Below are 112,235 nucleotides of genomic sequence, written 5' to 3' on the forward strand. Positions count from 1 at the left end.
GAACCTCATCCACCGAAGTGGACGGGGTATCAACTTCTGGCGTTGATTTTTGGCACGCTGTTGAGTTCTCAAGGAACGGACGCTTCCTTCGTACTCACCCTCGCGGGTTTTCCTCCGGGCGCTTCCTGTGTTCTTCGTTTTGTTCTTGCGTTTCCGACTCTATCAGACTCTTTCGTGTCCGATTCCCGGTCGAAGCGGGATTCGCTTTCCGGTTCTCCGCTTTCGCGTTTCCCTTTCCGGCGAGACCGACTCTATCAGTGCTTTTCCGGCTGTCCGACCACCCGCCGTTCTGCCCGCAGGGCACACGAAGAAGGGTCGAGCTCAAGATCAGTACTTCAGAGGGGGGTTCCCGTCCATCGGTGGTTCGCGAGATGTTCACGCGGCACGTCCTGGCGGGACTCACGACAGTACAGGCGACGGCGGTGCCCAGGCAAATCGATCCAGGCTATGGTCTAGTCCACTACGTTGATGTCGCGGCAGCACGTCCGAGCCTCCCTGCGGGTGGTCTCATTTCGTGCGGAACCGGGACATCTCATGACTTACCCTTCTCAAAGTAGGCCGTCCTGACAGATTGTGACGGCGACTCGAAGAAGCCCCACCCCCTGGGAGGCCCTCCATGACCAGCGTGACGTCCCCACTTGCCGGGCGTGCCATCGGACTCGCGGCAGTGCCCGATCCGGTGTTCTCCGGCGCGATGGTGGGACCGGGCACCGCTATCGATCCTGTGCGCGAGGCTTCGGAGGCGGTGGCGCCCGTGGACGGTGTGGTCGTCTCCCTGCACCCGCACGCGTACGTGGTCGTCGACGCCGAGGGGCACGGCGTGCTCACTCACCTCGGGATCGACACCGTGCAGCTCAACGGCGAGGGCTTCGAGCTGCTCGTCAACAAGGGCGACACCGTGACTCGCGGCCAGGCCGTCATCCGCTGGAACCCGGCGGCGGTCGAGGCCGCCGGGAAGTCGCCCGTCTGTCCCGTCGTCGCGCTGGAGGCCTCCGCGGAGTCCCTCGTCGGTGTCGTCGAGTCCGGGGACGTGAAGGCCGACGACGTCCTCTTCAGCTGGCAGTGACGCGCCGCCCGCGAGGGCGTCGGACATCCACCGCGGCCGGCCTGGCCCGCCGCTCAATCGGAGACGGGTGAAATGGAGACAACGCTGCGAGGCGTCGGCGTGAGCCACGGTGTGGCGATCGGCGAGGTGCGGCACATGGGTACGGCGGTCCTCGAACCGCCGGCCAAGCAGATCACCGCGGACGAGGCGGAGCGCGAACAGGGGCGCGCCCGCAAGGCCGTGGAGGCCGTCTCGGCCGACCTCATGGCGCGCGGCCATCTGGCGGGTGGCGAGGCCCAGCACGTGCTGGAGGCCCAGGCGATGATCGCCACGGACCCCGAGCTGATGGCGGACGTGGACCGGCGGATCGCCGTCGGGAGCACCGCGGAGCGCGGGATCTACGACGCGTTCGCCTCGTACCGCGACCTGCTCGCGGGCGCCGGGGAGTACATGGCGGGTCGGGTGGCCGACCTGGACGACGTGCGCAACCGCATCGTGGCACGCCTGCTGGGCGTGCCGATGCCGGGTGTGCCGGACAGTGACGAGCCGTACGTACTGATCGCGCGTGACCTGGCGCCCGCCGACACCGCGCTGCTCGACCCCGCGCTCGTCCTGGGTTTCGTCACCGAGGAGGGCGGCCCGACCAGCCACAGTGCGATCCTGGCGCGGGCTCTGGGCGTGCCGGCGATCGTCGCGCTGCCGGGGGCCTGTGAGATCGCCGAGGGCACCCTCATCGCGGTCGACGGCAGCACGGGCGACCTGTTCGTGAACCCCTCGGCGGAGAAGCGCGGCGAGATGGAGGCCGCGGCCGCCGAGCGGAAGGCGGCGCTCGCGGCGTCTTCCGGGCCGGGCGCCACTTCCGACGGACACAAGGTGCCGCTGCTGGCGAACGTGGGCGGTCCCGCGGACGTGCCGGCGGCCGTCGAGGCGGGGGCGGAGGGTGTGGGCCTGTTCCGCACCGAGTTCCTCTTCCTGGACGACAGCAAGAAGGCACCGTCCGAGGAGAAGCAGGTCGAGTCGTACCGCAAGGTGCTGGAGGCCTTCCCGGAGGGGCGGGTCGTCGTACGGGTACTGGACGCGGGCGCCGACAAGCCGCTGGACTTCCTGACGCCGGGCGACGAGCCGAACCCGGCTCTGGGAGTGCGCGGTCTGCGGACCCTGCTCGACCACCCGGAGGTGCTGCGTACGCAGCTCTCGGCGCTGGCCAAGGCGGCCGAGGGCCTGCCCGTCTACCTTGAGGTCATGGCCCCGATGGTGGCGGACCGGATCGACGCCAGGGCTTTCGCCGACGCCTGCCGCGAGGCGGGGTTGCGGGCGAAGTTCGGGGCGATGGTGGAGATCCCCTCGGCCGCGCTGCGGGCGCGCTCGATCCTGCAGGAGGTCGAGTTCCTGTCGCTGGGAACGAACGACCTCGCGCAGTACGCCTTCGCCGCGGACCGTCAGGTGGGCGCGGTGTCGCGGCTCCAGGATCCGTGGCAGCCGGCGCTGCTGGACCTGATCGCCATGTCGGCCGATGCCGCGAAGGCGGAGGGCAAGAGCTGCGGTGTCTGTGGTGAGGCCGCCGCCGATCCGCTGCTGGCGTGCGTGTTGACGGGTCTGGGTGTCACCTCCCTTTCGATGGGCGCCGCCTCCATTCCCTACGTGCGGGCGACGCTGGCCAAACACACGCTGGCGCAGTGCGAGCGTGCGGCGGCCGCGGCACGCGCGGCCGACACGGCCGAGGAGGCGCGGGTCGCCGCGCAGGCGGTCCTCTCCGGCGAGTAGGAGCGGTTCGCGGCAGGTCGGGTCGAGGGGTCTTCGCCGGTGGCGAGGGCCCCTCGGCCGTTCCCCGCCCGGATGGGCGCCGGGTGTTCGGCAGGTGGTGGCCGGCTTCAGTGGTGGGGGTCCGGATCGTCCACCTCGTAGCCGGGGCAGTACTCCACCCCTGGTTCGGGGGCGACGGGTTCACCGGTGTCGGCGTCGGTGCAGTAGGCGTTGAAGACCGCCGCCGCGGAGAGGGCGACCAGCCGGCCACGGTCGAGACGCCAGCCGTGGACGCGGTCCGGGCAGCCCTCCGAGGTGCTGCGGAGCACGAGTCCCCCGGCGCCCCCGAGGGCGATGCCCGCGGCCAGGACGGTCACGAAGTCCATTCCCTCCCGGCCCTCGATCCGCGGCCGGGAATCGGCTCCTGGCGCCTCCGCGTGCAGGACTGCCACGAGCTGTTCGGTCTCGGTGGGCACGCTGCAGACGAGGTGGTGGTGGCCGGGGCCGGCTCCCTCGACCAGGCGTTTGAGCGCGCCGGCGGCGCGTTCGAAGGAGGCCTGGCCGATGTCCTCGCCGCAATCCGCGCAGCTGCCGACGCCTGCGAGGAGGGTGGTGGCGTACTCCCAGGTGGCCTGCCGTACTGCCTCGTCGAGCAGGAGCGGGACGAGGTCCGCGATGGGCTGGCCCCGGTAGGGGAGGCCGGCTCCGGCGAGTTCGGCGGTGAAGCCGGCCCGGGCCTCGGCCGTGTCGGCGTCCAGGCCGTGGTCCGCGCAGTAGTCGGCGTACTCCTCGGGATCGAAGAGGGCGACGGTGGCGTGGACGCCCTGCGCCGCGAGGGAGCGGAGCAGGGCCTCGACGTGTCGGAGGTAGTCGGCGTACCCGCAGTGGGCGTCGAAGGGGAAGCTGCGGTAGCGGCGCATGGCCGCGAAGTCCCCCGGGTCGGCCAGGAGACCGAGGGTGCTGGGGACCTCGCGGCGCAGTCGGCGGCGCAGCGTCCGGTGGTCGGCGCGGGCGGGTGTGGTGTCGGCGGTACGGGCGGTACCGGTGGTGGCGTCGGTGGTGTTGTCGCCGTTCGCGTTCGTGTGTGGCATGGCTCCCCCTGGGTGTCGCAACGCGTTGCTCACTCAGAGTAGTCACGACCACTGACAGTCACCGCCGGTCGCGGCCCAGCTCCTCGTAGAAGGCCAGCAGTTCGGGGCGGTCCACCGAGCCGATGTTGACCGCCTTGTCCATCGGCGTGCCTTGGAGGAGGCGCTTGACGGGGACCTCGATGCGCTTGCCGGTGAGGGTGTGCGGCACGGCCGGGATCTCGATGATCTCGTCGGGTACGTGGCGCGGCGAGAGTTCCTCTCGGATCGTCGCCTTGATCCGCGCGCGGAGGTCGTCGTCGAGGGCGGCCCCGGGGGCGAGATGGACGAACAGCGGCATCCAGTAGCCGCCGTTCGGCTCCTCCAGGCCGATGACCAGGGATTCCTTGATCTCGGGGAGTCGCTCGACCGCTTCGTAGATATCGGCGGAGCCCATCCGGACGCCCTGCCGGTTGAGCGTGGAGTCGGAGCGGCCGTGGATGATCACCGAGCCCCGGTCGGTGATCGTGATCCAGTCGCCGTGCCGCCAGGCTCCGGGGAACATCTCGAAGTAGCTCTCGCGGTAGCGGCTGCCGTCGGGGTCGTTCCAGAAGTGGATCGGCATGGACGGCATGGGGTTGGTGACGACGAGTTCCCCGACCTCCCCGATGAGCGGCTTGCCGGCCGGGTCCCAGGACTGGAGGTCCGTGCCCAGCGAAGGGGCCTGGAGTTCGCCGATGTGGACGGGGAGGGTGGCCACGGCGCCCGCGAAGCAGCTGCAGACGTCGGTGCCGCCACTGACCGAGGCGATCCAGAGGTCTTCGGCGACCTCGTCGTGCAGCCAGCGGAAGCCGTCGGGCGGCAGCGGCGAGCCGGTCGTGGCGACGCACTTCACGGCGGACAGGTCGTAGTCGCGCGACGGGTGCACCTCCGCCTTGCGGCAGGCCATGACGTAGGCCGCCGACGTCCCGTACAAGGTGGCCCCGGTCAGCTCGGCGATGCGCCACTGGGCCCCCGTGTCGGGGTGCCCGGGGCTGCCGTCGTAGAGGACGACCGTCGTGCCGGTGAGCAGGCCGGAGACGAGGAGGTTCCACATCATCCAGCCGGTGGAGGTGAACCAGAAGAACCGGTCCTGCGGTCCGAGGTCGCTGTGCAGGCCGAGCTGCTTGAGGTGTTCGAGGAGGATGCCGCCCTGGGACTGGACGATCGCCTTGGGCAGGCCGGTGGTGCCGGAGGAGTAGAGGACCCAGAGCGGGTGGTCGAAGGGGACCTGCTCGAAGACCGGCTCCACGTCGGCCGCGACCAGCTCCGACCAGGCGAGGGCGCCCTCGGGGGTCGGGGTGCCGAGCAGCGGGATGTGGACGACGGCGCGCAGCGAGGGCAGCTCGGCGCGCAGCTCGGCGACGGTCTCGCGGCGGTCGTGCTCCTTGCCGCCGTAGCGGTAGCCGTCGACGGTGAACAGCACGACGGGCTCGACCTGCTGGAAGCGGTCGAGGACGCTGCGGGCGCCGAAATCGGGGGCGCAGGAGGTCCACACGCCGCCGACGGCGGCGGTCGCGAGGAGGGCCACCGCGGCTTCGGCGATATTGGGCAGGTACCCGCTGACCCGGTCGCCGGGGCGTACGCCGAGGGCGCGCAGCGCGGCGGCCAGCGATCCGACCTGTCGGCGCAGCTCGGCCCAGGTCACGGGGACCGGCTGGTGGGTCTCGTCCACGCACAGCAGGGCCGGGTCCTGGGCCCGGGCCGGGTCCTCGGCCGTGCGCAGGGCGTGCTCGGCGTAGTTGAGGGTGGCGCCGGTGAACCAGCGCGCGCCCGGCATGGAGCGGTCGGCGAGGACCGACTGGTAGGGGGTGGAGAAGCGGACGTCGAACCACTCGGCGACGGCCTGCCAGAAGGTGTCGAGTTCGTCGACGGACCAGCTGTGGAGGGCGGGGTAGCCGCCTTCGGCGGGTGCGCCGTGGTGCTCGGCGGCCCACGCCTGGAATGCGGTGATCCGGGCCGCGGCGATCCGTTCGGGGCCCGGGGTCCAGAGGGGTTCCGGCGGGGTGGCTGAGGTCATGGGTCGGCTCCCGGTCGACTGTGTGGTTCGCGCTTCGTGTGCGTACGTTGCCATCGCGCGTTCGGTGCGCGCGCGGCGGCTCACAGGGACGATGCCACGTGATCGACATCCGCACCAGAGCCGTCCCCGGCGGTGGTGTGATCGTCCGCCCGGTCCGTCTGCGGGTGAACGGAAGCTGAACGCGGCCCGCTCGGCCGGGGCGCGGTGGCAGGGTGAGCGCCATGGACGGTCGTGATCTGGTGCGTGGGGTGTGGGAGATCGGTACGGCGCGCGGACGGCGTACGTGGCGCGCGGCGTGGCGGCGACGGCGCGCGGACGCCGAGGGGCTGGCACGCCGGGGCGCGGAGCGGGCGCGGGTGCCGGGACCGCTGACGGATACCGAGCCGAGGCCGGGCGGGGGTGTGTTGCGCTTCGCGCGCTCGGAGCTGCTGGTGCGGGTGACGGTCGGCGGGGCGGTGTTCTGGGGGTGGGACGGGGCGCGGCCCTCCCCCTCCTACGCGGTGGTGGGCGAGGGCCCCCGACCGGATGTGCGTGCCGTCCTGGAACCGGACACCGGGGGCGGCTGGCGGGTGGTGTCGGAGCGGGTGACGGTGGCGGTGTCCCGGCAGGGGGCGGTGGAGGTGCGTACACCTGGCGGGACCGTGCTGCGCCGGGAGTCACCGCCGTGCTGGTGGGAGCCCGTGGAGGCGGGCCGTGGCGGGGCCCGGTGGCGGGTGCGCGGGGAGGTGCCGGCGGACGCGCGGTTCTTCGGGTTGGGCGGTCGGGCCGCCGGGCCTCGGCTGCGGGACGGCTCGTACCGGTTGTGGAACACCGACCCGAAGGGTGGTTTCGGACCGGGCGACGACCCGCTGTACCTGACGATGCCGGTGCAGTGGGTGGTCTCGGACGCGGGGACGCACCTGATGTTCCACGACAACACCTGGGACGGGCAGGTGGTGCTGCGCGAGGGCGAGGAGGGGGCGGGATCGGGGGCGGACCGGCCCGGGACGACGGAACTGCGCGCGGAGGGCGGGCCGTTGCGCTGCTGGGTGCTGGTGGGGACGCCGGCCCGGGTGGCGCAGGGCTGGTCGGGGCTGACGGGGGCGGCGGCCGTGCCCCCGCAGTGGGCGCTGGGCTACCAACACGCGCGCTGGGGGTTCGGCAGCGAGGCGGAGGTGCGGCGGGTGGTGGCGGGGTACGCGTCGCGGGGGCTCCCCCTGGCCGCGTTGCACCTGGACATCGACCACTACGACGGGCACCGGGTGTTCACGGTCGACAAGGAGCGGTTCCCCGACCTGCCCGGTCTGGCGGCGGAGTTGGCGGCGGACGGGGTGCGGCTGGTGTCGATCGTCGATCCGGCGGTGAAGGCGGGCGACCCCCTGCACACCGCCGGGCTGGCGGTCGGGGAGCGGGGGGCGTTCGTACGCGACGCGCGGGGGCGGGAGGTGCGGGGTGAGGTGTGGCCGGGCGAGTGCGCGTATCCGGACTTCACCGATCCGGCGGTGCGGGAGTGGTGGGGCGGTCTGTACGAGGAGCGCCTCGCGCAGGGCTTCGCCGGTTTCTGGCACGACATGAACGAGCCGGTCGCGTTCGCGGCGTTCGGTGACGCGACGCTCCCCCGTTCGGCACGGCACGCGCTGGACGGGGCGGGCGGGGACCACCGGGCCGCGCACAACGTGTACGCGCTGGGGATGGCGCGGGCCGGCTGGGAGGGGTTGTCACGGCTCCGGCCGGCGGAACGTCCGTTCCTGTTCTCCCGCTCGGGCTGGGCGGGCATGCAGCGGTACGGGGGCTCGTGGTCCGGCGATGTGGAGAGCAGTTGGGAGGGGATGCGGGCCTCCCTCGCGCTGGTGCTGGGGCTGGGCCTGTGCGGGGTGCCGTATTCGGGCCCGGACGTCGGCGGTTTCGGGGGGTCGCCGTCGCCCGAGCTGTTCCTGCGGTGGTTCGAGCTGGGGGCGTTCCTGCCGCTGTTCCGTACGCACGCGGCGATATGGGCGGGCCGGCGGGAACCTTGGGAGTTCGGGCCGAAGGTGGAGGAGGCGGCGCGGGCGGTGCTGGCGGAGCGGGAGCGTTTGCGGCCCTACTTCGTGACGTTGGCCCATCTGGCGCGGCGGACGGGTGCTCCGTACGTGCGGCCGCTGTGGTGGGGGGCGCCGGAGGACCGGCGGCTGCGGGACTGCGAGGACGCGTTCTTGTTGGGGGACGCGCTGCTGGTGGCGCCGGTGCTGGAGTGTGGGGCGGACCGGCGGGCGGTGCGGCTGCCGAGGGGGCGGTGGTACGACACGGCCACGGGGGCGGCGCACGAGGGGCCGGGCCAGGTGTTGCTGGACGCCCCGCTCGGGCGGACGCCGGTGCTGGCCCGGGCGGGGTCGGTGCTGCCGGTGCGCGGGGAGGACGGCGCGGTGGCGCTGGAGGTGTGGGCTCCGGCGCGAGGGCGGACCGGTGGCGGGGTGGTGGTGCGCGATCCGGGTCCGGGCTTCGAGCCGGGCGAGGTGGAGCGGTACACCGTCCGGTGGGTCGGGGAGACGGTGGGGGTGGAGGACGAGGCGGGCGGACCGGTCGAGGGGGTGGTGGTCCGGGGGCTCTAGATCCCGTCGCCGAAGTCCTGCCGGGAGCCGGGGCGAGGGGCCAGGGGTCGGGGGATTCAGGCGTACTGGCCGGCGAACCAGGCGCCGACCGCCCGGGTGTGGAGGGGGAAGGCCAGTTCCGCGGGGGCCCGCAGGATGTGCCAGCCGTCCGTCTCGTCGGTCGGCGCGGAGGGCGGGAGGGAGTCCGCCGGGCGGGTCGGGAGGAGGCCGAAGAGCAGCAGGTGTCCGGCCGAGGAGCTGAGGGCGTCGGCCAGGACCACTCCCGAGGCGGGCTCCTCGATGCCCGTCTCCTCCCGGAGTTCCCGTACGACCGCGTCCTGCCACGCCTCGGCGAAGTCGATGAAGCCGCCGGGCAGGGCGACCTCGCCTAGGGCCGGTTCGATGGTGCGCGTGACGACCACGAGGCCGGTGCCCCGCTCGTCCTCGACGGGGAGGAGGGCGACGGCCACGGGGAGCGGGTTGCGGTAGGCGGTGGTTCCGCACACGGTGCACGTACGGGGCCAGTCGGTCGTGTCGAACGGGGCTCCGCAGGTGGAGCAGTGCGAGTCCCTCAGGTGTCCCGGCATCCGGCGATGGTATGCCAGGGGGAATGAGGATGTCGGCCGTCGTGGCCTTGCTGTGGGTGTTGCTCGGCGGGTCGGCGCCGGCCGGCTTCGTGGCGTTGGCGGAGGTGGATCCGACCATCGGGCAGGACGTGCGGTACGCGTCGGCGCGGAACTTCACCGGTCGGCCGGTCGTCGGTTACGACGAGCCGGTCTGTCTGCTCGCCCTACCGGCGGCCGAGGCGCTGCGGCGGGCGCAGCGGGATCTGGCGCGGCGCGGGTACGGGCTGCTGGTGTACGACTGCTACCGGCCGCAGCGGGCGGTGGACGCGTTCGTGCGGTGGGCGGGAGACGCCGGGGACCAGGCGACGAAGGCGGAGTTCTATCCGCGCGTGGACAAGGGCAGGTTGCTCCCCGAGGGGTACATCGCGCCGAAGTCGGGGCACAGCCGGGGCAGCACGCTGGACGTGACGCTGGTCGCGCTGCGGGACGGTCGGGCGCTGGACATGGGGACGACCTTCGACTTCTTCGACCCGCTCTCCCATACGGCCGATCCGCGGGTGGTCGGGCCGGCGCGGGCCCACCGGGAGTTGTTGGGTCGGGCGCTCGCCGCGCGGGGCTTCGTCAACCTGCCCGAGGAGTGGTGGCACTTCACGTACGCGCCGGAGGCGTTCCCCGACACGTACTTCGACTTTCCGGTCTCCGCAGCGCGGGGCGCCGCGTCCGTACGTCACTGAACGGCCTACGTCACCGAGCGGGCCGCGTCACCGAACGGCCCGCGCGGTCGAACCGGTGACCCGGGCGGGGTACTCGTGCCACACTCGCATTCTGACGAGCCGTCAGTTCGCCAGTGAGGGAGGGGCCTTGGAGCGCAACCGCACGCCCGTCGTCAGCGGGTGGTTCACCGGTACCGAGGAAGGCGAAGACTTCCGGCTGCTCGGCACCCGGTGTTCCGCCTGCGCGGCCGTGTTCTTCCCGCGCGAGGACGCGTACTGCCGCAACCCGCACTGCGCGGGAGGCGGCGAACTCACCGAGGTGCCGCTGTCCCCGCGGGGGCGGATCTGGTCGTACACCGACGGGCGCTACCGGCCGCCCGCGCCGTACGTGTCCGACCCGGACGCGCCCTGGGAGCCGTACACCCTCATCGCGGTCGAGCTGGAGGCCGAGGGGATGGTCGTACTGGGTCAGGGGGAGCCCGGGGTGACGGTGGCCGATCTGGCGGTCGGGATGGAGGTCGAGGTGGTCGGCGGGGTGCTGAACGAGGACGCGGGGACGGCGTGGACGACCTGGCGGTTCCGACCGGCGGCCCCGGCGGGGGTGGGCGCGTGAACTCCGACATCGCCGTGCTGGGGGCCGGGATGCACCCGTGGGGCAAGTGGGGCCGCGGCTTCGTCGAGTACGGGCGGGTCGCCGCGAAGGCGGCGCTGGCCGACGCGGGGCTGGAGTGGACGGACGTGGGGTCCATCGTCGGCGCCGACACCGTCCGGTCTGGGTACCCCGGATACGTGGCCGGGGCCACCTTCGCACAGGCGCTCGGCTGGCAGGGCGCGCGGGTGACCAGCGTCTACGCGGCCTGCGCGTCCGGTGCGCAGGCCATCGGCGCGGCGCGGGCGCAGATCCTGGCGGGATTGGCCGACGTGGTGCTGGTGGTGGGGGCCGACGCCGCGCCCAAGGGGTTCTTCGCCCCGGCGGGCGGGGAGCGGCCGGATGATCCGGACTGGCTGCGGTTCCGGGTGCTGGGGGCCACCAACCCGGCGTACTTCGCGCTGTACGCGCGCCGCCGGATGGCGCTCTACGGGGACACGCCGGAGGATTTCGCCGAGGTGAAGGTCAAGAACGCGGCGGCGGGGGCGCTCAACCCGTACGCCCGCTACCGCAAGCCGGTCACCGCCCGGGAGGTGGCGGCCTCGGCGGTCGTCGCCGACCCACTGCGGCTGCTGGACATCTGCGCGACCTCGGACGGGGGCGCCGCCCTCGTGCTGGCCGGCATGGACTTCGCGCGCTCGCGCGGGATCGCGGACCCGGTGCGGATCAGGGCGGTGTCGACGGTGACGCCCACGTACCCCCGGACCCTGCTGGACCTGCCGGACATCGCCACCGACGCGGTGACCGCCTCGGCGCCGGCCGCCGGATCGTTCCGGTCCTCGATCGCACGGGCCGCGTACGAGGAGGCCGGGCTGGGACCGGAGGACCTGTCGCTCGCGGAGGTGTACGACCTGTCCACCGCGCTGGAGCTCCAGTGGTACGAGGACATCGGGCTGTGCGGCGAGGGCGAGGGGGCCAAGCTGCTGCGGGAGGGTGCGACGGCGCTCGGCGGCCGGATCCCGGTGAACACCAGTGGCGGGCTGTCCTCGTTCGGGGAGGCGGTCCCGGCGCAGGCGATAGCCCAGGTGTGCGAGCTGACCTGGCAGTTGCGGGGGGTCGCCGGTGACCGGCAGGTCCCGGGGGCCCGGGCCGGGATCACCGCCAACCAGGGACTGTTCGGCCACGGTTCGGCGGTCGTCGCGGTCCGGTAGGCCCCTTGACCGGCGGGTGCTGTCCGAACGCTTGACGGCCCACGACGGCGGGTTGACACTCTCCCCACGGTCCGAGCGCGACCGGGATTCCCGAACCCCCCATGAGAGCCGCGGCCCGTACCCCAGTCGGCGGGGGTACGGGCCGCCTCCGCGTGTGCGCCCGGCGTCAGGCTCCGGCCGTGAGGCTGTGGCGGCGGGCCCGGGCCAGCGACATGGCGTGTTCCACGACCCCGACCAGTACGTCCTTGACCGACTCGCGGTCGCGCGCGTCGGTGAGCAGTACCGGTACCTCGGGGTCGAGGTCGAGGGCGTCGCGCACGGTCACCACGGGGTGCCGGTCGGCGCCGTCGAAGCAGTTGACCGCGATGACGAACGGGATGCCGCGCCGCTCGAAGTAGTCGATGGCGGCGAAGCAGTCCGCGAGGCGGCGGGTGTCGGCGAGGACCACGGCGCCGAGCGCCCCTTGGGCCAGCTCGTCCCACAGGAACCAGAAGCGGTCCTGTCCGGGTGTGCCGAAGAGGTAGAGCACCAGGTCCTCGCGGAGGGTGATGCGGCCGAAGTCCATGGCCACGGTCGTGGTGTTCTTGCCCTCCACTCCCCCGGTGTCGTCGATGCCGATGCCCGGCTCGGAGAGGCGTTCCTCCGTCCGCAGCGGTCTGATCTCACTCACCGCACTGACCAGGGTGGTCTTGCCCACCCCGAAGCCGCCCGCGACCAGGATCTTGAGGGTCAGCGGCTCGACCGGCGACACGGCATGCATGGCGCCGGTGCGGCTAGAGCGCCCGAAGGCCATCGATCACCTCACGCAGAATGGATTCGTCGGGCAGTTCGGCCGGTGGTACCGGCCGCGTCACGTGGACCAGTTCGTCGTCGACGAGGTCGCCGATCAGGACGCGGACGACACCCACCGCGAGGTCGAGGTCGGCCGCCAGTTCCGCGACGGACTGGGGGCGTTCCCGGCACAGGCCCAGGATGTGGGCGTGTTCCGGGGACAGGGTCAGGTCCCAGACCGGATCGTCGGCCGCCGGTTCGGCGACGACGAGCGCGATCAGGTCGAGACGGTGCTGGCCCGCGTGGCTGGTGCGGCCGCGGGTCATGGCGTACGGGCGCACCACGGGGCCCGCCTCGTCGTCGAACCAGTGCGGGTGCGCGGGATCGTCCGCGCCGCCCGGGGGTCGCTCGGGGTGGTACCGGCCTGAATCGCTCATGCCGTCCGTCTCACCCTCCGGCTGGCAGCCCGGAGCGCGGGGCGGTCGCCAGGTGGTCGCCGACGCGCTTGACCATGAGGGTCATCTCGTACGCGACCTGGCCGACGTCGGACTCGGCGTCGGCGAGCACGGCCAGGCAGCTGCCGTCGCCGGCGGCCATGACGAACAGGAAGGCCTCGTCGAGTTCGACGACGGTCTGGCGGACGCCGCCGGAGTCGAAGTGCCGGCCGACGCCCTTGGCCAGGCTGTGGAAGCCGGAGGCGACGGCCGCGAGGTGCTCGCTGTCCTCGCGGGTGAGGTCCTTGGAGCTGCCGGTGGGCAGCCCGTCGCCGGAGAGGACGACCGCCTTGCGGATGCTGCCGACCTTGTCGACGAGCTCGTCGAGGAGCCAGTTGAGCGGGCCGGAGCCGCGGCTCCTGGTGTCGTTGCCGGTCTGCGGTGCGGTCATCGACCGTCCCCTTCGTTCTCGGATCCGGGGCCCGGGGCGGCGGGGGTGCCGGCCTCGGCCTCGGACTGCTGCGGTGCGTGCTGGTTGCGGCCGGCCGTCCAGCCGCGCTGGAGGGCGGACATGCGCGTACGTACGTCCTCCGCGTCGCGGTCGGCGACGGGGTTCGCGGTGGTGTCGGCCGGTGCCGTGGCCGGGGCGGTCTTGAGTTGCGGGGCCAGGTTGGCCTGGCGGACCCGACGGGGGAGACCGCCGGGGCCGCCGGCCGGCGCGCCGCCGCCGGACGTCTCGGCGCGGGCCGTCTCCTGCCCCTGGCCGGCCCGTCCGACCATCGACACGGGGCGCGGTTCGACGCGGCGACCGTGGTCGGCGACCAGGGTGGGGGTCGGGCGGCGGCGGGGCAGGGGGATGGCGCCGGCGGGGCGCGGGCTCTCCGAGTCGGGGCGCGGGCGCTCCACGCGGACGGGGCCGGTGGGTGCGGCGCCCTCGCGGTCGCCGGTCGGGTCCGGGCCCCGGTCGCGGTGGCGTTCGCCGAGCCGGTCGGCCTTGCGGGCGCCTGGGCGCTCCGGGTACCGGTCGGTGCCCGGCCGGGCCGCGGGGCGAAGTCCGAGGACGGCGCCGGGGATGCCGCCGGGCGGCGTCTCGTCGTCGAGGGTGGCCATCGGGGGGCGGCCGCCGACTCCGGTGAGGCCGGTGATGCCGGTGGCGACCTCGTCGAGGGCCTCGGGGTCCTCGTCCAGCCCGTCGGCGCCGTCCAGGTCCAGGGCCCCGAGCGGGCCCTCCAGCTCTACGGGACCGTTCAGCACCCCGGTGCGCAGGGGTCGACCGGCCGGGGCGCCGCCGAGGGCCGCGGAACCGCCCTTGCCGGAGGTCACCGGCCGAGCGGCCTTGCCGGGCTTGGCGTTCCTGCCGGCCTTGGCGTTCTTGAGCCCGTCGAGGCGGATGCCGGTGCCGTTGGTGTCGGGGGCCTCCGTGAGCAGTTCCACCGGGAGGAAGACCACGGCGGTGGTGCCCCCGTACGGGCTCGGCTGGAGGACCACCTTGACGCTGTGGCGCCGGGCGAGGCGGCTGACGACGAACAGGCCGAGCCGGTCGGTGTCGGAGAGCTCGAAGTCGGGTGTCTCGGCCAGGCGGAGGTTCGCGTCGAGCAGCGCCTCGGGGGTCATGCCCAGGCCCCGGTCGTGGATCTCCAGGGTGAAACCGTTGGCCACGCGTTCGCCGTGGACCTGGACCGCGGTGTGCGGCGGGGAGAACACCGTCGCGTTCTCCAGGAGTTCGGCGACGAGGTGGGTGACGTCGGCCACGGCCGGACCCTCGATGCCGATGCGCGGGAGCCTGCGCACCTCGATGCGCTCGTAGTCCTCCACCTCCGCGACGGCGGCCCTTACGACGTCCATCAGTTGCACGGGCTTGCGCCACTGGCGGGAGGGCGCGGCGCCGGAGAGGATCACCAGGCCCTCGGCGTGCCGGCGCATACGGGTGGTCATGTGGTCGAGGCGGAAGAGGTCGGCCAGTTCCTCGGTGTCCTCGGTGCGGCGCTCCATGGTGTCGAGCAGCGTCAGTTGGCGGTGCAGCAGTACCTGGTTGCGGCGCGCCAGGTTGACGAAGACCTCGGAGACGCCCCGGCGCAGTTCGGCCTGCTTGACGGCGGCTTCGACGGCGGCGCGCTGGAGGCTGTTGAGGGCGAGGGCGACCTGGCCGACCTCGTCCTTCTCGAATTCGAGCCTCGGTGCCTCGGTCTCCACGTCGATGTGCTCGCCGGCCGCGAGGCGGCGCATCACGCTGGGCAGCCGGACGCCGGAGGCCTCGTGGGCGTCCTTGCGGAGCCGGGACAGGTCGCGGATGAGGTCGCGGCCGATGCGGACGGACATGACGAGGGAGACGATCAGGGCGATGAAGCCGAGGACGCCCGCGACGGCGGCCTGGATCAGCACCTTCATGGCGACGGGCTTGACGCGCTCCTGGTAGCGGTCGCCGGCGGCGGTGTTCATGTCGGCGAGGTCGCCGAGCACCTTCGCGGCGGCTTCGTCCCACTGGGCCGCGGTGAGGGTGCGCGGGGGCTTGGCGGCGCCGCCGGAGATGAATCGTTCCTCGGCGTCGCGCAGCGCCTTGGTCTCGGGGCCGGACCAGTACTGCTCGAAGACGTCGCGGTCGTCGGCGGGGAGGATCGCCAGGTTGAAGTCGTAGAGCAGCGCGCGGTTGGCGGTGTAGTCGGAGACACTGCGGACGTCGGCGGCGCCGATGTTGCGGGCGGCGAGGGCGGAGGCGATGACGGCGTCCTCGCGGGAGAGCGTCTCGCGGGCGCGGGTGATGCCGACGAGGGCCCGCCCCTGCTTGTCCATCTCCACGTCCTCAAGGGCGTGGAGGTTCATCAGGAACTCGTAGCAGGGATCGACGAGCCGGCTGTAGAGGTCCAGGGCCTGGCCGGGGGCGAGGCTGTTCTGGTCGACGGAATGCCGCAGCGCCGCGATGCCGTGGAAGGCGTCGAGGATGGAGCGCAGCCGCTGGGCGTTGGCGGGGCTGAGCTGGTCGGCGACCTTGGGGTTGGAGGCGTTCGCGGTCATGCCCTGGACGGCCGTGTCCGTGGCGGTGCGGCTCCTGGTGAGTTCGGCGGTGGCGGCCGAGGCCCGGGGGTCCCCGATGACGACCAGGGTCTGGCGGCGTTCCTTCTGCAGGACGCGGACGACGTCCTCGATGGGGTAGCCGACCTTGGCGATGACGGGGGCGACGCCGAGGAGTTGCACGGCCTGGCGGCCGGTGATGAAGGTGGCGAAGCCCCAGAGGGCGGTGAGGGAGACGAGCGGCACAAGGAGCAACGCCACGATCTTCCGGCGGATGGACTTCCCGCGAAAGCGCATGGCCTCCCCAGCCTCCCCCAGGTCAACCCCGTTACCGGGGGTCGGTGTTCCGTCAATTAAACGGCGTGAGCCTACTACTGCCGGGGAGCGGCTTCGAAGGCGTGTCCGGACGTTTTCGGACTGCCCCCCTTGTGAAGATCATGAGTTGTCCTTTGCTTCCGGGCAAGTCAGGCCCGTCATGTGGCACATGAATCCTGGTGGGGCGCCGGTTCCCGCTCTCGGATGGATGGCCGGAATTCCGCCTCCCGGCGTCGGTTCCGGCCGCCGCGAACCGGTTTTCCGTTCCGGGAATCTCCCGGCCCCGCCGATCGTCTGACAGGGAAGACGGTCGAAACACCACATGGGGGTATGAGGTGTGGGTAGGCAACGCGGACCGTGCGGTGGGGAGTGAGTGGACCATGAGCACGACGGACGACGCAGTGACGGACGACGTGAAGACGGGCGACGCGGTGATGGGCGACGCGATGACGGAGAACGCGGACACGGCGTACGCGGACACGGCGTACGCGGAGTACGGCGGGGCCGGGACGACGGCCACGAGGCGGTCCTTGTGGGTGGAGGAGCCCGCACGCCGGTACCGGATGCCCGATCCGGTGCGGGCTTCGGCGGTGCGGGCGGCGCTGATAGTGGCCCTGACCCTGATGCAGGCGACGGTGAGTTTCTTCCTCACGCTCACCGGCTCGTGGCTCGCGCTGCCGATGGTGCTCGGCGCGATAGCCGGGACGGTGGTGGCCACCTGGGCCGTGCTGGACGTGGTGATCACCCGACAGACGTGGAACCAGCGCCACGGGGTGCTGTCGCAGCCGAGCAGCACGGCCCGCGCTCGCCGTGAGGAGCGCCGGGCCGGCCAGGCCCGTGCGGGGGCGTCCGGCCGGGTGCCCCGTATACGTGCGGCCGAGGGCGGCCGGCTGGCTGCCCACGGCCGCTGACGATACGGGACCGGCGACGGAACGGAACCGGCGACGGAACGGGCCGCCCGGCGCGGGGCGGTCGTCGCGACGGCCGCCCCGCGCCGGGCGTCAGGCGCCCGTGGTCGAGCGGCGGAACATGCGGGTCGCCGTGATCTCGCCGTGGATGGTCTCGCCGTCGGTGGACTGTTGCGGCAGGCCCGGGCGCAGGTGCTCCTCGACGCTGATGTACTTCAGGCCCGCGCGCAGGTCCGCGTCGTTGCGCAACCGGATGACCAGCGGGAACTCCGCGAGGGCCGTCGTGTCGAACAGACCTGTGGTGTAGAGGAGTTGGACACCGAGGGCGTCGGAGACGGCCCGCTGGAGTTCCAGCAGGTACGTGGCGTTCGCACGGCCGATGGGGTTGTCCAGGAACAGCGTGCCCGCGTGGCGGTGCTTGTCGCGCCCGCGGTCGTTGCTGCGCAGTGCCGCCATGGTGCAGTAGAGGGCGATCGCGGCGGTGAGCAGCTGGCCGCCGGAGAAGACGTCGCCCATCTGTCCGACCGGGACCCGCTCGGCGCGCAGTACCGCGTCGGGCTTGAGGATCTCCACGGCGATGCCCTTGGGTTCCAGGGCGGCCTGGACTCCGCGCAGCAGCAGGGACATGCCGTCGCGACGGCCTTCGCCGAAGGAGGCGGCGCTGTTCTTCTTGACGGCGGCGCGGGTGGCCTCGTCGATGACCTCGCCGAGCCGCTCGGTGAGGGTGGCCTGGTCGGGTTCCTCGAAGCGGATCCGGAGGAACTCCTGGCCCGACCACTCCCCCAGGCCCTCGGGGAGCTGGGAGAGCCGCTGGGCGGAGCGCAGGGTGGCCAGCGCGGATTCGACAAGGCCGCGCAGCCGGTCGACGATGCTGTCGCGGTTGCGCTCCAACTGCGCGAGTTCGTCGGTGAGCACCCGCAGTCGGGGGGCGAAGGCTGCGGCCCAGGCCGCCGCGTGCTCCGGCAGGGCGGAGGCGGGCAGTTCGCGGATCTGCTGGCGCGCGGGGGTGCGTACCTGCTCGTAGCGGTTGGCGTTGGCGTGGCGGACCAGGATGTCGCTCGCCTCGCGGACGGCGGACTCGGCGGCGGACAGGTCGGCGGCGCAGGCGCGCAGCGAGCGGCGGGCCTCGGCGGCGGACTGGCGGGCCTCCTCCAGGCTGCCCCGGTGGGGCGCCGGCTCCTGCTCGTCCTCCTGCTGCGTGTGGTCGCGCAGCAGGTCCCGCAGGATGGCGGCGGTCTCGTCGAAGCCGCCCGCCCCGTCCTCGGCGGTGCGGTGGGCGCGCAGCAGGTCCGCGTGCGCGGCGCGGGCGCCCTCGACGGCGGCGGTGTGGGCGGCGAGCTGCGCGGTGGCGGTGCGCAGCAGGTTCTGGGCGTGCTCGACGTCCTCGGGTACCAGCTCGTCCGGCAGGTCGGTGTGCGCCTCGCCGTCGGCGGGGGCGTGCCGTTCGGCCTCGCCGCGCAGCCGGCCGAGCTGTTCGCTCGCCGCCGACGCCCGGGACTCCAGCATCTGTACGAGGGCCTCGGCGCGGGCGGCGGCGGCCTGCCGGGAGGGGCCGTCGGCGCCGTCGGTGCCTTCGAGGAGCTGGGCGGCGCGGGTGCGGACCTTGTTGGTGAGCCGGTCGAGTTCGGCGAGGGCGGCGCTCTCGTCGCTTTCGGCGCGGGCCTGCTCGGCGCGCAGGTCGGCGCCGACGCCGACCTTCTCGTAGAGCCGGGAGGCCGCGCGGTAGGCCTCGCGGAGGTCCGGCAGGGGGGCCTTGGGCGTGCCGTCGTCCGCGGGGAGCGGATCGGGGGCGCCGGCGATGTCGGCGCGCTCGGCGCGCAGCGCGCGGGCGGTGCGCCGGGCGTCGTCGGCCGCCCGCTGGGCGGCGCGCCGGTCCTCGTCGGCGGCGCGGGCACGGTCCAGGCACGCTTCGGCGCGGGCCTCGGATTCGGCCGCCTCGTCGGCGAGTTCCCGCAGTCGGGCCTGCCAGCCGGAGCGCTCGCGCAGGCGGTGGGCGAGGCCGGAGAGGACGTCGGCGGCCCGGCGGGCACGCTGGGCGGCGTCCTGGCGCTCGTCGCGGACCCGGGCCGCGTCGGCGGCGGCTTCGTCGGCCTCGGCGCGTACGGTCCGGGCCTCCGCGAGCTCGGCGTCGCATTCCTCGGCGAACGACCGTGCGGACGTCGCGTGTTCGGCGAGTTCGGTGAGGCGGCCGGGCGGGCAGCCGGTGCGCCAGGAGGCGAGTCGGGCGGCGAGTTCGCGGTCGCCGGAGAGGCGGCCGGCGAGGTCGCGGATCTCGGTGTCCCGGGCGGTGGCGCGGGTGCGCAACGCCTGGCGTTCCTCGTCGGCGGCGTGTTCGTCGTGCATGGCCGGGTTCGGCGGCACGATGAAGATGCCGGACGCGCCGGCGCCGTCGGCGGCGTCGACCGGGGGGACGGGGGCCAGCAGCGCGGCGGCGGTGCCGACGGCCACGGTGGAGCGGGGCAGCAGGGCGGCGCCGGAGAGGACCTCCCGGGCGCGGGAGTGGGTCTCGGGGTCGGTGATGACGACGCCGTCGACGAGTTCGGGCCGGGCGGCCAGGACGGCGGCGTGGTCGGCGGGGTCGACGGCCTGGGCGAGGTAGCGCCAGCCGGGGAGGGCGGGGATGCCGTGTTCGCCGAGGTACTCGACGGTGGCGAGCACGTCGGGGCCGGGCGGGAGCAGCCCGCCGTCGCCGAGGGCGCCGAGGATGCGGGCGTCGTCGGCGGCGGCGGTGCGCAGCTCGAACAGTTGACGTTCGGCGGCGGCGACCTGGTCGGTCAGCAGGGTGTGCAGGTCCTCGGCGCCCCGGTCGAGGTCGGCGGCGGTGAGCCTGCCGGCGGTCGCCGTCAGGACCGGACCGCCGGGGCGGTGGCCTTCGGCCGGGCGGTGGCCGGCGGCGGCGTGGCTTCCGTCGGCCGGGTGGTTCCCGTCGGCGGTGCCCTCGCCGGAGCGGGGGCTCGGGACGTGGGCGTCGGGGGCCGCGGGAAGACCGAGGAGCTCCGCGAGGCGCGGGGCGGCGGCGAGGGAGTCGGCGGCGCGCTGCTCCGCGGCGTGGGCGGCCTCGGCGGCTTCGGCGGCGTCCGCCGCGCGCGCGGCGGTGAGTTCGGCGCGGGCTTCGCCGGCCGCTGCCTCGCGGGCGGCCTCGGCGGCGGCGCGGGCCACCTCGCGGGACTCGTCCCAGGCGGCGACGGCGCTCTTCTCGGCGTCGCTCGCGGCGAGGGCGGCCCGGGCCGGGTCGGCGTCGGGCGCCGAGTCGTCGAGCCAGCCGGCCCGTACGGCTTCGGCGGTCTCCTGTTCGACCTCCGACAGGCGGGCGCGGAGGTGTTCGGCCTCGCTGCGGGCACGCTGGGCGGCCGTGGCGGCGGCGGTGGCGTCGCGGTGGGCGGCTTCCCCCGCGGCTTGCAGGACGGCGGAACGCTCCTCCTCCTCGTTGGCCCGCGCCTCGCCCTGCTCGGCGGCGGTGTGCAAGGCCCGTACGAGTTCGGTGGCTGCCGTGGCGCGGGCGGCCAGGGCCGGGGCGGCGTCGCGCTCGGCCTCCAGGATGGCGGCGGCGACCCGGGCGGAGCGGTCGGCGGCGGCGCGGTGGCGCAGTACGGTCTCGGCGGCCTGCCAGGCGGAGTGCAGGGTGCGGGCTTCGAGGAGTTCGCGGCGCTGGGCGGCCGCGGCCCTGTCGGCGACGGTCAGGGCGAGCGAGGCGTGCCGGTAGGCGAGTTCGGCGGCGATGGCGGCGCTGCGTTCGCGGGCGGACTCGGCGGCGGTCACGGCGTGGGCCGCGCCGGTGACCCGCTCGGCGAGCTCGGCGGCGCGGCCGCGCTCTTCCGCGGCCCGGGCCGACAGGCGCCGGGCGAGGGTGCGCGTGCGGCGTTCGGCGCCCGCGTGGACGTCGCGCAGTCGGGAGCGTGACTCGGCGGCTTCGACGATCTTGGTGAGCAGTTCCACCGACCCGGCCGTGAAGTCGCGTTCCGCCATCAGCTCGGAGCGGCGGCCGAGTTTGTTGCCGAAGCCGTGGACGAGGTCGGCGAGGCCGTCGGTGTCCCGGGTGTCGGTGACGGCGCGCAGCAGGAGGTCGGTGAAGTCGGAGTCCTTCTTGACCGCGAAGAGGCCGGCGGCCTCGCCCTCGTCGGCGTTCATCTCACGCTGGTAGCGGAAGAGTTCGGGGTCCAGGCCGAGGTCGGTGAGGTGCTCGTTCCAGCGATCGTGGATCTCCTCCCAGTACACCTCCAGGTGCGGGTACGCCTTGCCGGCCTCGGTGAGCGAGTCGCGGAAGCCCTTCATGGTGCGGCGGCGGCCCTGGGCGCCGGAGGCGCCTTCGACGGGCGGGCGCACGGCGGTGGCCTCGGCGACGGGCAGGTTGTCGAGGCTCAGGCCCGGTCCGGGGCGGAAGGAGTACCAGGCCTCCGCGAACTTGCGCGGGTCGTTGGAGACCTGCCGGCCCCGCCATTCGCTGACCTTGCCCACGACGACGCACTCGCCGGTCTGGGTGTGCTGCCACTCCAGGGCGACGTGGCCGCAGTCGTCGGCGAGCAGGAACTTGCGCAGCACGCCGGAGCTGGCACCGCCGAGGGTGTTGCGGTGGCCGGGCAGCATCACCGAGAAGATCAGCTTCAGCAGGACGGACTTGCCGCCGCCGTTCTCCAGGAAGAGGACGCCCGCGGGCGCGGGCCGGCGAGGCGGGCCCGTCGGCTCGTCCTCGAAGAACTCCGCCTGGGCGGGCGCCGGGTGGGGCACCGGTTCGCCGACTCCGCGCAGGTCGAGCACGGTGTCGGCGTAGCGTGCGCCGGCGGGCCCGATGGAGTAGAGGCGGATCCGGGACAGCTCGTACATGGCGGCGGGTTCTCGCGGTCTCTCGTGGTGCGTACGGGGATCAGGGCTCGGGCGTGCGTACGGGGATCGGGGCTCAGGCGTGGAAGGGCAGGCCGGCGTCGGCGGCGAGTTCCAGGTCGTCGCCCTCGGGCGGCGGCAGGAGGGTGGCGGAGCCGTCGCTGACGGGGACCACGCCGAGCTCCAGGAGTTCGGCCATGGCCGCGCTGCCCGCCATGTCGCGGACCTGGAGCTGGTAGCGGGGGGTGGTGCGGTAGGTGCCGCCGGAGTCGTCGCCGGTTCGCTGGAGGAAGCCCGACTCGGTGAGGAAGGCGGCGGCCTTGCCGACGATGCCGGTGGTGGAGCCGGCCAGGCGGCGGGCGTCCTTGGTGGCGCCGGTGGCGCTGCGGCGGGCGTAGACCCGCCAGGCGGCTTCCAGGCCGGGGGTGTCGGAGGCGGGGTCGGTGTTCTCGCCGAGTTCCTCGGCGCGCTCCTCCAGGCGGCGGCAGGTCTGCCGCACGAAGGAGTCGACGCCGTTGACGGTGATCCGGCCGATGTAGCCGTCGTCGGCGAGGTCCTCGGGCCGGGGGAAGGCGAGGGCGGCGACGGCGAGGTGGGCGAGGCCGTGCAGGAAGCGGTCGCCGCCGTCGGCGGCGGTACGGCGGGCGTAGTCGCCCATCCGGACGGCGAAGACGGAGTCCTCGTCGGCGGCCACCGCCATGCCTGCGCGGGGCGAGACCTCCAGCACGACGAGTCCGAGGCCGGTGGCGACGGCGTCGGCGAGGCGACCGAAGGCGGGGTCCTCGCGGTAGCGGCGCAGCAGTTCGGCGTATTCGGCGTCGCGGGCGGGGAGCAGCTTGGGCTGGAGCCCGAAGGCGACGAGCCGGGCCGCGTCCGCGGCGTCGGCCGGGGTCACGGCCGCGGCGCCGGGCGCCGGCGCCGGGCCCGAGGGCGCGTCGGGCTCGCCCCACGCGGGGGCTTCGGCGTGGTGGTCGCTCACGGGTGGTGCCTTTCGTGGTGTGCGGTGGTCTCGGCGGCGGCGGCCGGAACGGCCGGCGGCCGGCCCCGGTCCGGGCGTCGCGGCTCCCGGTGGAACCCGGCCCGGCAGCCTGGCCCGGCGGGAGGACGGCGTTGCGGGTCGGTGGGGCCGGCGGCCACCGGGCGGGGGCTCGCGGCCGGGCGGTCGACCGGCCTGAAAGCGGCGCGCCCGCCGACCGGGCAAGCGGCGACGGAGCGCTCGTGGGGCGGCGCGGCGGTGGGCTCGGGGGTCGCGCACGCGACCCACCCGACCATCGCCGTGGTGCGCGGCCCGGGGCCCGTGACCGCCGGCGACCCCGCGCCCGACGGGGTGGGAAGCCCGCCCCCGCGCGCTCGGCGGTGCGAGCTGCGCCGCCCGCGCGGGGGCGCGGGCCGGCCCCGCGCGGCGGACGCGGCGGTCTCGGCCGTACCGGGAACGGCCGCAGCGACGACCATCGACGCGGTGAGCGGAGCGCACCGCGCAGACAAGGGCGCGGGCCGGGATTGCGCGGCGGACACGGCGCTCTCGGCCGCGGCGACGACCGTGGACACGGTGAGCGCAGCGCACCGCACACACACGGGCGCGGGCCGGCCCCGCGCGGCGGACGCGGCGGTCATGCCGCCTCCGTCCGGTCGGCGGTCATCGCGGCGGCGTCGAGGAGGGCCGTGCCGACGATCAGGTCGGCGCCGCCGAACTCCGGGTCGTCCAGCTCGGTCCCGTCGTCGACGGCGAACAGCAGCCGCTCCTCACCCTGGCGGTAAGCCGTGCCCACCGCGGGGCTCGCCGCGTGTACGGCCAGCAGGGCCACGAGGTAGGGCAGTTCGGGGTCGGCGCGCCGGGCCTCGGCCAGCAGGCCGGACAGCCGGCGCGGGGCGTCGTGCGGGAGGTCCAGGAGCTCCATGGCCGCGGCGAGCTGCTCCTCGCTGAACCGGCTGTCGTCCGGGGTGGCGATCAGGTCGGGCTCGGGCATCTCCACGCCCAGGTGCTCGCGCTCCACGGGCGGCGTCAGCAGGATCTCCACCAGGTCGGCGACCCGTACCGAGACGGGGGTGCGCAGTCCGGTGCCCCGGGCGAAGAAGGCGTCGGTGACCTTGACGGCCTGTTCCAGCGGCAACGGCAGCACCGGGGCGATCAGCTGCCCGTACAGGTCGATGCCCGAGCGCGGCGCCGGGGCCGCGAAGGCCTGCCGGTCCTGTTCCGCGCGGAAGAGCGGGCCCGCGTCCAGCAGTCGTGACTGGAGCTGGGTGTGGCGGCGAATGCAGTCCTTGACGATGTCGACCAACTCGGCCGCGCGCCGCTTGTTGTCGGGATCCTCGGCCTCGTCGCGGGCCTTGCGGATGTTGGTGAGGATGGCGTTCTCGTGCCGGTAGCGGTCGGCGACGTGCTCCAGGGCCTCGGCGATCATGTCCGGGACGGCTTCGAGCCAGTCCACCGCCCGTACGTTGCGCCGCGTCGCGTCCAGCGTCCGGCGCAGGGTCTCCGCGTACTGGACCGTGCGGTAGCGGGCCTGCTCGGCCGCGAGTTGGGCGTCGGCGAGCCGGCCTCGGCTGATCAGCACCTCCAGTTTGACCTCGGCGGCGATCTGCGCGCTGGTGACGTCGGTGTCCAGGGCGCCGACGAGTACGTTCACGGCTTCGTCGGTGGTGCGCAGGTACACCGCGCCGCCGTAGCCGGGGACTTCCTCGATGAGCTTGAAGTCGTAGTCCCTGCGGACATAGACACCGTCGGGCCCGAAGGTGCCGTAGATCGCGCGGAAGCCGCGGTCCACGCTGCCGACGTTGATCAGGTTCTCCAGGACCCAGCGGGCCACCCGCTCGTGCTCGGCGGCGGGCCGGTCCGGGGCCTGGGCGGCGACGCGCGGCAGCAGTCGGGCCACTATCTGCTCGTGGTCGGCGCCGGTGTCGAAGTCCATGTTCAGGGTGACCAGGTCGATCGCGGCCAGCGCGACCTCCGCCATCGCGTAGACCCCGTACTCGCCGGCCAGGTTGGCCTTGCGGACGTCGAGGTCGTGCAGCGGGGCGGTGCAGGCGAGGGCGCGCAGCCGCCGGGCCAGGCCCTCGTCGGCGGCCGGGCCCGGCGCCGGGGACGTAAGGGGCTTCGCCGGGGCAGGGAGAGTCACGACGGAAAGACTAGGCGCTGACACGGACAACATCCCAAACGGCACGGATCGGCCGATCCTCCCCGGGCGCGGTGCGCGGTCCGCGCGGGGCGGGTCCCGTGCGGGACGTGTTCCGCGCGGGCCTGTTCTACGCTCACCGCATGGCTTCCGTGATCACACCCGTCATCGACCTCAACGCCGACCTCGGCGAGGGCTTCGGACGGTGGACGCTGACGGACGACGAGGCCCTGCTGTCGGTCGTCACCAGCGCCAACGTGGCCTGCGGCTTCCACGCCGGAGACCCGTCCATCATGCGCCGGGTGTGCGAGCTGGCCGCCGAGCGGGGCGTCCGGATCGGGGCGCAGGTCTCCTACCGGGACCTGGCGGGCTTCGGGCGGCGGGCGATGGACGTGCCGCCGCGCGAGCTGGCCGACGAGGTGGCCTACCAGATCGGGGCGCTGGAAGTGTTCGCGCGGGCGGCCGGCTCCGCCGTCTCCTACGTGAAACCGCACGGCGCTCTCTACAACCGCACCGTGCGGGACGGGGCCCAGGCGGGCGCCGTCGTCGCCGGGGTGCTGCTCGCGGCCGGCCCCGGGGGCCTGCCGGTGCTGGGTCTGCCGGGTTCGCTGCTGTTGGCGGCCGCCGAGGCGGCCGGGCTGCCCGCGGTACGGGAGGCCTTCGCCGACCGGGCCTACACGGCGGCCGGGACGCTGGTGCCGCGCGGCGAACCGGGAGCGGTCCTGCACGACGCGGACGCGGTGGTGGCCCGGGCGGTCGGGATGGCGGCCGAGGGGTTCGTGACGGCCGCGGACGGGACGGCGGTGCCGGTGGGCGCGCGTTCGCTGTGCCTGCACGGGGACACCCCGGGCGCCGCGGACCTCGCGCTGCGGGTGCGCGGGGCGCTGGGCGCGGCCGGGGTGCGGGTGGAGGCGTTCGCGTGAGGACGCTCGTCGTGGGCACCGGGGCGCTGCTGCTGGAGACGGAGTCCGCCGCGGAGGTGGCAGCGCTGCACGCGGAGTTGCTGCGGCGGCGCGCGGAGCTGGGCGGCGTGCGGGACATCGTGCCCGCGGCGCGGACGGTGTTGCTGGACGGTGTGCGGGACCCGGCCGCCCTGGGGGCGCGGATCGCCCGCTGGGAGGTGCCCGCCCTGACGCCGTCCCAGGGGCCGCTGGTGCGGGTGCCGGTCCGGTACGACGGGCCGGACCTGGCGGAGGTGGCGGCGCTGTGGGGCGTGCGGGCGGACGAGGTCCCGGAGGTCGTCGGGGGCACCGTCTTCCGGGTCGCGTTCTGCGGCTTCGCACCCGGTTTCGGCTACCTCACGGGGCTTCCGGCCCGTTTCCACCTGCCCCGCCGGGCCACGCCCCGGACGTCCGTCCCGGCGGGCTCGCTGGCACTGGCCGGCGAGTACGCCGGGGTCTACCCGCGCTCCTCCCCCGGCGGCTGGCAGCTGATCGGATCGACGGACGCGGTGGTGTGGGACCCGGAGCGGGAGCCGGCCGCGCTGTTCGCCCCGGGGGTACGGGTGCGGTTCGAGGAGGCGGGGGCGTGAGCGGGCTGCTGGTGGTGCGGGCGGGGGCGCTGACCACCGTCCAGGACCGGGGGCGCCCCGGGTTCGCGCACCTGGGCGTGCCCCGGTCGGGCGCGCTGGACGCGGGGGCGCACGCGCTGGCCAACCGCCTGGTGGGCAACCCGCCGGACGCCGCCGCCCTGGAGACCACGCTGGACGGCGTGGCGCTGCGCGCGCGGGCCCCGGTCACCGTGGCCGTCACGGGGGCGCCCTGCGCGGTACGGGTCTCGGGGCGCCCGGCGCCCTGGGGAGCGCCGGTCCGGCTGCGGGCGGGGGCGGAGCTCGACGTGGGCCGGGCGGTCTCGGGGCTGCGGAGCTACGTCGCGGTGCGGGGCGGGTTCGCCGTCCCGCCGGTGCTGGGCAGTCGCTCGACGGACCTGCTGTCGGGGCTGGGGCCGGCCGTCCTGTCGGCCGGGACGGTGCTGCCGGTGGGCCCGGCCGGGGCGGATCCGGTCCGCGGGGCGGACGCCCTGGGGGTGCCGGGGCCGCCGGCGGAGCTGGTGCTGCCGCTGCGGCCGGGCCCTCGGGCCGACTGGTTCGAGGCGGCCTCGGTCGAGCGGCTGCTGCGGTCGCCCTACCGGGTGTCGGCCCGGTCGAACCGGATCGGTCTGCGTACGGAGGGCGGTCCTGCGCTGATCCGCCGCCGGAGCGGGGAACTGCCGAGCGAGGGCATGGTCCTGGGCGCGGTGCAGATCCCGCCGGACGGCCTCCCGGTGCTGTTCCTGGCCGACCACCCCGTCACGGGCGGCTACCCGGTGCTCGGCGTGGTCCTCCCCGGCCGCCCGCTGGACGCGGCGGCCCAGGCCGGACCGGGGACGGTGGTGCGGTTCGTGCGGGCCTAGGGCCCCGGGCCGCCCTCGGGTCCGGGTCGGCGGGGCCCCGTCCGTGAAGGGCGCGGTCTGTGGGGCGGTTCCCGAGCCCGGGGCTTCCGGCAGCCCGGCGGGCCTCGGGCCCGGGAAAGGGCGCGCGGGGCGGAGCCGGGCCCCCTACACCGCCGACTCCGGGGCGATGCGGCTGCGGACCGCCGACTGGACGTCCTCTTCCTCCGCCGGGTCGGCCGCGAGGCGGCGCAGACGCGGGGCGACCCGTGCGTCGGCGGTCTCGGCGTGGCGGGCGGCGACCTCGCGGGTGGTCTCCTCGCAGTCCCACAGGCACTCGACGGCGAAGCCCGCCGCGAAGGACGCGTCCGTGCCGGCCAGGGCCCGGGCGGCGCGACCGCGCAGGTGCGAGGAGGACGTCTCGCGGTAGATGTGGCGCAGTACCGGCGCCGCGCAGCCGATCGCCAGTCGGCCGGCGCCGTCGACGAGGGCGAACAGACGCCGGGTGTCGGGGCCGTGTCCGCGGACGGTGGAGCGCAGGGCCCCCAGCACGAACCGGGCGTCCTCGGGGCCGCCGCGGGCCGCGAGGAGGGCGCCGGCGGCGGCTCCCAGGGCGTCGGGGCGGTGGACCCACAGGCGGGCCCGCTCGACGGCCGCCGGGCCGCACATGCGCTCGTAGGCGGCCACGGCGGGCTCGTCCCCGGCGGCTTCGATGAGGTCCAGCACGGCCGGGTTGTCCGGTTCGGCCAGGACGAGGTGGTGCAGGGCCGTGGCCCGGGCGGCCTCGCCGTGTGCCCCGGCGGCGGCCGCGAAGACGGTCGGGCGGTCCTCGGGCGCGGCCACCGCGGCGAGGCAGCGGGCGGCCGGGACGTGCAGCGGCGTGCCGCGGCGCAGCCCGTCGGCGGCCCATTCGAAGACGGCCTGGACGCCCCAGCCGGGCTGGGGGCCCTTGGGGGTCAGTTGGCGCTGCCAGCGGTCGAAGGAGCCCTGTTCACGGGCGGCGCGCAGCCGCTCCCCGTGGGCGGCGGTCTCCTCCCACAGCCGCCAGGGCCGGGGCTCGTAGGCGTCGCGGACGGCGGTGGCGAGCCGCGCCCCGCCGTCCTTCGTGGCGGGGAAGCGGGCGAGCACGGGCGCGGCCAGGGACCGCAGGCCCTCGTCGTCGTCGCGCAGGGCGAGCTCGTCGAGTGCCCAGGACCAGTTCACGCCGTGGGCGGCGTACCGGCGCAGCAGCATCAGCGCGTCGTCGCGCCCGTAGGCGGCGAGGTGGCCGAGCACGGACAGGGCCAGGCCGGTCCGGTGCTCGTCCTCGTCGAGGATGTCCTCGGCGCCGAAGAGGTGGGCCTCGATCTCGCCGAGGGGGCCGTCGAGGTCCAGGTAGAGGCGGGCGTAGTACAGCGAGCGGTTCTCGACCTGCCAGTCCCGGCGCGGATCGCTGACGACGCACTGGTCGAGGGCCGCGAGGGCCTCCACCCTGGGCGCCGCGAGCGCGTGCAGCGTGCCGTCGCCGCGGCCGCGCTGGAGGAGCCCGAGCAGGGTGCCGCTCGGCGCTATGACTGGTTCGAACATGGGAATGGCCTCAAATCAAGCTGGGGACGCAACCGGGAATCGGGATTCACAGGGCCGCGTAACAGCATGTGAGGACGTTCGCCGACTTGTTCCGCTCGATGTTGACCATTGCCTTCTCACTCTCGTCGATGCTTCGCGATCAGTACGGCCGGTTCGGCGGGGGTGGGCGGGAACGGCGTTCGTGTCCAGCCCGCTCCTGCCCGTCCGTCATGTCCGCGAATCGAATCCGACGCCATGATGACCCAGGCGGTTTGTGCGCCGCGACCACATTTACGTCCGCCGTGACCAACCCGTGAGGTCGGGGACCGGTCGCAAGCGCGCCGGTCCCGGCCGGAAACGGACTACTCGGCTCCGAAAAGTGCGAGCAGGTCGGTCTTGGCGAACATGCGCGCCGTGTCCACGGCCGAGGGCGTTCCGGCGTACGGGTCGGCCCCGCCGGCGAGCAGCGCGCGGATGACGGCCTCCTCGCCCTTGAAGACGGCGCCGGCCAGCGGGGTCTGGCCGCGGTCGTTGGCCCGGTCGGCTTCGGCGCCGCGCTCCAGCAGGGCGGTGACGGCCTCGGCGTGACCGTGGTAGGCGGCGAGCATGACGAGGGTGTCACCGCGGTCGTTGGTGAGGTTCGCCGGGACGCCTGCGTCGAGGTACGCGGCCAGCGTCGCGCTCTCGCCCTGTCGGGCGAGGTCGAAGATCTTGGTGGCCAGCTCGATGACGTCCTCGTCGGGGACGTCCTGCGCCCCGGTGCCGTCCTCGGTGTGCTCGCTCATCGTTCGTACCGCCTTTCACTCACTGTCGTCGGCAGGGGTTTCCCCAGGCCGCGGGGGCAGGGGGGCGTACGGGACCGCGTCCGTACGGGTGAATCGCCAGGGTAGCGCCCGGGTCAGCACACGACGGGGACGGTCCGAGGCGAAGATCTCCCTTGCCCCGGTCCACCCCCGCCCGCCGCACCCCACCCACCGTCCCCCGACCGCGCCCCTTGACCGCTTCGGGGCCGACGCGCCAGCCGGGCGCGGCCGGTCAAGTGAAAGTCGCCGGGATTCACTCGTATGCACCTTTTGTCGCATTGATACTTTCTGTGAGCCTGGAAGAACTGATGGTGACCGTCCCACTCCCACCCACCAGGAGAAGTCGTCATGGTCCTGTCCATCTCAGGCGTCGTTCTGCTCGGCATCATCGCCTTCCTCTTCTTCAAGAAGGACGGGATGAAGCTGACCCACGCGTTCGTGTGCTCGCTGTTCGGCTTCTTCCTCGCCGGCTCCGCCATCGCCCCGAGCATCACGGCGAGCACGGCGAGCCTCGCGAGCCTCCTCGGTGGGATCAAGCTCTGAGCCCGCCCCACGCCGTTCAGGCCGGCCGGCCCGGGCCGGCCTGACGGCCGTCCGGGGCCGCCCCGCTCCCGGCCGCACCACACCACTCCGCGCCCGACCGTCCCGCGCAACCGCACCGTCCCGCCACACCACAACTCCAGGAGACGCCCGTGGCCCGGCGCCCACTCCCCCGCATCCTCATCGGTGGCACCCTCTCGCCGGCCCGGGGCCGCGACCTCGCCCGCGCGGCCGCCGAGAACGCCACGGACGTCCTCCATCCGCTGCTCGTCATCGGGCGCGGTCTGCGCGTCCTGGCCTCCATCGGGCGACGCAAGTGGGCCGACACCCCCAAGGACAAGCGCGGCCCCGCGCTGTTCCTGGGGGCCGCGGTCGTCCTCGTCCTGGCGCTCATGCCCTACGGCCCGCTCATCGGACTGCTCGCCCTGATGGGGACGGCGGCCTGGCACGGACGGCCGCGCACCCCCGTGAAGACCGGTCCCAGCGACGCCGAGGCCGAGCGCCTCGGCTCGCTCTACGAGGCCCTCGTGCCCTACTTCTCCGTCCCGGAGGACCCCAGCCCCCTGTTCGCCCACGGCGGGAGCTGGGACCAGGCGTTCAGCGACCACGCGTTCGACGCGTCGGGCCGCGTCACCCGGCTCCGCATCCGCTACCCGGCCTACTTCGCGGACGGCGAGCCCGCCGCCCGGGCGCGGATCGAGGCCCTGCTGCACACCAAGTCCGGGCGCGGGCGGGAGTACCTCTTCGACTGGGACGAGGAGGGCAACCAGCTCGAACTGCGGGTGTTGGACGCCCTGTCGACGGGCATCGCCGCCCAGCCGTTCGTGACCGCCCCCGGGGAGACGGTCCTCGGGTTCACCGACGCCGGTGGTGTGCAGCGCACGCTGCCCGTGCTGGAGGGCGACGAGCCGTGTGACGCGCCCCCGGTGATCTGGCGGACCGGACCCCGCTCGACGGAGCCGCACCTGCTGGCGGTCGGCCAACCGGGCAGCGGCACCTCGACCCTGCTGCGCTCGATCGCCTTGCAGGCACTGCGGCACGGTGGCGAGGTGCTGATCGTCGAGGGCGGTGGCAGCGGCGAGTACGCCTGCCTCGCCGGCCGGGCGGGGGTGCTCGCGGTCGAGTGCGGTCCGAGCGGGGCGGCGGCCACGCTGGAGTGGGCGGCCCAGGAGACGGAGCGGCGGCTGATCGCCGCCCAACGGGCCCGGGAAGCCGGCAGCGCCATGCCCGAGGACGCCCGCCGCCCGCTGTGGGTCCTGCTCGACCGGCCCGGCGTCCTCGCGCACCCGGCGGCGGCCGAGGGTGGGCCGGAGCCGTTGGGGCGGCTCCAGGTGCCGCTGCGGCACGGGCGCGCGGCGCACGTCACGGTCGTGGTGGCCGAGCAGTTCGAGCAAGTGGAGCTGCTGGGCGACTGCGTCTGGCAGTACACCCGGGCCCGGGTGGTGCTCGGCCCGGCAGGCAGCGGGCAGATCGCCGAGGTACTGGGGCTGCCCCCGCACACCACCCCGACGCCGCAGGTGCCTCCGGGGCGCGGGTACGCCCGCCTGGGCGCGGGTCCCGTCCACCGGCTCCAGGTACCGGCCACGCCGGACCCGTACGACGACGCCTCGCACCCGGCGCACCGACAGGCGGTGCGGGAGCTGCTGCCGGAGCGGACGGAGCGGCGCGCGCCCAGGCCGGCGGGGCCGGAGGACCTCGCCCCCGCCAAGCCGCTGCGCATCGTCCAGCCGCCGGCGCGGGCGCAGGCACCGTCGATCGACGTCGAGGAGGGCGGGAGCGACGAGGCGCAGGAGCGGGAGGAGAAGGGCGCGCGGGAGGCGCTGGAGGCGTCGGCGGAGACACCGAAGGCCCGCGGCCCCTGGCCCGTGGGTCCCTGAGCCCGCCCCGGACCGGCTCTGAGCCCGCCCCGGACCGGCCCGAGCGGCCCAGCGCGCGCCGCCGCGACCCGCGTACGGGCTACGCGACGAACGTGCGCGGCGGCTCCGCCCCGCTGCCGCCCGCGCCGGTTCCGACCAGCCGGGCCGCCGCCGCCAGCCGGGCGGCGGCTTCCTCGGCGACCGGGCCGCCCACGGTGAACGGCAGCCGGACGTACCCCTCGAACGCCCCGTCCACGCCGAACCGGGGGCCCGAGGGGACGCGCACGCCGACCCGCTCCCCCACCTCGGCCAGGCGCGAGCCGGACAGTCCGCCCGCCCGGGCCCACAGCGTGAGACCTCCCCGGGGCACGTCGAACTCCCAGTCCGGCAGTTCCCGGCGCACCGCCGCGACCAGCGCGTCACGGTTGTCCCTGGCCTGGACCCGGCGGATGCCCACCGCCTCCTCCCAGCCGCCGGTGCGCATCAGCCAGTTCACCGCGAGCTGTTCCAGCACCGGGGTGCCGAGGTCGGCGTAGGCGCGCGCGGCGACCAGGCTGCGGATGACGTCGGGGGCGGCGCGTACCCAGCCGATCCGCATGCCCGCCCAGAACGCCTTGCTGGCCGAGCCGACCGTGACGACGGTGGAGCCGGCCGGGTCGAAGGAGCAGACCGGTCGGGGCATCGCGAGGTCGGGGTCGAGCCGCAGTTCGGCCATGGTCTCGTCGGCGACCAGGACGGTACCGGCGGAGCGGGCCGCCTCGACCATGGCGCGGCGCTGGTCGTCGGAGGCCAGGGCGCCGGTCGGGTTGTGGAAGTCGGCGACGACGTAGGCGAGGCGCGGCGCGGAGTCCCGCAGCACCTGACGCCAGACGTCCATGTCCCAGCCGCCGAGCCCGGCGGACATCGCCACGGGTACGAGGCGCACCCCGGCCGCGCGCATGAGCTGGAGGATGTTGGCGTAGGAGGGCGACTCGACGGCGATGCGCTCGCCCCGGCCGGCGAAGAGGCTGCAAATGGCGTCGATGGCACCCATCGCGCCGGTGGTGACCATGATCTGCTCGGGCATGGTGGGGATGCCGCGCTCGGTGTAGCGGTCGGCGAGCATCCGGCGCAGCGCGGGCAGTCCGGCGGGGTAGTCGCCGTGGGTGTGGGCGTAGGGCGGCAGCTCCTCCAGGGCTCCTTGGACGGCTTTGGTGAGCCAGGGTTCGGGGGCCGGGAGGGCGGCGCAGCCCAGGTCGATCATCGAGCCGAGGGATTCGGGAGGCAGCGGTTCCAGGCCCCGGGCGGGCAGCGGGTTCCCGGCGGGTACGGCGGTCCAACTGCCGGCGCCCCGACGGGATTCGAGGAATCCCTCGCCGCGCAGGGCCTCGTAGGCGGCGGCGACGGTGGTGCGGCTGAGGGTGAGCGCGACGGCCAGTTCCCGCTCGGCGGGCAGCCGCGCGGCCACGGGGACGCGGCCTTCGAGGACGAGCAGCCTGATCCCGTCGGCCAGGACGCGGTAGGCGGGGGGCTTGCGGGAACCGGGGACGGGAGGCCGGTCCTGTTGCGAGGTGACCAGACGGGCGAGCTGGGCGGCACCGACCGCTGAGGTCCACTGAGCCATGCTGTCCGGTCCACCTTCGTCGAATTGGCCTCGACCCACCGGTTCGGGGGTCGGCATTGGATCGCTCCTGCGGGGTCAGGGTGTCATGGGGAGGTCCATTCGGGCCAGGGGGACCGGATCGTTCACCACGTGTCCGTCCGGCCGCTCACGCCCCACCGGTCGCAGCGGGCATACTGCCGCCGTGACGCACGTACGCCTTCGCCATCCGTACCTGGACCACCCGGCCCCGATCCCCTTCGCCCACCGGGGCGGGGCGGCGGACGGCCTGGAGAACACCGCCGCCGCCTTCCGACGGGCCGCCGCGGCGGGCTACCGGTACTTCGAGACGGATGTGCACGCCACCGCCGACGGCAAGCTGGTCGCCTTCCACGACGCCACCCTGGACCGGGTGACGGACGCGAAAGGCCGGATCGCAGAGCTGTCCTGGAGGCAGGTGAGTGCCGCGCGGGTGGCCGGGACGGAGCGGCTGTCGCTCTTCGAGGACCTGCTGGAGGAGTTCCCCGACGCCCGCTGGAACGTGGACATCAAGGCCGAGTCGGCGCTGTACCCGCTGGTCAACCTGATCGCCCGGGCGGGCGTGTGGGACCGGGTGTGCGTGGGTTCCTTCTCGGAGGGCCGGGTGGCCCGGGCGCACCGGATCGCGGGGCCCCGGCTGGCGACCTCCTACGGGGTCCTGGGGGTGTTGGGGCTGCGACTGCGCTCGTACGCGATCCCTGCGGCCCTGCGGGTGGGCGCGGTGGCGGCGCAGGTCCCGGAGACCCAGGCGGGCGTACGGGTGGTCGACCGGCGCTTCGTCCGCACCGCGCACGCGCGCGGGCTCCAGGTGCACGTGTGGACCGTGAACGAACCGGAACGCATGGAGGCGCTGCTCGACCTGGGCGTGGATGGCATCATGACCGACCGGATCGACATCTTGCGCACGGTGCTGGACCGCCGCGGAGCCTGGGCCTGACCGCTCGCCGGGCCCGCGCGCGGGCCCGGTCGGCCGGTGCGGCACGGGGACGGCGAGGGGACACCGCATGACGGCGCAGACGACGGACAAAGCGGAACCGGGGGCGGAGGACGGCAGATCCGCCGCCGCCCGCAAGCGCGAACAGCACGGCTGGTACTTCTACGATTTCGCCTGCTCGGTCTACTCGACGAGCGTGCTCACGGTGTTCCTCGGGCCGTACCTGACCGCCGTGGCCAAGGCGGCGGCGGACGCCGAGGGCTACGTGCACCCGCTGGGCATCCCGGTCCGGGCCGGGTCCTTCTTCGCGTACTCGGTGTCGGTCTCGGTGATCGTCGCCGTGTTGATCATGCCGCTGGCCGGCGCGGTGGCCGACCGCGGCGGGCGCAAGAAGCCCTTGTTGGCTGCGGCGGCCTACACGGGCGCGGCGGCGACCACCGGGATGTTCTTCCTGAGCGGCGAGCGGTACCTGCTGGGCGGGCTGCTGCTGATCGTCGCGAACGCCGCGCTCGCCGTCTCGATGGTGCTCTACAACGCCTACCTGCCGCAGATCGCCACCCCCGACGAACGGGACACCGTCTCCTCGCGGGGCTGGGCGTTCGGGTACACCTCGGGCGCGTTCGTCCTGGTCCTGAACCTGGTCCTGTTCCAGGGCCACGACTCCTTCGGCGTGTCCGAGGGCACGGCGGTACGGATCTGTCTGGCCTCGGCGGGCCTGTGGTGGGGCGCCTTCGCGATCGTCCCGCTGCGCAGGCTGCGCGACCGGGCGGTGGTGCGCGAGGCGGGAGCCGCCGCGCCGGTCAGCGGCTGGCGGCAGTTGGTCGCGACGCTGCGGGACATGCGGCGCTTCCCGCTGACGCTGTCGTTCCTGCTGGCGTACCTGATCTACAACGACGGCGTACAGACCGTGATCTCGCAGGCCTCGGTCTACGGGTCGGAGGAGTTGGGGCTGGAGCAGTCGACGCTGATCGTGGCGGTGCTCCTCGTACAGGTCCTCGCGGTGGCGGGCGCGCTCGGGATGGGGCGACTGGCGCGTTCGTACGGCGCCAAGCGGACGATCCTCGGTTCGCTGGCCGCGTGGGCGCTGACGCTGGCGGCCGGCTACTTCCTTCCGGCGCGCACTCCGGTGTGGTTCTTCGTACTCGCCTCGATGATCGGCCTGGTGCTGGGCGGCAGCCAGGCGCTGTCGCGGTCGCTGTTCTCGCACCTGGTCCCGGCGGGCAAGGAGGCCGAGTACTTCTCCGCGTACGAGATGAGCGACCGCGGGCTGAGTTGGGTCGGGCCGCTGGTGTTCGGCCTGACCTACCAGGTCACGGGCAGCTATCGGACGGCGATCATCTCGTTGGTGGTGTTCTTCGCACTGGGTTTCGTGCTGCTCGCCCGGGTGCCGGTGCGGCGCGCGGTGGAGGCGGCGGGCAATCCTGTTCCCGAACGGCTCTGAGAACGAATTCGGAACGAATTTCGACGTTGAAGCAAAGGGCCGGTAGTGTACGCCTTTGCCCTGCCAGGCGGACCGTTACTGCGCGCACAAGAAGCATGAGCGTTGGGTGACATCTGCTGCCAGATGTGACAAAACGGGCAGCGGTGGGTACAACAAGGGGCGGCACGACGGGCGACGCACGACCCGGAGCGGGAATCTATACCGCCGACCGGACGTTGACCGGATGACGACGACAGCGACACCTGTCCTGTGGGCGACAAGCCCGGGAGGCACGATTCATGAGTGAGCGAGCTCTCCGCGGTACGCGGCTCGTGGTTACCAGCTACGAGACGGACCGCGGCATCGATCTGGCCCCGCGCCAGGCGGTGGAGTACGCATGCCAGAACGGTCATCGATTTGAGATGCCGTTCTCGGTTGAGGCAGAAATTCCGCCGGAGTGGGAGTGCAAGGCGTGCGGCGCCATGGCACTCCTGGTCGACGGGGACGGGCCCGAAGAGAAGAAGGGCAAGCCCGCGCGAACGCACTGGGACATGCTCATGGAGCGACGCACCCGCGAGGAACTCGAGGAAGTGCTGGCCGAGAGGCTGGCGGTCCTGCGTTCCGGCGCCATGAACATTGCCGTGCATCCGCGGGACAGCCGCAAGTCCGCCTGACACCCGGACTGGGAACAAAGCCGAGGGCCCCCGCCACTTCCTGTGGCGGGGGCCCTCGGCGTGCTCGCGTCCCGGCGCGCTTCGGCGCCCGTGGGTTCACGGGTCCGTGAGTGCGTAGGCCCGTGAGTGCGTAGGCCCGTGAGTGCGTAGGCCCGTGGGACTCGTGCGGTGCCGAAGCAGCCGGGCGTAGGGGCTGGGGGCCTACGGGTCTACGGGTCTACGGGGACGGGTCTACGGGGCTCAGGCACCCGGGCTCAGGAGGCGAGCGGCGGGCGGTAGCCGGAGTCCGGGCCGGACGGGCCGGCGCCCGGACCGGGCCGCGGCCGGTCCTCGCGGACGACCTCGCCCCGCACCACCTTGCCGTCGGGCTGGTGGATGCGGGCCTGTTGGAACGCGGCGCCGAAGCCGCCGCCGGTCGCCGAGGTCATCGTGCGTTCCAGGGAGCGGGCGAGCCGGCGGCCGGCCAGCGCGCGCACCGGCGGCAGCAGCAGGAGCAGTCCGGCGACGTCCGAGAGCAGGCCCGGCAGGATCAGGAGCAGTCCGGCCAGCATGACCAGGCCGTTGCCCCGGCCCTGCTGCCGGTCCTCGGGCGCCGTGCCCTGCCCGACCCGCTGGAAGCTTGCGGTGAGGTTCCGGAAGGCTCGGCGGCCCGCCCGCTTGATGACCACCGCGCCGAGCACGATCCCGCCCAGCAGGAGCAGGGCGACGGTGAAGCCGCCGGCCGCCCCCGCGACCAGGCTCAGCAGCCAGATCTCCAGGATGAACCAGGCGGCGACCGCCAGGGGGAGGTACGTACGGGCGGCCGAGCGCCGCCGGGGAGCAGTCGAGGTGCCGGTCGTCATGACCCCAGTGTGCCTGGGGTGGCGTAAAAGCGACCTCAGTCGGAGGTACCGGACATCCCCTAGGGGTTTGGGGAGGGGGCCCCGGGAGGCGCGGCTACGCCCCGGACCTGCCGGTGAGCTTGGCCGCACGGGCCTTGAGGCCCCACTGCGTGACCCGCCACAGGGCCTCCACCACGATGTCCTTGCTCATCTTGCTGTCGCCGAACTCACGCTCGACGAACGTGATGGGCACCTCGACGACCCTGAAGCCCTTGCGGACGGCCCGGCGGGCGAGGTCGACCTGGAAGCAGTAGCCCGCGGAGGCGACCTCGTCCAGGCCCAGTCCCTCCAGGGTCTCGCGGCGGAAGGCGCGGTAGCCGCCGGTCACGTCGCGGATCGGGACGCCCAGCATCAGCCGGGAGTAGGTGGACCCGCCCCGGGAGAGGATCTCGCGGCTCTTGGGCCAGTTGACGACCCGGCCGCCGGGCACCCAGCGCGACCCCAGCACCAGGTCGGCGCCGGCGAGCGCGGTCAGCAGCCGGGGCAGTTCCTCAGGCCGGTGGGAGCCGTCTGCGTCCATCTCGACGATGACGCCGTAGCCGTGCTCCAGGCCCCAGGCGAAACCCGCGAGGTAGGCGGCGCCCAGCCCTTCCTTGCCCTTGCGGTGCAGGACGTGGACGTGGTCGTCGGCGGCGGACAGTTCGTCGGCGAGCTTGCCGGTTCCGTCCGGGCTGTTGTCGTCGGCGACGAGGATGTGCGCCTCGGGCACGGCGGCGCGCACACGGCCGACGATCAGAGCGACGTTCTCCGCCTCGTTGTACGTGGGGATGATCACCAAGGTGGTCCCGAGGGGCCCGTAGGTCCGCTGTCCGCCGTCGCTCACTAGGTCCCCTTGCATGCTTCTCGTCCAGCCCCGCCTCGTCCGTCCCGTCACCAGCGGGACGATTTTAGAACAGTGGTCGGGGCCCGCGGTCCTTCGGGCCGGCCAGGCTCCCGCTGGCTGCGGGTGACCGTGGCCGTTGTCTACTGGACCGCCGGGCCCCGACCTGGGACCACCCGCCCCCGGATTCCGCTGGGGGCGCCCGCACCGGCGAAACTTCCCTCGCCCCCGAGGCGCGGGTGCGCCGGGCGGACGGATCCGTCCGGAGGGGACGTCCTGTGGTGGACCCGGCCGAACCTATCCGGGTCGGGCCACCGGTACCGAACCGAGGCCCCCCGGATCACCCCTGTGGCCGTACGAATACCTCCCGGCCGCCCACGACCGTGGCCAGGCACACGGGCAGGTCCGCGCCGGGCGTCAGGTCGGGCAGACCGGGGGTGCCGGAACGGGGATCGGTCGACCAGCGGGCCACCCGGTCGTCGGGCGCCTGCACCACGAGTTCCTCGGTGCGCCAGACCGCGTAGTCGGCGGGGGCGCCGGGGACGAGAGTGCCCGCGTCGTCCCGGCCGAGCGCCCGCCACCCGCCCCGGGTGTGCGCGGCGAAGGCGGCTCGTACGGAGATCCGGTGCTCGGGGGTCCGGTGGAAGGCCGCCGCGCGGACGGTCCCCCAGGGGTCGAGGGGGGTGACGGGGGCGTCCGAGCCGAAGGCCAGGGGCACCCCGGCTTTGAGCAGGGCGGCGAAGGGGTTGAGTGTCCGGGCCCGCGCGGCACCGAGCCGGTCGGCGTACATGCCGTCCTCACCGCCCCAGGCGGCGTCGAAAGCGGGCTGCACGGAGGCGGTGAGGCCCAGCTCGGCGAAAGCGGCGATGGTGGCCGGGGTCATCATCTCGGCGTGCTCGACGCGGTGGCGGGCGGCGCGGACGCGGGCGAGCCCGACCTTTTCGGCGGCGGCCCGCAGCCCCTCCACGACGGCGGTGATCGCGGCGTCGCCGATGGCGTGGAACCCGGCCTGGAGGCCGGCCTCGGTGCAGGCGACGACGTGCGCGGCGACGTCGCGGGAGTCGAGGTAGCCGGTGCCGGTGTGGGTCGCGTCGGAATACGGGGCGTGCAGGCACGCGGTGTGGGAACCGAGGGCGCCGTCCACGAACAGGTCGCCGGCGGCGCCGACCGCCCCGAGTTCCGCGGCGCGCTCGATGTCGCGGTCGGCCCAGTAGCCGAAGACGCGCGGGCCGCCGTGGTGGGCGGCGAGGTCGAGCAGGGCGGTGAAGTCCTCGGGCGAGGAGATCTCGGGGCCGCCGCACTCGTGGACGGAGCCGATGCCGAGGGAGGCGGCGCGGTCCAGGGCGGCGCGCTGGGCCTCGGCGCGCTGGGCCGGGGTGACGGCGTCGAGCGCGGCCCGGCGGACGGCGTGGTGGGCGTCGCCGGTCAGCGGCTCGTCACCGGCCCGGTGAACGCCTGGGACGAGGTCCAGCAGGGCGGTGGTGACGACCGCAGAGTGGACGTCCACCCGGCTGAGGTAGAGCGGACGGCCGCCGGCGGCCTCGTCGAGTTCGGCCCGGTGCGGGGCCCGGCGCTCGGGCCAGCGGGCGGCGTCCCAGCCGTGGCCGAGGAGCACCCGGTCGGCGGGGCGGCGGGCGGCGTAGGCCCGGACGAGGGCCAGCGCCTCGGGAAGGGAGTGGGCCGCGGACAGGTCGAGGCCGGTGAGGGCGAGGCCGGTGGAGGTGGTGTGGACGTGGGCGTCGGTGAACGCGGGGGTGACGAGCGCGCCGTCGAGGTGGACGACCTCGTCCACGCCCTGCGCGAAGGCGTCGGCGGCGCCTTCGGAGCCGACCCAGGCGATGTGGCCCCGCTCGACGACCATCGCGGTGGCGAAGGGGTCGGCGGGGCTGTGCACCTCACCGCCGCGGAGCAGGACGGTGCGGCGGGTTCCGGCGGCGGTGGCGGAGGCGGTGCGGTCAGTCATGCCCCCAGTTTCGCTGGTCGCCCGCCTCCACCCGGACCCGACCCCCCACGGGCGGCCCGGGCGGGGCCGGCCCGGGGCCGGCGCCTCGGTCCGGGGCCCGGGACGCGCCGCGAGGCCGCGCGGCGGGGTCAGACGCGGGGCGGACGGGCTTCGTAGGGGGTGGAGAGGACCACCGTCGTGCGCGTGGCGACGTGGGCCAGGGCGCGGAGCCGGCCCAGGAGGTCTTCGAGTTCCAGGGGCGTGGCCACGCGCACCTTGAGGATGTAGTTCTCGTCGCCCGCGACGCTGTGGCACGCCTCGATCTCCGGGACCCCCGCGAGCCGCTCGGCGATGTCGTCGGGGGCACTGGGGTCGAACGGTTTGACCGAGATGAAAGCCGTCAGCGGCAGCCCGACGGCCTCGGGATCGACGACGGCCGCGTAGCCGCGGATGACTCCGCGCTGTTCCAGCCGGCGTACTCGCTGATGGACTGCCGACGTGGACAGTCCGGTGGCCTTGCCCAGATCCGTGTAGCTCATCCGCCCGTCCCGCACGAGCAGATCCACGATCTGGCGGTCCAGCTCCTCCATTGCGCTCATAGCCGCTCAACCTATTGCCCAGAGCCGCTCCAGGCACAGCGGTGTCCACGGGGAAACGGCACCTGCGGCGGGCATGTGACCAAGGCCACAGGGGTATGGATGCGTACGCGCGGCTCCGGTGGTTACTCGTGCCGCGCGACGGGAAGTGCTTGCTGTGGCCGTGGCCGAAGAATCTGCCCGCCCGGCCCACCCAAGGGGGAGTACATCCATGCTGAACACCAACGGCGCCGGCCGCATGAGTGAAGCCGAGTACGCGGACGACGCGGACTATCTCGAAGATGCCGACGGGTTCGACATCCACCACGCGGTCTGCCCCCACTGCGGGCAGTCGATCGCCCTGGTCGCCGACGAGGAGTACCTGCCGCAGCACGCGCTCTGCCTGACCCCGTGGAACCCGTTCGGGCTCACGGTGTGCGCGGGCACGGGTCGCCCGGCCTCGGAGGCGCTGCCGACGGTGGGCGCGTTCCAGACGGACGCGTCGGAGCCGGCGGTGGTCGTGCTGACGCTGCCGCAGGGGCTGGACTGGCGGACGCAGCCCTTCTCGCACGTCGGCGGTCCGGGCTCGCGTCCGGTGCGGATGACGGCGACGGTGCTGCCGCCGCAGATGCGTCAGCACGCGCAGGCCGCCTGACCGGCCGGGCCGGGGCCCTACCAGTACGTTCCCCGCACCATGGCGGCCAGAGCGGCGTGGTGCAGGATGAGGCCGTCGGCGTGGTCGCCGTCCGTCGGTCTGCCGACCTCACCGAAGTGCGCCTGCCGGTAGGCGATGCGCAGCATCACGATGCCGTGCCGCAGGGCGGCGTACAGGGTGTGGAACTCCATGTCGCGCGGGGTGTGCCCGGTGAGTTCGGCGTAGCGGCGTTCGAGGTCGTCGCGGCGCAGGAAGTCCGGCAGGCCCACCTGGCCGAAGCCGACGGTCAGGTCCTGGAAGAAGCGGTGGAGGTAGACGGTCCAGCCGAGGTCCACCTCGCGGGGGGCGTACGCCGCCATCTCCCAGTCGAGTACGGCCACCGGTTCGAAGCCGTCGGCCTGGTAGATCACGTTGCCGATGCGCGCGTCGCCCCAGTTGAGGACCGGTTCCCCCTCGTCGTCGGGCCAGAGTTCCTCCAGCCGGTCGAAGGCCCGTTCCAGCAGCGGTGAGCGGGGCATGCCGTCCACCACCCAGGCGTAGTAGTCGCGTTGGGCCTCGACGTGCCGGCGCAGCGGGCTCCCGGAACCGGGCGGGAGGAGGAACCGCGCCTCGCCGGACGGGAACTGGTCGTGGAGCCGGGCCAGGAGGGAGATGCTCGCCTCCTGGAGGACGGCGCGTTCGGCGTCGGTGGCGGAGTGCAGCCAGTTCCCCTCGTAGGTGTAGGGCATGACGTCGGGCGGGACGCGCCCCTCGGCGCGGGCCATGACGAAGAAGGGCGCGCCGAGTGGCCGGGGGTCCTCCTCCAGCCAGCGCACCCGGGGCACGGGAAGGTCGGTGTGTTCGGCCACCAGCCGCATCACGCGGTACTGGCGGCCCATGTCGTAGGTGGGGAAGACGGTGTGGGCGGCCGGGTCGGCGGCCAGGCGCAGGGCGCAGGCCCGGTCGGGGGCGTCGGGGTGCTCGATGTCGAAGAGGAGGGTCTCGCTGGACATGCCGTTGGAGCCGGGCACGGAGGTGTTGGCGACCTTGGCGCCGGGGAGGCGGGCGTCCAGCCAGGCCGTGAGGCGCCGGCCGAGTTCCTCGGGGTCGCGGGTGGAGGTACGGGGACGTGGTGCCGTTGCCATGGACTGGCCCTCCTGCTGTTCCGGTTCTGCTACGGGGGCTCGTGCGCGGGGGCGGACGCGCGCGACGGGATACGCGGGGTGGCGTCGCGGGGCGGGGCGCGCGGGGCTACGGCGCGACCGAGGTGTAGTCGGTGAAGCCGCTGGGGTCGTGGCGGCCGAAGCTCCCGTGCTCGAAGATGCCGTGGCCGACCCGGCCGTCGAGGGTGAAGCCGGCCGAGTGGTCGGTGACGCCGAAGGCGGCCATGGGATGGGCGCCCGGGTCGGAGAGGTCGTAGACGCGCCGGTCGGTCCAACCGCGCCCCTGCCAGGTGCCGTGCTGCCAGTCGGCGGCGGGCGGGTAACCGGCGCCGACGGCGAGCGGGGAGGAGTTCAGGATCTCCACGCCGAGTTCGAGGGGTTTGCGGGCCGGATCGGTGAGGTGGACGACGGCGCTCCGGGGGTGGCGGCTGCCGGGGCGGTAGCGGATGTCGGTGTGCGGCCAGCCGAGTTGGACGTCGCGCCGGCCGCTGCCCTCGGGGAACACCTGGACGGCTTCGCCGAGGGTGCGGTGGCCGTCGGCGTCCTCCTGGGTGACGACCATGAGGAAGCGGTCCTCGAAACGGACGGGGATCCAGAGCCAGTGGAAGCCCTCGGGGCGGTACTCGTCCGCGGCGCGGCCGCCGTCCTCGCCGGGGATGGGCCGCACGCCCCAACTCCGGTCGCGTGTGCCGGTCCAGGTCGTGGGGGCGGCGGTGAACCGCTCGCCCTTGGCATGGATGGCGCCGCGGACGTTGCCCGCCTGGACGAAGCGCCGGCCCTCCACCATGAGACGGTCGCCGCGCCGCTGGATGTGGTGCGGCTCCCACACGGCGGGGAACTCGGCGGTCCAGGTGAGGTCGTAGGAGAGCCCCTCGGGGTCGGCGGGGTCGGCGTCGCAGTGGAGGGTGATCCGCTTGAGCGGTTCGTGGACGGTGATGCGGAGCGGGCCGACGGAGAGGTCCATGCGGTCGTCGCCGAGGGCGTCGGAGGCGCGGACGGCGAGGAGTTCGTCGCCGAGGCGCAGGGTGGCGTAGGCGTCGATGACGCCGGCATTGGGGTAGACGCCGAGGCCGAGGATGAGGACGGCACGGCCGGCATGGTCGAAGACGTGGAAGATGCAGCGGTCGTATGCGTTGCGGTCGCCGCTGACGAGGTGCTTCATCGACAGCGGCGCCTGGTGGATGGGGTACTCGTCCAGGGGCACGGGCCGGTCGGCGGGCATGACGAACCTCCTGCGTACGGGTGGGCTCCACTCGGACGGATATGACGGTACGTCAGAAACTGTCGCCGCTACCAGGGTTGTGGCACACCATGACATGTCGGCACAGCCGGCCGGCGGGGCTCGCCGCGCGCGGAGGACCTGCCCCGTAGTCTGGTCGGGTGACCACCACCGCGGCGCAAGAGGCGTTTTTGCAGGCGTTCCACGCCGAACACCCGGCGGTGACCGCGGAGGCCTTCGGCCGCGGTCGCGCTCCGGACGGCCGGTCCGGCTACGAGATCTTGCGCGATCGGGTGGCCGGAAGCAGGCGGGTGCTGGATCTCGGCTGCGGTGACGGCGTCCTGCTCGAACTGTTGGCCCGAGAGGAGGGGAGACGGCTCGCGGGGGTGGACCTGTCGGCGCATTCCCTTGCGTCGGCACGGCGCCGGCCGGCGCTTCGCGGGGCGCGGCTGGAAGTGGGCCGGGCCCAGGAGCTTCCCTTCGCCGACGAGAGCTTCGACGCCTGCGTCTCCCACATGGCGCTGATGTTGATGAGCGAGGTCGAGCAGGTCGCGGCCGAGGTCGCCCGCGTGCTGACCCCCGGAGGGATCCTGGCATGTGTGGTGGGAGGTGGGGCCGTCGGTGGCGAGGCCTTCGAGCGGTTCCTCGGGCTGTTGCGGCGCACGATCGAGGAGATGCCCGCCGCGCGGCGCATCCCGGCGTTGGGGGACAGGAGGACGCGCAGTCGCGAGGGGCTCGACGAAGTCCTCGGACCGGCGGGTTTCGCCCCGGTGGAATGGGAGACCGTTCGCATCGATCTGAGCGGTCCGGTGCCGGAGGTCTGGGCTGCCGTCTCCACTCTCTACGACGTCGGCCCGCTGGACGGGGCGAGTGTGGAGCGGCTGCGTGAGGCCTTCGTCGCCGAGGTCCGGGACATGACGACGCCGGAGGGCCTCGTCCCCTGCGCTTTCAAGATCCACGTCGCCACGACGCGTCTGCGTGAGCGAGCCGGCGACCGGTAGCCGACGGCCGGCGGCCGGCGGCCGGGCACGGCCCACCGGGGCCCCGCTCGGCCGGCTCCGTCACCGCCGGGTACCTCGCCGGCCGGTGGCGGCTGTCGCCCGCAAGGTCGCCCGCACGGTCCGGACTTGGTCGTTGGGCCGCCGACGCGGTCCCCGCCGGGGGCCCCGGGAGCGGGCGGGGGTGGCCCCGGCCGACGCCTCGGGAACGCCGGCGTCGTGATGGACCGGGGCAGCCCGAGGCGGCGCCCCGGGAACGCCCTGGAACCGGAGGGCGTGTGGCAGGCACACCACCGCATCGGTCGCCACCGCCGTGGACGGCGGGTGCGGTCGATGCGCCCGGCCTCGTCGCCGCACGGACGATCGAGTCCGCACGGGGCGACCCGACCGCCCGGCCCTCCCCCACCCCCCCGCCCCGAACGGAGGGCGCGGCACGGGCGCGCCGGCGAGGGACCATCGGGGCGAAAGGCTGCGTGGCCACCCCCGGCTCCGGTGCGCATCCGTACGAGCCGACGCCCCCGCGACCGGTCGGGACCGGATGAGGCGGTCACCGCACCAGTGCACCGCGGAGCCCGTCGGACGGGCGCCGGCGGGGCAGGGGTCAGGCCGTCGTGCGGCCGGTCTCGGCGGCGCATCCGGGTCCGGTGCGGCCCGTCAGGGGCCGGCGGCCAGACCGCTGCCGCCGCCGGACGGGCCACCGGGCGGAGCCGGACGGGTCCGGCGGGCGCCGGCGGCCGACGCGCGGGGGCGCGCCGAGGGTGTCAGCGGGTTTCCGGGCCGGCCAGGTGGCGGGCGATGACCATGCGCTGGATCTGGTTCGTGCCCTCTACGATCTGGAGGACCTTCGCCTCGCGCATCAGCCGCTCCACCGGGAAGTCCGCCGTGTAGCCGTAGCCGCCGAGTACCTGCACCGCGTCGGTGGTCACGGACATCGCCGCGTCCGTGCAGAACAGCTTGGCCATCGCCGCCTGGCGGGCGAACGGCTTGCCCGCGTCCCGCAGGCGCGCAGCCGCCAGGTACAGGGCGCGGCCCGCCTCTATCTTCGTCGCCATGTCGGCGAGCATGAAGCGCAGGCCCTGGAAGTCCGCGATGGGGTGCCCGAACTGCTTGCGGTCCAGGGCGTAGGCGACCGCCTCGTCGAGCGCCGCCTGGGCCACGCCGATCGCGCACGCGGCGATGCCGAGCCGGCCCGCGTCCAGGGCGGCGAGGGCGATCGTGAAGCCTTGGCCCTCCTCGCCGATGCGCCGCGAGTCCGGCACCCGTACGCCGTCGAAGTGGAGCTGCGCGGTGGGTGAGCCCTTGAGGCCCATCTTCTTCTCGGGGACGGCCGCCGTCAGGCCCGCCGCGTCGCCGGGGACCAGGAAGGCGGTGATCCCCTTGGGGCCCTCGCCGCCGGTCCGGGCGAGCACGGTGTAGAAGTCCGCGATCCCGCCGTGCGTGATCCACGCCTTGGTGCCGGTGATCACCCAGTCGTCGCCGTCGCGTACCGCCTTGGTGCCGAGGGAGGCCGCGTCCGAGCCGGCGGCCGGCTCGGAGAGGCAGTACGCGCCGAGCAGTCCGCCGCCGAGCATCGCCGGCAGGTGGGCCGCCTGCTGCTCCTTGGTGCCGTAACCGGCCAGGCCGTGGCAGGCCAGGGAGTGCACGCTGACGCCGAGGCCCACGGTCAGCCGGGCCGCCGCGAGCTCCTCCAGCACCTGGAGGTAGACCTCGTACGGCTGCTCGCCGCCGCCGAACTCACCGTCGTACGGGAGGCCCAGCAGCCCGGCGTCGGACAGCAGGGTGAAGACCTCGCGGGGGAAGCGGCCGGCGTCCTCCTCCTCGGCGGCCCGGGGGCGGATCTCCCGCTGCGCGATCTCTCGTACGAGCGCGAGCAGATCGCGGGACTCTTCGGTGGGCAGCTGACGTTCCACCGGCTGCGGGGCGCGGTCGTTCATGGCGGCGCTCTCCTCCCTCTTCGGGCACGGCGACGGCGCGTGAGGTGTGGGACGCGTCGTCGGGTCTCGGTGCTCTCACAGCCGGTGCTGCCCTCCCGGATCACGGAAGGGCTGTTCAGCGGCTGCGGCGGCTTGAGTATGCCCGATCAGGGGCTTCCCGTCACCGGTCGTTGATCGTCAAGGTCCCCGGCCGCACCCGAGGGCTGTTCGAGTACGGGTCGAGCCGGGCACTCCGGTACGAATTCCTCGATCACGGTCAAAGTGGCCTTTGGTCGTCGCACCGGCGGCGCCGCCGGTTCCGCCCGGTCGGGCACCCCGTCGCCGCCGTCCGCGCCCGGCCCTCCGATCCATTCCAGGGTGGTTCCCTCAGCCCCGGAGAGCCAGCCGACGAGGGCCGGGCGGGCGACCGGCGGGACGGCGCGGCGCCCGTACGCGCCCTCCGCGATGGTGGCCACCGGTTCCTCGCTGACGGCGTCGCGCAGGGCGAGGACTTCGGCGTCGGACCCGACACCGGCCCGTGACGACGGTGCGGTACGCGGCCTGGTGGTGTCCTGCGTAGCGGAGGTAGCCGTCGATGGTGCGGCGGGCGCTTTCGGCGCCGGGGAGGTCGGTGTCCGCGTGGGCGCGGGCGACGGGTTCGGCCACCGACACCCCCACGACGGCCAGGTGGTGGCCGCGCTTGCCCTTGAAGGAGTAGTAGACCAATTCCTTGGCGAGACCGACCTGTTGGGCGATGTCGTCCATGGAAAGCACGTCGTATGGGGTGCGGCGAACAACGTGCGTCCTGCCCCAGGCGAAGGCGTACGTGTCCGTCCACGCTCCGCTGCTGTCGGTGCTGTCCTTCGTGGCGACCGACCTGGGCGGCTTCCTGGTGGGGATGCCGCTGGCGTGGCGGGCAGCGCGCCGGCCTTCGGCTGGACCCCTCGCCCGGTCCCGGGAGCGGAGGGCGCCGAGGGGCGGGACGACGAGCCCCGCGGGCGACCGGGCGCGCCGCGCGTCCTGGCCGTCGCCCTGCCGGTGGCCCTGCTGGTCTCGCGGCCGGCGGGCGCGGGCGCCCCCGAGCCTCGCTCTTCGCGCCCCGCGGCTTCGCGCTCGCCGAGGTGGCCACGGTCGACGGACCGCGCAAGGCGCTGGTGCTGAAGATGGCGGCCGCCTCGCTCCGCGACTACCGGCTGGGCACCCGGGACGGCCCGGAGGAGTACGGGCCGTCCGCTTCGTCGCTGGCGCCCCGCGGGGACGTGACCTTGGACCTGACCCGGTTCAGCGGGTGCATCGAGGGGGTGCTCTGTGTCACGTTCAGCCCGGAGGGGCTGCCCGCTCCCCCGGTCATCCCGCCGTTCGTCTTCATGACGCGGGTCAGCCGCCGAGCAGGCACCGGTCACCGCGGACGTGATCGTCACGGACGGGCTGCGACCGGAGGCGTCGTGAGCCCGGCCGGCGCGGCGTAGGACGGGACGGTCAGAGCCAGCCGACCTGGGTGACGAACATGGCGACCACGGCCACCAGGGTCCAGCCGAGTACGTGCTCCAGCCAGGCACCGCCCTCCTCGGGTCCGCCGGTACCGACGAGGCGGCGGGCGCGGGCGGCGAGCGCGGTGAGGGCGGGGGCGGAGGGTGCGCCGAGGGCGGGGGTGCGTGTGGTCATGCCGTCCAATGTGGCAGCCTTCGCGGCTTTCGCGGTAGAGACGGGCATCACGGGTGGCACACGTCACGCCCGCCGCGCGAAGCGGCGGGCGTGAACGGTCCGACGGTCGAAGGATGGTTACGGGGTCGTAGCGGACGTCCGGTTCGTACGGGGTCGTCCGGCCGGCGTCACGTGTGGCGCATCCGGCCGCCGCTGCGGCGCCCTGGTCCCGCCATGGCGGCCATCGCCAGGGCCAGCAGGGTAGCGACGGCGCCTGCGATCACGTTGCTGACCACCGTGCGGGTCGTGTCCACGTTGCCCGCGATCACCCACGGGGCGACGATCGTCCAGAGGGCGATGCCGACGGCGGTCCATGCCATGGCGTGGGTGCGTTCGTACGCGGTCCCGAGTCCGCCCATGCACAGGCAGTACGCCAGGCCCGCGATGAGGTTGTTGACCGCCAGTGCGCTCAGCACGCTGAATCCGGCGATCCACGGCGAGGCCGCGATGTAGAGGCCCGTGATGAGGGCCAGCGCCTCCACTGCCTGCGCGCGGGGCGTACTGGTGACCTGCTCGAACCGCGTGCGCATCTCCGCGAGGTCGGGGTGGTGCTCGATGCTTGAGTGCGTGGTCATGTCGGACTGCCTCCTGTTGAAGCTGCTCCTACACCGCCTCTGCCCTTTATGCCCCACTTACAACCCATTCGGTGTAAGAAAATCGGGGCGAGAAAGCCGACTCTCGCGCGACCCCCCGCCCGTCGTCCGGGCGCCGCGTCAGATCACCCCGACCGACCGCAGGGCCGCGAGCTGCGCGACGCCGGGACGGGCCGGGACGTAGAGGTAGCAGACCCCGCCGGTGGCCTGGACCTCCTTCCCCGCGGCGTTGTGGCGCCGGGTGCGCAGCCAGATGTTCTCCCACTCGGTACGGCGGTAGACGCGGCGTACGGCGGCGTCGTTCGGCGAGTTGGGGTCGTTGGCGATCACGTCGCCGGCCCCGGTGAAACCGATGACGGTCATGAGGTGGCCGGAGGTGCCGTATCCGGCCCCGGTGAGTTCCTCGGGCAGGAAGGACTGCGAGGTGATGACCGGGATGCCGGCCCGGATCAGGGTTTCCAGGTCCGTGAGGGAGGCCAGCCGGGTGATCACCGCGGCCATGTCCCGGTAGGTGGCGGCGTACGCGGCGTTGAAGGGCCAGTTCCCGCAGCCCTTGTAGGCGGCGTCGTAGGTGGAGCGGGCCGCGTGGCAGACCTGGGGGTCGGAGTACGAGGGGTTCACCCAGGCGAGGTCCCGGGCCGTGGGCTTCCGACCCCAGAACTCGATGATCATCTGGGAGGAGGTGGGGCTGCACCAGGCCTCGCCGCCGTTGTCGTACTCGGGATACCTGCCGATGTGGATCTCCTGCGAGTAGCGCGGCACCTTGAGCTCGTGGGCCGTGCCCGAGGGCTTGGAAGGGGGCACGGTGAACCGGTCCGGGACGCCCGAGGCCATGGCGCCCGCGAGCCAGACGGTGGGGCCGCCGGTGGCGCCGGGCTTGCGGTGGAGGGTCAGGCGCAGTTGCCAGTCCCGCAGGCGCGTCCCGGCGGCCTTCGCCGGGGTGTCGACGGCCAGGGTGTCGGTCCAGACGGTCGTGCGGCCGTCGGTCTGGCCGTCGACCGAGGTGCGGCGGATGTCGCCCTCGCCCGAGGCCCAGCGGCCCATCACGTACCAAGGGGTGGTCGTACCGTCGTCGTAGGTGCAGCGCAGCTCGGTCTGGATCCAGGTCCCGGCGGGGGTCCGGGCGTTCCAGGAGGCGATGGCCTCGGTGGCCGGGACGGCGGAGCGGTGCACGGGCGAGGTCCAGCCGGCGTACTCCCAGGCGGTCTTCTTCCCGGTGTGCGGGTCGGTGTACTCGGTCCGGCCGGCCGGGGTCCCGATCTCCAGGCCGGGGCGGGTGCCCGCGACGGCCTTGGTGCCGTGGTGGGTGCCGGCCTGCCAGTGGGCGTACGAGTACCAGAACCGGTTGTCGATCGTCGGGTAGGCGGCCCCGGCGCCGGTCCCGGTGTCGGCATCCCTGCCGGGCCGGGCGGTGGCCGCGGCCTTCCCCCCGGGGACGGTGGCCACGGCGGCGGCCGCGAGGGCGGCCGTGAGCAGGGCCCTGCGCGGGGTGGGTGCGGTCATGGTGGTGGCCCCCCTGGGGTCGGTCGAGGCGGTGGATCGGCTGCTCCACCCTTCCAGTTCCCGCGCCACGGGCGACGGAAGCCGGGCGGCCGTGTCGGGGCCCCGGGGGCGCCGGATCGGGCCGCCGCGCCGCCGCGTCATAGGCTGGCCGGGTGGAGCAGCCCCAGCATTCCCCCCTGTCCCCCGGCCGGTCCCTGGACCCGCTCGCGCGGGAACTCGCCGCCCTGCCGCCGTCCCTCGGGCCGGTCCGGTTGATCGGTGTCGACGGGCACGCCGGGTCGGGCAAGAGCACCTTCGCGGGCCGGCTCGCCGAGTCGCTGGGCGGCGCCCCCGTACTGCGGCTGGACGACGTGGCCACGCACGAGGAGCTCTTCGACTGGTTCGGACGGCTGCGCGCGCAGGTCTTGGAGCCGCTCGCGGCCGGTCGGCCCGCGCACTGGGCCCCGTACGACTGGGTGGGCCGCCGGTTCGGCCCCCAGCGGGTGTTGGAGCCGGCTCCGCTGCTGATCGTCGAGGGCGTCGGGGCGGGCAGGCGGGCGCTGCGTCCGTGGCTGGCGCGGCTGCTGTGGATGGAGACGCCCCGCGAGCGGTCCTGGGGGCGCGGGCGGAACCGGGACGGGCGTGAACTTTCCGCTTTTTGGGACGAATGGGAGCGCGCGGAGGTCGCGCACTTCTCGGACGACCCTTCGCGCCCCTTCGCCGACGTGCTGGTACGCCAGAGCGGTACGGGATACGAGTGGACTTCCGGGGCTCCCGCGACGGCAGCAACCCCGTCTTCCGTCACTGAAAGTCACGGGCTCCCCCGGGCCTGAGCGCCGGCCCCGCCGACCCGCTCCGGGGCTTCCCCGAGCCGCTTGACCGCGCCCCCGCGACGGCCTTACGTTCTGAATGCGCGGTCTGCGAGGACCGCGGCAGACGCGGAGCCCCCGATTGTTCCCCCGTGATCGGGGGCTTCGTTCTGCCCGGACGCGGGCCTCGGAAGGCCGGCGGGCGCCGCGCCACCTCCCCGTCCTTCACCGAGAGTCACGACGGCGGCCGGGGAGAGGCTCCCGAACCGCGACCGCCGCGCCCTGGGTAAGGAGCGTCACCGCAGGTACGATGCAGCCCTGATTTCATCGGCATGGTGGACAACTCACGGGATCGTCGCGCGGGTTGCCGCGCACCACGGGGGCAGGCTTGTGGGGGATGTGATGGACTTCGGCATGCCGGGCAGCACCCACGCCCCGGCCGAACTCGCCTGGCTGCGCGGCGTCGACGCCTGCACCATGGGCGCCTACCCGCAGGCGGAGGAGGAGTTCCGCACGGCGGTCCGGCTCGATCCGACGATGGCCGACGCCTGGCTGGGCCTGCACGCCCTCCGGGTGGACACCTCCAACGCGTTGTTGCGCATGTACGCGCACCGGGACCGCTTCGGCGAACAGCGTGCCCGGCACCGCAGGACGCTCAACTCCTGGTACTGGCTGGGCTGGTGGGTGCAGCCGGTCCTGGAGAGCCGACGGGACCTGCTGCTGGCCCACGCCTCGCACTGGCTGGACGGACGGCACGTGCCCGAGCTGGACCAGGCCCTCGCCGCGCTGCCCCCGGTCGACACCGATCCACAGGTCCGCTTCCTGCACGCCTGCCGGGCCTACCTGGTCAAGGACTGGGACCAGTTGGCGCGGCACACGGAACCGCTGGTGGACGATCCGCAACTGGGGATCGAGGCACGCCTGTTCGGCGGTATGGCCCGGGTCCGGCTGGAGATGTACGGGCAGGCGGAGCCGATGCTGGCGGCGGCGCTGATGCGATGTCGCAGCGAACAGCCGCAGCGCAAGGAGTTGCGGTACTGGCTGGCACGGGCCCATGAGGGGACGGGCCGCAGCGCCGCCGCGCTGCCGTTGTACCGGGCGGTGCACCGGGTGGACCCGGCGTTCATGGACACCGCGGCCCGCCTGACGGCGATCGCGGACAGCAGCGACCCGGACGACATGGCCGGCTACGCGGGCTACGGGCGCTCCGGCGAGGGATTCGCCGGGCACGGACCGGCCCCCGCCGGCGGGGACCTGGCGGCGGTGGCGCTCGGCGGCGGGGGCGGCGGTCCCGCGCAGGACGTCGCCCCGGACGGGCAGGCGGAGTCGGACCCGCTGCTCGCCGACCCGTCGGAGCCCCGCTTCGGGCCTGGGGACCAGGGCCGCACGGACACGGGCCGAGCCGACGGCATGCGCCACAGGACGGCGTTACCGGCGCAGGGAGCGCCCGCCGGGCTGCCCCCGGGGCCCGCCGATCCCCGGGCGCTGGCCCAGGCGCTCGCGGAGCTGGAGCGGATGGTGGGGCTGGAGCCCGTCAAGCGCCAGGTGAAGGCCCTCTCGGCCCAGCTGCACATGGCCAGGCTGCGCGCCGGCCAGGGTCTGCCGGTGCAGCCGCCCAAGCGGCACTTCGTCTTCTCCGGGCCCTCCGGCACGGGCAAGACGACGGTGGCCCGGATTCTGGGCCGGGTCTTCTACGCACTCGGGCTACTGGGCGGCGACCACCTCGTCGAGGCCCAACGGGCGGATCTCGTGGGCGAGTTCCTCGGCCAGACCGCCGTGAAGGCGAACGAGCTGATCGACTCGGCGATCGGCGGGGTGTTGTTCGTGGACGAGGCGTACAGCCTGTCCAACTCCGGATACAGCAAGGGCGACGCGTACGGCGACGAGGCGTTACAGGTGTTGCTCAAGCGCGCCGAGGACAACCGGGACCACCTCGTGGTCATCCTGGCGGGCTATCCGGCCGGGATGGACCGGCTGCTGAACACCAACCCGGGGCTGTCCTCGCGTTTCACCACCCGGGTGGACTTCCCCAGTTACCGGCCCACCGAGCTGACCGCGATCGGCGAGGTGTTGGCGGAGGGCAACGGCGACCGCTGGGACGAGGAGGCGCTGGAGGAGCTGCGCAGCATCAGCGGACACGTGGTCGGGCAGGGCTGGATCGACGAGTTGGGCAACGGCCGGTTCCTGCGCACGCTGTACGAGAAGAGCTGCGCCTACCGGGACCTGCGCCTGGCCGGCTTCGCCGGTGATCCCTCCCGGGAGGACCTGTCGACGCTTCGGCTGTCGGACCTGATGCAGGCGTACGGGGAGGTCCTCTCGGGCCGCGGCCCCCAAGAACGCCCGGAGGCGCCGCCGTTGTAGCGGCGCGCCGACACCTACCGCCGGGTCGAGGCGTTCGAGGACAGTGGATAGCCTGCCTTCATGGATGGGGTCGGGGAGGCCGAGGGCGTCGGCGCGGATCGTGACGGTCGGGACTGGGGTGCCACGCGCTCCTGGGTGGAGAAGGGGCTGTCCGAGGCCGAGCGCATCGACGAGGTGGTGCGGCTGCGCGGCGGGTGGACCTCGCGGATGCGCCGCCTGGACGTCAGCGGTCCGCAGGGCCGGCGCTCCCTCGTCCTGCGGTCCTTCGTCAAACCCTTCTACCTTCGGCACGCGGAGGGCCTGCTGACCCGTGAGGCGACCGTCCTGCGCCTGCTCGCCGGCACCGACGTGCCCGCGGCCGCGCTCGTGGCCGTGGACGCGACCGCGCGGCATTGCGACCACCCCTCCTTGCTGATGTCCCTGCTCCCGGGGACGGTGCGCCTGGACGACGAGGGGGCCGACGGCCGCGCCGACCTGCTGGCCCGCCAACTGGTGCGCGTCCACCGGCAGCCGGTGCCGCCGTCGCGACGGCCCCGCACCTATCAGCCCTGGACCTCGCCGGAGCGGGTGCGGCCGCCGGCCGCCACCGGGCGGCCCCAGCTCTGGCGGCGGGCCGTCGACGTCATCCGCCACGACCCCCCGCCGTACCGGGGTCACTTCCTGCACCGGGACTTCCATCCCGGGAACGTCCTCTTCACCGGCACCGGCGACGATCTTCGGATCAGTGGTGTCGTCGACTGGGTGGAGACCTCCTGGGGACCCGCCGACCTCGACGTGGCGCACTGCTCGACGGCCCTCGCCCTGCTGCACGGGGTCCCGGCCGGCATGCGCTTCGCCGACCGCTACGTCGCCGCGGGAGGGACCCTCGACGAGGAGCCCACCGCCCATCTCCACTGGCGGCTGCTGGACGCGCTGGCCTTCGCCCCGGACGCGGAGAAGGTCGCCGTCCCCTGGCGGGAGCTGGGCCGCGTGGACCTGACGACCGAGGCCCTGACCCGACGGCTGGAGGACTACCTCCAGGCCCTCTTCGACCGCTACGCGTGACCGGCCGGCCCCCGAACCGGCGGGCGCCTGGTTCGGGGGCCGGGTTCGGGAGCCGGGGGGCGGGTCAGCGGACCAGCGCGTCTTCCGGGACGGGGGCGCGGCGGGCCGGTGGGGTGGTGCGGTGGGCGGGGTCGCGGACCTCGCCCACCAGCATCTCCAGGACGTCCTCCATGGCGACCAGGCCCAACACCCGGCCGGCCGCGTCCGCGACCTGCGCCAGGTGGGTGGCGTCGCGGCGCATGACCGTCAGGGCGTCGTCCAGCGGGAGCGTGGAGGACAGCGTCGTCATCCGGCGCCAGACCCGCTGGGGTACGGCCCGCTCCCGGTCCTCCAGGTCCAGCACGTCCTTGACGTGCAGGTAGCCCATGAAGGCGCCGTTGCCGGAGCGGACCGGGAAGCGGGAGTAGCCGGTGCGCACCGTCAGCTGTTCGATCTGCCGCGGCGTGACGTCGGGGCCGACGGTGACGAGCCGGTCCCGGTCGAGGAGGACGTCGGTGACGGGGCGGGTGCCCAGTTCCAGGGCGTCCTCCAGCCGCTCCTGCTCGACCGGCTCCAGGAGCCCGGCCTGCCGGGAGTCCTTGAGGAGCCGCCCGAGCTGGGCGCTGGTGTACACGGCTTCGACCTCGTCCTTGGGCTCCACCTTGAAGAGCCGCAGGATGAAGGCGGCGCAGGCGCCGAGCGCCGTGGTCACGGGCCCGCACAGGCGCGCGAAGGCGACCAGGCCGGGGCTGAACCACAAGGCGGTCTTCTCGGGCGCGGCCATGGCGAGGTTCTTGGGGACCATCTCGCCGATGACCAGGTGGAGGAAGACCACGGCGGCGAGCGCGACCGCGTAGCCGAGCGGGTGGACCAGTCCCTCGGGGACGTGGACGGCGTGGAAGACGGGCTCCAGCAGCCGGGCCACGGTGGGTTCGGCGACCGCGCCGAGGGTCAGCGAGCACAGGGTGATGCCGAACTGCGCGGCGGCCATCATCCGGGGCAGGTTCTCCAGGCCGTGCAGCACCTGGCGGGCCCGCTTGGAGCCGGCCGCGAGGGGCTCGATCTGGCTGCGGCGTACGGAGACGAGGGCGAACTCGGCGCCGACGAAGAAACCGTTGGCCAGTACGAGCAGCAGGGCGAAGAGCAGTTGCAGCGCGTTCACCGGCCCACCGCCTCCAGTTCCGCGGGAGCCGTGAGCGGGGCGGTGCGGACGAGTCGCACGCGTTCGGCCCGGTAGCGGCGCACCTGGCGGACGGAGAGCTTCCAGCCGGGCAGTTCCGCGCGGTCCCCGGGGGCGGGGATGCGGCCGAGCAGGTCGGCGACGAGGCCGGCGACGGTCTCGTACGGGCCTTCGGGTACCTCCAGGCCTATCCGGCGCAGGGTGTGCACACGGCAGCTGCCGTCGGCCTCCCAGGATGGGCGGCCGTCCTCGGCGGCCACGGCGGCCAGCTCGGGGCTGTCGTCCTCCTTGAGGTCGTGTTCGTCGCGGACCTCGCCGACGAGTTCTTCCACGATGTCCTCCAGGGTGACGACACCGGCGGTGCCGCCGTACTCGTCGACGACGACGGCCATCGGCTGTTCGCTGCGCAGCCGCTCCAGCAGCGGCTGCACCGGCAGGGAGCCGGGCACCAGCAGGGGGGCGACGCAGATGCGCGACACGGTCGTGCGGGCGCGCTCCGCCTCCGGTACGGCGAGGGCGTCCTTGAGGTGCACGACGCCGGTGATCTCGTCGATGCGCTCGCGGTAGACGGGGAAGCGGGACAGGCCGGTGGCCCGGGTCAGGTTGAGCACGTCGGCCGCGGTGGCCGTGTGCTGGAGGGCGCTGACCTTCACCCGGGGCGTCATGACGTGCTGGGCCGTCAGGTCGCCGAGGGACAGGGTCCGTACGAAGAGGTCGGCGGTGTCCTGCTCCAGGGCGCCGGCCTGCGCCGAATGGCGGACCAGGGAGACCAGCTCGCCGGGGGTGCGGGCCGAGGCCATCTCCTCGGCCGGCTCCACGCCGAGCGCCCGCACGAGACGGTTCGCCACGGCGTTGAGGGCCGCGATGACCGGCCGGAAGGCACGGGAGAAGGTCTGCTGCGGTCCGGCCACGAACCGGGCCACCTGGAGCGGCCTGGAGACGGCCCAGTTCTTCGGGACGAGCTCGCCGACGACCATCTGGACGGCGGAGGCGAGCAGCATGCCGATGACGACGGCGACGCCGGACACGGCCTCGCGCGGCAGGCCGGTCGCGCCGAGCGGCCCGGACAGCAGGGCAGCGAGGGCCGGTTCGGCGAGCATGCCGACGACGAGCGAGGTGATCGTGATGCCCAGCTGGGTGCCGGAGAGCTGGAACGACAGCTCGCGCAGGGCATCGACGACCGTGCGGGCACGGCGGTCACCGTCGGCCGCGGCGCGTTCGGCGTCGGGCCGTTCCACGGTGACGAGGCCGAACTCGGCCGCCACGAAGAAACCGTTGGCGAGGATCAGGGCGAACGCCGCCACGAGAAGGAGTAGCGGGATGGTCATGCCGCCGCCTCCGGGGGGAGGGCGGCGCGGGTACTACCGGACGATCCGTCCATTGCTGGAGGGAGTCACTCCTCAAGTCGCAGTTGCCCACGGGCCACAGGGTCCCGGGGCCGGTGGGAGGGCGCACGGCTGCGCCCCGCCACCAGGGTAGTCATTGGGATCGCCGCCGCAATGGGACGCAGCGGGGAACCCGGGGCTCAGTGGTCCTTCACACCGGTTCCCCGGGTTTCGGCGAGGGCGCGCAGGGTCCGCGCGTCGTCGATGGCACGGGCCTTGGCGATGCCGGGCTGGATGCCCAGGACCGGGAGGCTGGAGCCGTCGCTGAGGTCGAGGAAGACCCAGGGGTCGCCCGGACGGAGGTTCACCCGGAGGATCTGCGCCCATTCCAGGCGGCGGGTCCGGGTGAGGTTGACGACGGTGACCCCCGCCTCGTCCGCCACCACCTTGGGGCGGCTGAGCAGGACGAGGACGGAGCTGAGCAGGACCGCGGTCAGGACGAAGCTGATCCGCTCGCCGGGGTGCAGGTCCAGGAGCAGGGCGATCGCCGTGATGGTGACGAAGATCGCGAGACCGGCGCCCAGCAGGACGGCCCGGGTGCGGGTCGGCCGGAAGGTGACCGGCAGGGTGGGCGGTGCGGGCTGGGCGGCGGCGTCGGCCATGGTGTGCGCTCGGTTCTGCGAGGTGCCGGAGGGGACGGGGATCAGAGGCGGCAGGCGTGGATCGACGTGGTGAGGATCGCGCGCGCGCCGAGCTCGTACAGGTCGTCCATGATCCGCTGGGCTTCCTTGGCGGGAACCATGGCGCGGACCGCGACCCAGCCCTCGTTGTGCAGCGGGGAGACGGTCGGCGACTCCAGGCCCGGGGTGAGGGCGACCGCGCGCTCCAGGTGCTCGGCGCGGCAGTCGTAGTCCATCATCACGTAGCTGCGGGCCACCAGGACGCCCTGGAGGCGGCGCAGGAACTGCTGGGCCTGCGGGTCCTCCGGGTCGGTGCCGTTGCCGCGGATGACAACGGCCTCGGAGGTGAGGATCGGCTCCCCGATGACCTCCAGGCCGGCGTTGCGCAGGCTGGTGCCGGTCTCCACGACGTCCGCGATGATCTGGGCGACGCCGAGCTGGATGGCGGTCTCGACCGCCCCGTCGAGGTGGACGACGGAGGCGTCGATGCCCTTCTCGGCGAGGTGCTTGGCGACGATTCCCTCGTAAGAGGTCGCGATCGTCATCCCGGTGAAGTCCTCGGGGCCCTTCGCGGTGCCGGGAAGGGTGGCGTAGCGGAAGGTGGACCGGCCGAAGTTCAGCGGCAGGATCTCCTCGGCGCTGGCGCCGGAGTCGAGCAGCAGGTCCCGGCCGGTGATGCCGATGTCGAGCTTGCCGGAGGACACGTAGATCGCGATGTCCTTCGGGCGGAGGTAGAAGAACTCGACCCCGTTCTCGGGGTCGACGACCACGAGCTCCTTGGACTCCTTGCGCATCCGGTAGCCCGCCTCATGGAGCATCGCCGACGCCGGTCCGGAGAGTGAACCCTTGTTGGGGACGGCGATGCGCAGCATGGGGCTTCCTTGGGGGCGTAGGTACGGGAGAGCTGGTGAGGGCGGGGACCCGCGGGGAGGGGCTGCGGCCTAGAGGTGCGCGTAGACGTCGTCGAGGGAGATCCCGCGCGCCACCATCATCACCTGGACGTGGTAGAGCAGCTGGGAGATCTCCTCGGCGGTGGCTTCCTTGCCCTCGTACTCGGCGGCCATCCAGACCTCGGCGGCCTCCTCGACGACCTTCTTGCCGATGGCATGGACGCCCTTGCCGACGAGCTCGGCGGTACGGGAGGAGCCGGGGTCGCCGTTGGCGGCCTTGAGCTGGAGCTCGGTGAAGAGCTCTTCGAAGCTCTTGGTGGGTTTGTTCGCCATGATGGTCCTCAGAATAAGGGGTCCCCCGCTGCCACTCAGCGCCAGGGTTCGCTGACGGTCCGCAGGGTCATGGCGGTGGCGACGGCGGCGGTGACCGCTTCGTGCCCCTTGTCCTCGTTCGACCCCTCAAGTCCGGCGCGGTCGAGCGCCTGTTCGTCGTTGTCGCAGGTCAGGACGCCGAAGCCGACGGGGACTCCGGTGTCGATCGACACCTGTACCAGGCCTTGGGTGACGCCCTGGCAGACGTAGTCGAAGTGCGGGGTGCCGCCACGGATGACCACACCGAGCGCGACGATGGCATCGTAACCGCGACCGGCCAGTACCTTCGCCACGACCGGCAGCTCGAAGCTGCCGGGAACGCGCAGCAGGGTGGGCTCGTCGATGCCCAGCTCGTGCAGGGCCCGCAGGGCGCCGTCGACCAGGCCGTCCATGACCTTCTCGTGCCACTGGGCCGCGATGACGGCGACCCGCAGGTCGCCACAGTTCTTCACGCTCAGTTCGGGTGCGCCCTTGCCGCTCACAGCTCTGCTCCTCGTGGTCGATCGCGATAGTCGGTGGGTGTGGGGTGGTGCGGGGGTGTTACTGGTTGCCGCAGGCGGAGGTGGTCACGGGTCCGTCCAGCCAGGGCAGGTCGTGACCCATCCGGTCCCGCTTGGTGCGCAGGTACCGCAGGTTGTGCTCGCCGGCCTCGATCGGCATCGACTCCCGGCCGGCGACCGCGATGCCGTGGCCGACGAGCGCGTCCGCCTTGTCGGGGTTGTTGGTGAGCAGGCGCACGCTGCGGACGCCGAGGTCGGCGAGGATCTGCGCGCCGGCCCCGTAGTCGCGGGCGTCGGCGGGCAGGCCCAACTCCAGGTTGGCGTCCAGGGTGTCGCGGCCGCGTTCTTGGAGTTCGTAGGCCCGCAGCTTGGACAGCAGCCCGATGCCGCGGCCCTCGTGACCACGCAGGTAGACGACCACGCCGCGGCCCTCCTCCTGGATGCGGGCCATGGAGGCGTGCAACTGCGGGCCGCAGTCGCACCGCTGGGACTGGAAGATGTCGCCGGTCAGGCACTCGGAGTGCATGCGAACGAGGATGTCGTCCCCGCCGCCGACCTCTCCGTGGACGAGGGCGACGTGCTCGACGCCGTCGACGGTGGAGCGGTAGCCGTAGGCCGTGAACGCGCCGAAGGCGGTCGGCAGGTTGACCTCGGCCTCGCGGCGCACGGTCGGCTCGGCGGAGCGGCGGTAGGCGATCAGATCCTCTATGGAGATGATCGTCAGACCGTGCTTGCGGGCGAAGGGGACCAGCTCCGGCAGCCGCAGCATGACGCCGTCCTCGCCGGCGATCTCCACGATGGCGCCGGCCGGCCGCAGGCCCGCGAGGCGGGCGAGGTCGACGGCCGCCTCGGTGTGGCCGTCGCGGACCAGGACACCGCCCGGCTTGGCGCGCAGCGGGAAGATGTGGCCGGGCCGGACGAAGTCCGAGGGCTCGCAGGTTCCGGCGGCCAGGAGCCGCAGGGTGGTGGCGCGGTCGGCGGCGGAGATGCCGGTGGTGACGCCGTGGGCGGCGCTCGCGTCGACGGAGACGGTGAAGGCCGTCTTCATCGACTCGGTGTTGTGCTGGACCATCTGGGGGAGTTCGAGCCGGTCCAGCTCGGGGCCCTCCATGGGGGCGCAGATCAGGCCGCGGCACTCGCTCATCATGAACGCGATGATCTCGGGGGTGGCCTTCTCCGCCGCGATCACGAGGTCCCCCTCGTTCTCGCGGCTCTCGTCGTCCACGACGACGACCGGACGGCCTGCCACGATGTCCCGGACGGCCTGCTCGACGGGGTCGAGGCGGAAGCTCTCCCCCAGGGCGTCTTCGGGCATGTCCGGCACGGGCTTGAGGGGGGTCATGCCGTTGCTCCTTCGAGGGCCGGGGCGGTGGTGGCGCGCGAGCGCTGGTACCAGTCGTACGCGCCCCACAGGACGAGCGCGAAGTAGACGACGTAGACGAGGCCGGAGAAGGCCAGGCCGTTGGTGAAGGCGAGCGGGACGCCGACGAGGTCGACGAGGAGCCAGGCGAACCAGAACTCGACCAGGCCGCGGGCCTGGGCGACCATCGCGAAGATGGTGCCGACGAAGATGTACGCGTCGGCCCAGGGGCTCCACGACAGGTTCGGGAACAGGGTGAACAGGCCGCCCACGGCGAGGGTGCCGAGGGCCGCTCCGGCCAGGAGCAGGCCGCGCTCGCGCCAACTCGCCGTGCGGACGGCGATGGAGCCGTCCTGGGCCTGCTGCCTGCCGCGCTGCCAGGCGCGCCAGCCCCATACGGCAACGCCGATGACGAGGAGCTGCTTGCCGACGCCGCCGGCGAGGTGGGCGGAGGCGTAGGCGGCGATCAGGATCAGGCCGGACAGGAGCTGGGCGGGCCAGGTCCATATGGAGCGGCGCCAGCCGAGCGCGAGGGCGGCCAGGCCCATCAGGTTGCCGATCATGTCGGACCAGATGACCTTCTGGCCGACGATCTCGAAGGCCTGGGCGTTGAGCCAGGTCAGGGCGGTCACTGGTCGTCTCCTTCGGTGCGCAGCGGGTTCACGCCGGCGGCCAGCAGCCGCTCCACGTACTTCGCGAGGACGTCGACCTCCAGGTTGACCGGGTCGCCGGGCTGCTTGAGGCCGAGGGTGGTCAGGGCGAGGGTGGTCGGGATGAGGCTGATCGTGAACCAGTCGGCGGCGGCCTCCACCACGGTGAGGCTGACGCCGTCGACGGTGATGGAGCCCTTCTCGACCACGTAGCGGGACAGGTGCGCCGGGAGGGCGACCTTGACGATCTCCCAGTGCTCGGAGGGGGTACGGGAGAGGATCTCGCCCGTGCCGTCCACGTGCCCCTGGACCAGGTGGCCGCCGAGGCGCCCGCCGAGTGCCATCGGGCGTTCCAGGTTGACCCGCGAGCCCTCGGCCAGGGCGCCGAGGGAGGAGCGGTTCAGGGTCTCCTGCATGACATCGGCGGTGAACTCGCCGTCCGCGGTCTCCACGACGGTCAGACAGACGCCGTTGACGGCGATGGAGTCGCCGTGCTTCGCGCCCTCGGTGACGAGGGGGCCGCGCAGGCGGAAGCGCGAGGCTTCGGCGAGCTGCTCGACGGCGGTGACCTCGCCCAGTTCTTCGACGATTCCGGTGAACACTCAGTGCTCCTTGGGGGCGGTGGTGGGGACGGCGGCGGTGGGGACCGTCGCGCGGGGGACGGCGGTGACGCGCAGGTCGGTGCCGACGCGGACGGCCTCGGTGATGTCGAGGCGCACGGCGTGGACGATGGTGGTGACGCCCGCGTCGGAGAGGGCCGCGGGGCCCGCGCCGAGCAGGGCCGGGGCGAGGTAGCCGACGACCCGGTCGACGGCCCCGGCTTCGAGGAAGGCGCCCGCCAGGGTGGGGCCGCCTTCGAGGAACAGGGAGCGCACGCCGCGGGCGTGCAGGGCGGTGAGGAGTTCGGGGACCGAGACGCGGCCGTCGTACAGGGGCAGCCGGAGCAGGTCGACGCCGGGCAGGTGGCGGGTGTCGGCGCCCTCGGCGACGACGAGCAGTGTCGGGGCCGCGTCGTCGAGGACGCGGGCCCCCGGGAGCAGTGAGGCGTGCGTGTCGAGGGCCACGCGCAGGGGCTGGGTGGCGCCTTCGATGCCGCGTACGGCGAGGTGCGGGTCGTCGGCGCGCAGGGTGCCGCCGCCGACCAGGACGGCGTCGGCCTCGGCGCGCAGCCGGTGGACGTCGGCGCGGGACTCCGGGCAGGTGATCCAGCGGCTGCTGCCGTCGGCGGCGGCGCTGCGGCCGTCGAGGGTCGCGGCGTACTTCCAGGTGACGTGGGGGCGGCCCAGGCGTACGGAGGTCAGCCAGGCGGTGTTGCCCGCCTCGGCCTCGTCCCGCAGGAAGCCGCCCTCGACCTCGACACCGGCCGCGCGCAGGGTGGCGGCGCCGCCGCCGGCCTGCGGGGTGGGGTCGGGGACGGCGTAGACGACCCGGGTGACACCGGCGTCGATGAGAGCCTGCGCGCAGGGACCGGTGCGTCCGGTGTGGTTGCAGGGTTCGAGGGTGACGTAGGCGGTCCCGCCACGGGCGGCGGCGCCGGCCGCGCGCAGGGCGTGGACCTCGGCGTGCGGACCGCCGGCGCGCTGGTGCCAGCCCTCCCCCACGACCGTCCCGGCGGCGTCGGTGATGACGCAGCCGACGACGGGGTTGGGGCTGGTGGAACCGAGTCCGCGGGCCGCGAGCGCGATCGCCCGGCGCATGGCGGCGGCACCCGTCTCGGGTGCGGTCTGCGCGGCGTCTGTCGCCACCGGGTCCTCCTGCCTCATCGGGCACGGACTCCGGGGCCTGTCGGGATACGACAGATGAAGCGGGAAGCACACGCGGGGACGCCGAGCCGGAAAAACCGGTCCTCTCGGCGACATCCCGTGGGATGTGCCCGATGGACCGCCGACGGCGGCGTACCGGTGACTGGCCCGCCGCGCACTGCCTCCCATCCGGACTTTAACCGTCGGTCCAGGAATTTCACCTGGTCAACCGGCCGCCGGCTGCGGACGGGTCGCGGACTATAACCGCCGGTTCGGAATTACACCGACCCCGGAGTGCGCTGCTACTGGTACTAGGGCCAGTGTGCCACGGGCGATCTGCGGCCATGCGGGCGAGACGCTGTGGCCTGGCTCACAAACCGGCCGTTCTCAAGCGGAACGATCCGGCCGGCCCCCGCGGGCCGGGACGGCACGCGCGCGTTGGTCCAGACCTATTGACGCGGTGGTCTAGTCCTCTTAACGTTCCCTTCATCTTCCCCGGGAGGAGGCCCGCCGGCGTGCGCACGCCGCGGGCCAACCAATGCCGCACCGCCGCACATTGAGCCGTCGTGTCCTGCCATCCTCCCCTCCCCAGGAGGCACCATGCCGTCCCCCACACGTACGAGAGCGATGCTTCTGGCATCCGGCGCCGCGATCGCCGGACTGCTGGTCGCCGGCCTCTCGACGGGCGTGTCCCAAGCCGCCGACAACCAGAGTTGCCGCCCCGACGGGCTGTACACGACGCCCGGTGTCGACGTCCCGTACTGCTCGGTCTACGACTCCGAAGGCCGCGAGAAGATGGGCGCCGACCACCAGCGCCGGGTCATCGGCTACTTCACGGGCTGGCGTACCGGCAAGGACGGCACCCCGGCCTACCTCGCCGGCGACATCCCCTGGTCCAAGGTGACCCACCTGAACTACGCCTTCGCCCACGTCGGCTCCGACAACAAGATCTCGGTCGGCGCGGACAACGCGAACAACGCCGCCACCGGGATGACCTGGCCCGGGGTCGCCGGCGCCGAGATGGACCCGGCCCTCCCCTACAAGGGCCACTTCAACCTGCTGAACAAATTCAAGAAGCAGTACCCCGACGTCAAGACGCTGATCTCGGTGGGCGGGTGGGCGGAGACCGGTGGCTACTTCGGCGACGACGGCAACCGGGTCGCCTCCGGCGGCTTCTACTCGATGGCCACCAACGCTGACGGTTCGGTCAACCAGGCCGGGATCGACACCTTCGCCGACTCCTCCGTCGCGTTCATCCGCAAGTACGGCTTCAACGGCGTCGACATCGACTACGAGTACCCCACGACGATGAAGGACGCGGGCAACCCGCTCGACTGGCAGCTCTCCAACGCCCGCCGGGCCGGGCTGGTCAAGGGTTACGCCGCGCTGATGAAGTCGCTGCGCGAGAAGCTCGACCGCGCGGGCGCCGCCGACGGCCGGCATTACCTGCTGTCGGTCGCCGCGCCCTCCTCCGGCTACCTGCTGCGGGGCATGGAGACGTTCCAGATGCAGAGGTACCTGGACTACGTCAACATCATGTCCTACGACCTGCACGGCGCCTGGAACGAGTACGTCGGCCCCAACGCCTCCCTCTTCGACGACGGCAAGGACGGCGAACTGGCCGCCGCCGGCGTCTACTCCACCTCGCAGTACGGCGGCATCGGGTACCTGAACTCCGACTGGGCCTACCACTACTTCCGCGGCTCGATGCCACCGGGCCGCATCAACATGGGCCTGCCGTACTACACCCGCGGGTTCAAGAACGTGCAGGGCGGCACCGACGGCCTGTGGGGCAAGGCCCCGGCCACCGACTGTCCGGCCGGCGCCGGACTGACCAAGTGCGGTGACGGCGCGGTCGGCATCGACAACCTGTGGCACGACCTGGACACGGCGGGCAAGGAGTCCCCGGCCGGTTCCAACCCGATGTGGCACGCGAAGAACCTGGAGAAAGGCGTCGTCGGCGACTACGTCACCAAGTACGGCTTCCCCGCGAACACCACGCTGACCGGCACCTACGCCCGCAAGTACGACTCCACGCTGGTGGCGCCGTGGCTGTGGAACGACCAGAAGAAGGTCTTCCTGTCGACGGAGGACGAGCAGTCCGTCGCCGCCAAGGCCGCCTACGTGGTGGACAAGGGCATCGGCGGCACGATGGTGTGGGAGTTGGCGGGCGACTACGGCTACAACGCCGTCAAGGGCCAGTACGAGATGGGCGACACGCTCACCTCGACGATGTACGAGAAGTTCAAGTCGGCTGCGCCGTACGGCGCCAAGCGCGCCACGATCCCCATGCCCACCGAAGCGGTCAAGGTGGACGTGGACTTCACCCAGTTCCCGCTGGGCGACTCCAACTACCCGATCAGCCCCAAGCTCAAGATCACCAACAACACGACCGCGACGCTGCCGGGCGGCACGGAGTTCCGGTTCGACTACTCCTCCTCGGCGCCGAACAACGCCAAGGACCAGTCCGGATGGGGCACCACGGTCATTCGCAGCGACCACACCGGAAGCAACGTGGGCGGCCTGAAGGGCGACTACAACCGGGTCTCGCTCAAGCTGCCCGCCTGGCAGTCCCTCGCCCCCGGCGCTTCGGCGGAACTCGACTTCGTCTACTACCTGCCGACCTCCACCCCGTCCAACTGGACGGTGACCTTCGGCGGCAAGACGTACGGGATCGCCGGCGACCTGGCGCGCGGTACGACGGTGGTCGAGCCGGGCGGCACGAGCACGCCGACCCCGACCCCGACCCCGACCACGCCGACCCCCACCCCGACCACGCCCACCACCCCGCCGACCACACCTCCCACCACCCCGCCCACGACGCCTCCCCCCGGCGGGACCTGCACCGCCCCGGCGTACGTCGCCGGGCAGGTCTACACGGGCGGCACGGTCGTCTCCCACCGGGGCCACACCTGGAAGGCCCAGTGGTGGACGCAGAACGAGGAACCCGGTACCACGGGCGACTGGGGCGTCTGGAAGGACCAGGGCGCCTGCTGACACCCGCGGCGGAGGGCGGCTGACCCCCGCGAGCGGAGGACCCGGTGGCCCGGCGGCCACCGGGTCCCTGCACGTACGCTGCTCCGGTGAACACGCCCGCACCCGCCTCCGCGGCGGACTTCGAGGAACACCGGGGGCGGATGTTCGGCATCGCCTACCGGATGCTGGGCTCCGCGCACGAGGCCGAGGACACCGTGCAGGACGCCTACCTGCGCTGGAGCGCGGCCGACCGGGGCGACGTCGAGCACCCCGGCGCCTGGCTGGCGAAGACCGTGACCCGCCTGTGCCTGACCCGTCTGACCTCGGCCCGAACCCGGCGCGAGGAGTACGTGGGCCCCTGGTTGCCGGAGCCGGTGCTCACCTCCGACGGCACGCTGGGCCCGCTGGACTCGGCGGAGCGGCGCGACGGCGTCTCGATGGCCCTGTTGGTGCTGCTGGAGCGGCTCACCCCGGTGGAGCGGGCCGTGTACGTACTGCGCGAGGCGTTCGCCTACGGGCACCGGGAGATCGCCGAACTGCTCGACCTCACCGAGGCCAACTCCCGCCAGTTGTACCGGCGTGCGGCGAGGCGGGTGGAGGAGCCGCGGCCCCGCTTCCGGGCCGACCCGCAGCGGTGGCGGGGCCTGGTGGAGACGTTCATGGCGGCGGCGCGCGACGGGGACCTCGCGCGGTTGGAGAGCCTGCTCAGCGCCGACGCGCGCTACGTGTCGGACGGCGGCGGGGTGGTCAACGCTGCGCGGCGGCCCGTCGTGGGCCGGGAGAAGGTGGCGCGGTTCGTGGTGGGGGCGCTGGCGAAGTACACGGCGGGCCTGCCGGTGGCCCACGCGGAGGTCAACGGCATGCCCGCGCTGGTCTTCGGCGACGTGGCGGTGCTGGTCGTGGAGTTCGAGGACGGGCCGGACGGCGGGGACGCGCTGGTCGGCGGGATGCGGGCGGTGGTGAACCCGGAGAAGTTGGAGTTCGTGCTGCGCCAGTTGTCACATTCGCAGGGGCTGCCCGGTCCTGGTTGGTGAAGGCACTTTCCCAGGGAAGGACGCACATCGCCATGAGCACGATTTTGGTCACCGGAGGCACCGGCAACCTCGGGGCGCTCGTCGTCACCCGGCTGCGGGAGGCGGGCCACGAGGTCCGCGTCCTGAGCCGGAGCTCGAAGGAGTACCCCGTCGATCTGCGGGACGGCAGCGGGCTGGACGCGGCCATGGCGGGCGCGGAGGTCGTCGTGCACTGCGCGAGCTCGCCGAGGGGCGGCGACGACGTGGCGGCCGGGCACCTGATCGAGGCGGCCCGGCGTGCGGGGACCGTCACCAACGTCGTCTACATCTCGATCGTCGGGGTGGACGCGGTGCCGTTCGGCTACTACGTGACGAAGCACGAGGTGGAACGGCTGCTGGAGGAATCGGGACTCGGTGTCACGATCCTGCGGACGACCCAGTTCCACGACTTGGTGGCGCAGCTCGCGGACGCGCTCGGGAAGCTGCCGGTGGCGCCGGTGCCGAAGGGCGTACGGGTGCAGCCGATCGCCGTGGGGGAGGTCGCGGACCGGCTCGCGGAGCTGGCGGTGCCGGCGCCGGCGGGGCGGGTCCCGGACATGGGCGGGCCGCAGATCCGCACACTGGCGGAGCTGGTCCGCGCCCGGCTGGCCGCGACGGGCCGCCGTCGGCGGGTGGTCCAGGTACCGCTGGCGGGCAAGGCGTACGCGGCGTTCCGCCGGGGCGGCCACCTGGCGCCGTCGCGGGCCGTGGGGCGGGAGGGCTTCGCGGAGTTCCTGCGGAACGCGGGCTGATCGGGGCTGCCCACCGTCGGCGTGGGCCCGTAGGCGGGGGGCGGAGGGGGACCGTAGGCGGGCGTGGTTCGGTAGGTTGGCGTGATGACGAACGGGGACACGGACCTCGGCCCCGCGCGCCTGCGCCGCGCCCGACTCGCGATAGCCGCCGTCTTCTGCGTCCACGGCGCGGTGACCGGCTCGTTCGCCACCCGCATCCCCTGGATCCAGGACCACGCGGGGCTGGGCGCCGGCGCGTTGGGCCTGGCCCTCGCCTTCCCCGCCCTGGGCGCGGCCCTGGCGATGCCGCTCGCCGGACGGGTCAACCACCGGTTCGGGTCCCGAACCGCGCTGCGCGGCCTGCTGGCCCTGTGGACCCTGTCCCTTGCCCTTCCGAGCCTCGCCCCCGGCCTGCCCGCCCTCTGCTGCGCCCTGTTCGTCTACGGGGCCGCCTCCGGCATGGCCGACGTGGCGATGAACGCGCTCGGTGTGGAGACCGAGGACCGGCTCGGCCGCTCGATCATGTCCTCCCTGCACGGCATGTGGAGCGTGGGGGCGCTGATCGGCTCGGCGGCCGGTACGGTCGCGGCGCACGCCGGCGCCGACGCCCGACCGCACCACCTCGTCGCGGCGCTCGCCCTGACGGCGGCGGGGCTGTGCGCCGTACGGGGCGTCCTGGACCCGCCCGGCGAGGTGGGGGCCGAGGCGCCGCCCCGCTTCGCGCTGCCGCCCAGGTCCGCGCTGCTCATCGGCGCGGTGGGGTTCTGCGCGGTCTTCGCCGAAGGCGCGGGGTTGGACTGGTCGGCCGTCTACCTGCGCGGGGTCCTGCACACGGACGCGGGCCTCGCTGCCGCCTGCACCACCGCCTTCGCGCTGACCATGGCGCTCGCGCGGCTCGCCGGGGACCGGGTGGTCGACCGCTTCGGCCCGGTCCGCACCGTGCGGGCCGGCGGGCTGCTGGCCACGGCGGGCGGGCTGTCGGTGGTGGCGCTCCGGCACCCGGCCGGCGCCCTGACCGGGTTCGCCCTGATCGGGCTGGGCATCGCGGTGGTCGTGCCGTTGGCCTTCGCGGCGGCGGCGCGCAGTGGGCCCGCCCCGGCGCAGGCCCTGGCGGGGGTGGCGACGATCACGTACACCTCGGGCCTGATCGCCCCCTCGGCGATCGGGGCGGTGGCGGACGCGACCTCGCTGGTGGTGTCGTTCGCCCTGGTCACGCTGCTGGCGTTCGCCCTGGTGGCGGGCGCGGCGGTGCTGCGGCGCCGGCCGGCGGGCGAAGAGGACGACGGCCCGGCCAATCGGGACGAACCGGCCGCTATCCGCCCGTAGGATGTCCGCTGGCCCGCGCGAGTCTTTTGACCGCGTGCAGCCAATATCGGTGATCGGGCGGCGGAACGGAAGTGGTGGAGATGGGCTTCGGCGTGGGCTGGACCCTGCACGGTGACGGGCGGACGCCCGCCCCCGGGGCGGTGGTCCGGCCGGACGAGCGGCTGTCGTGGCCGCGGACCGCCGGGCTCGGCGCCCAGCACGTGGTGGCGATGTTCGGCGCGAGCTTCGTCGCGCCGGTCCTGATGGGCCTGGACCCGAACCTCGCCATCATGATGTCGGGCGTCGCGACCGTCGTCTTCCTGCTGGCGACGCGCGGCCGGGTGCCCTCGTACCTGGGCTGTTCCCTCTCGTTCGTGGGTGTGGCCGCGGCGATCCGGGCGGGCGGCGGGGACAGCGCGGTCGTCACCGGCGCGGTGTTCGTCGTCGGGGCGGCGCTCTTCCTCGCGGGCGTGGCCGTGCAGCGCTTCGGGGCACGGATCATCCACGCGGCGATGCCGCCGGTCGTCACCGGCGCCGTGGTGATGCTGATCGGGTTCAACCTGGCGCCCGTGACCGCGTCGACGTACTGGCCGCAGGACCAGTGGACGGCGTTGCTGACGATGCTCTTCACCGGACTGGCCGTGGTGTGCCTGCGCGGGTTCTGGTCCCGGATCGCGATCTTCCTGGGTCTGCTCTTCGGCTACGGAATCTCCTGGCTCTTCGACCTCGCCTTCGGCAAGATCCACTCGACGACGGGCGGCGGACCCGCCGTCGACCACTGGCGCCTGGACCTCTCCGCGGTCACGAAGGCCGATTGGATCGGACTGCCGTCCTTCCACGCCCCGGCGTTCGAATGGTCGGCGATCCTCATCGCGCTGCCCGTGGTCATCGCCCTCGTCGCGGAGAACACCGGACACATCAAGGCCGTCGGCGAGATGACCGGCGACCCGCTCGACGACGAGCTGGGCACCGCCATCGCGGCCGACGGCGCGGCCTCGATGCTGTCCACCGCGCTCGGCGGTCCCCCGAACACCACCTACTCCGAGAACATCGGCGTCATGGCGGCCACCCGCGTCTACTCGACGGCGGCGTACTGGGCGGCGGCGGGCTTCGCCCTGCTGTTCGGCCTGTGCCCGAAGTTCGGGGCGGTCGTCGCCGCGATCCCCGGCGGGGTGCTCGGCGGCATCACCGTGATCCTGTACGGGATGATCGGCCTGCTCGGCGCCCAGATCTGGCTGAACGCCGGGGTGGACCTGCGCAATCCGCTGAACCTGGTCCCGGCCGCGGCCGGCATCATCATCGGCATCGGCGGCGTCGAACTGCACATCGCCGGCACGTTCGAGCTGGGCGGCATCGCGCTGGGGACGATCGTGGTGATCACCGGCTACCACGTGCTGCGGTACCTGGCCCCCGCCCACCTCAAGGGGCAGGGACCGCTGCTCGACGCGGGTACCTCCGCCTACGACGACCGGGGCGCCCCGGACACGCGCGGTTGACGGAGTTTCGCCCGAACCGGGGAAGCGTACGGCCAAGTTCCCCGATCGGGTGGCCCCGGCTGCGACGCTGCCTCCCATGGAAGCGGTGCTCGCGCGGATGCGCGCCCTGGACGAGCGGCTGCCCGCGCAGGACGGTGTCGCCGTCTTCAACCGGGTCTACCTGACGGTGACGGAGACGCTCCAGCGGCGCGTCCGGGACGGGGACTTCCCCGCGCCGCGCCGGGCCCAGACCCTGGCGGTCCGCTTCGCCGAGCGCTACCTGGCGGCGGTGGAGGCCGATCGCGCCCCCGCCTGCTGGCGGCCCCTGCTCCAGTACCGCCGCCACCCCGGCGTCCGTCCGCTCCAGCACGCGCTGGCCGGGATCAACGCGCACATCGGTCACGACCTCGCGCTGGCGGTGGTCGCCACCTGCCACCGACTCCGCTGCGAACCGGGGGCCCTGGAAGCGGACTTCGACCGGGTCGGGGACGTACTGGTCTCACTGGAGGAGCGCATCCGCGAGGACCTGATGCCCGGCCCCGACCTGCTGGAGGTCGCCGACCCGCTGACGCACCTGCTGGGCTCCTGGAGCCTGGACCGCGCCCGCTCGGGCGCCTGGGCGGCGGCCCGTCTCCTGTGGACGTTGCGCCGCTCGCCGGAACTGGCCGAGGAGTTCCGCGAATCCCTCGACGCGGGCGTCGGCCTGGTGGGCCGTTGCCTGCTCACCCCGATGTCCCTCAGGCCCCGGGCGGCCCTGGCCTTCGCCGCCCGGGCATGAGAACGGGCCGCCGCCGCGCCGGGGGAGCGCGGGGGCGGCCCGTGATCGGGGCCGGGGACGGGTCAGTCCTCGGGGAGTACGACCGGGGCGATCTCGTCGTAGACGTCGCCGGGGCCGGGGTTGGTGGCGTCGGTGGAGCCGCCCAGGTGGTGCATCACGCCCCAGACGGCGTTGAGGGCCGTCTGGACCGCGCCCTCGGCCCAACCCGCCGTCCAGGAGATGTCGTCGCCCGCGAGGAAGATGCCGCGCTTGTCCTCGGGGAGGCTGTCCTGCATGAAGTGGGTGAACAGGCGGCGCTGGTAGCGGTAGTGGCCCGGGAGGTTCGCCTTGAACGCGCCCATGAAGTAGGGCTCGTTCTCCCAGGACACCGTCACCGGGTTGCCGATGATGTGGCGCCGGATGTCGACCTTCGGGTAGATCTCGCCGAGGGACTTCAGCATGACCTCCATCCGCTCGTTCGCGGACAGCGGCAGCCACTTCAGGCTGTCGTCGCACCAGGTGTACGACAGGCAGATGACGGCCGGCTGGTCGGGGCCGTTGTCCAGCAGGTAGGTGCCGCGGGTCATCCGGTCGGTCAGCGTCATCGACATGACGTCGCGGCCGGTCTCCTCGTCCTTGTCCAGCCAGAACGGCCGGTCCACCGGGATGAACAGCTTCGAGGACTCCATGTAGTGGGTCCGCTCGATCGCCGTCCAGTGGTCGATCGGGAAGAGCGTGTCGTCGCACGCGATCTTCGACAGCAGCATCCACGACTGGGCGGTGAAGATCGCGGCCCGGTAGGTGCGGATGTCGCCGGAAGCGTCCGTGACCGTGATGCGGTTGCCGGCCGTGCGGTGCAGGCGGGTCACGGCCGGGCGCGGGGTGCCGTCGTGCAGGGAGGACAGCGAGGTGCCCTGGGCCCAGTGGACGATCTTCTCGGGCTCGCGCTCCCACATCCGCAGGGGCAGCTGCTGCGAGCCGCCGACGATGCCGCGGTGGTGGTCGTCCGCCTCGGTGTAGACGACGCGCAGGATCTCCAGGATGGAGTTCGGGAAGTCGGTGTCCCAACCACCGGTGCCGAAGCCGACCTGGCCGAAGATCTCGCGCTTGCGGAAGGACTGGAAGGCCTCGGACTTGCAGAGGAAGCCGTAGAAGGTCTCGTCGTCGAGCTTCTCGACGAGCTTCGCCCAGATCTCGCGGATGCGCGGGACGTCCCGCTCGCGCATCGCGGTGTTCATGTCGGAGAAGTCGGCGCCCTCCTCCAGACAGGCGTTCCACGCGGCGGACACGTCGCGGTAGACCTGCGGGAGGTCGGCGATGGTCTCGGCGTAGTGGGTCTCGCCCTTGAGATCGACGACCGTCGAGGGGGTGGCCTCGGCGAGCGGGTTCGGGAAGGGCTCCGTGACCAGGCCGACGAGGTCGATGTAGTGCTGGAGGGCGGTGGAGGACGGCGGGAAGCGCATCGCGCCCATCTCGGCCGTGAGACCGTCCGTGCCCGGGCCGTCGAACCCGACGGTCCGCAGCCTGCCGCCGATCTGGTCGGCCTCGTACACGACGGGCTTGAGGCCCATCTTCATCAGCTCGTAGGCGGAGATGATGCCGGACAGCCCGCCGCCGATGACGGCGACCTCGGTGCCGTGTTCGGTCGCCGGTACCTGACCGAGCCCCGCCGGGTGGGCGAGGAAGTCGTCGTACGCGTACGGGAAGTCCGGACCGAACATGGTGATCGGGGGCTGTCCGTCGCTGTGCGGGACGGCGGTGGGCACCGTGGACGTCATGGGGTACGGCTCCTTGCGAACGGACTGTGGCAGGTGGGGCGGGCGGGGAGGGGGAGGGCTCAGACGAGGGAGGCGTAGAGCCCGGGGCGGCGGTCGCGCAGGTACGGGTTGGTCTCGCGCGAGACCCGCAGCAGCTCGGGGTCCACGTCACCGAGGACCAGCTCCTCGCCCCGGCCGGCCCGCGTGCGGGTGACCCCGTCGGGACTGGCCAGGCAGCTGAGGCCGACGAACTCGAACTCGCCCTCGGGACCGGTGCGGTTGACGTACGCCACGTACATCTGGTTCTCGAAGGCCCGTACCGGTACCAGCTGTTCGGCGACGAACTGGAACGGGTGCATCTGCGCGGTCGGAACCAGGAGGAGGTCGGTCCCGGCGAGCGCGTGGGCCCGGACGTTCTCGGGGAACTCCACGTCATAACAGATCATGACGCCGACGCGGAGGCCGTTCAGGTCCGCCTGGACGACGGGGGTGTCGCCGGGGGTGAAGGCGTCCTGTTCGAAGCAGCCGAAGAGATGCGTCTTGCGGTAGTTCGCGAGCGCGGTCCCATCGGGGCCGATGAGCTGCGCCGAGTTGTACACCGCCTCGCCCGCCCGCTCGGGGTAGCCGTACAGGACGGCGACACCGTGGCGGCGGGCGATCTCGCCGATGGCGACGGCGGACGGGCCGTCGGCCGGTTCGGCGAGCGCGGGGATGTCCTGGAGGTCCAGCGCGTAGCCGGTCAGGAACATCTCCGAGGTCACGAGGAGCCCGGCCCCGCCCTGTGCGGCGCGCGCCGCGGCCTCGTCGAGCCTCTTGAGGTTCTCGGCGGGGTGGCCGAGGACTCCGGAGCTCTGGAGGAGAGCGGTGCGCAGCGGGGGCATGGGCGTACCTCTGTGACGGGTGGGGAGGGCGTCCTTAGACGGTACGTTCGTCCGTTCGACCGCGACAAGACGTGTCCGTTGCGCTCGGAGCATCGATTCGTTGCGTGTTTCGCGGCTGTCGCGGAGATTCGTTGCACGGCCGCTGTGCGGCCCTGGTGTCCGACCCGTCTCGGGCCGCTGTCGGGTCCCGTCGTCGCGGCGGCGCGGGCGCGCGAAGGGCGCGGGTACGAGGGTACGCGCGGACCCGGGTGGCGGGGAATTCCCTTGCCGGACGCCGGCCCGGCCGGCGGGTGGCGAGGGGGCTTCCGGGCCGGTGTCCCGGGCCGGGATCACCCCTCGCCCTCCCGGCCCGGGGCATAAACGGCCGCGGTGGGGCGCTGACGTCCGTGGCCGTGCCCCGCGGCGTCGTGGCGGCCCCCCGGGGCCGTCGGGCAGGCGGGCGCGCCGATGCCGCACGCCCCCGACCCGAAGGACCCGCCGCCCATGGCCCCCGACTGGGACACCCTCACCGCCACCGACGTCGCCCACCCCCTGGACAACCCGGTCTGGGCCGCCCTCGCGGGCACGCACCGCGACTACGCCGAGGTGGTCGGACGCGCGGCCCGCTACCTGCCGGACGCCAACCCCTTCGCGGCCCTCGCCGATCCGGCGGACCCGCGGGCGTGGGCGGACCTGGCGGCCCTCGTCGGCCCCGGCCGGGAGGTCTGGCTCACCGGTCTGCCGACCCCGCCCGAAGGCTGGGAGACGGTGCGTTCCATACCGGGCGTGCAGTTGGACGGCAGCGCGGTGCGGGCCGAGGCCGACCCCGAGGCGGTCCGGCTGGGGCCGGCCGACGTGGCCGAGATGCTGGAGCTGGTGCGCCTGACCGAGCCGGGCCCGTTCGCCCCGCGCACCGTGGAACTGGGCACGTACCTCGGGATACGGCGCGGCGGCCGCCTGGTCGCGATGGCCGGCGAGCGGATGCGACCGCCCGGCTGGTCGGAGATCAGCGCGGTGTGCACCCGTCCCGACCACCGGGGCGAGGGACTGGCCGGGCGGCTGGTACGCGCGGTGGCCGCGGCGGTCCGCGAACGCGGGGACGTGCCCTTCCTGCACGCGGCCGCCGCCAACACCGGCGCGATCCGGCTGTACCGGTCGATGGGGTTCGTCCTGCGCCGCGAGCCGGTGTTCATCGGGCTGCGCACCCCCGGCGTCGCTCCGGAGACGTCCCCGGGCGGCGCGGGAGCGGACCCGGCGCCGCCGAGCGGGGATGCGGGGATTCCCGTACGGGAGAACGGGTTTCAGGGGACGGGGAAGGGTCACACGCGCTGATACCGACGACTTCCCACGGAAAGGAACCGCCATGTCCGACGTCTCCCGCCTGCCGGGTTCCGCCCACCACTACTGGCAGTGGCAGACCCGTGCCGCCTGTCGGGACCTGGGTTCCGGCCGGTTCTTCCACCCCGCCGGGGAGCGGGGCGAGGACCGCGAGGTCCGGGACGAGGCGGCCAAGCGCGTCTGCGCCGGATGCCCGGTGCGCGCGGCCTGCCTGGAACACGCGCTGACGACCCGCGAGCCGTTCGGGGTGTGGGGCGGCCTCACGGAGGAGGAGCGCCGCGCCCTGCTGGACGAGCGCACCCCGGCCCGGGTCTGAGAACACCCCGCGGGCCGGAAGAAGCCGCGCGTGGGAGCACCCCGCGGCGGAGGGGACCGGGCGCCCGAGGGCTCAGGCGGGGGCGCCGGAGGTGAAGCGGCGCAGCAGCGGGGAGAGCACCAGGACCGACTTGGTGCGCTCCACGAAGGGCTCTCCCGCGATGCGCTCCAGCACCCGCTCGAAGTGGCGCATGTCGGAGGCGAAGATCTGGACGAGGGCGTCCGCGTCGCCGGTGACGGTCGACGCGGACACCACCTCGGGATACCGCTCCAGGCCTCGCCGGATGTCGTCCGGCGAGGTGTTGTGGCGACAGTAGATCTCGATGAAGCCCTCGGTCTCCCAGCCCATGGCGGCCGGGTCGACGCGGACGGTGAAGCCGGTGATGGCCCCTTCCGCGCGCAGCCGGTCCACGCGCCGCTTCACGGCGGGGGCGGAGAGCCCGACCTCGGAGCCGATGTCCGCGTAGGAACGCCGGGCGTCCTCGGCGAGGGCGTGCACGATGCGTTCGTCGAGATCGTTCAGTCGCACTGCGGGTGGATCACTTTTCTGCTGTGGCCAGTCGGGAGCGGCGGATGCCGTACAGGAAGTAGACCACGAGGCCGACGGCCATCCAGACACCGAACGCGACCCACGTGGCGCCCGGCAGGCTGTACATCATGTACGCGCAGGCGAGGAAGCCGAGGATCGGCGTCACCGGGAAGAGCGCCACCTTGAAGGTGCGCGGCATGTCGGGCTTGGTGCGGCGCAGGATGACGACGGCCACGTTGACCAGGGCGAAGGCGAAGAGCGTGCCGATGCTGGTGGCGTTCGCGAGCTCGCCCAGCGGGATGAAGGCGGCGAGGGCGCCGCAGAAGAGCGAGACGATCACCACGTTGGCGCGGGGCGCGCCGGTCTTGGCGTCGACCTTGGCGAAGACCTTGGGGACGAGGCCGTCGCGGGACATCGCGAAGAGGATGCGGGTCTGGCCGTAGAGCACGGCGAAGACGACGGAGGCGATGGCGACGACCGCGCCGGCGGCGAGGACGACGCCCCAGACGCTGGTGCCGGTCACGTTGGTCATGATCTGGGCGAGCGCGGCCTCGGTGCCCGCGAAGTCCTTCCACGGCATGGCGCCGACGGCGACGAAGGCGACGAGGACGTACAGGATCGTGACGATGCCCAGGGAGAGCATGATCGCGCGCGGCAGGTCCTTCTTCGGGTTCTTGGCTTCCTCACCGGCGGTGGAGGCGGCGTCGAAGCCGATGTAGGAGAAGAAGAGCGTGGAGGCGGCGGCGCTGATGCCGGTGACGCCGAGCGGGGCCAGCGGGGTGTAGTTGCCGGACTTGATGCCCATGACGCCGATGCCGATGAAGAGCACGAGCGTCACGATCTTCACGCCGACCATGATCGAGTTGATCGTGGCGCTCTCCTTGGCGCCGCGCATCAGGAAGACCATGGCGAGCAGGACGACGATCAGCGCGGGCAGGTTGATCCAGCCGCCCTCGCCCATCGGGGCCGCGATCTTCTCGGGGAGGGTGACGCCTATGGTCCCGTCGAGCAGCTCGTTGAGGTACTGGCCCCAGCCGACGGCGACGGCCGCGACGGACACCGCGTACTCCAGGACCAGGCACCAGCCGCAGATCCAGGCGACGAACTCGCCCATGGTGGCGTAGGAGTACGAGTACGAGGACCCGGAGACCGGGACGGAACCGGCCAGCTCGGCGTAGGACAGGGCCGAGAACAGGGCGGTGAGGCCCGCGATGACGAAGGAGATCGTCACGGCCGGGCCCGCCTTGGGGGCGGCCTCGCCGAGGACGACGAAGATGCCGGTGCCCAGGGTGGCGCCGATGCTGATCATGGTCAGCTGCCACATGGTGAGCGAGCGGCGCAGGGAGCCGCCCTCACCCTGGCCGCCCTCGGCGACCAGCTGCTCGACCGGCTTGCGGCGCAGCAAAGGATGGGCAGGCTTGCTGGGCTCGGACGTGAGCGGTGGCGCCTGGCCGGTTTCGAGCACGAAAGGACTCCTTTGACACTGCGGATGGGGGACTCTCAGGCGTCGACCGCAGCGGTCCGGAGCAGGAACAGGCGAGCAGGAGCCTGCCTGGGCATGGGGGACCGCCGAGCAGGCGGTCCGCGCGCCACTCCACGTACAGCGAGTGAGCCTACGAGCTGAGTGATACCGCCCGTAATGCACCATCCTTGCACATTGGCGCACGATCGTTGCGCGGATCTGTCCCGGATGGTCCTTTGTTGCGCGCGGATGATCGATCACTGCGCAGGCCACTCCTGAGCCCCTTTTCAGGGCATGTGCCGCGCGGCGGTCGAACCCCTCCCCGGCGGGGTACGAGTCGAAGCGGTTCCCGCACCCGACGACGGAGGCGATGCGTGAGAGCAGTGAGCGGCGCGGACGACACCTGGCAGGACCCGGGGCCCTTCCTGCGCGGAGTGGCCTGGCTCGACGAGGGCCGTCCGGTGCGCGCCGACCCGGCGGACACCATGCGGCTGCCCTGGGACACCGGCGAGCGGGCCACGATCCCCATCGGGGTGCGGTTGGAGTTCACCGCCGGGAGCGCGCACGCCGTGGAGGTCCGGTACCGGGCGACCGTGCCCGGGCCCACCGACGCGCTGCGCGACGTCGCGCACGGCTTCGCCCTGTGGGACCGCCACGGTGTGGTCACGGAGGTGTGGACCGAGCCGGCCCCGGAGGCCGTCGTACGGATGGGACTGCCGGGCGGCGCGGGGCCGTTCACCATCCACCCGCCCGAGGCCCAGTCACCGCTGATCCTCGGCGTGCGCGGTATCGGCGGGCCCCTCTCCCCCGCCCCGCCCGCCCCGCGCTGGGTGGTGCACGGCGACTCCATCACCGAGGGCTGGTGGTCCACGCGCCCCGCCCACGGCTGGGCCGCCGTCGCCGGGCGGGAACTGGGCTGGGACACCGTCAACCTGGGGTACGCGGGCGCCGCGCGCGGGGAACTCGCCACGGCCGAACAGCTCGCGGGGCTCCCCGCCGACGCCCTGACCCTCGCCTTCGGCACCAACTGCTGGTCCCGCGTGCCCTTCTCCGCCCCGATGCTCTACGAGACCACGCGCGCCTTCCTCGATCTCGTACGCCAGGGGCACCCGCACACCCCGCTGCTGCTCCTGTCCCCCGTACTGCGACCCGAGGCCGAACGCGTCCCGAACCGGCTCGGCGCGACCCTGGGCGCCCTGCGCGACGCCATGGAACGCGCCGTCCGCGACCGGATCGCCGCCGGGGACGGCCGGCTGGCCCTGCTGCCGGGCCGGGACCTGCTCGGACCCGAGCACCTCGCGGACGGGCTGCACCCCAACGACGACGGACACCGGGTCCTGGGCCTCGCTGTGGTCACGGCCCTGCGGCGGGCCGGGTTCGACGCGGGATAGGTGAAAGAGGACACAGCGACCCGATTGAACAGGGCGTTCCCCCGACGACGTGTCCTGCACAAGTTGCCGACGCTCCGACGACGGACTCGGCGGACACCACACGTGGGAGAGATCAACATGGGTATCAAGCGCGGAACTTCCCTGGCCGCGATCGCGATCGTCGTCACCATGACGGCGACCGCGTGCGGTGGCGACGACAAGGCGGCCGACACGACCAAGCCGGCCGCGGCCGTCGCATCCCAGGCTCCCGCGGCGGATGCCTACGGGGCCGACCCGGCGGCGGCCGGCGCCCCCGGCGCGAAGGGCGCCGGACAACTGGCCATCGCCGCCGACGACCGGCTCGGCCCGGTACTCACCGACAGTGCCGGCTTCACCCTCTACCGCTTCGACAAGGACACCGCCAAGCCGTCCAAGTCGAACTGCGACGGCGACTGCGCGAAGGCCTGGCCGGCGGTCGCGGCCGGTGACGCCAAGGCCGCCGCGGGCATGGACGCGTCGCTGCTCGGCGAGGTGGTGCGCACCGACGGCAGCAAGCAGCTCACGGTGGCCGGCTGGCCGGTGTACCGGTTCGCCAAGGACACCAAGGCGGGCGACACCAACGGCCAAGGCGTCGGCGGGACCTGGTTCGCCTCGGCGCCCGACGGCAAGAAGGCCGCGAAGCCGACCACCGCGCCGGCCGGTGCCGGTCAGACCACGGGCGCGCTGACCGTGGCGAACGATCCCAAGCTCGGTGAGCACATCGTCGACGGCAACGGGATGACGGTCTACCGGTTCAAGCCGGACACCGCCTGGCCGATGGTCTCCAAGTGCGAGGGCGACTGCGTCGCCAAGTGGCCGGTCGTTCCCCCGGTGGACAAGGCGAACGCCAAGGGCATCGTCGAGAAGAACTTCCTGGTGCTGGACCGCCCCGACGGCAAGAAGCAGCAGACGGTGAACTGCTGGCCCGTCTACACCTTCACCGGGGACAAGAAGGCCGGTGACACCAACGGCCAGGGCGTCGGCGGGACCTGGTACGCGGTCGCCCCCGACGGCAAGCTCATCACGGCGCAGTAGGCGCCCGACCGCACGACCACCGGACCGCGCGGCCCCCGTCCTCCCCTCCCCCCGAGGGCCGGGGCCGCGCACCCGTTTCCCGCCGCCGTTCCCGCGCCGTTCCCCGCGGCGGCGGTGGAACCTAGACTCGGCCGCATGCTGCGCGTACTCGCCGTCGACGACGAGAAGCCCCTCCTGGAGGAACTCCTCTACCTGCTGCGCTCCGACCCGCGCGTGAGCAGTGCCGAGGGCGCCTCGGACGCCACCGAGGCCCTGCGCCGGGTCACGCGGGCCCTGGAGAGCGGCCCGGACGGCCCCGACGGCATCGACGTGGTCTTCCTCGACATCCACATGGCCGGGCTGACCGGGCTGGACGTCGCCCGGCTGCTGGCCGGGTTCGCCCGACCTCCGCTGATCGTGTTCGTCACCGCGCACGAGGGGTTCGCCGTCCAGGCCTTCGACCTGAAGGCGGTGGACTACGTGCTCAAGCCGGTGCGTCCGGAGCGGCTGGCGGAAGCCGTCCGCCGGGCGTGCGCACAGCTGGGCAGGCCCACGGAGTCCGCGCCCTCGACGGACCCGGCCGGGACCCCGTCGCCGCCCCCGGTCGTCCCCGCACAGCGCCGGCCGGCCCCCGACGTCACCGTCTCCGACCGGTCCGCGGAGCAGATCGCCGTCGAACTGGGCGGGGTGACCCGCTTCGTGGCGATCGCCGACATCGCGTACGTCGAGGCCCAGGGCGACTACGCCCGGCTGCACACCGACGACGGCAGCCACCTGGTGCGCATCCCGCTGTCCACGCTGGAGGAACGCTGGGCGCCCCGCGGCTTCGTGCGCATCCACCGGCGGCACCTGGTGGCGCTCGGCCGGATCGACGAACTGCGCCTCGACGGGGGCACCACCAGCGTCCGCGTCGGGTCGGCGGAGCTCCAGGTGAGCCGGCGGCACTCGCGGGAGCTGCGGGACCTGCTGATGCGGCAGGCGACCGGCTGACCGCCGGGCGCCGGACCCCGGGCGCCGCCCGGCCCGCGGTGTGCGGCAGCCGTCGACCGTCCGGCGTGCGCGGGCGCCGTTCGTCGCGCCCGGAGGGACGTACGGCGATCCCCCGGGGCCGTCCGTCGCAGCGGTGAACGGAACCGGCCCCGGCCGTGGGGCCCGCGCGTATCGTGGATCTTCCGGTCCGGGAGGAGCCCCGCACATGCCCGACATCCAGGCCATGCTGGACGCGCTCACCGGACTGCCCCGGACCCGGCCGGCCGGCCCCGCCGAGGCCGAGGCCCTGCTAGCCCGGCTCCGCAGCGTGGCGGCCCGCTGGGCCGATGTGCTGTACGAGGCCCAGGAGGGCGCCCGGCAGCAGGTGCCGCCGCGCGCGGAGGCGGCGCTGACGCTCGCTTTCCGGCGGGCCGAGGAGTCGTACGTGGAGCTGGAGATCGCCCTGCGGGACTGTGCGGAGCACCGCGACCCGGCCGTCTGAACCGCCCTCGCCCCGCCGTACCGACCCGCGCCGTCCCGACCCGCGCCGTACCGACCCGCGCCGTGCCGATGCCCACCGTCGCGACTCCCCCCGGTGGGGCGCCGGTTCGGCCGGCCATGAGCCGGATCGCGTCTGTCCCCCGGTGCGCGGCGCCGCCTAGACTCCGGAGACCCTCTCCCAGCCGAAGGAGGCGCCGGTGAACCAGACGTACGCGCTGACCGCGGTCACCGTCGTCGTCCTGGTCACCGTGCTGGTCGGCGCGCTGGGGTTGCGGATATCCCGGACCACCTCCGACTTCTACGTGGCCTCGCGCACCGTCGGCCCCCGCCTGAACGCGGCGGCGATCAGCGGGGAGTACCTGTCCGCCGCCTCCTTCCTCGGGATCGCGGGGCTCGTACTGCTCCAGGGGCCCGAGATGCTCTGGTACCCCGTCGGGTACACGGCCGGGTACCTGGTGCTACTGGTCCTGGTGGCGGCCCCGCTGCGGCGTTCGGGCGCGTACACGCTGCCCGACTTCGCCGAGGCCCGGCTGGAATCGCGGACGGTGCGGCGGTTCGCGGTGCTGTTCGTGATCGGCGTCGGCTGGCTGTACCTGCTGCCCCAACTGCAGGGGGCCGGGCTGACCCTGACCATCCTGACGGGCGCGCCGCACTGGGTCGGGGGTGTCGTCGTCGCCTCCGTGGTCACGGCGGCCGTGGGGGCGGGCGGGATGCGCAGCATCACCTTCGTGCAGGCCTTCCAGTACTGGCTCAAGTTCACGGCCCTGCTGGTACCCGCGTTCTTCCTGATCGGCGCCTGGGCCGCGGACGGGGCGCCGCGCGCCACCTTCGACGCCCCGGCGGTGTTCCGCGAGCACACCACCGTCACCCCGGGCGAGGACGTGCGGATCTCGCTGGCCGCGCCGCTCACGTTGACCGTGACGGGACAGGTGGACGGTCGCTCGTACGCGGCGGAGCCGGTGACCCTGGCCGCCGGACAGCACACCGTGCGGGCCCACGCGCTGCTCCGGTTCGCCCCGGACAGCGCGGTGCCCGACGCCGGGGCGCAGGCGGGGCCGGAGGGGGCCGGCCAGGCGGAGCCGCTGTCGACGAACCGGCGGCAACACCGGCTGTACGCCACCTACGGGCTGATCCTGGCCACCTTCCTCGGCACGATGGGCCTGCCGCACGTCGCGGTGCGCTTCTACACGAGCCCCGACGGGCGGACCGCCCGTCGCACCACGCTGGTGGTGCTCGGGCTCGTCGGGGTCTTCTACCTGCTGCCGCCGGTGTACGGGGCGCTCGGGCGGATCTACGCGCCCGAGCTGGCCCTGACCGGGGACGCCGACGCCGCCGTACTGGTGCTGCCGGAGCGGGTGTTGGGCGGGTTGCTCGGGGAACTGCTGGGGGCGTTGCTGGCCGGGGGCGCCTTCGCGGCGTTCCTGTCCACGGCTTCGGGGCTGACGATGGCGGTGGCGGGGGTGCTGCACCAGGACGTGCTGCCGGGACGCCGGGTACGGACGTTCCGGTTCGCGGTGGTGGTGGCGATGCTGGTGCCGCTGCTGGGGGCGGTGGCCTCGACGAACGTGCCGGTGGCGGACGCGGTGGGACTGGCCTTCGCGGTGTCCGCGTCGTCCTTCTGCCCGCTGCTGGTGCTCGGCATCTGGTGGCGCGGACTGACCCCGCCGGGCGCGGTGGCGGGGCTGGTCACGGGTGGCGGGGCGGCGCTGGGCGCGGTGGTGGCCACCCGGGGCGGGCTGGTGCCGGCGGGTTGGGCGCACACCCTGCTGGCGTGGCCGGCGGTGTGGTCGGTGCCGTTGGGGTTCCTGACGATGGTGACGGTCTCCCTGGCCACCCGTTCCCGTGTCCCGGCCGGGACGGCGGCGACCCTGGCCCGGCTGCACCTGCCGGAGGACGTGGCCGGGGACCGGAGCGCGGGCGCGCGCCGGCCGGGGCGGTGACGGGGACGTGACGGGGACGGTGTTGCCGGCGGTGGCCGCGCTCGCGGCGGTCGCGCTCCTGGCCCTGGGCTGGGCGGGCGGCCGGTGGCAGGCCCTGCGCCGGGAACGGACCGCGGGCATGGACCTGGGCACCCCCGTCGAGCGGGCCACCTTCCACACCCTGCACACCGCCTCGCTGGCCGCTCCCCCGCTGCGGGCCGGCCTGACGGAGGACGCGGCGCGCAAGGCGGCCCGGCGGCTGCGGTCGCTGCTGGGGACCGAGGCGCTGTGCCTCACCGACCGGGAGGCGGTGCTGGCCTGGGACGGGCCGGGCGCCGACCACCACCAGCGACGGGCGATGGCCCGGGTCGCGGGGATGCTGGAGTCGGGGCGCAGCCTGAGCCTGCGCACCGACTGCCAGCGGCCCGGCTGCCCGCTGAAGTGGGCGGTGTTCGCCCCGCTGACCGGCGAGGACGGGGTGCTGGGCGCGCTCGTGGCGTACGGCTCGCGGGAGTCGGCGGTGCTGGTGCGGGCCGCGACGGAGGTGGCGCGCTGGGTGTCGGTCCAGTTGGAGCTCTCGGAGCTGGACCGGTCGCGGACCCGGCTGATGGAGGCGGAGATCAAGGCACTGCGGGCGCAGATCTCCCCGCACTTCATCTTCAACTCCCTCGCCGCGATCGCGTCGTTCGTGCGGACCGACCCCGAGCGGGCGCGGGACCTGCTGCTCGAATTCGCCGACTTCACCCGGTACTCGTTCCGCCGGCACGGCGACTTCACCACGCTCGCCGAGGAGTTGCGGTCCATCGAGCAGTACCTGGCCCTGGCGGGAGCCCGCTTCGGGGACCGGCTGACGGTGATCTTGCAGGTCGCGCCGGAAGTGCTGCCGGTGGCACTGCCGTTCCTGTGCCTGCAACCGTTGGTGGAGAACGCGGTCAAGCACGGGTTGGAGGACTCCACCGACCGGTGCCGGATCACCATCGCGGCCCGGGACGCGGGCGCCGAGGCGGTGCTCACCATCGAGGACAACGGCGTGGGGATGGATCCGGCCCTGCTGCGCCGCATCCTGACCGGCGAGCGGACGGGCTCCTCCTCGGGGGTGGGGCTGCCGAACGTGGACGAGCGGATGCGCCAGGTCTACGGGGACGACTACGGGCTGGTCATCGAAACGGGGATCGGCGCCGGGATGAAGGTCACGGTACGGATTCCCAAGTACCGCGCGGGCGTGCACACCTCGGGCCCCGGCGAACGACCCCACCGGCCTTGAAGGCGGCGCGACCGGTCGAGCGGTCGGGCCCGGCACGGCACCGGGTACGACCGTGGCCCCGGCCCGTCCGTTCGGACGGGCCGGGGCCACGGTGGGTGCCCACCAGGGCGAGAGCGCCTAGCTCCAGCTGGCGTGCAGGGGCTTGCCCTCGGCGTAGCCGGCCGCCGACTGGACGCCGACCACGGCCTTCTCCTCGAACTCGGCGAGCGAGCCCGCGCCCGCGTACGTGCAGGAGGACCGCACGCCCGCGATGATCGAGTCGATCAGGTCCTCGACGCCGGGCCGGGCCGGGTCCAGGAACATGCGCGAGGTGGAGATGCCCTCCTCGAACAGGCCCTTGCGCGCACGGTCGTACGCGGACTCCTCCGAGGTGCGGTTCTGCACGGCGCGCGCCGACGCCATGCCGAACGACTCCTTGTAGAACCGGCCGTCCGCCGACTGCTGAAGGTCGCCCGGGGACTCGAAGGTCCCGGCGAACCAGGAGCCGATCATCACGTTCGAAGCGCCGGCGGCCAGGGCCATCGCCACGTCGCGCGGGTGGCGGACGCCACCGTCGGCCCACACGTGCTTGCCGTGCTTCTTCGCCTCCGCGGCGCACTCCAGCACCGCGGAGAACTGCGGCCGGCCCACGCCGGTCATCATGCGGGTGGTGCACATGGCGCCGGGGCCCACGCCGACCTTGATGATGTCCGCGCCGGCGTCGATCAGGTCCTTGACGCCCTCGGCGGCGACGATGTTGCCCGCCACGATCGGGACCTGCGGGTCCAGCGCGCGGACCGCCTTGATCGCGCTGATCATCGACTCCTGGTGGCCGTGGGCCGTGTCGATGACGAGCGTGTCCACGCCCGCGTCGAGCAGCTGCTTGGCCTTGCCGACGAAGTCGCCGTTGATGCCGACCGCGGCGGCGATGCGCAGCTTGCCGTTCGCGTCGGTCGCCGGGGTGTAGAGGGTGGCGCGCAGGGCGCCCTTGCGGGTCAGGAGGCCGACGAGCCGGCCGTCCCCGTCGACGGCCGGGGCCAGCTTGCGGTGGCCGGCGTCGAGCTTGTTGAAGGCCTCGCGGGGGTCGATGTCGGCGTCGATGAGCAGCAGCTCCTTCGACATGACCTCGGAGAGCTGGGTGAAGCGGTCCACGCCGGTCAGGTCGTGGTCGGTGACGACGCCGACGGGCCGGTTGTCGGCGTCGACGACGACTCCGGCGCCGTGGGCCCGCTTGGGCAGCAGGGACAGCGCGTCGGCGACGGTCTGGGTGGGCGCCAGGGTGATGGGGGTGTCCAGCACGAGGTGGCGCGTCTTGACCCAGGAGATGACGTCGGTGACGACCTCGATCGGGATGTCCTGCGGAATGACGACGATGCCGCCGCGGCGGGCGACGGTCTCGGCCATCCGGCGGCCCGCGATGGCGGTCATGTTGGCCACGACGAGGGGAATGGTGGTACCGGTGCCGTCGGGCGAGGAGAGGTCGACGCCCTGGCGGGAACCGACCGCGGACCGGCTCGGCACCATGAACACATCGTCGTACGTCAGGTCGTACGGCGGCTTCTGGTCATTGAGGAAACGCACGTGCTGAACATCCCAGTCGATCGGAGTTGGCCCTCGACGGGGCAGCCGAGGAAACGCACGTACTTCATTCTCCCATGGCCCGGTGTTTATGCAGCCCGGTCCGATCGTCCAGGACATAAGGGACCACCTGGTCGGTTCCTCCAGACCGGGCGGCCCCGCCCAGGGCCGGCTCGGGTCCCTTCACCCCCTGCCCACCGGCTCGCCCACCGGGAGGACGCGGCGGTGGACGGGGCCCGCGCGGTCGGTCAGGGGGGTCACGCTGCCGCCGTGGCGGACCGCGGTGAACTCGGCCGCGATGGCGAGGGCCGTCTCCTCCGGGGTGCCGCCACCCAGGTCCAGGCCGATGGGTGAGCGCAGCCGGGCCAGCGCGGCCTCGGGCACGCCCTCCGCCCGCAGCCGGGCGGCCCGCTCGGTGTGGGTGCGCCGCGATCCCATGGCCCCCACGTAGGCGAGCGGCAGCCGCAGCGCGAGGGACAGCAGCGGTACGTCGAACTTCGCGTCGTGGGTCAGGACGCAGACGGCGGTACGGGAGTCGAGCCGGCCCGCCTCCCACTCGGCGGCGAGGTGGCGGTGCGGCCACTCCACGACCACCTCGTCGGCGCCGGGGAAGCGGGCCGGGGTGGTGAAGACGGCCCGGGCGTCGCAGACGGTGACCCGGTGTCCGAGGAACGCCCCGATCCGTGCCAGCGCGGCGGCGAAGTCGATGGCCCCGTAGACGATCAGTCGGGGCGGCTCGGCGGCCGACTCGACCAGCAGCGTCAGGGGCGCCCCGCACAGCCCGCCGGCCGTCCCCAGGGCGGCTGTGCCCGTCCGCCCGGCGAGCAGCAGGTCGCGTACGCGTTCGGCGGCGGCCCGGTCCAGGGCGGGGTCGCCGCCCAGGTGGCCCTCGTAGGAGCCGTCGGCGTGGACGGCCAGGGCGCGGCCGAGCTGGCGGGGCGGACCGGTGACCACCCGGGCCAGCGCGGTGCGCGCGCCGGTCTCGGCGTGGTGGAGCACCGCGCGCAGGACGGGCCGCACCGGGTCGTGCCCGCGCACCGGGGTGATCAGTACGTCCAGCACTCCCCCGCAGGTCAGCCCTACCGCGAAGGCGTCGTCGTCGCTGTATCCGAAGCGGTGGACGCCCCCTTCCCCGGTGGCGATCGCCTCCAGGCACAGCTCGTGGACGGCGGACTCGACGCAGCCCCCGGACAGGGAGCCGAGCGCGGTGCCTCCGGCGTCGACGGCCAGCGAGGCCCCGGGGCCGCGCGGCGCGCTCCCGCTGACGGCGACGACCGTGGCCAGTGCGAACTCGCGCCGCTCGGCGCACCAGGTGCGGAGTTCCCCCGCGATGTCCAGCATCAGCGGATGTAGGCGCGACGGGGGGCCTGCCCTGGTATGAGCGGCCTCGGCGGCAGGACGGCGGGCGGGCGGGGGCGGGTCGGGCCCTGGTAGGGCAGGGCCGCCGGGTCGGGGAGGCGGGCGCCGGCGCTGCCCAGCAGTCGGGCGGCGTGGGCGACGCTGGCGAGGGTGGCGTGGTGGTGCCAACCGCGGAAGGAGCGGCCCTCGAAGTCGCGGATTCCCACGGGCTCGCAGGTCTCGGCGAAGTCCAGGGAGACCCGGTCGGTGAGCTTGGCGAGCAGGAAGAGTTGCGCGAGCGGCCGGTCCCCGATGTTGGTGATCCAGAACTCCGAGGGCAGCAGGGCGGCTTCCGTCCAGGCGCCGACGAGCAGCAGCGGGGTGGCCGGCGCGGGGGCGGGCCGGTCCTCGCCCGCGGTGGCGAGGATGGAGGCCGAGGTCAGCAGGGTGACCGCGCCCTCGGCGCGACCGTGGCGGGTCCATTCGACGACGCGGCGTTGGGAGCGCAGGGAGTCGATGAGCTCCCGGGCGGGCGCGGTGTGTGGTCCGGGCTTGTGGCGTCCGGACCCGCCGAAGGAGACGGGCAGCGAGCCGTCGACCTTGAATACGAAGGGGATGTCCTGGAGCGTGAAGGACTCGATGCACTGCGGGAGGTCGGTGTTGGAGACCTCCATCACCACCGGACGCCGCTGGAGTTGCCAGGTGGCGGCCATGCGCTGGACGGCGTGGACGGCGTCCTGGGCGGGGGTGAGCGAGCGCGCCGTGTCGGGGATGCCGGCCCGGCGGCGGCGCAGGAGTTCGCTGGTCCAGGGCCCGGGGAGGGTGAGGGTCCACTCGACCGGGAAGCTGGCCTCGCTGGAGGCGAGCCAGATCCCCCCCGCCTGTTGACAGTTGGCGGTGCGCCCGAGTTGGGGGACGAATTGCCGTCCCACGCCCACCGAGCGGTCGCCCGCCTTCTCGATGACCATCGGCTGCACCACCCAGGCGAGCGGGCGCTGGGCGGTGCGTTCGATGTGCTGGGCGAGGGACCGGCGTACGGGGGTCCAGTCCCACGGGGACTTGCTGATGAACTGCTGGAGGCTCTGCTCGACGGAGCTGGCGCCGGTTCCGGCGATGTTACGGATTGTTTTCTTCCCATTGGTCCGCACGAGACCATTGAGATAAACGCGGGCCCAGTTTCGCTGGTCCCGCCGGGGTAATGACTCGAAGAACAGAGAGATCAGGACGTCGATCAACTCGGAGATTTCCTTTGCGGAATCCTCCGGCAGGACTACGCGAGCCATCTGGGCCTCCCCCGCGACCAGCTAGATCCAATACCCTACTTGACCGCCGAGAACGGCCGTAGGCCCGGGCGGCTACTTCCTGAGGTCGCCGGCAGTTGCGAGCCGCTCTTCCTCTACCACGAGCGGGATCGGGATCTGGTTCGCCGCGTAGTAGAGGGCAATGACGAAGTGTGCGACGAGAGTGAGCGGTGCGGAAAAAAAGGACAGGAGCACGGTCATGGGGTAAGCGATCGCCCCCAGGCCGAACCGCATTCGGGTCGCCCGGGCACCGTCCTTGTCCACCTGTTCGTGGAAGAGGTGGCCCACCCGGGTGACGTACCACCAGAAGGCGAGGAAGGCCAAGGCGTAGGCCACGGTGAGCGAACTGTAGAGGATGGCGGCGGCGTTGGCGGATCCGCCTTCCTCCATGAGGTGTTCGGCAAGGACGGTCGTCGTGTACGGGATCACCGATACCACCATCAGCACCAGGAGATTCAGGAACAACAGCGGGCGGTCGACCCGCTTGAGGTGACTGAAGATGGTGTGGTGGTTCACCCACATGACGCCGATGATGAGGAAGCTCACCACATAAGCGGCGTAATGCGGCCACTGCTCCCACACTCCGTGCCAGAACTCCGACCCCGTTTCTTTCGGAACTTTGAGTTCCAGAACGAGAATCGTAATGACGATGGCGAACACGCCGTCGCTGAATGCCTCGACGCGACCGGTTTCGCGCTCCATTGACTCCCCTTTGTCACTCGTTCCGCGCACGCGGGGAGGGCGCTGCCCCCGCCCTCCCCGCACACGCTACCCAGTTCTCGGGGCTCAGCCGCCGAATCCGGCGGTCTGACGCCAGATCCGGCCATCGCGGACCACAAGTGTCCCGAACGCGTGCTCCGGTTGGCCGTTCAGGTTCATGATCGCCCGGTAGAAGATCGTGTCCTCGGTCTCCACGTACTCCTGGAGCTCGACCAGGGTCGGCTTGACCGAGAGGTAGCCGGTGAACGTCTCGCGCACGGCCTCGATCCCCACCGAGGCCCCCTCGAAGCGCAGCAGTACGGCGTCGTCCGTGTAGTTCTTCATGACCGCCTCGATATCGAGTGCGGCGAGCGCCTCCATCTGGCGGACGAAGACGGGGTGCAGCTTGGAGATGTCGTACGTGGCCATGTTCGACTCCACTGTCTCGATGGAACGGGCTCTCGATGGAACGGGCTCAACTGGTGCCGGAACCGGCCTGATCGGCCGGAACGGCTGCGACGGTTGCCGTCGGCGGGGTGGCGAGCGGCAGCCGTACGACCATCCGGGTCTCGCCCGGACGGGACCGGGCCGTGATCGACCCGTGGTGGCGTTGGGTCACGATCCGGTAGCTGAGGTGCAGCCCCAGACCCGTGCCCTTCCCCACGTCCTTGGTGGTGTAGAAGGGTTCGAAGATCCGCGGCAGGACGTCCTCGGGGATGCCGCGTCCGGTGTCGATGACCTCCACGACCATGCAGACGCCCTCCGCCCGGGCCCGCAGGGTGAGGGTTCCGGCGCCCTCCATGGCCTCGGCGGCGTTGTCGACGAGGTTGGTCCACACCTGGTTCAACTCGCCCGGATAGCCCGTCAGTTCGGGCAGGTCAGGCTCGTACTCACGTACCAGGGTGATACCGGAGAGCTTCGAGCGCAGCACGACCAGCGTGTTCTCCAGGCCGTCGGTCACCGGGAAGCGCTGTTCGGGGGCGCGGTCCAGGTTGGCGTAATCGCGGGTGGCGGCGACGAGCTGGGAGATGCGCGGTCCGGCGGCCCGCAGCTCCGCGGCCAGGGAACGGATCTCCAGCAGCGCCGCCAGGTGGTCCAGGGCGGCGGGCAGGGCCGGCTCGCCGATCCCCTCCAACCGCTCCAGCAGCCACCTCAGGTCCAACCCGAGGTCGGACACCCCCGCTCCCAGCAGCCCCGGTCGTTCGGTGCCCGCCTCTTCCGCCCAGTCGGTGATCTCCTCCTCGGCATCCGCCTGTGCCAGCGGGTCGGAGGTCTGCGGCGGCGCCAGCTTGTCCAGCTCGTCGGTGAGCCGGTCCAGCAGGGAGCGCTCTCCGCCCGAGGCGGCGGCGCCCCAGGCGTGCGCGGTGCGGGTCAGCCGCTCCAGGGCGGGGGCCAGCTCCTGCGCCGCACGGGCCACCGCGGCCGCCGGATTGTTCAGCTCGTGGGCCAGGCCCGCGGCGAGGGTGCCGAGCGCCTCGACGGTGGCCCGTTTGCGGGCCTGCACCTCGGAGGACTTGATCCGCCAGGCCAGTACGGGCAGCAGGACCGCCGCCACGCCGTGGCAACGGGTCAGCATCTCGAAGAAGACCGGCTTCGGGTAGCCGACGACGGTGGTCGCGGGGCCGGACGCGGACGCGGTGGCCACGTAGGAGCCCTCCGTCAGCAGCGGCAGTTCCCCGGTGAAGCGGTGCGCGGCGGAGGGTTTGCCGTCGTGCTCCTCGGCGGCGGCGCTCTCCTCCTCGGTGGAGTGGCGGGTGAGCACCTCCTCCCGACCGTCGATGACCTTGGTGACGACGAGGCCGCCCGCGAGGAGCACGTGGAAGCAGGTGGCCTCGTCGCCGTCGCGGAACAGCACCTCGCCGTCGGACAGCACCCGGGGTTCGGAGACCGACACCAGCCAGTCCAGTTGCTCCTCGGTGAGACCGGCGAAGATCTCCAGCCGGCGCAGGTCCGACCGCAACTGCGGGCCGCTCATGCCGTACTCCCCTCTGCCCTGGTGCGGGCCGACAGCCGCAAGGTCACGATCAGGGCCAGCGCGCACACCCCGGCGACGGCGGCCATGAAGCCGACCGAGGTGCGGTGCAGGCCGTGGATGTTGGTGAGCATCCCGGCGAGCACCGACGGGACGCTCATGGCGAGATACGCGAACACGTAGACGGCGGCCGTGAGCTCGCCGCGGTGGGCGGGATCGGCGAGCGTGCTCAGCGCCCGGAAGGAGCCCAGGAAGGCGGCGCCCCATCCGGCGCCGAGCACGGCCGTGGCGACGAGGAAGACGGGGGCCGACCCGAGCCCGAGCGCCAGCAGCACCAGCGCCAGACCGGCCAGCAGACCCAGCAGCCCGATGACGGCGGTGCGCAACGCCTCGGTGCGGCCGAGCAGCAGCTGCGCGCCGGTCGCGGCGCCCGCGAGCAGGGCCACCGTGGCCCCGCCCACCAGGTAGTTGGTGCTGCGGAGCAGGGACAGGGCCAGGTGCGGGCCGAGCGAGAGGTAGAACCCGCCGACCGACCAGACGGCGACGATGGTGAGCACCAGGACGGCGAAGCGGCCGCCGGCGCCCGGCGGTATCCGGATGCGGTGCGGGGCGATGCGGAACCGGCCGTCCCGCAGCCCCGGCGCGCTCTCGCCCATCCGGACCACCCCGACCAGCGTGAGCGCGAAGGCCCCGACCAGCAGGGCGTAGCTCAGTACGGTCGGCGCGGGCCCGTACTGGACGAGCAGCCCGGCGCCCAGGCCGCCCAGCCCGATGCCCACGGTGGGGCCGGCGCTGTTGACCTGGGCACCGAGCGCGGGTTTGGAGCGCGGGGTGAGTTCCAGCAGGGCCGCGCCCATCGCCCCGGTGGCCAGGCCGACCGCCAGCCCCTGCACGGCGCGGGCGGCCAGCAGCAGTGCGAGCCCCTGGGCCCCGGCGAACAGGCCCATGGACACGATCGCGAGGACCAGCGCGGCGCCGAGCACGGGCCGCCGTCCGAGGGTGTCGGACAGCGACCCGAACAACAGCAGCCCGGCCAGCACGGTGACGGCGTACAGGGCGAAGACCACCGTGATGGTGCCCGACGACAGGCCCCACTTCTGCTGGTAGAGCACGTACAGGGCGGAAGGCACGGAGGACGAGAGCATCAGCAGCACGAGGACCGCGCCCACCACCCAGAAGCCGGAGCCTCTGGGCACGCCGGCCGGCCGGCCGCTCGGGTGCGCGATGTCCCCCGTGGTCGTCTTGGTCGGTTCGGCCACTCTGGTCAACTCCCCCGTGATGGACGGTGATCAGGCGAGCGCCTGGGCCCTCGCCAGTGCGCGGGCCGTCAGGACCCCCGCCAGATGGCCGAGGTACTCGGCCGATGTGCCGCGGCCCGGGACGAACAGCTCGCGGGGCTCGGCGCGGAACGCGGCGAGCACCTCGTCCGTGGTGTAGGGGCCCCCGCGCAGCCGGTCCTCGACCCCGCGCAGGCGCAGGGCGCGGGCGGTGGCCCCGGTCACCGCGATGCGGGGGCCGTCGGCGGTGAGGCGTACGGCGGTAGCGCACAACGGGTAGCGGGTGGCCCGGTCGGCGCTCTTCTCGAAGGCGGCCGCGGGCCCGCCGGCCGGGACCAGCAGGGCCGTGATCACACGGCCCGCCGGTACCCCGGAGCCGGCGAGGTCCTCGGCCGCCACCGTCGTCCGGCCGCGGGGGCCGGCCAGTTCGACCTGGGCGCCGGCGGCGATGGCCGCCGGCGGCAGGTCGGTGGGGCGCCCGGTGGCCGCCAGGTTCCCCCCGGTGGTGCCGAGGTTGCGGACCTGGGGGTCGCCGTTGGCGCGGGCCGCGGCGGCGATCTCCGGGGCCCGGGCGAGCACCAGCGGGTGGGCGGCGAGTTCGGCGAGCGTGGTCAGCGCCCCGATCCGCAGCGTCCCGTCCGGGGTGGTCCGCACACCCCGGAGTTCCTCCAGGTGCCGTACGTCGACGAGCAGGCCGGTCCGGGCCGCGCCGGTGCGCAGGTCGGGCAGCAGGCTCTGGCCGCCCGCCAGGGCCACGGCCCCGGGGGTGCCCGCCAGGAGGGTGAGCGCCTCTTCGAGGCCCACGGGCCGTACGTAGTCGAACTCGGTGAGGATCACTGGGCTTCCCCTCTCAGGCGGCGCCAGACCTTCTCGGGTGTGAGGGGCATGTCGATGTGCCGGACGCCCAGGTCGGAGAGGGCGTCGACGACGGCGTTGACGACGGCGGCGGCCGGCGGGACGGTGGCGATCTCGCCGGCCCCCTTGGCGCCGAGCGGGTTGTGCGGGCTCGGGGTGGTCGTCTTGTCGAGGGAGAAGAAGGGCACGTCGGCGGCGCGCGGCAGGGCGTAGTGGCTCAGGTCGCGGCTGATGAGCAGCCCGTTCTCGTCGTATTCGGCGGCCTCCATGAGGGCCTGCCCGAGGCCGTGCACGATGCTGCCCTCGATCTGCCCGAGGACGATCTTCGGGTTGCCGATGTTGCCCGCGTCGTCCACGGCGGTGTAGGACACCACCTCGGTCTCGCCGGTCAGTTCGTCGACCTCGACCACCGCGACGTGCGTACCGAAGGGGTAGTTGAAGTCCGGCGGGTCGAAGTGGGTGGTCTCGTCGAGGGCGGGTTCGATCTCGGGGGGCAGCCCCCAGCCGTACCACATGGCCATGGCCAGCTCGGCGAACGTCTTCGCGTTCCCCTCGTTGCCCTCCTCGTGGACGCCGCCGTTCGCGTAGACGACCTTCTCCTCGGGGACGCCCAGGAACACGGCCCCCGCCTTGACCAACTTCGCCTTGAGTTTGCGGGCGGTGAGGGCGACGGCCGGCGCGGCCATGCTGTAGGAGCGCGAGCCGTAGGTGCCCTGCCCGTACGGGGCCTTCTGCGTGTCCCCCTCCAGGACCTGCACCTGCGCCGGGTCGATGCCGAGTTCGTCGGCGGCGACCTGGGCGAAGACGGTGCCGTGGCTCTGGCCGGTGGAGGCGGAGCCGACGGTCACGGTGACCTCGCCGGTGGGGTGGACGCGGATGTTGGCGCTCTCCCAGGTCCCGCCGAGCATGCCCTCCTTCGACATCCGGGTGGAGGGGCCGACGGCGCAGATGGCGACGTAGGTGGCCAGGCCCACACCGAGTCGCTTGCCGCGGGTGCGGGCCTCGGCCTTGCGGGCGGGCATGTCGGCGTAACCCGACAGCTCCACGGCCCGGTCGAAGTTGAGCTGGTAGTCCCCGGAGTCGTAGGTCCAGCCGAGCCCGTTGTCGTAGGGGAACTTCTCCTTCGGCACCAGGTTCTTGCGCCGTACGACCGCCGGGTCCATGCCGATCTCGCAGGCGTACCGGTCGACGAGGCGTTCCATCAGGAACGCGGCCTCGGCGCGTCCGCTGCCGCGCTGGGCGCCGAGCGAGACGGTGTTGGTGAAGGCGGCGTAGACCTCGCAGAAGGCGGCGGGGATGTCGTACATGCCGGTGATGGAGCGTCCCATCAGGGCGGTGGCGACGCCGGGGCCGATGGTGGAGGGGTAGGCGCCCAGGTTGGCGTAGCTGGTGGCGCGCACGGCGGTGATACGGCCGTCGCGGGTGCCGGCGAGGGTGACGTGCTGGCGGTGGTCGCGGCCCTGGACGGTGGAGTTCATCAGGCCGGTGCGGGTGTCCACCCACTTCACGGGCCGGCCGAGCGCCTTGGACAGCAACAGGACCAGCGCCATGTCGGGGTAGAGGTAGCCCTTGGTGCCGAAGCTTCCGCCCACGGTCGGCGCGATCACGCGCAGCTTGTTGAAGGGGATGCCGAGGACGAGGGCGGAGAGCAGGAAGCGGTGGTTGTGCGGGCCCTGCGTGGAGGCGTAGAGGGTGTACTCGCCGGTGGCGGCGTCGTAGTCGCCGACCGCGCCGCGGGGCTCGATGGGGCTGTTGATGGTGCGCTGGTTGACGAGGTCGAGTTCGACGGTGACCTCGGCCTCGGCGATGGCCGCGTCGGTGCGGTCCTTGTCGCCGCAGGTCCAGTAGGCGTTCAGGTTGCCGGGAACGGCCTCGTGCAGTTGGGGCGCGCCCTCGGCGAGGGCCTCGTCGGCGCGGGTGACGACGGGCAGCGGTTCGTACTCGACGGTGATGGCGGCGAGCGCGGCGGCGGCCTGGCGGGGGGTCTCGGCGACGACCACGGCGATCGGGTCGCCGACGTGCCGGACGGCGTCACCGGTCAGGACGGGGCGGGCGCCGGGAAGTCCGTAGGGGTGGGGCGGGAAGTGGCTCTCGACCCCGCCGGGTATCCAGATGCAGGGCAGCGGCATGACGTCGGTGAAGTCGGCGGCGGTGGCCACCTTCAGGACACCGGGCAGTTGTTCCGCGGCCTTGGTCTCGATGGAGAGGATCTTCGCGTGTGCCACGCTGCTGCCGAGGATGGCCATGTGGGCGGTGCCCGGCAGGTCGATGTCGGCGACGTACGTGGCCTCGCCGCGCAGCAGTTGCGGATCTTCCCGGCTGTCCAGCGGCTGTCCGAGCACTCCGTTGCCCTGGAGAGCGCTCTCCCCCGTCACTGCGGTCATCGCCTCACACCTCCTGTCCGGACGTCGCGACGGGCGCGGCGACGGGTTCCTCGGCGCGGGCGGCGGAGCATGCGCGCTGCACTCCGCGTACGACGCTGTGGTAGCCGGTGCAACGGCACAGGTTGCCGGTGAGCCATTCGCGGATCTCGGCCTCGGTGGGTGCCTCGCGGTCGGCGGCGTCGTCGGTGAGCGCGGTCTCGACGAATTCACCGAGCGCCATCACCATGCCCGGGGTGCAGAAGCCGCACTGGGTGCCGTGCTCCTGGCGCAACGCCTCCTGGAGTCCGGTGAGTTCGCCGCCGGGGGTGGTGACGCCCTCGATGGTGGTCACCTGGGAGCCCGCGGCCGACGCGGTGAGGACCAGGCAGCTCTTGACGGACCTGCCGTCGAGCCGCACCACGCACGAGCCGCACTGGCCGGTGTCGCAGCCGACCTTGGTCCCGGTCAGTCCGAGGCCGTCACGGAGCCGTTCGACGAGCAGTTCGTTCGGCTGGGCCGAGAACTGCTCGGGTCTTCCGTTCACGTTCAGTGAGAGATCCATGCGAGCGCCTGCGCTTCCGTGAGCGGCCGGTTGAAGAGAGGTCCGCCGGGCTGTTGGAGAATTCCTCCGGAGTGCAGCGGTCCGGTGTCGACGGGGGCGAATCCCAGGTCCGAGATGATTCCCGCGACGATTTCCTTCGCTTTTCCGTCGTCGCCCGCCGTGAAATGGGCCAGTCGTTCGCCCGTTTCGGTGCCGGCTACGGCGAGAGTCTCGAAATGCATGGTGTTCAGGGATTTCACGACCCGGGCGCCGGGATACCACTCGGCGACCAGGTCGCTGGAGCCGCGGCCGCCGAGATCGGCGGGCGTCCCGGGGCCGCCGAACGCGTTGGTGGCGTCCACCAGCACCTTGTCCTGTACGACGTGCGGCGGCAGCAGCCCCCGTACGCGGTCGAACGGCAGCATCAGCACCAGCAGGTCGGCCCGGCCGGCGGCCTCGGCGGGGTGCGCCGCCGAGGCCGCGGGGCCCAGTTCGGCCAGCAGTGGGGCCAGGGTCCGCGGCCCCCTGGCGTTGGCGAGCACGACCTCGTGACCGGCGGCGACCAGGATGCGGGCGAGGACCGTGCCGATCCGCCCGGTGCCGATGATGCCTGTGCGCATTGACACTCCTCAGTCCATGCCGATCCAGACCGACTTGGTCTGGGTGTAGCTCTCCAGGGATTCGGGCCCGCACTCACGGCCGTAACCGGAGGCCTTGTAGCCGCCGTAGGGCACCGAGGGGTCGTACTGGTTGTAGCAGTTGACCCAGACGGTGCCCGCCTTGATCTGCGAGGCCACCCGGTGGGCGCGCCGCAGGTCCTTGGTGTGCACCCCCGCGGCGAGGCCGTACGCGCTGTCGTTGGCGATGCGCACGGCGTCCTCCTCGGTGTCGAAGGGGATGATCGACAGGACCGGTCCGAAGATCTCCTCCTGGGCGATCCGCATCCCGTTGTCGACACCGGTGAAGACGGTCGGCAGGAAGTACAGGCCGCCCGACAGGCCCGTGGAGGCGCCCTCGGGGGTCCAGCCGGTGCCGCCGGTCCGCAGGACGGCGCCTTCCTTCTCGCCGACCTCGATGTAGGAGCTCACCTTGTCGAACTGGCCGCGGTGGGCGAGCGGCCCGAACAGGGTGGCCGGGTCGCGGGGGTCTCCGGGCTTGAGGGCGGAGGCCCGGCGCACCAGCCGTTCGACCATCTCGTCGTGGATGGGGCGCTGGAGCAGCAGCCGGGAGCCGGCGGTGCAGATCTCGCCCTTGTTGTAGTAGATGCCGAAGAAGGCCAGTTCCTCGGCGGCGGCGAGGTCCGCGTCGGCGAAGACGATGTTGGCGGACTTGCCGCCGAGTTCCATCGTGACCTTCTTCAGGGTGCCGGCCGACTTGCGGATGATCGCCTGGCCGACCGCGGTGGAGCCGGTGAAGGCGATCTTGTCGATGCCGGGGTGGTCGGTGAGGGTCTCCCCCAGTTCCACGCCCGGGCCGGTGATGACGTTCAACACCCCGTCCGGGATCTCCGCCTCCTGGAACAGTTCGGCGATCTTGAGGGCGGTGAGCGGGGTGGCCGGGGAGGGCTTGTGGACGACCGTGTTGCCCGCGGCGAGGGCCGGGGCGATCTTGGTCATCGAGAGCAACAGCGGGAAGTTGAACGGGGTGATCGCGCACACCACGCCCAGCGGTTCACGCAGGGTGTAGGCGAGCTGGCCGCCGGCCGGGGCGCGCGACGAGCCGTCGACACGGGTGACCGCACCCGCGTAGTAGTGCATGAGCTGGGCGGCCATCGGGGCGTCGACCGTGCTGGAGAAGGCGAACGGCTTGCCCATGTCCACCGTCTCCAGCAGGGCGATCTCCTCCAGGTCCCGCTCGATGAGCTCCCCGACCCGGTTCAGCCGTAGCGCGCGTTCCTGGGCGGACAGTCTGCTCCACGGGCCTTCCTCGTACGCCTGGCGGGCGGCGGCCACGGCCGCGTCCGCGTCCGCGGCGGTGGCCTGGGCCACCGGTACGATCTCCCCCCCGTCCACGGGGCTGACGTCCGGTTCGGTCCGGCCGTCCTGGGACTCGACCCATCTGCCGCCGATGAAGAGCTTCCCGGGGTTGGCGAGGGGCTGGCCGCTCAGCTCACGCTTGGTCATGGCTGCCTTCCGTGTCGGGGGTGCGGGACCTGTCAGCCCTTCGCGAGCTGCGCCAGGAACGTCTCGGCGAGGGCCTTGGAGGAGTACGGGTTCTGGCCGGTGGTGAGCTTGCGGTCGACGACGACGTGGGAGTCCCAGATCGCCTCGGCCTTCTCGTAACGGGCGCCGAGTCTGGTGAGTTCGACCTCCAGGATCAGCGGGAGCCGCCCGGCCATGTTGGTGACGAGTTCCTCGCTGTGCGAGAAGGCCGTCATCCGGTAGCCCTCGAACGGCCAGCGGCCCTCGCCGTCGCGCAGCGCGAGCAGCGAGGTGTGGCCGTGGCAGACGGTGGCCAGCGGCTTGTCCTGGGCGATGGCCCACCGCAGGATCTGGGCGAGCTCGTCGGACTTCGGCAGGTCGCCGATGGCGCCGTGGCCGCCGCTGATGTAGATCCCGTCGTAGTCGGCGATGTCCTTCTCACCGAGGGATTCGAGCGCGATCGGGCTTTCGAGCTGCGGGGTACTCCCGATGACCCGTAGGTATTCGGCCGCGTTGGCGGTGTCCTCGTCGGGTGAGCCCGCGGGCCGGACGTACTGGAGGAACTGCGGGTCGACGCTGGTCCGGTCGACCGTCGGGGCCTGGCCGCCGATCGTCGCCACGTCCACGGTGTGGCCGGCGTCGCGGAAGAGGGTGTAGGGCACGACGAATTCCTCGGCCCAGAAACCCGAGGGGTGTTGTTCCCCGTCGAGCAGATGGAGCGTGGCCTTTGCCGTCATGACGACGAGGATCTTCATGACTGATCTCCTTGTTCTGGAATCGCTGCCGATTCAACACGCCGCCCGCGAGGGGCGTAAGGGGGGAGCGTCAGGCGCGCGATACTTCGTCACGTGCGTCCAGCGCCGAGATGATGGTGCGGAATTCACCGACCAAGGGGTGGTCGGGATGGGCTTCGGCGAATAGGCGCTCGCCGTACAGAGCGGCCATTTCCGGTACGTACGGAAGGATTCCGGCCAGGGGCGCCCCGTAGACCTCCTCGGCGCGCCGGCGGGCGTCCACCCGGTCGATGCCCTCGGGGGCCATGCTCAGGACGAGCGCCCGCCGGCAGGCCAGTCGCCCGGCGAGCGAGAGGGTCTCCTCGACCCCGGAGAGGTCGACGCGGTCGGCCCGAGCCATGATCATCACCACGTCGGCGCCGGCCATGGCGGTCACCGACTCGTTGTTGAGCCCGGCGTGGGTGTCGAGCAACAGGACGTCGAGCGCGTAGTGCTCGGACAGCCGGTCGAAACCCTCCGGGAGCAGGCCCACGTCGTAGCCGGTGGACATGAGTTCGCGCAGGGCCGCCGTCCCGGTCCGTGCCGGTACGACGTACAGACCGGGCACACCGGTCTTCTGGGCCGCGGTCTCGATCTCGCAGCGGCCGAGGAGGTAGTCGGCGAGCGAGCCGGCGCCCGGGCCGATCCGGAAGAGGAGGTCCAGGGTGGGCGACTGGATGTCGGTGTCTACCACCCCCACCCGGCGCCCCCCGGCCGCGATCAGCAGCGCGAGGTTCGCCAGTACCGAGGACTTGCCCGTACCGCCACGGTGTGAGTGCACCACGATGGTCCGGGTCATCAGGCCGCCGCCGTTCGGTCGGCGTGCGGCCCCCGCGCCGCACGTGGCCGGTGCAGGGCCAGCATGGTGACGTCGTCGTGCTGTTCGGCGAGCCCGGTGTGCTCGCGCACCGCCAGGTCGATCCGGTCGACGACGTCCTTGCCGCTCACGGGCGGTCCCCCGAGCAGTTCCAGCATCCGCTCGTCGCCGAGGAAGGTTCCTTCCGGGCAGCGGGCCTCCGGTACCCCGTCCGTGAACACGAAGAGGGTGTCCCCGGGGTTCAACTGGGCGTAGCCGAGGGTGTAGACGCAGTCGGGCAGGACGCCGACGGCCGGTCCGGTGACGTCGAGCGGGACGGGCACGTCGCCGGAGCCGGACAGCAGCAGGGGCGGGTTGTGACCTCCGTTGATGTAGACCAGGCTGCCGGTGAGCGGGTCGAGCACCCCGAAGAACAGGGTGGCGAAGTAGCCCTGCCGCAGGTGGTTGCGGGTGAGATAGCCGTTGGTGGCCGTGACCGCGTTGAGCAGCGGGGTGGCGCCGACGACGGGGGTGCGACGGCTGCCCCCCGTGCGGCCGGCCGCCATCAGGTGCTGGAGGCCGCTGTTCTCCGCGGTGTGCCGCAGCAGGGAGCGGATGAGCGCCATGAAGAGGGCCGCCCCGACGCCCTTGTCGCAGACGTCGGCGACGACCACCGCGAGCCGGCGGCCCCGGGACATCTCGAAGACGTCGTAGAAGTCGCCCGCGACCTGGCGCGCGGGCCGGAAGCGTACGTCGATCTCCCAGCCGGCCGGGACGGGCAGCGATTCGGGCAGGAACCCGGCCTGGATCTCCCGGCCGATCTCCAACTCCTTCTCGTATCCCATCAGTTCGGCGCGGGCATCCGCCTCGCGCAGGGTCCGGCCGAGCCCGGCCCGCTCGGAGCAACTGTGCAGTCTGGCGCCGACCAGGGCCGGCAGGAACGGCGGTACGAGGTAGTCGTGGCCGAGCCGTACGTGCTGCTCCAGGGCGGCGAACTCCGCCACGGTCCAGACGACCACGATCGGGGCCCCGGCCCAGCGGCGCAGCCGGCGTACGGCCATCCGCACGCTCTCGCCGTCGGCCTCGGCCGGGGCGAGCAGCACGTCCGCCACGGGCAGCACTTCCAGTGGGCCTCGCAGCAGTTCCGTCAGGGTGCGGGGGACGAGTTCCGCGTCCATCAGCCTGAGTGCGTCGAGCAGTTCGGGCGTGGGAGGCGGGTACTCGTCGAGGATGATCACGGTCGTGGAGGGCATGGGTCCGTCCCCTCGGCCTTCACGGTCAGCGTGCTGACGTTCCGGCCGTCCATGCGTGCGTAGCTGAATTCGTCCACGCTGGTGAGAGCCAGGTGGATGCCGAGACCGCCGACCCGCCGCCGTTCCGGGGGAACCCCGGTGGCGGGGGGCAGGCAGCCTCGGACGGGGTCGAAGGCGGGTGCGGCGTCTTCGATGACGATCCGCACCCCGCCGGGGCCGCAGTGGCCGCGGACGGTGATCCGTCCGCCGCCACCCCGGTACCCGTGGGTGATGACGTTCGTGGCCAGTTCGTCCACGGCCAGCCGAATCCGGTACGTCGCCTGTTTGCCCAGGCGTGCCCGGCCGGCCAGGCGCAGGACGAACGCGGCGATGTCGCCCAGTGCCCCTACCTTCGCGGGCACGTCCAGTACGGAGGGCTTGCTCGCCAGTTCGACCATGTCTCCCACGGCCGTCAGTCGTCGGAGAGCTGGATGCTCCGGTCCAGTCCGGCGGTGCGGATGGTCCGGGACACGGGCTCGATGGCGCCGACCACCTTGATGGTGACGTGGTCGGCCACCTTCTGCTGGGCGAAGACCAGGGAGCGCAGTCCGGCGCTGGCCATGTAGCCGACGCCGGCCATCCGGATCTCGACGGTGTTGGTGCCGTGGCCCGCGGCCTTCTCGATGGTCTGGTGGAAGTCCGGGGCCGTGTTGGCGTCCAACTCGCCCGCCAGTTCGATCACGGTGGTGTCGCCCTCGATGCTCAGGGACACGGAAAGCGGCATGTCAGGTCTCCTTCTGGTCAGAACGTCCCGGTCGTCTCGGGCTCGTTCGTACGGCCCACGAGGATCACGACGGAGCGGGGGCCGATCAGGTACTTGCCGGCGTTGTCCAGCTCCTGTTCCGCACCGGGGGTGCGGATGTCGTACGGTGCCTCGGCCGAGGTGTCGGCGAACAGGTGCCAGGTCCGCCCGCCCGGCAGGGCGGGCAGTTCCAGGTCGTGCGACTCCCAGTGCGAGTTCATGGCCACGTACACCACGTCGTCGTCCCCGGTGCCGCAGCGGGCCACCGCCAAGAGTCGGCTCTCCTGCGACCAGTCGGGCTGCCAGGCCCGCTCCCCGTGCCAGCTGATGTCGGGCAGCCCCAGGGAGTCCCGCATCTGTCCGGTGGGGTGCGAGGTGGAGCGCAGCTCGCGGTGGTGCTTGCGGAAGGCGATCAGCTCGCGGGTGAAACGGAGCAGTTCGGCGTTCTCGTCGACCTGGTCCCAGTCGAACCAGGACAGTTCGTTGTCCTGGCAGTACGTGTTGTTGTTGCCCTGCTGGGTGCGCGCCACCTCGTCACCGGACAGCAGCATCGGGATGCCCTGACTGGTGAAGAGGATGGCCAGCGCGTTCTTCATCTGGCGCAGCCGCAGCGCGTTGACCTCGGGGTCGTCGGTGGGACCCTCGGCCCCGCAGTTCCAGCTGGCGTTGTCGTTGCCGCCGTCGTTGTTGCCCTCGCCGTTGGCCTCGTTGTGCTTGTCGTTGTACGAGACGAGGTCGGCGAGGGTGAACCCGTCGTGCGCGGTCAGGAAGTTGACCGACGCCGAGGTGCCGCGGGTCGAGTAGAGGTCGGGCGAGCCCGCCACCCGGGTGGCGAGTTCCCCGGTGACCCCGGGGTCGCCCTTGAGGAAGCTGCGGACGGTGTCGCGGTACTTGCCGTTCCACTCCGCCCAGCGTCCGTACGCCGGGAAGTTGCCGACCTCGTAGAGGCCGCCGGCGTCCCAGGCCTCGGCGATGAGCTTGGTGTGCCGCAGCACCGGGTCGAAGGCGAGCGACTCCAGCAGCGGCGGGTTGGGCAGCGGGGTGCCGTCCGCGGAGCGGCCGAGGATGGCCGCGAGGTCGAACCGGAAGCCGTCGATGTGGTAGTCGGCCACCCAGTGGCGCAGGCAGTCGAGCACGTAGTTGCGCACCACGGGGTGGTTGCAGTTGACGGTGTTGCCGGTGCCGCTGAAGTTGAAGTAGTACCCCTCGGGCGTGAGCATGTAGTACGTGGCGTTGTCGAGCCCCTTGAAGGAGATCGTCGGGCCTTGCTCGTTGCCCTCGGCGGTGTGGTTGAAGACGACGTCGAGGATGACCTCGATTCCGGCCGCGTGCAGGTCCTTGATCAGGGTGCGGAACTCGTCGCCCTGCATCCCGTAGCGTCCGGTGGCCGCGTAGCCGGCCTTGGGCGCGAAGAACGCGACGGTGTTGTAGCCCCAGTAGTCGTAGAGCTTCTCGCCGGTCTCCGGGTTGCTCCGCGGGTTGTCGCTCTCGTCGAACTCGAACACCGGCAGGAGTTCGATGCAGTTGATCCCGAGTTCCTTGAGGTACGGGATCTTCTCGCGCAGCCCGGCGAAGGTCCCGGGGGCGGTGACCCCCGAGGAGGGGTGCCGGGTGAAACCGCGGACGTGGGCCTCGTAGACGACGAGGTCCTCGGCGGGTATCCGCAGGGGGGTGTCGTCGCCCCAGTCGAAGTCCTGGAGGCAGACCCGCGAGCGGTACTGGTAGCCGCGGCTGCGGTCCGGTTCCACGCCCCACACGTCGCGGCCGGCGATCAGCCGCGCGTAGGGGTCGGAGAGGACCTGGCGGGCGTCGAAGCGGTGGCCGGTGACCGGGTCGTAGGGGCCGTCGGCCCGGTACCCGTACTCGATGTTCTCGTGGTCGAGACCGAAGACCGTCATCGCGAAGACGCTGCCGGTGCGGAACTCCTCCGGGAACTCCAGCTCGGCCATCGGCTCGGCCTCGCCGCGCTTGTAGATGACCAGGGTCATGGAGGTGGCCTGGTCGGAGAAGACGGAGAAGCTGACCCCGCCGGGTACCACGTTGGCCCCGAACGGGAAGGGCTTGCCGGCGCGGACCCGGTACCCGCCCACCTCGTGGGTCGGGTAGGCGTCGACGCGCAGGACCTGTTCGCTCGTGGTTTCGCTCATCGCGCGGCCCGGACCTTCGCGGTGGCCGCCTCCGCCTCGCCGGTGGAGAAGAAGTCCAGGAAGCCGGTGGCCGACATGACGAACCGGACTTCCTCGCTCACCCCGTACAGGGTGACGGCGACACCCGCGTGCTGGGCCTCGCGGTAGACGACGAGCAGGGTGCGCAGGCCGGCGCTGGAGACGTAGGTGACGGCGGTGAGGTCGATGCGCAGCGACCGTCCCTCGCGGACGAGTGGCAGCAGGGCCTGGAGCAGCTGCCCCGAGGTCTCGCTGTTGATCTCACCGGTGGCGACGAGGACCGTGCCGCCCTTGTTCCGGCGTTCCTTCACGTGAAGAGTCATTGTCTTCTTCCCCTCATGGTGGGGCGCCCCCCGTTGGGCATTACCTGGTGACCGGCCGCAGCCGGACCTTGACCTTGACCCGGCCCTGGACGTCGGGCAGCCGGACCGTGAGGCCCTTCGCGTCGAAGTCCGTCCACGGCTTCTCGTCGATCTCGACGGACGCGACCTCGACGGAACCCGCGGGCAGGAGGTCGGGCGAGACGCGCAGGACGCGGTCGGGCAGGTCGGTGGGGTCGGGCTGGAAGTGGAAGTCCATTTCCCGGCCGTTGATGAGCAGGTTGTTGTAGACGGCGGAGAGGTAGCAGAGTTCCGCCGAGTGGTACATGGACATCGAGTGGCTGCCCTTGAGCCGCTCGGTGCCGAGCAGGTACGGCGTACCGCTGGCGAGCACGTTGAAGTAGACGGCTCCCTCGTCGTGGTCGAGGAAGAAGGTGTTGTAGAAGGCCTCCGCCTGCCGGGCCTCGCGCAGGAAGTCGTCCCCGCCGACCGTGCCGTTCAGGATGAGGTAGGCGAGGATCGCCTGCTCCTGCTGCCACCACGCCTTGCGGTCGTGCCAGGCGAAGCGGTACGACTCCTCGTCGCCCTCCTTCACCCGTTCCACCACGTCGTACCAGCCGCCGCGCTGGCGGTCGCTGCCGACGGCGGGCATGATCTCGCCGATCTTGCGGGCGAGCTCCTCGTAGGCCGGCTTGGCCTTGAGGGAGTTCATCCGCATCAGGTTCCAGGCGATCTTGAGGTTGTGACCGACGACGGCGCGGTTCTGCTGCCAGCTGTGCGTCGTGTCGTGTGACCAGTCGCGGTAGAAGCGTTCCTGAACGAAGGGGCTGTTCTTGTAGTCCGGGAACTTGTCCGCGATGGTGTCGAAGGTGTACTCCAGGAAGTCGGCGTACTTCTGGTCGCCGGTCGCCAGGTACAGGTTGATCAGGTAGGCGGGCGCGTGGTCGCCGACCGAGTTCCAGTTCTTGCGCTCCGCGTTCTCGCCCAGCGACTCGTGGTCGGCGCTGAAGAGGATCGGGTCGATGTGCGAGTAGTAGCCGCCGAGTTCCTCGTCCTTGAAGAACTTGTCGAACAACCGGATGGTGGCGTCCGCGTCGTCCTTGATCCGTACGTCACCGGTGACGCGGTACGTCTGGATGGGGCCGGCCAGGGCGTAGATCTGCTCGTACATCGGGATCGCGTCGTAGTCGTCGGAGAACTCCGAGGTGAACAGCTTGCGTTCGCTGTCCCCGTCGACGCGGATGCCGTGGTACCAGAAGACCACGTCCTCCTCGCTGTCCACGACCCTCATGTGCTTGCGCAGGTACTCGGTGCCGCGTTCGGCGACCTCCAGGTACTCGTCCTTGCCGGTCAGCAGGTAGGCGGAGGCCATGCCGTAGACCAGGCGGGAGATGGTGTCGGTCTCCTGGACGTGGCTGGCGGTCTTGTCGCCGCCGAGCCGGATCTCGGTGCGGTACTCGGCGAAGTCCACCGGCCCGTCGCCGAACTGGGCCCGCTTGTAGAAGTCGGCCAGCGACTCGATCTGCTTGACCCACCAGCTGGGTTCCTCGAACCGGTAGTCCTCCGCGCCGCGGCCGAGGAACACCAGGCGCTTGGCGTCGAAGCGGCCGCCGGCCTGCGGGTAGTGGACGCCGTAGGCGAACAGCAGCCGGCCCGGCGAGAGCATCTCGTCGATGTGCCCGGAGGCGTCGATGTACGGCTCGTCGAGGTTGCGCACCAGCTCGGCACTGGGGTCACCGGCCAGCGAGATGTCGAACTCGCGGTCGTCGGAGGTCTTCAGCCGCAGCAGCCTGCTGCGGGAGTCGAAGCGGACGACGTAGCCCGCGATCGTGTCGGAGAAGGAGAAACCCACGGCGTCAGCCATGTTTCACACACCGTCCTTGTCGTGAGAGCTGTCGTCCTCGTATCCCTGGCTGACCTCGACGATCACCCCGTCCGGGTCGCGGACCCACACGGTCCGCCACCCGCAGATGAAGTCGTCGAAGTCGAGCGGCCCCAGGGTCACTTCCGCCGCGTCGCCGAGCTCCGCCAGGAACGCGTCCACACTGCCGGTCTGGAAGGCCAGATGGCGCATGCGGCCCGGGGCCTGCGGCCCGTCCCCCCCGACCGCCGACGAGGGGACCCCCGGCGCCGGTCCGTCCGGTTCGGTGCCGGCCGCGAAGAGCTCCAGGTACGCGTCCCCCTTGCGCAGGAACACGATCCGCGAGTCGCCGAGGTCGACCACCCGGGCCCGGGCGAAGCCGAAGTACCGGGTGTAGAACTCCTCGGTGGTCTTCTGGTCCGCGCAGTTCAGGCCCACGTGGGACCAGACCATCCGCCCCATCAGCCGGTCCCCCGGCCCCGCCCCGCCGCGATCTGCTCGATGATCCGGCGGGCGAAGAGGTGGTGGTGGGCGCCGGTGCGGCCGGTGACCAGGTCCCCGTCCACGACCACGTCCTCGTCGACGTACTGGGCGCCCATGTTGCGGACGTCGCCGATGAGGTTGTTGTGACAGACGACCTTGCGCCCGCGGACCTTGTCGGGGATGGAGGAGGCCAGCCACATGCCGTGGCAGATGATCCCCTTGAGGACCGTCGGCTCCTCGAACGCCCGGCGCAGCAGCTCCGTGGCGGGTGCGAGGACGTCCACGTCCTCGGTGTAGCGCAGCCGGTCGGCCACCATTCCCGAGGGGACGATGATCGCCGCGTACCGGCGCAGCTCGTCGTCGTCCAGCCCCTCCAGGGACCGGTCGGCGGTGAACGGCGCCCGGTACTCGTGGCCGGTGAAGGTGATGGAGTCGTTGCCCCACAGCCGGGTCAGGAAGTCGACCTCGGCGCCCTCCTCGGCGAACCGGTGCTGGTAGTAGAAGATCTCCGGCTCGTAGAAGTCGCTCTCGACCAGGACCGCGATCCGGGTCCCGGTCAGGGCGCCCTCGCGCAGTACGACGTCAGGCACGGGACACTCCCTTCAGGAAGTCCGCCGCGCGCTCGGCGATCATCGCGATGGCGGTGTGGCAGTTGCCCGACGGGACCGCGGGCATCACGCTGGCGTCGACGACGCGCAGGTTCCTTACGCCGTGCACCCGCAGTTCCGGGTCGACGACGGAGAGGTCGTCGATGCCCATGCGGCAGGAGCCGGCCTGGTGGTGGTAGCTCTCGGACTTCTGCTTCACGAAGGTCCGCAGGTCCTCGTCGCTCACGTAGCCCGGCCCGGGCTGGAGCTCCTGCTTGTACCAGGGGGAGAACGCGGAGGTGGCGAAGAGCTCCCGGGCGATCTTGACGCCCTGCACCATGCGTTCCAGGTCCCACCGGTCGCCCAGGTAGTTCGGGTTGATCAGGGGGTGGGCCAGCGGGTCGGTGCTCGCCAGCCTGATCCAGCCGCGCGAGACCGGTCGTACGACCCCGGGCAGGATGCTCACCGTGTTGGGGTGGTCCTGGCCGACGATCACGTCGAACGGCACGTGCACGAAGGCGATCTGCAGGTCGGGCGCGGGCAGGCCGGGCCGCGAGGACAGGAACAGAGCGCTCTCCGACAGGTTCTGCGCCGGCGGCGGCAGTTCCTGGGTGACCTCCGCCATCAGCCCGGTCAGCACGTGGTTGTGGAAGTTCTCACCGACCCCGGGCACGGCCGCGGTGACCCCGATGCCGTGCTCGCGCAGTTGCTCGGGGTGCCCGATGCCGGAGAGCAGCAGCAGCTTCGGGGACTCGATCGCCCCGGCGGCCACGATCACCTCCCGGCGGGCGCGCACGGTGTGCGTCCCCGGCTCGGCGGCGGCGCTGTGCCCGTCGCCCACCACGCGGCCCGCGATCGGCGCGGGCGGTGCGAGGCGGACGTACTCGACGCCGGTGCAGGTGTCCCCGTCGAAGAGCAGCCGGGTGCTCTGCGCGCCGGTGCGCAGGGTCAGGTTGGCCCGTTCCAGCGCCGGCTCCAGGTAGGCGGCGAGGGCGCCCTGGCGCCGGCCGTCGGCGACGTCGATGTGGTGCCAGCCGGTCCCGAAGAGTCCGCGCCGGGGGCCGTCCGTGTTGAAGTCGGCGATCTCCTGGTGGCCGAGCTCCACGGCCGCGTCGATGAAGGCGCGGGAGGTCGGGTTGGGGTTGTGCCGTCCGGCGTGGGTGACGCGCTGCGGGCCGCTGGTACCGGTGGTGGTGGCCGTCGCGTCCTCCTGGCCCTCCAGGAGGGCGAAGTAGGGCAGCACGTCCTCGTGCGCCCAGCCCGCGGCGCCCTGGTAGGCCCAGTTGTCGAAGTCCGAGGCGTGGCCCCGGATGTGCATCATGATGTAGAGGTTGCTGCTGCCGCCGGGTGCCTTGCCGCGCGGTTCGTAGGTGCGGCGGCCGTCGAGCCCCGGTTGCGGGACGCTGGTGTAGCCCCAGTCGACGGGTCCGCCCAGCAGCTTGTACCAGGAGGACGGGTCGTCCACCTCAGGCGGGATGCGGTCGCCGCCGGCCTCCAGGACGAGGACGGAGACGTCCGGGTCCTCGGAGAGACGGTTCGCCAGGACACTGCCGGCGGTACCGGACCCCACGATGATGTAGTCGTACTCATCTCTCGCCATCACGCCGCCCCTCAGCCCTGGCCGAGCACCTGGAAGGGCACGGTGTCGTGGTGGTTCGACATGTAGACGATCTTTCCGTCCACGATCCGGAAGAAGTTCATGACCTCGGCCTCGATGGCCTCGCCGGCGGGGCTGACGGCGGTGAGGTGGGAAACGGCCGCGGCCTTCTCCCCGTCGACGAGGAAGTGCACGGGCTCGTTCCGGAAGCTCCGGTACATCGTGCCCATGCCCTTCATCATCGAGCGCAGCGTCTCCAGGCCCTCGACGCGTCCGGCGAGCTGCTCGTCCATGACCTGGTCCTCGGCGAACAGGTCGCACCAGCGGTCCCAGTCCCCGGCATTGGCGTATTCGTAGTACTTCCGCAGAATCTCTCGTGCGTCCAACGCGCTCATCGCGTTCCTCCCCCTATCGGTTCCTGCGGGCTCCGTCGGGCGCGAAGGGCGCCCAGAACTGGCTGAAGGCGGTCGCCGTGTCGCCGAAGAGCCCGTCGCGGCCCTCGACGATCCGCCCGTCCCGCCACCGCATGAAGTGGAAGACCGGGTAGTCCATCCGCTCGTACGGGGACCCGCTCGCCTCGTCCGCGCCGTCGCGCACGGCGACGTTGCGGCACACGTCGGCGCTGCAGTCGTCGCCGACGAGCACCGCCTCGATGTCCATCCGGAAGGTGCCGCCCGTGAGCTTGTGGGTCTGCCCCATCAACTCCAGGAAGGCGTCCAGGCTCTCGTACCAGCCGGCGAGCGGATGGTTTCCCGGCACCAGCCAGCGCAGGTCCTCGGAGTAGTACTCCAGGATGCGCGCCCGGTCACCGGAGCCGAGCGCCTGGTAGGCCGCCCGCACCCGCTCCCGCGTCACTTCGGTCATCGCCCCTCCTCCTACCTCTTCGCAGCCGGTCAGAGGGAACCGGAACCGGGCATCGGCGCCAGTTCGTTGACGGTGTACTGCTTGATCAGCGGGCCGTCCTGGCCCGCGACCACGACCCAGGTCTGGTCGGCGTCGAATCCGAGCCACTGGCTGCGCGCGGCCGGCGGGTCCCAGATCTTGGCCTGCCAGTTCACGAGGACCCGCACAATCGCCCGGTCGCCCTCGATGACGGGCTCGACCTTCGTGACGGTGTGGACCTCGTCGAAGAAGCGGGAGGTCACGGCGGCGTACCAGCGGCCGAAGCCCTCGTGTCCGAGGAAGGTGTCCTCGGGGACCTTGAACTCCAGGTCCTCGGTGATGAGGCCGAGCACCCGGTCCAGCGGAAGGTGCTGGTCCAGGGCCACGTACCAGTTCTCGGCGAAGTTGCGGATCGCGTCCTCGGTCAGCCGCTCGGCGGGCATGCGGTCTCCTCCTGTCCGTACCGGTGCAGTGGTGTCAGGGCGTGGTGCGGGGATCAGATCTGGATGTCGACGAGGTACGGGCCGGGGTGGTCCAGCATCCGGCCCACGGCCGCGACCGCCTCGTCCGGCTTCTCCACCCGTGTGCCGTCCGCGCCGAGTGCGCGTGCCAGCGCGGCGAAGTCGATCTCGGGACGGGAGAGGTCGAAGGAGCCCGGGAAGTCGTGCTCGGCGATGTCCCGTTCCCGCCAGTACTGGGCGATGTTGTCGTCGAGCAGCCGGTACTTGCGGTTGTTGCAGACCACGAACTTGGCGTCGATGCCGTGCCGGACCGCGGTCCACAGTGCCTGGTAGGTGTACATCGACCCGCCGTCGCCCGCGAAGCCGACGACGAGGCGGTCCGGCCTGGCCAGCTTGGCGCCGACCGCTCCCGGGAACCCCACCCCGAGCGAACCGCCCCGGGTGAGGTGGTAGTCACCCGGCCGCTCCGCCGGCAGGTACCTGGTGACCAGCGGCGAGGTGGTCAGCGCCTCGTCGAAGACGATGAGGTCGCCCCCCGTCCGCTCGGCCAGGGTCCGCAGGAAGACGGCCATCGGCGTGCCGTCGGTGTCCGGGGTGTCCGCCCCGGCGGCACGCTCCCGGGCGCGGACGTCCAGCCGGGCGGCCGCGGCGGCGCGCTGCCCGGTGGTCAGCCGGTGTTCCAGGACGCCGGCCAGCGCGCGCAGCGCCTGCTTGGGGTCGGCGGCCAGGCCCAGGTCCACGGGGTGGTTCTTGGCGATCTCGTAGGCGTTGAGGTCGATGTGCACGACCTTCGCACCGCTCCGGAAGGGGCTCTCCAGCTCGGGGAACACCTCCGGGAAGACGTAGGTGCCGACGATCAGGACCGCGTCCGCGTCCCCGACCAGCTCCTTGCTGTGCGGGCCGAACATGTGGCCCGTCTGGCCGCGGCGCAGCGGGTGCGACGCCGCGATGTTCACCTCGGAGGAGTCCACCTCGTACACGTCGGCGCCCAGCAGTTCGGCGACCGCCACGAGTTCGGTCTGTGCGCCCGACAGCGCCACCCCGTCGCCGATCAGTACGACCGGGCGTTCGGCGGAGGCGAGCAGCTCCGCCGCCCGGCCCACCGAGGCGGGTGAGGGC

Annotated in this window: 100 protein-coding genes and 1 riboswitch (1 of these 101 running past the window's edge); of the genes, 35 read left to right on the top strand and 65 right to left on the bottom strand. The window is 72.8% G+C overall.

From position 1 onward, the window contains the following. Positions 1-616: 616 nt before the first annotated feature. Both E6R62_RS01900 and ptsP read left to right on the top strand, forming a co-directional pair. Positions 617-1,066: a PTS glucose transporter subunit IIA gene (locus E6R62_RS01900; protein WP_136210683.1), complete on the top strand. Its 450-nt coding sequence runs from the start codon at positions 617-619 to the stop codon at positions 1,064-1,066. 72 nt (positions 1,067-1,138) lie between these two features. Continuing rightward, entirely contained in the window at positions 1,139-2,809 is a 1,671-nt protein-coding gene (ptsP, locus tag E6R62_RS01905) for a phosphoenolpyruvate--protein phosphotransferase (protein WP_136210685.1), read from the top strand. Positions 2,810-2,916: 107 nt separating this feature from the next. Here ptsP and E6R62_RS01910 read toward each other — a convergent pair whose 3' ends face one another. Then, complete coding sequence (locus E6R62_RS01910) at positions 2,917-3,879, bottom strand: hypothetical protein (protein WP_136210687.1); 963 nt, start codon at positions 3,877-3,879, stop codon at positions 2,917-2,919. A 58-nt stretch (positions 3,880-3,937) separates the two neighbouring features. Further along, the gene (locus E6R62_RS01915; RefSeq protein WP_136210689.1) at positions 3,938-5,914 is read right to left on the bottom strand and encodes an acetoacetate--CoA ligase; all 1,977 of its coding nucleotides are present in this window, start codon (positions 5,912-5,914) and stop codon (positions 3,938-3,940) included. A 221-nt stretch (positions 5,915-6,135) separates the two neighbouring features. On the opposite strand from E6R62_RS01915, the gene E6R62_RS01920 reads away from it, so the two are divergent. Beyond that, positions 6,136-8,481 carry a TIM-barrel domain-containing protein gene (locus E6R62_RS01920; RefSeq protein ID WP_136210691.1) on the top strand — a complete coding sequence of 782 codons (2,346 nt, stop codon included), beginning with the start codon at positions 6,136-6,138 and terminating at the stop codon, positions 8,479-8,481. 56 nt (positions 8,482-8,537) lie between these two features. Here the strand turns inward: E6R62_RS01920 and E6R62_RS01925 are convergent, their stop codons facing one another. Continuing rightward, a complete protein-coding gene (locus E6R62_RS01925; protein ID WP_136210693.1) occupies positions 8,538-9,047 on the bottom strand; it encodes an NUDIX domain-containing protein in 510 nt (169 codons plus the stop codon). A gap of 29 nt (positions 9,048-9,076) precedes the next feature. Here E6R62_RS01925 and E6R62_RS01930 point away from each other — a divergent pair, with 29 nt between their 5' ends. The 3 genes from E6R62_RS01930 (at position 9,077) to E6R62_RS01940 (ending at position 11,539) form a co-directional block, all read left to right on the top strand. Further along, complete coding sequence (locus E6R62_RS01930; protein ID WP_240801434.1) at positions 9,077-9,760, top strand: M15 family metallopeptidase; 684 nt, start codon at positions 9,077-9,079, stop codon at positions 9,758-9,760. Between the two features lie 127 nt (positions 9,761-9,887). After that, positions 9,888-10,352 carry a Zn-ribbon domain-containing OB-fold protein gene (locus tag E6R62_RS01935; protein WP_136210697.1) on the top strand — a complete coding sequence of 155 codons (465 nt, stop codon included), beginning with the start codon at positions 9,888-9,890 and terminating at the stop codon, positions 10,350-10,352. Beyond that, on the top strand, positions 10,349-11,539 hold the full coding sequence (locus E6R62_RS01940) for a lipid-transfer protein (RefSeq protein ID WP_136210699.1): 1,191 nt from the start codon (positions 10,349-10,351) through the stop codon (positions 11,537-11,539). Before E6R62_RS01935 ends, E6R62_RS01940 begins: the two co-directional genes overlap by 4 nt. 166 nt (positions 11,540-11,705) lie before the next feature. Here E6R62_RS01940 and E6R62_RS01945 read toward each other — a convergent pair whose 3' ends face one another. From E6R62_RS01945 to E6R62_RS01960, 4 genes are read right to left on the bottom strand one after another with little or no spacing between them, the layout of a single operon-like run. Next, entirely contained in the window at positions 11,706-12,332 is a 627-nt protein-coding gene (locus E6R62_RS01945; RefSeq protein WP_136210701.1) for an ATP/GTP-binding protein, read from the bottom strand. Continuing rightward, positions 12,313-12,747 (bottom strand): DUF742 domain-containing protein, encoded by a 435-nt coding sequence (locus tag E6R62_RS01950; protein ID WP_136210703.1) that lies wholly within the window; start codon positions 12,745-12,747, stop codon positions 12,313-12,315. Before E6R62_RS01950 ends, E6R62_RS01945 begins: the two co-directional genes overlap by 20 nt. A gap of 10 nt (positions 12,748-12,757) precedes the next feature. After that, the gene (locus E6R62_RS01955) at positions 12,758-13,195 is read right to left on the bottom strand and encodes a roadblock/LC7 domain-containing protein (protein WP_136210705.1); all 438 of its coding nucleotides are present in this window, start codon (positions 13,193-13,195) and stop codon (positions 12,758-12,760) included. After that, on the bottom strand, positions 13,192-16,050 hold the full coding sequence (locus E6R62_RS01960) for a nitrate- and nitrite sensing domain-containing protein (protein WP_136210707.1): 2,859 nt from the start codon (positions 16,048-16,050) through the stop codon (positions 13,192-13,194). The genes E6R62_RS01955 and E6R62_RS01960 overlap by 4 nt, the downstream gene beginning before the upstream one ends. Before the next feature lie 398 nt (positions 16,051-16,448). Here E6R62_RS01960 and E6R62_RS01965 point away from each other — a divergent pair, with 398 nt between their 5' ends. After that, complete coding sequence (locus tag E6R62_RS01965) at positions 16,449-16,979, top strand: hypothetical protein (RefSeq protein WP_206308624.1); 531 nt, start codon at positions 16,449-16,451, stop codon at positions 16,977-16,979. Between the two features lie 90 nt (positions 16,980-17,069). On the opposite strand, the gene E6R62_RS01970 is transcribed toward E6R62_RS01965, so the two are convergent. The 3 genes from E6R62_RS01970 to E6R62_RS01980 form a co-directional block, all read right to left on the bottom strand. Further along, complete coding sequence (locus tag E6R62_RS01970) at positions 17,070-21,797, bottom strand: hypothetical protein (protein WP_136210709.1); 4,728 nt, start codon at positions 21,795-21,797, stop codon at positions 17,070-17,072. A 73-nt stretch (positions 21,798-21,870) separates the two neighbouring features. Continuing rightward, entirely contained in the window at positions 21,871-22,773 is a 903-nt protein-coding gene (locus tag E6R62_RS01975) for a hypothetical protein (RefSeq protein ID WP_136210711.1), read from the bottom strand. A 631-nt stretch (positions 22,774-23,404) separates the two neighbouring features. Next, positions 23,405-24,943 (bottom strand): hypothetical protein, encoded by a 1,539-nt coding sequence (locus E6R62_RS01980; RefSeq protein WP_240801445.1) that lies wholly within the window; start codon positions 24,941-24,943, stop codon positions 23,405-23,407. 107 nt (positions 24,944-25,050) lie between these two features. Between E6R62_RS01980 and E6R62_RS01985 the strand changes: the two genes are divergently transcribed. The 3 genes from E6R62_RS01985 to E6R62_RS01995 are packed head-to-tail and all read left to right on the top strand — an operon-like array spanning position 25,051 to position 27,298. Continuing rightward, positions 25,051-25,830 (top strand): LamB/YcsF family protein, encoded by a 780-nt coding sequence (locus tag E6R62_RS01985; protein WP_136210715.1) that lies wholly within the window; start codon positions 25,051-25,053, stop codon positions 25,828-25,830. Continuing rightward, positions 25,827-26,438 carry an allophanate hydrolase subunit 1 gene (locus tag E6R62_RS01990; RefSeq protein ID WP_136210718.1) on the top strand — a complete coding sequence of 204 codons (612 nt, stop codon included), beginning with the start codon at positions 25,827-25,829 and terminating at the stop codon, positions 26,436-26,438. The genes E6R62_RS01985 and E6R62_RS01990 overlap by 4 nt, the downstream gene beginning before the upstream one ends. Continuing rightward, positions 26,435-27,298 (top strand): biotin-dependent carboxyltransferase family protein, encoded by an 864-nt coding sequence (locus tag E6R62_RS01995; protein ID WP_240801435.1) that lies wholly within the window; start codon positions 26,435-26,437, stop codon positions 27,296-27,298. Before E6R62_RS01990 ends, E6R62_RS01995 begins: the two co-directional genes overlap by 4 nt. Positions 27,299-27,442: 144 nt before the next feature. Here the strand turns inward: E6R62_RS01995 and E6R62_RS02000 are convergent, their stop codons facing one another. Together E6R62_RS02000 and E6R62_RS02005 are read right to left on the bottom strand one after the other, a co-directional pair. Next, positions 27,443-28,840 (bottom strand): HEAT repeat domain-containing protein, encoded by a 1,398-nt coding sequence (locus E6R62_RS02000; protein WP_136210720.1) that lies wholly within the window; start codon positions 28,838-28,840, stop codon positions 27,443-27,445. 341 nt (positions 28,841-29,181) lie between these two features. Then, positions 29,182-29,604: an ankyrin repeat domain-containing protein gene (locus E6R62_RS02005; protein ID WP_136210721.1), complete on the bottom strand. Its 423-nt coding sequence runs from the start codon at positions 29,602-29,604 to the stop codon at positions 29,182-29,184. Positions 29,605-29,970: 366 nt separating this feature from the next. Here E6R62_RS02005 and E6R62_RS02010 point away from each other — a divergent pair, with 366 nt between their 5' ends. After that, complete coding sequence (locus tag E6R62_RS02010) at positions 29,971-30,165, top strand: hypothetical protein (protein WP_136210723.1); 195 nt, start codon at positions 29,971-29,973, stop codon at positions 30,163-30,165. 149 nt (positions 30,166-30,314) lie between these two features. Beyond that, complete coding sequence (locus tag E6R62_RS02015; protein WP_240801436.1) at positions 30,315-32,039, top strand: hypothetical protein; 1,725 nt, start codon at positions 30,315-30,317, stop codon at positions 32,037-32,039. A gap of 79 nt (positions 32,040-32,118) precedes the next feature. On the opposite strand, the gene E6R62_RS02020 is transcribed toward E6R62_RS02015, so the two are convergent. Beyond that, entirely contained in the window at positions 32,119-33,621 is a 1,503-nt protein-coding gene (locus tag E6R62_RS02020) for a PLP-dependent aminotransferase family protein (RefSeq protein ID WP_136210725.1), read from the bottom strand. Between the two features lie 181 nt (positions 33,622-33,802). On the opposite strand from E6R62_RS02020, the gene E6R62_RS02025 reads away from it, so the two are divergent. The 3 genes from E6R62_RS02025 (at position 33,803) to E6R62_RS02035 (ending at position 36,664) form a co-directional block, all read left to right on the top strand. Further along, on the top strand, positions 33,803-34,573 hold the full coding sequence (locus E6R62_RS02025; RefSeq protein ID WP_136210727.1) for a glycerophosphodiester phosphodiesterase: 771 nt from the start codon (positions 33,803-33,805) through the stop codon (positions 34,571-34,573). A 67-nt stretch (positions 34,574-34,640) separates the two neighbouring features. Next, on the top strand, positions 34,641-36,011 hold the full coding sequence (locus tag E6R62_RS02030) for an MFS transporter (RefSeq protein WP_136210729.1): 1,371 nt from the start codon (positions 34,641-34,643) through the stop codon (positions 36,009-36,011). Positions 36,012-36,289: 278 nt separating this feature from the next. Next, entirely contained in the window at positions 36,290-36,664 is a 375-nt protein-coding gene (locus tag E6R62_RS02035; RefSeq protein WP_007262928.1) for an RNA polymerase-binding protein RbpA, read from the top strand. A 254-nt stretch (positions 36,665-36,918) separates the two neighbouring features. Here the strand turns inward: E6R62_RS02035 and fxsA are convergent, their stop codons facing one another. The 4 genes from fxsA to E6R62_RS02055 form a co-directional block, all read right to left on the bottom strand. Continuing rightward, entirely contained in the window at positions 36,919-37,506 is a 588-nt protein-coding gene (fxsA, locus tag E6R62_RS02040; protein WP_136210731.1) for an FxsA family membrane protein, read from the bottom strand. Positions 37,507-37,600: 94 nt separating this feature from the next. Then, positions 37,601-38,383: a polyprenol monophosphomannose synthase gene (locus E6R62_RS02045; protein ID WP_136210733.1), complete on the bottom strand. Its 783-nt coding sequence runs from the start codon at positions 38,381-38,383 to the stop codon at positions 37,601-37,603. A 322-nt stretch (positions 38,384-38,705) separates the two neighbouring features. Beyond that, on the bottom strand, positions 38,706-40,328 hold the full coding sequence (locus E6R62_RS02050; RefSeq protein WP_136210735.1) for an amidohydrolase: 1,623 nt from the start codon (positions 40,326-40,328) through the stop codon (positions 38,706-38,708). A gap of 128 nt (positions 40,329-40,456) precedes the next feature. Then, a complete protein-coding gene (locus E6R62_RS02055; RefSeq protein ID WP_168713945.1) occupies positions 40,457-40,897 on the bottom strand; it encodes an Lrp/AsnC family transcriptional regulator in 441 nt (146 codons plus the stop codon). Between the two features lie 217 nt (positions 40,898-41,114). Here E6R62_RS02055 and E6R62_RS02060 point away from each other — a divergent pair, with 217 nt between their 5' ends. Continuing rightward, on the top strand, positions 41,115-41,537 hold the full coding sequence (locus tag E6R62_RS02060) for a hypothetical protein (RefSeq protein WP_136210739.1): 423 nt from the start codon (positions 41,115-41,117) through the stop codon (positions 41,535-41,537). Positions 41,538-41,554: 17 nt separating this feature from the next. Here the strand turns inward: E6R62_RS02060 and E6R62_RS02065 are convergent, their stop codons facing one another. Both E6R62_RS02065 and E6R62_RS02070 read right to left on the bottom strand, forming a co-directional pair. Then, positions 41,555-42,661 (bottom strand): phosphotransferase family protein, encoded by a 1,107-nt coding sequence (locus E6R62_RS02065; protein WP_136210741.1) that lies wholly within the window; start codon positions 42,659-42,661, stop codon positions 41,555-41,557. Between the two features lie 106 nt (positions 42,662-42,767). Continuing rightward, positions 42,768-43,901 carry a hypothetical protein gene (locus E6R62_RS02070; protein ID WP_136210743.1) on the bottom strand — a complete coding sequence of 378 codons (1,134 nt, stop codon included), beginning with the start codon at positions 43,899-43,901 and terminating at the stop codon, positions 42,768-42,770. 158 nt (positions 43,902-44,059) lie between these two features. Between E6R62_RS02070 and E6R62_RS02075 the strand changes: the two genes are divergently transcribed. Beyond that, positions 44,060-44,899, top strand: a complete 840-nt coding sequence (locus E6R62_RS02075; protein WP_136210745.1) for a class I SAM-dependent methyltransferase — start codon at positions 44,060-44,062, stop codon at positions 44,897-44,899. Between the two features lie 758 nt (positions 44,900-45,657). Here the strand turns inward: E6R62_RS02075 and E6R62_RS02080 are convergent. Together E6R62_RS02080 and E6R62_RS40600 are read right to left on the bottom strand one after the other, a co-directional pair. Continuing rightward, positions 45,658-46,830, bottom strand: coding sequence for an acyl-CoA dehydrogenase (locus E6R62_RS02080; RefSeq protein WP_136210747.1), 1,173 nt, complete (start codon positions 46,828-46,830; stop codon positions 45,658-45,660). Positions 46,831-47,196: 366 nt separating this feature from the next. Further along, complete coding sequence (locus tag E6R62_RS40600) at positions 47,197-47,574, bottom strand: hypothetical protein (RefSeq protein WP_368773866.1); 378 nt, start codon at positions 47,572-47,574, stop codon at positions 47,197-47,199. A 356-nt stretch (positions 47,575-47,930) separates the two neighbouring features. Between E6R62_RS40600 and E6R62_RS39330 the strand changes: the two genes are divergently transcribed. Then, a complete protein-coding gene (locus E6R62_RS39330) occupies positions 47,931-48,278 on the top strand; it encodes a hypothetical protein (protein WP_168713940.1) in 348 nt (115 codons plus the stop codon). Positions 48,279-48,288: 10 nt separating this feature from the next. Here E6R62_RS39330 and E6R62_RS02090 read toward each other — a convergent pair whose 3' ends face one another. The 3 genes from E6R62_RS02090 to E6R62_RS02100 form a co-directional block, all read right to left on the bottom strand. Then, entirely contained in the window at positions 48,289-48,474 is a 186-nt protein-coding gene (locus tag E6R62_RS02090; protein WP_240801438.1) for an SCO1431 family membrane protein, read from the bottom strand. A gap of 167 nt (positions 48,475-48,641) precedes the next feature. Then, positions 48,642-49,088 carry an SPW repeat protein gene (locus E6R62_RS02095; protein ID WP_136210751.1) on the bottom strand — a complete coding sequence of 149 codons (447 nt, stop codon included), beginning with the start codon at positions 49,086-49,088 and terminating at the stop codon, positions 48,642-48,644. Between the two features lie 138 nt (positions 49,089-49,226). Continuing rightward, a complete protein-coding gene (locus E6R62_RS02100; protein ID WP_136210752.1) occupies positions 49,227-50,609 on the bottom strand; it encodes a peptidase C39 family protein in 1,383 nt (460 codons plus the stop codon). A 194-nt stretch (positions 50,610-50,803) separates the two neighbouring features. Between E6R62_RS02100 and E6R62_RS02105 the strand changes: the two genes are divergently transcribed. From E6R62_RS02105 to E6R62_RS02115, 3 genes are all read left to right on the top strand, one after another. After that, positions 50,804-51,421, top strand: coding sequence for a uridine kinase (locus tag E6R62_RS02105; RefSeq protein WP_136211146.1), 618 nt, complete (start codon positions 50,804-50,806; stop codon positions 51,419-51,421). A 378-nt stretch (positions 51,422-51,799) separates the two neighbouring features. After that, positions 51,800-53,758 carry an AAA family ATPase gene (locus E6R62_RS02110; RefSeq protein WP_136210754.1) on the top strand — a complete coding sequence of 653 codons (1,959 nt, stop codon included), beginning with the start codon at positions 51,800-51,802 and terminating at the stop codon, positions 53,756-53,758. Between the two features lie 60 nt (positions 53,759-53,818). Next, positions 53,819-54,802, top strand: coding sequence for a phosphotransferase family protein (locus E6R62_RS02115; protein ID WP_136210756.1), 984 nt, complete (start codon positions 53,819-53,821; stop codon positions 54,800-54,802). 64 nt (positions 54,803-54,866) lie between these two features. Here E6R62_RS02115 and E6R62_RS02120 read toward each other — a convergent pair whose 3' ends face one another. The 10 genes from E6R62_RS02120 to ribD form a co-directional block, all read right to left on the bottom strand. Then, positions 54,867-55,943 carry a hemolysin family protein gene (locus E6R62_RS02120; RefSeq protein ID WP_136210758.1) on the bottom strand — a complete coding sequence of 359 codons (1,077 nt, stop codon included), beginning with the start codon at positions 55,941-55,943 and terminating at the stop codon, positions 54,867-54,869. After that, on the bottom strand, positions 55,940-57,289 hold the full coding sequence (locus E6R62_RS02125) for a hemolysin family protein (protein WP_136210759.1): 1,350 nt from the start codon (positions 57,287-57,289) through the stop codon (positions 55,940-55,942). The genes E6R62_RS02120 and E6R62_RS02125 overlap by 4 nt, the downstream gene beginning before the upstream one ends. 197 nt (positions 57,290-57,486) lie before the next feature. Next, a complete protein-coding gene (locus E6R62_RS02130; RefSeq protein ID WP_136210761.1) occupies positions 57,487-57,948 on the bottom strand; it encodes a PH domain-containing protein in 462 nt (153 codons plus the stop codon). Positions 57,949-57,989: 41 nt separating this feature from the next. After that, positions 57,990-58,838 carry an ATP phosphoribosyltransferase gene (hisG, locus tag E6R62_RS02135; RefSeq protein ID WP_136210763.1) on the bottom strand — a complete coding sequence of 283 codons (849 nt, stop codon included), beginning with the start codon at positions 58,836-58,838 and terminating at the stop codon, positions 57,990-57,992. Between the two features lie 69 nt (positions 58,839-58,907). After that, positions 58,908-59,189 (bottom strand): phosphoribosyl-ATP diphosphatase, encoded by a 282-nt coding sequence (locus E6R62_RS02140; protein WP_136210765.1) that lies wholly within the window; start codon positions 59,187-59,189, stop codon positions 58,908-58,910. Between the two features lie 35 nt (positions 59,190-59,224). Further along, a complete protein-coding gene (gene ribH, locus E6R62_RS02145; protein ID WP_030775419.1) occupies positions 59,225-59,710 on the bottom strand; it encodes a 6,7-dimethyl-8-ribityllumazine synthase in 486 nt (161 codons plus the stop codon). Between the two features lie 58 nt (positions 59,711-59,768). Further along, entirely contained in the window at positions 59,769-61,070 is a 1,302-nt protein-coding gene (locus E6R62_RS02150) for a bifunctional 3,4-dihydroxy-2-butanone-4-phosphate synthase/GTP cyclohydrolase II (RefSeq protein ID WP_136210767.1), read from the bottom strand. Next, positions 61,067-61,720 (bottom strand): nicotinamide mononucleotide transporter family protein, encoded by a 654-nt coding sequence (locus E6R62_RS02155; protein ID WP_136210769.1) that lies wholly within the window; start codon positions 61,718-61,720, stop codon positions 61,067-61,069. The genes E6R62_RS02150 and E6R62_RS02155 overlap by 4 nt, the downstream gene beginning before the upstream one ends. Continuing rightward, positions 61,717-62,340: a riboflavin synthase gene (locus tag E6R62_RS02160; protein WP_136210771.1), complete on the bottom strand. Its 624-nt coding sequence runs from the start codon at positions 62,338-62,340 to the stop codon at positions 61,717-61,719. Before E6R62_RS02160 ends, E6R62_RS02155 begins: the two co-directional genes overlap by 4 nt. Beyond that, positions 62,341-63,501 (bottom strand): bifunctional diaminohydroxyphosphoribosylaminopyrimidine deaminase/5-amino-6-(5-phosphoribosylamino)uracil reductase RibD, encoded by a 1,161-nt coding sequence (gene ribD, locus E6R62_RS02165; RefSeq protein WP_136210773.1) that lies wholly within the window; start codon positions 63,499-63,501, stop codon positions 62,341-62,343. Positions 63,502-63,651: 150 nt separating this feature from the next. Continuing rightward, positions 63,652-63,782, bottom strand: a riboswitch (FMN riboswitch). A gap of 298 nt (positions 63,783-64,080) precedes the next feature. Between ribD and E6R62_RS02170 the strand changes: the two genes are divergently transcribed. From E6R62_RS02170 to E6R62_RS02195, 6 genes are all read left to right on the top strand, one after another. Further along, a complete protein-coding gene (locus E6R62_RS02170) occupies positions 64,081-66,477 on the top strand; it encodes a chitinase C-terminal domain-containing protein (RefSeq protein WP_136210775.1) in 2,397 nt (798 codons plus the stop codon). Between the two features lie 86 nt (positions 66,478-66,563). Next, on the top strand, positions 66,564-67,490 hold the full coding sequence (sigJ, locus tag E6R62_RS02175) for an RNA polymerase sigma factor SigJ (RefSeq protein ID WP_276615513.1): 927 nt from the start codon (positions 66,564-66,566) through the stop codon (positions 67,488-67,490). Between the two features lie 32 nt (positions 67,491-67,522). Continuing rightward, on the top strand, positions 67,523-68,260 hold the full coding sequence (locus E6R62_RS02180; protein WP_136210777.1) for an SDR family oxidoreductase: 738 nt from the start codon (positions 67,523-67,525) through the stop codon (positions 68,258-68,260). An 84-nt stretch (positions 68,261-68,344) separates the two neighbouring features. After that, positions 68,345-69,565, top strand: coding sequence for an MFS transporter (locus E6R62_RS02185; RefSeq protein WP_136210779.1), 1,221 nt, complete (start codon positions 68,345-68,347; stop codon positions 69,563-69,565). Positions 69,566-69,645: 80 nt separating this feature from the next. Further along, on the top strand, positions 69,646-71,040 hold the full coding sequence (locus E6R62_RS02190) for a uracil-xanthine permease family protein (RefSeq protein ID WP_136211150.1): 1,395 nt from the start codon (positions 69,646-69,648) through the stop codon (positions 71,038-71,040). A 76-nt stretch (positions 71,041-71,116) separates the two neighbouring features. Next, complete coding sequence (locus E6R62_RS02195) at positions 71,117-71,797, top strand: DUF5995 family protein (RefSeq protein WP_136210781.1); 681 nt, start codon at positions 71,117-71,119, stop codon at positions 71,795-71,797. 62 nt (positions 71,798-71,859) lie between these two features. Here E6R62_RS02195 and E6R62_RS02200 read toward each other — a convergent pair whose 3' ends face one another. Next, entirely contained in the window at positions 71,860-73,554 is a 1,695-nt protein-coding gene (locus E6R62_RS02200; protein ID WP_136210783.1) for an NAD(P)/FAD-dependent oxidoreductase, read from the bottom strand. A 59-nt stretch (positions 73,555-73,613) separates the two neighbouring features. Continuing rightward, positions 73,614-74,414 (bottom strand): carbon-nitrogen hydrolase family protein, encoded by an 801-nt coding sequence (locus tag E6R62_RS02205; protein ID WP_136210785.1) that lies wholly within the window; start codon positions 74,412-74,414, stop codon positions 73,614-73,616. Between the two features lie 483 nt (positions 74,415-74,897). Here E6R62_RS02205 and E6R62_RS02210 point away from each other — a divergent pair, with 483 nt between their 5' ends. Together E6R62_RS02210 and E6R62_RS02215 are read left to right on the top strand one after the other, a co-directional pair. Continuing rightward, positions 74,898-75,725: a GNAT family N-acetyltransferase gene (locus tag E6R62_RS02210; RefSeq protein WP_136211152.1), complete on the top strand. Its 828-nt coding sequence runs from the start codon at positions 74,898-74,900 to the stop codon at positions 75,723-75,725. Positions 75,726-75,756: 31 nt separating this feature from the next. Continuing rightward, positions 75,757-76,047, top strand: a complete 291-nt coding sequence (locus E6R62_RS02215; protein ID WP_136210787.1) for a WhiB family transcriptional regulator — start codon at positions 75,757-75,759, stop codon at positions 76,045-76,047. A gap of 72 nt (positions 76,048-76,119) precedes the next feature. Here E6R62_RS02215 and E6R62_RS02220 read toward each other — a convergent pair whose 3' ends face one another. Both E6R62_RS02220 and E6R62_RS02225 read right to left on the bottom strand, forming a co-directional pair. Further along, positions 76,120-76,575 (bottom strand): Lrp/AsnC family transcriptional regulator, encoded by a 456-nt coding sequence (locus E6R62_RS02220; RefSeq protein ID WP_030027017.1) that lies wholly within the window; start codon positions 76,573-76,575, stop codon positions 76,120-76,122. A 10-nt stretch (positions 76,576-76,585) separates the two neighbouring features. Next, positions 76,586-78,040 (bottom strand): amino acid transporter, encoded by a 1,455-nt coding sequence (locus E6R62_RS02225; protein WP_136210789.1) that lies wholly within the window; start codon positions 78,038-78,040, stop codon positions 76,586-76,588. A 371-nt stretch (positions 78,041-78,411) separates the two neighbouring features. Between E6R62_RS02225 and E6R62_RS02230 the strand changes: the two genes are divergently transcribed. The 6 genes from E6R62_RS02230 (at position 78,412) to E6R62_RS02255 (ending at position 85,113) form a co-directional block, all read left to right on the top strand. Then, entirely contained in the window at positions 78,412-79,428 is a 1,017-nt protein-coding gene (locus E6R62_RS02230; protein WP_136210791.1) for a GDSL-type esterase/lipase family protein, read from the top strand. A gap of 117 nt (positions 79,429-79,545) precedes the next feature. Further along, positions 79,546-80,481 carry an SCO0930 family lipoprotein gene (locus E6R62_RS02235; RefSeq protein ID WP_136210793.1) on the top strand — a complete coding sequence of 312 codons (936 nt, stop codon included), beginning with the start codon at positions 79,546-79,548 and terminating at the stop codon, positions 80,479-80,481. Positions 80,482-80,616: 135 nt separating this feature from the next. Further along, positions 80,617-81,450, top strand: coding sequence for a LytTR family DNA-binding domain-containing protein (locus tag E6R62_RS02240; RefSeq protein WP_136210795.1), 834 nt, complete (start codon positions 80,617-80,619; stop codon positions 81,448-81,450). A gap of 205 nt (positions 81,451-81,655) precedes the next feature. Continuing rightward, positions 81,656-81,931: a hypothetical protein gene (locus tag E6R62_RS02245; RefSeq protein ID WP_136210797.1), complete on the top strand. Its 276-nt coding sequence runs from the start codon at positions 81,656-81,658 to the stop codon at positions 81,929-81,931. A 196-nt stretch (positions 81,932-82,127) separates the two neighbouring features. Further along, positions 82,128-83,870, top strand: a complete 1,743-nt coding sequence (locus tag E6R62_RS02250; protein WP_136210799.1) for a cation acetate symporter — start codon at positions 82,128-82,130, stop codon at positions 83,868-83,870. Between the two features lie 7 nt (positions 83,871-83,877). Further along, complete coding sequence (locus E6R62_RS02255; RefSeq protein ID WP_136210801.1) at positions 83,878-85,113, top strand: sensor histidine kinase; 1,236 nt, start codon at positions 83,878-83,880, stop codon at positions 85,111-85,113. A 117-nt stretch (positions 85,114-85,230) separates the two neighbouring features. On the opposite strand, the gene E6R62_RS02260 is transcribed toward E6R62_RS02255, so the two are convergent. The 27 genes from E6R62_RS02260 to E6R62_RS02390 form a co-directional block, all read right to left on the bottom strand. Continuing rightward, positions 85,231-86,673, bottom strand: coding sequence for a GuaB1 family IMP dehydrogenase-related protein (locus tag E6R62_RS02260; RefSeq protein WP_276615514.1), 1,443 nt, complete (start codon positions 86,671-86,673; stop codon positions 85,231-85,233). Between the two features lie 180 nt (positions 86,674-86,853). Then, complete coding sequence (locus E6R62_RS02265) at positions 86,854-88,011, bottom strand: XdhC family protein (RefSeq protein ID WP_136210803.1); 1,158 nt, start codon at positions 88,009-88,011, stop codon at positions 86,854-86,856. Continuing rightward, positions 88,011-89,291, bottom strand: coding sequence for a transposase (locus tag E6R62_RS02270; protein WP_136210805.1), 1,281 nt, complete (start codon positions 89,289-89,291; stop codon positions 88,011-88,013). Before E6R62_RS02270 ends, E6R62_RS02265 begins: the two co-directional genes overlap by 1 nt. Before the next feature lie 72 nt (positions 89,292-89,363). Next, the gene (locus E6R62_RS02275; protein WP_136210807.1) at positions 89,364-90,011 is read right to left on the bottom strand and encodes a TMEM175 family protein; all 648 of its coding nucleotides are present in this window, start codon (positions 90,009-90,011) and stop codon (positions 89,364-89,366) included. Positions 90,012-90,095: 84 nt separating this feature from the next. Next, positions 90,096-90,437 carry a nuclear transport factor 2 family protein gene (locus E6R62_RS02280; RefSeq protein ID WP_136210809.1) on the bottom strand — a complete coding sequence of 114 codons (342 nt, stop codon included), beginning with the start codon at positions 90,435-90,437 and terminating at the stop codon, positions 90,096-90,098. A 46-nt stretch (positions 90,438-90,483) separates the two neighbouring features. After that, entirely contained in the window at positions 90,484-91,983 is a 1,500-nt protein-coding gene (locus E6R62_RS02285) for an ATP-binding protein (protein WP_168713941.1), read from the bottom strand. Then, positions 91,980-93,239 (bottom strand): MFS transporter, encoded by a 1,260-nt coding sequence (locus E6R62_RS02290; RefSeq protein ID WP_136210813.1) that lies wholly within the window; start codon positions 93,237-93,239, stop codon positions 91,980-91,982. Before E6R62_RS02290 ends, E6R62_RS02285 begins: the two co-directional genes overlap by 4 nt. A 30-nt stretch (positions 93,240-93,269) precedes the next feature. After that, a complete protein-coding gene (locus E6R62_RS39335) occupies positions 93,270-94,094 on the bottom strand; it encodes a xanthine dehydrogenase family protein subunit M (RefSeq protein ID WP_168713942.1) in 825 nt (274 codons plus the stop codon). Next, positions 94,091-96,496, bottom strand: a complete 2,406-nt coding sequence (locus E6R62_RS02300) for a xanthine dehydrogenase family protein molybdopterin-binding subunit (RefSeq protein ID WP_168713943.1) — start codon at positions 96,494-96,496, stop codon at positions 94,091-94,093. The genes E6R62_RS39335 and E6R62_RS02300 overlap by 4 nt, the downstream gene beginning before the upstream one ends. A gap of 4 nt (positions 96,497-96,500) precedes the next feature. Beyond that, positions 96,501-97,037: a (2Fe-2S)-binding protein gene (locus tag E6R62_RS02305; protein ID WP_136210817.1), complete on the bottom strand. Its 537-nt coding sequence runs from the start codon at positions 97,035-97,037 to the stop codon at positions 96,501-96,503. Beyond that, on the bottom strand, positions 97,022-97,636 hold the full coding sequence (locus tag E6R62_RS02310; protein WP_136210819.1) for an NADPH-dependent F420 reductase: 615 nt from the start codon (positions 97,634-97,636) through the stop codon (positions 97,022-97,024). The genes E6R62_RS02305 and E6R62_RS02310 overlap by 16 nt, the downstream gene beginning before the upstream one ends. 9 nt (positions 97,637-97,645) lie before the next feature. Further along, the gene (locus E6R62_RS02315) at positions 97,646-99,139 is read right to left on the bottom strand and encodes an aldehyde dehydrogenase (protein WP_136210821.1); all 1,494 of its coding nucleotides are present in this window, start codon (positions 99,137-99,139) and stop codon (positions 97,646-97,648) included. A gap of 32 nt (positions 99,140-99,171) precedes the next feature. Then, entirely contained in the window at positions 99,172-99,912 is a 741-nt protein-coding gene (locus tag E6R62_RS02320) for a type 1 glutamine amidotransferase domain-containing protein (protein WP_136210823.1), read from the bottom strand. Between the two features lie 70 nt (positions 99,913-99,982). Continuing rightward, positions 99,983-100,729: a MinD/ParA family protein gene (locus E6R62_RS02325; RefSeq protein ID WP_136210825.1), complete on the bottom strand. Its 747-nt coding sequence runs from the start codon at positions 100,727-100,729 to the stop codon at positions 99,983-99,985. Next, entirely contained in the window at positions 100,729-101,979 is a 1,251-nt protein-coding gene (locus E6R62_RS02330; RefSeq protein ID WP_136210827.1) for a PP2C family protein-serine/threonine phosphatase, read from the bottom strand. Before E6R62_RS02330 ends, E6R62_RS02325 begins: the two co-directional genes overlap by 1 nt. Next, entirely contained in the window at positions 101,961-102,416 is a 456-nt protein-coding gene (locus tag E6R62_RS02335) for an anti-sigma regulatory factor (protein ID WP_240801447.1), read from the bottom strand. The genes E6R62_RS02330 and E6R62_RS02335 overlap by 19 nt, the downstream gene beginning before the upstream one ends. Before the next feature lie 14 nt (positions 102,417-102,430). Further along, a complete protein-coding gene (locus E6R62_RS02340) occupies positions 102,431-102,742 on the bottom strand; it encodes an STAS domain-containing protein (protein WP_136210829.1) in 312 nt (103 codons plus the stop codon). A 17-nt stretch (positions 102,743-102,759) separates the two neighbouring features. Then, entirely contained in the window at positions 102,760-104,907 is a 2,148-nt protein-coding gene (gene glgX / locus E6R62_RS02345; RefSeq protein ID WP_136210831.1) for a glycogen debranching protein GlgX, read from the bottom strand. After that, the gene (locus tag E6R62_RS02350) at positions 104,904-105,248 is read right to left on the bottom strand and encodes an STAS domain-containing protein (RefSeq protein WP_136210833.1); all 345 of its coding nucleotides are present in this window, start codon (positions 105,246-105,248) and stop codon (positions 104,904-104,906) included. The genes glgX and E6R62_RS02350 overlap by 4 nt, the downstream gene beginning before the upstream one ends. Before the next feature lie 40 nt (positions 105,249-105,288). Continuing rightward, on the bottom strand, positions 105,289-107,109 hold the full coding sequence (locus tag E6R62_RS02355) for an AGE family epimerase/isomerase (protein WP_136210835.1): 1,821 nt from the start codon (positions 107,107-107,109) through the stop codon (positions 105,289-105,291). A 3-nt stretch (positions 107,110-107,112) separates the two neighbouring features. Then, the gene (locus tag E6R62_RS02360) at positions 107,113-107,559 is read right to left on the bottom strand and encodes a VOC family protein (RefSeq protein WP_306432400.1); all 447 of its coding nucleotides are present in this window, start codon (positions 107,557-107,559) and stop codon (positions 107,113-107,115) included. A gap of 8 nt (positions 107,560-107,567) precedes the next feature. Next, a complete protein-coding gene (locus tag E6R62_RS02365; RefSeq protein ID WP_136210839.1) occupies positions 107,568-108,179 on the bottom strand; it encodes a DJ-1/PfpI family protein in 612 nt (203 codons plus the stop codon). Further along, on the bottom strand, positions 108,172-109,776 hold the full coding sequence (locus tag E6R62_RS02370) for a GMC family oxidoreductase (protein WP_136210841.1): 1,605 nt from the start codon (positions 109,774-109,776) through the stop codon (positions 108,172-108,174). Before E6R62_RS02370 ends, E6R62_RS02365 begins: the two co-directional genes overlap by 8 nt. 11 nt (positions 109,777-109,787) lie before the next feature. Continuing rightward, complete coding sequence (locus tag E6R62_RS02375; protein ID WP_136210843.1) at positions 109,788-110,168, bottom strand: nuclear transport factor 2 family protein; 381 nt, start codon at positions 110,166-110,168, stop codon at positions 109,788-109,790. Positions 110,169-110,181: 13 nt separating this feature from the next. Next, on the bottom strand, positions 110,182-110,637 hold the full coding sequence (locus E6R62_RS02380; RefSeq protein ID WP_136210845.1) for a nuclear transport factor 2 family protein: 456 nt from the start codon (positions 110,635-110,637) through the stop codon (positions 110,182-110,184). A gap of 29 nt (positions 110,638-110,666) precedes the next feature. Further along, positions 110,667-111,098, bottom strand: coding sequence for a nuclear transport factor 2 family protein (locus tag E6R62_RS02385; protein WP_136210846.1), 432 nt, complete (start codon positions 111,096-111,098; stop codon positions 110,667-110,669). 53 nt (positions 111,099-111,151) lie between these two features. Then, on the bottom strand, positions 111,152-112,235 hold the 3' portion of the coding sequence (locus tag E6R62_RS02390) for a thiamine pyrophosphate-binding protein (RefSeq protein WP_136210848.1). 554 nt of this gene lie beyond the right edge of the window; the window shows 1,084 of its 1,638 coding nt (coding positions 555-1,638); its start codon lies beyond the right edge, outside the window; its stop codon occupies positions 111,152-111,154.

This window comes from Streptomyces sp. A1136, assembly GCF_004795055.1.
Lineage (GTDB): Bacteria > Actinomycetota > Actinomycetes > Streptomycetales > Streptomycetaceae > Streptomyces.

What these genes read in the sequence shown, in the direction of transcription:
- E6R62_RS02240 (WP_136210795.1), top strand. Translation starts at nt 80,617, where the DNA reads ATGCTGCGCGTACTCGCCGTCGACGACGAGAAGCCCCTCCTGGAGGAA.
- E6R62_RS02215 (WP_136210787.1), top strand. Translation starts at nt 75,757, where the DNA reads ATGTCCGACGTCTCCCGCCTGCCGGGTTCCGCCCACCACTACTGGCAG.
- glgX (WP_136210831.1), bottom strand. Translation starts at nt 104,907, where the DNA reads ATGAGCGAAACCACGAGCGAACAGGTCCTGCGCGTCGACGCCTACCCG.
- E6R62_RS02280 (WP_136210809.1), bottom strand. Translation starts at nt 90,437, where the DNA reads ATGGCCACGTACGACATCTCCAAGCTGCACCCCGTCTTCGTCCGCCAG.
- E6R62_RS02125 (WP_136210759.1), bottom strand. Translation starts at nt 57,289, where the DNA reads ATGACCATCCCGCTACTCCTTCTCGTGGCGGCGTTCGCCCTGATCCTC.
- E6R62_RS01970 (WP_136210709.1), bottom strand. Translation starts at nt 21,797, where the DNA reads ATGTACGAGCTGTCCCGGATCCGCCTCTACTCCATCGGGCCCGCCGGC.
- E6R62_RS02140 (WP_136210765.1), bottom strand. Translation starts at nt 59,189, where the DNA reads ATGGCGAACAAACCCACCAAGAGCTTCGAAGAGCTCTTCACCGAGCTC.
- E6R62_RS01950 (WP_136210703.1), bottom strand. Translation starts at nt 12,747, where the DNA reads ATGAGCGATTCAGGCCGGTACCACCCCGAGCGACCCCCGGGCGGCGCG.
- fxsA (WP_136210731.1), bottom strand. Translation starts at nt 37,506, where the DNA reads ATGACGACCGGCACCTCGACTGCTCCCCGGCGGCGCTCGGCCGCCCGT.
- E6R62_RS02335 (WP_240801447.1), bottom strand. Translation starts at nt 102,416, where the DNA reads ATGGTCGAACTGGCGAGCAAGCCCTCCGTACTGGACGTGCCCGCGAAG.
- E6R62_RS02100 (WP_136210752.1), bottom strand. Translation starts at nt 50,609, where the DNA reads ATGACCGCACCCACCCCGCGCAGGGCCCTGCTCACGGCCGCCCTCGCG.
- E6R62_RS02200 (WP_136210783.1), bottom strand. Translation starts at nt 73,554, where the DNA reads ATGACGTCCACGGTGCCCACCGCCGTCCCGCACAGCGACGGACAGCCC.
- E6R62_RS02265 (WP_136210803.1), bottom strand. Translation starts at nt 88,011, where the DNA reads ATGCTGGACATCGCGGGGGAACTCCGCACCTGGTGCGCCGAGCGGCGC.
- E6R62_RS02380 (WP_136210845.1), bottom strand. Translation starts at nt 110,637, where the DNA reads ATGACCGAAGTGACGCGGGAGCGGGTGCGGGCGGCCTACCAGGCGCTC.
- E6R62_RS02060 (WP_136210739.1), top strand. Translation starts at nt 41,115, where the DNA reads ATGCTGAACACCAACGGCGCCGGCCGCATGAGTGAAGCCGAGTACGCG.
- E6R62_RS02320 (WP_136210823.1), bottom strand. Translation starts at nt 99,912, where the DNA reads ATGAAGATCCTCGTCGTCATGACGGCAAAGGCCACGCTCCATCTGCTC.
- E6R62_RS02055 (WP_168713945.1), bottom strand. Translation starts at nt 40,897, where the DNA reads ATGGAGGAGCTGGACCGCCAGATCGTGGATCTGCTCGTGCGGGACGGG.
- E6R62_RS01965 (WP_206308624.1), top strand. Translation starts at nt 16,449, where the DNA reads ATGAGCACGACGGACGACGCAGTGACGGACGACGTGAAGACGGGCGAC.
- E6R62_RS02275 (WP_136210807.1), bottom strand. Translation starts at nt 90,011, where the DNA reads ATGGAGCGCGAAACCGGTCGCGTCGAGGCATTCAGCGACGGCGTGTTC.
- E6R62_RS02210 (WP_136211152.1), top strand. Translation starts at nt 74,898, where the DNA reads ATGGCCCCCGACTGGGACACCCTCACCGCCACCGACGTCGCCCACCCC.
- E6R62_RS02310 (WP_136210819.1), bottom strand. Translation starts at nt 97,636, where the DNA reads ATGCGCACAGGCATCATCGGCACCGGGCGGATCGGCACGGTCCTCGCC.
- E6R62_RS01985 (WP_136210715.1), top strand. Translation starts at nt 25,051, where the DNA reads ATGGCTTCCGTGATCACACCCGTCATCGACCTCAACGCCGACCTCGGC.
- E6R62_RS02355 (WP_136210835.1), bottom strand. Translation starts at nt 107,109, where the DNA reads ATGGCTGACGCCGTGGGTTTCTCCTTCTCCGACACGATCGCGGGCTAC.
- E6R62_RS02385 (WP_136210846.1), bottom strand. Translation starts at nt 111,098, where the DNA reads ATGCCCGCCGAGCGGCTGACCGAGGACGCGATCCGCAACTTCGCCGAG.
- E6R62_RS02195 (WP_136210781.1), top strand. Translation starts at nt 71,117, where the DNA reads ATGGAAGCGGTGCTCGCGCGGATGCGCGCCCTGGACGAGCGGCTGCCC.
- E6R62_RS02170 (WP_136210775.1), top strand. Translation starts at nt 64,081, where the DNA reads ATGCCGTCCCCCACACGTACGAGAGCGATGCTTCTGGCATCCGGCGCC.
- E6R62_RS02235 (WP_136210793.1), top strand. Translation starts at nt 79,546, where the DNA reads ATGGGTATCAAGCGCGGAACTTCCCTGGCCGCGATCGCGATCGTCGTC.
- E6R62_RS02005 (WP_136210721.1), bottom strand. Translation starts at nt 29,604, where the DNA reads ATGAGCGAGCACACCGAGGACGGCACCGGGGCGCAGGACGTCCCCGAC.
- E6R62_RS02010 (WP_136210723.1), top strand. Translation starts at nt 29,971, where the DNA reads ATGGTCCTGTCCATCTCAGGCGTCGTTCTGCTCGGCATCATCGCCTTC.
- E6R62_RS02150 (WP_136210767.1), bottom strand. Translation starts at nt 61,070, where the DNA reads ATGACCCCCCTCAAGCCCGTGCCGGACATGCCCGAAGACGCCCTGGGG.
- ptsP (WP_136210685.1), top strand. Translation starts at nt 1,139, where the DNA reads ATGGAGACAACGCTGCGAGGCGTCGGCGTGAGCCACGGTGTGGCGATC.
- E6R62_RS02205 (WP_136210785.1), bottom strand. Translation starts at nt 74,414, where the DNA reads ATGCCCCCGCTGCGCACCGCTCTCCTCCAGAGCTCCGGAGTCCTCGGC.
- E6R62_RS40600 (WP_368773866.1), bottom strand. Translation starts at nt 47,574, where the DNA reads ATGGACGACATCGCCCAACAGGTCGGTCTCGCCAAGGAATTGGTCTAC.
- E6R62_RS02185 (WP_136210779.1), top strand. Translation starts at nt 68,345, where the DNA reads ATGACGAACGGGGACACGGACCTCGGCCCCGCGCGCCTGCGCCGCGCC.
- E6R62_RS02190 (WP_136211150.1), top strand. Translation starts at nt 69,646, where the DNA reads ATGGGCTTCGGCGTGGGCTGGACCCTGCACGGTGACGGGCGGACGCCC.
- ribD (WP_136210773.1), bottom strand. Translation starts at nt 63,501, where the DNA reads ATGAGGCAGGAGGACCCGGTGGCGACAGACGCCGCGCAGACCGCACCC.
- E6R62_RS02070 (WP_136210743.1), bottom strand. Translation starts at nt 43,901, where the DNA reads ATGCCCGCCGACCGGCCCGTGCCCCTGGACGAGTACCCCATCCACCAG.
- E6R62_RS02305 (WP_136210817.1), bottom strand. Translation starts at nt 97,037, where the DNA reads ATGGATCTCTCACTGAACGTGAACGGAAGACCCGAGCAGTTCTCGGCC.
- E6R62_RS02030 (WP_136210729.1), top strand. Translation starts at nt 34,641, where the DNA reads ATGACGGCGCAGACGACGGACAAAGCGGAACCGGGGGCGGAGGACGGC.
- E6R62_RS02080 (WP_136210747.1), bottom strand. Translation starts at nt 46,830, where the DNA reads ATGAACGACCGCGCCCCGCAGCCGGTGGAACGTCAGCTGCCCACCGAA.
- E6R62_RS01930 (WP_240801434.1), top strand. Translation starts at nt 9,077, where the DNA reads ATGTCGGCCGTCGTGGCCTTGCTGTGGGTGTTGCTCGGCGGGTCGGCG.
- E6R62_RS01920 (WP_136210691.1), top strand. Translation starts at nt 6,136, where the DNA reads ATGGACGGTCGTGATCTGGTGCGTGGGGTGTGGGAGATCGGTACGGCG.
- E6R62_RS01955 (WP_136210705.1), bottom strand. Translation starts at nt 13,195, where the DNA reads ATGACCGCACCGCAGACCGGCAACGACACCAGGAGCCGCGGCTCCGGC.
- E6R62_RS02285 (WP_168713941.1), bottom strand. Translation starts at nt 91,983, where the DNA reads ATGAGCGGCCCGCAGTTGCGGTCGGACCTGCGCCGGCTGGAGATCTTC.
- E6R62_RS02245 (WP_136210797.1), top strand. Translation starts at nt 81,656, where the DNA reads ATGCCCGACATCCAGGCCATGCTGGACGCGCTCACCGGACTGCCCCGG.
- E6R62_RS02065 (WP_136210741.1), bottom strand. Translation starts at nt 42,661, where the DNA reads ATGGCAACGGCACCACGTCCCCGTACCTCCACCCGCGACCCCGAGGAA.
- E6R62_RS02315 (WP_136210821.1), bottom strand. Translation starts at nt 99,139, where the DNA reads ATGACCAAGCGTGAGCTGAGCGGCCAGCCCCTCGCCAACCCCGGGAAG.
- E6R62_RS02375 (WP_136210843.1), bottom strand. Translation starts at nt 110,168, where the DNA reads ATGAGCGCGTTGGACGCACGAGAGATTCTGCGGAAGTACTACGAATAC.
- E6R62_RS01960 (WP_136210707.1), bottom strand. Translation starts at nt 16,050, where the DNA reads ATGCGCTTTCGCGGGAAGTCCATCCGCCGGAAGATCGTGGCGTTGCTC.
- E6R62_RS02330 (WP_136210827.1), bottom strand. Translation starts at nt 101,979, where the DNA reads ATGCCCTCCACGACCGTGATCATCCTCGACGAGTACCCGCCTCCCACG.
- E6R62_RS02325 (WP_136210825.1), bottom strand. Translation starts at nt 100,729, where the DNA reads ATGACCCGGACCATCGTGGTGCACTCACACCGTGGCGGTACGGGCAAG.
- E6R62_RS02090 (WP_240801438.1), bottom strand. Translation starts at nt 48,474, where the DNA reads ATGACCACACGCACCCCCGCCCTCGGCGCACCCTCCGCCCCCGCCCTC.
- E6R62_RS01915 (WP_136210689.1), bottom strand. Translation starts at nt 5,914, where the DNA reads ATGACCTCAGCCACCCCGCCGGAACCCCTCTGGACCCCGGGCCCCGAA.
- E6R62_RS02045 (WP_136210733.1), bottom strand. Translation starts at nt 38,383, where the DNA reads ATGCAAGGGGACCTAGTGAGCGACGGCGGACAGCGGACCTACGGGCCC.
- E6R62_RS02350 (WP_136210833.1), bottom strand. Translation starts at nt 105,248, where the DNA reads ATGACTCTTCACGTGAAGGAACGCCGGAACAAGGGCGGCACGGTCCTC.
- E6R62_RS02115 (WP_136210756.1), top strand. Translation starts at nt 53,819, where the DNA reads ATGGATGGGGTCGGGGAGGCCGAGGGCGTCGGCGCGGATCGTGACGGT.
- E6R62_RS02000 (WP_136210720.1), bottom strand. Translation starts at nt 28,840, where the DNA reads ATGTTCGAACCAGTCATAGCGCCGAGCGGCACCCTGCTCGGGCTCCTC.
- E6R62_RS02340 (WP_136210829.1), bottom strand. Translation starts at nt 102,742, where the DNA reads ATGCCGCTTTCCGTGTCCCTGAGCATCGAGGGCGACACCACCGTGATC.
- E6R62_RS02130 (WP_136210761.1), bottom strand. Translation starts at nt 57,948, where the DNA reads ATGGCCGACGCCGCCGCCCAGCCCGCACCGCCCACCCTGCCGGTCACC.
- E6R62_RS02020 (WP_136210725.1), bottom strand. Translation starts at nt 33,621, where the DNA reads ATGGCTCAGTGGACCTCAGCGGTCGGTGCCGCCCAGCTCGCCCGTCTG.
- E6R62_RS01945 (WP_136210701.1), bottom strand. Translation starts at nt 12,332, where the DNA reads ATGGCCTTCGGGCGCTCTAGCCGCACCGGCGCCATGCATGCCGTGTCG.
- E6R62_RS02370 (WP_136210841.1), bottom strand. Translation starts at nt 109,776, where the DNA reads ATGGCGAGAGATGAGTACGACTACATCATCGTGGGGTCCGGTACCGCC.
- E6R62_RS02270 (WP_136210805.1), bottom strand. Translation starts at nt 89,291, where the DNA reads ATGGCTCGCGTAGTCCTGCCGGAGGATTCCGCAAAGGAAATCTCCGAG.
- hisG (WP_136210763.1), bottom strand. Translation starts at nt 58,838, where the DNA reads ATGCTGCGCATCGCCGTCCCCAACAAGGGTTCACTCTCCGGACCGGCG.
- E6R62_RS02050 (WP_136210735.1), bottom strand. Translation starts at nt 40,328, where the DNA reads ATGACTGACCGCACCGCCTCCGCCACCGCCGCCGGAACCCGCCGCACC.
- E6R62_RS01900 (WP_136210683.1), top strand. Translation starts at nt 617, where the DNA reads ATGACCAGCGTGACGTCCCCACTTGCCGGGCGTGCCATCGGACTCGCG.
- E6R62_RS01980 (WP_240801445.1), bottom strand. Translation starts at nt 24,943, where the DNA reads ATGTTGTCCGTGTCAGCGCCTAGTCTTTCCGTCGTGACTCTCCCTGCC.
- E6R62_RS02110 (WP_136210754.1), top strand. Translation starts at nt 51,800, where the DNA reads ATGGACTTCGGCATGCCGGGCAGCACCCACGCCCCGGCCGAACTCGCC.
- E6R62_RS02300 (WP_168713943.1), bottom strand. Translation starts at nt 96,496, where the DNA reads ATGACCGCAGTGACGGGGGAGAGCGCTCTCCAGGGCAACGGAGTGCTC.
- E6R62_RS01925 (WP_136210693.1), bottom strand. Translation starts at nt 9,047, where the DNA reads ATGCCGGGACACCTGAGGGACTCGCACTGCTCCACCTGCGGAGCCCCG.
- E6R62_RS01910 (WP_136210687.1), bottom strand. Translation starts at nt 3,879, where the DNA reads ATGCCACACACGAACGCGAACGGCGACAACACCACCGACGCCACCACC.
- E6R62_RS02035 (WP_007262928.1), top strand. Translation starts at nt 36,290, where the DNA reads ATGAGTGAGCGAGCTCTCCGCGGTACGCGGCTCGTGGTTACCAGCTAC.
- E6R62_RS02360 (WP_306432400.1), bottom strand. Translation starts at nt 107,559, where the DNA reads ATGGTCTGGTCCCACGTGGGCCTGAACTGCGCGGACCAGAAGACCACC.
- E6R62_RS02095 (WP_136210751.1), bottom strand. Translation starts at nt 49,088, where the DNA reads ATGACCACGCACTCAAGCATCGAGCACCACCCCGACCTCGCGGAGATG.
- E6R62_RS02180 (WP_136210777.1), top strand. Translation starts at nt 67,523, where the DNA reads ATGAGCACGATTTTGGTCACCGGAGGCACCGGCAACCTCGGGGCGCTC.